The 113,475-nt window shown below is 72.3% G+C and carries 104 protein-coding genes, 5 tRNA genes and 1 pseudogene; 56 read left to right on the forward strand and 54 right to left on the reverse strand.

Annotated features, from left to right (window positions below; translation table 11 throughout):
• Nucleotides 1–123: 123 nt before the first annotated feature.
• Nucleotides 124–2,199: a DHA2 family efflux MFS transporter permease subunit gene (locus ACZ4M8_RS02480; protein WP_467602713.1), complete on the reverse strand. Its 2,076-nt coding sequence runs from the start codon at nt 2,197–2,199 to the stop codon at nt 124–126.
• Nucleotides 2,200–3,643: 1,444 nt separating this feature from the next.
• Here ACZ4M8_RS02480 and ACZ4M8_RS02485 point away from each other — a divergent pair.
• Together ACZ4M8_RS02485 and ACZ4M8_RS02490 are read left to right on the forward strand one after the other, a co-directional pair.
• The gene (locus tag ACZ4M8_RS02485) at nt 3,644–4,153 is read left to right on the forward strand and encodes a peptidoglycan-binding domain-containing protein (protein WP_467602714.1); all 510 of its coding nucleotides are present in this window, start codon (nt 3,644–3,646) and stop codon (nt 4,151–4,153) included.
• A gap of 539 nt (nt 4,154–4,692) precedes the next feature.
• Entirely contained in the window at nt 4,693–5,373 is a 681-nt protein-coding gene (locus tag ACZ4M8_RS02490) for an HAD-IA family hydrolase (protein WP_467602716.1), read from the forward strand.
• A gap of 81 nt (nt 5,374–5,454) precedes the next feature.
• On the opposite strand, the gene ACZ4M8_RS02495 is transcribed toward ACZ4M8_RS02490, so the two are convergent.
• Nucleotides 5,455–6,036 (reverse strand): TMEM165/GDT1 family protein, encoded by a 582-nt coding sequence (locus ACZ4M8_RS02495; RefSeq protein ID WP_467602718.1) that lies wholly within the window; start codon nt 6,034–6,036, stop codon nt 5,455–5,457.
• Nucleotides 6,037–6,786: 750 nt separating this feature from the next.
• On the opposite strand from ACZ4M8_RS02495, the gene ACZ4M8_RS02500 reads away from it, so the two are divergent.
• The 3 genes from ACZ4M8_RS02500 (at nt 6,787) to ACZ4M8_RS02510 (ending at nt 9,224) form a co-directional block, all read left to right on the forward strand.
• The gene (locus ACZ4M8_RS02500) at nt 6,787–7,431 is read left to right on the forward strand and encodes an HNH endonuclease family protein (protein WP_467602720.1); all 645 of its coding nucleotides are present in this window, start codon (nt 6,787–6,789) and stop codon (nt 7,429–7,431) included.
• A 369-nt stretch (nt 7,432–7,800) separates the two neighbouring features.
• Nucleotides 7,801–8,310 carry a DoxX family protein gene (locus ACZ4M8_RS02505; protein ID WP_467602721.1) on the forward strand — a complete coding sequence of 170 codons (510 nt, stop codon included), beginning with the start codon at nt 7,801–7,803 and terminating at the stop codon, nt 8,308–8,310.
• A gap of 275 nt (nt 8,311–8,585) precedes the next feature.
• Nucleotides 8,586–9,224: a DedA family protein gene (locus ACZ4M8_RS02510; protein WP_467602723.1), complete on the forward strand. Its 639-nt coding sequence runs from the start codon at nt 8,586–8,588 to the stop codon at nt 9,222–9,224.
• 22 nt (nt 9,225–9,246) lie between these two features.
• On the opposite strand, the gene ACZ4M8_RS02515 is transcribed toward ACZ4M8_RS02510, so the two are convergent.
• Complete coding sequence (locus ACZ4M8_RS02515; RefSeq protein WP_467602724.1) at nt 9,247–10,164, reverse strand: universal stress protein; 918 nt, start codon at nt 10,162–10,164, stop codon at nt 9,247–9,249.
• 429 nt (nt 10,165–10,593) lie between these two features.
• Between ACZ4M8_RS02515 and ACZ4M8_RS02520 the strand changes: the two genes are divergently transcribed.
• The 3 genes from ACZ4M8_RS02520 (at nt 10,594) to ACZ4M8_RS02530 (ending at nt 13,627) form a co-directional block, all read left to right on the forward strand.
• The gene (locus ACZ4M8_RS02520) at nt 10,594–11,754 is read left to right on the forward strand and encodes a methyltransferase (protein ID WP_467602726.1); all 1,161 of its coding nucleotides are present in this window, start codon (nt 10,594–10,596) and stop codon (nt 11,752–11,754) included.
• 235 nt (nt 11,755–11,989) lie between these two features.
• On the forward strand, nt 11,990–12,649 hold the full coding sequence (locus tag ACZ4M8_RS02525) for a nucleoside/nucleotide kinase family protein (RefSeq protein ID WP_467602728.1): 660 nt from the start codon (nt 11,990–11,992) through the stop codon (nt 12,647–12,649).
• Between the two features lie 135 nt (nt 12,650–12,784).
• Nucleotides 12,785–13,627 (forward strand): alpha/beta fold hydrolase, encoded by an 843-nt coding sequence (locus ACZ4M8_RS02530; RefSeq protein WP_467602730.1) that lies wholly within the window; start codon nt 12,785–12,787, stop codon nt 13,625–13,627.
• Nucleotides 13,628–13,865: 238 nt separating this feature from the next.
• Here the strand turns inward: ACZ4M8_RS02530 and ACZ4M8_RS02535 are convergent, their stop codons facing one another.
• From ACZ4M8_RS02535 to ACZ4M8_RS02555, 5 genes are all read right to left on the reverse strand, one after another.
• Complete coding sequence (locus ACZ4M8_RS02535) at nt 13,866–14,366, reverse strand: VOC family protein (protein ID WP_467602731.1); 501 nt, start codon at nt 14,364–14,366, stop codon at nt 13,866–13,868.
• A gap of 111 nt (nt 14,367–14,477) precedes the next feature.
• Nucleotides 14,478–15,029 carry a DoxX family protein gene (locus ACZ4M8_RS02540; protein WP_467602733.1) on the reverse strand — a complete coding sequence of 184 codons (552 nt, stop codon included), beginning with the start codon at nt 15,027–15,029 and terminating at the stop codon, nt 14,478–14,480.
• 789 nt (nt 15,030–15,818) lie between these two features.
• A complete protein-coding gene (locus tag ACZ4M8_RS02545; protein ID WP_467602735.1) occupies nt 15,819–16,907 on the reverse strand; it encodes an HNH endonuclease in 1,089 nt (362 codons plus the stop codon).
• 507 nt (nt 16,908–17,414) lie between these two features.
• Nucleotides 17,415–18,026, reverse strand: a complete 612-nt coding sequence (locus ACZ4M8_RS02550) for a HEPN domain-containing protein (protein WP_467602737.1) — start codon at nt 18,024–18,026, stop codon at nt 17,415–17,417.
• An 11-nt stretch (nt 18,027–18,037) separates the two neighbouring features.
• Entirely contained in the window at nt 18,038–19,225 is a 1,188-nt protein-coding gene (locus ACZ4M8_RS02555; protein WP_467602739.1) for a GmrSD restriction endonuclease domain-containing protein, read from the reverse strand.
• Between the two features lie 457 nt (nt 19,226–19,682).
• On the opposite strand from ACZ4M8_RS02555, the gene ACZ4M8_RS02560 reads away from it, so the two are divergent.
• Nucleotides 19,683–20,039 (forward strand): SCO3933 family regulatory protein, encoded by a 357-nt coding sequence (locus tag ACZ4M8_RS02560; protein WP_467602740.1) that lies wholly within the window; start codon nt 19,683–19,685, stop codon nt 20,037–20,039.
• Nucleotides 20,040–20,099: 60 nt separating this feature from the next.
• Here ACZ4M8_RS02560 and ACZ4M8_RS02565 read toward each other — a convergent pair.
• Nucleotides 20,100–20,174: transfer RNA gene (locus ACZ4M8_RS02565), tRNA-Val, on the reverse strand.
• Between the two features lie 226 nt (nt 20,175–20,400).
• Between ACZ4M8_RS02565 and ACZ4M8_RS02570 the strand changes: the two genes are divergently transcribed.
• The 3 genes from ACZ4M8_RS02570 (at nt 20,401) to ACZ4M8_RS02580 (ending at nt 23,139) form a co-directional block, all read left to right on the forward strand.
• Complete coding sequence (locus ACZ4M8_RS02570) at nt 20,401–21,696, forward strand: hypothetical protein (protein ID WP_467602742.1); 1,296 nt, start codon at nt 20,401–20,403, stop codon at nt 21,694–21,696.
• A 331-nt stretch (nt 21,697–22,027) separates the two neighbouring features.
• Nucleotides 22,028–22,681 carry a DUF4383 domain-containing protein gene (locus ACZ4M8_RS02575; RefSeq protein WP_467602744.1) on the forward strand — a complete coding sequence of 218 codons (654 nt, stop codon included), beginning with the start codon at nt 22,028–22,030 and terminating at the stop codon, nt 22,679–22,681.
• Between the two features lie 248 nt (nt 22,682–22,929).
• Nucleotides 22,930–23,139: an FmdB family zinc ribbon protein gene (locus ACZ4M8_RS02580; RefSeq protein WP_467602746.1), complete on the forward strand. Its 210-nt coding sequence runs from the start codon at nt 22,930–22,932 to the stop codon at nt 23,137–23,139.
• A 263-nt stretch (nt 23,140–23,402) separates the two neighbouring features.
• On the opposite strand, the gene ACZ4M8_RS02585 is transcribed toward ACZ4M8_RS02580, so the two are convergent.
• The 3 genes from ACZ4M8_RS02585 to ACZ4M8_RS02595 form a co-directional block, all read right to left on the reverse strand.
• The gene (locus tag ACZ4M8_RS02585; protein WP_467602747.1) at nt 23,403–24,239 is read right to left on the reverse strand and encodes an HAD family hydrolase; all 837 of its coding nucleotides are present in this window, start codon (nt 24,237–24,239) and stop codon (nt 23,403–23,405) included.
• A complete protein-coding gene (locus tag ACZ4M8_RS02590; RefSeq protein WP_467602749.1) occupies nt 24,239–26,776 on the reverse strand; it encodes a phosphoribosyltransferase in 2,538 nt (845 codons plus the stop codon). The genes ACZ4M8_RS02585 and ACZ4M8_RS02590 overlap by 1 nt, the downstream gene beginning before the upstream one ends.
• Before the next feature lie 78 nt (nt 26,777–26,854).
• Nucleotides 26,855–28,027, reverse strand: coding sequence for an HpcH/HpaI aldolase/citrate lyase family protein (locus ACZ4M8_RS02595; protein ID WP_467602751.1), 1,173 nt, complete (start codon nt 28,025–28,027; stop codon nt 26,855–26,857).
• 196 nt (nt 28,028–28,223) lie between these two features.
• On the opposite strand from ACZ4M8_RS02595, the gene ACZ4M8_RS02600 reads away from it, so the two are divergent.
• Nucleotides 28,224–29,300, forward strand: coding sequence for a TerD family protein (locus tag ACZ4M8_RS02600; RefSeq protein ID WP_467602753.1), 1,077 nt, complete (start codon nt 28,224–28,226; stop codon nt 29,298–29,300).
• A gap of 118 nt (nt 29,301–29,418) precedes the next feature.
• Here ACZ4M8_RS02600 and ACZ4M8_RS02605 read toward each other — a convergent pair whose 3' ends face one another.
• The 6 genes from ACZ4M8_RS02605 to ACZ4M8_RS02630 all read right to left on the reverse strand — a co-directional run bounded on the left by ACZ4M8_RS02605 (nt 29,419) and on the right by ACZ4M8_RS02630 (nt 33,942).
• The gene (locus tag ACZ4M8_RS02605; protein ID WP_467602755.1) at nt 29,419–30,156 is read right to left on the reverse strand and encodes a TerD family protein; all 738 of its coding nucleotides are present in this window, start codon (nt 30,154–30,156) and stop codon (nt 29,419–29,421) included.
• 95 nt (nt 30,157–30,251) lie between these two features.
• Nucleotides 30,252–31,376, reverse strand: a complete 1,125-nt coding sequence (locus tag ACZ4M8_RS02610; RefSeq protein WP_467602757.1) for a DUF475 domain-containing protein — start codon at nt 31,374–31,376, stop codon at nt 30,252–30,254.
• A gap of 52 nt (nt 31,377–31,428) precedes the next feature.
• The gene (locus ACZ4M8_RS02615; RefSeq protein ID WP_467602758.1) at nt 31,429–32,004 is read right to left on the reverse strand and encodes a TerD family protein; all 576 of its coding nucleotides are present in this window, start codon (nt 32,002–32,004) and stop codon (nt 31,429–31,431) included.
• Between the two features lie 163 nt (nt 32,005–32,167).
• A complete protein-coding gene (locus ACZ4M8_RS02620) occupies nt 32,168–32,743 on the reverse strand; it encodes a TerD family protein (protein WP_399091464.1) in 576 nt (191 codons plus the stop codon).
• Nucleotides 32,744–32,903: 160 nt separating this feature from the next.
• Complete coding sequence (locus ACZ4M8_RS02625) at nt 32,904–33,362, reverse strand: peroxiredoxin (RefSeq protein WP_467602760.1); 459 nt, start codon at nt 33,360–33,362, stop codon at nt 32,904–32,906.
• A gap of 148 nt (nt 33,363–33,510) precedes the next feature.
• A complete protein-coding gene (locus ACZ4M8_RS02630) occupies nt 33,511–33,942 on the reverse strand; it encodes a DUF3052 domain-containing protein (protein ID WP_467602762.1) in 432 nt (143 codons plus the stop codon).
• Between the two features lie 530 nt (nt 33,943–34,472).
• Here ACZ4M8_RS02630 and aceE point away from each other — a divergent pair.
• Nucleotides 34,473–37,205 carry a pyruvate dehydrogenase (acetyl-transferring), homodimeric type gene (gene aceE / locus ACZ4M8_RS02635; RefSeq protein WP_467602763.1) on the forward strand — a complete coding sequence of 911 codons (2,733 nt, stop codon included), beginning with the start codon at nt 34,473–34,475 and terminating at the stop codon, nt 37,203–37,205.
• Between the two features lie 80 nt (nt 37,206–37,285).
• Here aceE and ACZ4M8_RS02640 read toward each other — a convergent pair whose 3' ends face one another.
• Together ACZ4M8_RS02640 and ACZ4M8_RS02645 are read right to left on the reverse strand one after the other, a co-directional pair.
• Nucleotides 37,286–37,690 carry a peptidase inhibitor family I36 protein gene (locus tag ACZ4M8_RS02640; RefSeq protein ID WP_467602765.1) on the reverse strand — a complete coding sequence of 135 codons (405 nt, stop codon included), beginning with the start codon at nt 37,688–37,690 and terminating at the stop codon, nt 37,286–37,288.
• Nucleotides 37,691–38,226: 536 nt separating this feature from the next.
• The gene (locus ACZ4M8_RS02645) at nt 38,227–39,828 is read right to left on the reverse strand and encodes an MFS transporter (RefSeq protein ID WP_467602766.1); all 1,602 of its coding nucleotides are present in this window, start codon (nt 39,826–39,828) and stop codon (nt 38,227–38,229) included.
• 117 nt (nt 39,829–39,945) lie between these two features.
• Here ACZ4M8_RS02645 and ACZ4M8_RS02650 point away from each other — a divergent pair, with 117 nt between their 5' ends.
• From ACZ4M8_RS02650 to ACZ4M8_RS02675, 6 genes are all read left to right on the forward strand, one after another.
• Complete coding sequence (locus ACZ4M8_RS02650) at nt 39,946–40,605, forward strand: TetR family transcriptional regulator (RefSeq protein WP_467602768.1); 660 nt, start codon at nt 39,946–39,948, stop codon at nt 40,603–40,605.
• 248 nt (nt 40,606–40,853) lie between these two features.
• Nucleotides 40,854–42,077, forward strand: a complete 1,224-nt coding sequence (locus ACZ4M8_RS02655) for an alpha/beta hydrolase (protein WP_467602769.1) — start codon at nt 40,854–40,856, stop codon at nt 42,075–42,077.
• A 91-nt stretch (nt 42,078–42,168) separates the two neighbouring features.
• Complete coding sequence (locus ACZ4M8_RS02660; protein ID WP_467602771.1) at nt 42,169–43,047, forward strand: DUF4429 domain-containing protein; 879 nt, start codon at nt 42,169–42,171, stop codon at nt 43,045–43,047.
• Nucleotides 43,048–43,210: 163 nt separating this feature from the next.
• Nucleotides 43,211–44,566 carry a sensor histidine kinase gene (locus ACZ4M8_RS02665; RefSeq protein WP_467602772.1) on the forward strand — a complete coding sequence of 452 codons (1,356 nt, stop codon included), beginning with the start codon at nt 43,211–43,213 and terminating at the stop codon, nt 44,564–44,566.
• Nucleotides 44,563–45,243, forward strand: a complete 681-nt coding sequence (locus tag ACZ4M8_RS02670; protein ID WP_467602774.1) for a response regulator — start codon at nt 44,563–44,565, stop codon at nt 45,241–45,243. Before ACZ4M8_RS02665 ends, ACZ4M8_RS02670 begins: the two co-directional genes overlap by 4 nt.
• A 293-nt stretch (nt 45,244–45,536) precedes the next feature.
• Nucleotides 45,537–46,700, forward strand: a complete 1,164-nt coding sequence (locus ACZ4M8_RS02675; RefSeq protein ID WP_467602776.1) for an alpha/beta hydrolase — start codon at nt 45,537–45,539, stop codon at nt 46,698–46,700.
• A gap of 79 nt (nt 46,701–46,779) precedes the next feature.
• Here ACZ4M8_RS02675 and ACZ4M8_RS02680 read toward each other — a convergent pair whose 3' ends face one another.
• Entirely contained in the window at nt 46,780–47,796 is a 1,017-nt protein-coding gene (locus ACZ4M8_RS02680; RefSeq protein ID WP_467602778.1) for an aldo/keto reductase, read from the reverse strand.
• A gap of 6 nt (nt 47,797–47,802) precedes the next feature.
• Nucleotides 47,803–48,252 (reverse strand): MerR family transcriptional regulator, encoded by a 450-nt coding sequence (locus tag ACZ4M8_RS02685; RefSeq protein ID WP_467603444.1) that lies wholly within the window; start codon nt 48,250–48,252, stop codon nt 47,803–47,805.
• Nucleotides 48,253–48,907: 655 nt separating this feature from the next.
• On the opposite strand from ACZ4M8_RS02685, the gene ACZ4M8_RS02690 reads away from it, so the two are divergent.
• Nucleotides 48,908–49,735: a serine hydrolase domain-containing protein gene (locus tag ACZ4M8_RS02690; protein WP_467602780.1), complete on the forward strand. Its 828-nt coding sequence runs from the start codon at nt 48,908–48,910 to the stop codon at nt 49,733–49,735.
• A gap of 566 nt (nt 49,736–50,301) precedes the next feature.
• Here the strand turns inward: ACZ4M8_RS02690 and ACZ4M8_RS02695 are convergent.
• Nucleotides 50,302–50,973, reverse strand: a complete 672-nt coding sequence (locus ACZ4M8_RS02695; RefSeq protein WP_467602782.1) for a pirin family protein — start codon at nt 50,971–50,973, stop codon at nt 50,302–50,304.
• A 57-nt stretch (nt 50,974–51,030) separates the two neighbouring features.
• On the opposite strand from ACZ4M8_RS02695, the gene ACZ4M8_RS02700 reads away from it, so the two are divergent.
• From ACZ4M8_RS02700 to ACZ4M8_RS02720, 5 genes are all read left to right on the forward strand, one after another.
• The gene (locus tag ACZ4M8_RS02700) at nt 51,031–52,215 is read left to right on the forward strand and encodes a PucR family transcriptional regulator (protein WP_467602783.1); all 1,185 of its coding nucleotides are present in this window, start codon (nt 51,031–51,033) and stop codon (nt 52,213–52,215) included.
• An 89-nt stretch (nt 52,216–52,304) separates the two neighbouring features.
• On the forward strand, nt 52,305–53,276 hold the full coding sequence (locus tag ACZ4M8_RS02705) for an ACP S-malonyltransferase (RefSeq protein WP_467603446.1): 972 nt from the start codon (nt 52,305–52,307) through the stop codon (nt 53,274–53,276).
• Complete coding sequence (locus tag ACZ4M8_RS02710; RefSeq protein ID WP_467602785.1) at nt 53,276–54,322, forward strand: beta-ketoacyl-ACP synthase 3; 1,047 nt, start codon at nt 53,276–53,278, stop codon at nt 54,320–54,322. The genes ACZ4M8_RS02705 and ACZ4M8_RS02710 overlap by 1 nt, the downstream gene beginning before the upstream one ends.
• Before the next feature lie 96 nt (nt 54,323–54,418).
• Nucleotides 54,419–54,667, forward strand: a complete 249-nt coding sequence (locus tag ACZ4M8_RS02715) for an acyl carrier protein (protein WP_033268693.1) — start codon at nt 54,419–54,421, stop codon at nt 54,665–54,667.
• A gap of 73 nt (nt 54,668–54,740) precedes the next feature.
• Entirely contained in the window at nt 54,741–56,006 is a 1,266-nt protein-coding gene (locus tag ACZ4M8_RS02720) for a beta-ketoacyl-[acyl-carrier-protein] synthase family protein (protein WP_467602787.1), read from the forward strand.
• Between the two features lie 70 nt (nt 56,007–56,076).
• Here the strand turns inward: ACZ4M8_RS02720 and ACZ4M8_RS02725 are convergent, their stop codons facing one another.
• Nucleotides 56,077–56,952 carry an NAD(P)-dependent oxidoreductase gene (locus ACZ4M8_RS02725; protein ID WP_467602789.1) on the reverse strand — a complete coding sequence of 292 codons (876 nt, stop codon included), beginning with the start codon at nt 56,950–56,952 and terminating at the stop codon, nt 56,077–56,079.
• Between the two features lie 46 nt (nt 56,953–56,998).
• A complete protein-coding gene (locus ACZ4M8_RS02730; protein WP_467602790.1) occupies nt 56,999–57,493 on the reverse strand; it encodes a DUF3145 domain-containing protein in 495 nt (164 codons plus the stop codon).
• Nucleotides 57,494–57,880: 387 nt separating this feature from the next.
• Between ACZ4M8_RS02730 and ACZ4M8_RS02735 the strand changes: the two genes are divergently transcribed.
• A complete protein-coding gene (locus tag ACZ4M8_RS02735; protein ID WP_467603447.1) occupies nt 57,881–58,804 on the forward strand; it encodes an SGNH/GDSL hydrolase family protein in 924 nt (307 codons plus the stop codon).
• A 402-nt stretch (nt 58,805–59,206) separates the two neighbouring features.
• On the opposite strand, the gene ACZ4M8_RS02740 is transcribed toward ACZ4M8_RS02735, so the two are convergent.
• From ACZ4M8_RS02740 to ACZ4M8_RS02765, 6 genes and pseudogenes are all read right to left on the reverse strand, one after another.
• A complete protein-coding gene (locus ACZ4M8_RS02740; protein ID WP_467603448.1) occupies nt 59,207–60,115 on the reverse strand; it encodes a ribokinase in 909 nt (302 codons plus the stop codon).
• 175 nt (nt 60,116–60,290) lie between these two features.
• Nucleotides 60,291–62,308: pseudogene (locus ACZ4M8_RS02745) on the reverse strand (ABC transporter permease/substrate-binding protein).
• The gene (locus ACZ4M8_RS02750) at nt 62,301–64,034 is read right to left on the reverse strand and encodes a sugar ABC transporter ATP-binding protein (protein ID WP_467602792.1); all 1,734 of its coding nucleotides are present in this window, start codon (nt 64,032–64,034) and stop codon (nt 62,301–62,303) included. The pseudogene ACZ4M8_RS02745 and the gene ACZ4M8_RS02750 overlap by 8 nt, the downstream one beginning before the upstream one ends.
• A 310-nt stretch (nt 64,035–64,344) precedes the next feature.
• Nucleotides 64,345–65,379: a LacI family DNA-binding transcriptional regulator gene (locus ACZ4M8_RS02755; protein ID WP_467602794.1), complete on the reverse strand. Its 1,035-nt coding sequence runs from the start codon at nt 65,377–65,379 to the stop codon at nt 64,345–64,347.
• An 813-nt stretch (nt 65,380–66,192) separates the two neighbouring features.
• Nucleotides 66,193–66,627, reverse strand: a complete 435-nt coding sequence (locus ACZ4M8_RS02760) for an organic hydroperoxide resistance protein (protein WP_467602796.1) — start codon at nt 66,625–66,627, stop codon at nt 66,193–66,195.
• A gap of 488 nt (nt 66,628–67,115) precedes the next feature.
• Nucleotides 67,116–68,135 carry an NADP-dependent oxidoreductase gene (locus ACZ4M8_RS02765; RefSeq protein WP_467602798.1) on the reverse strand — a complete coding sequence of 340 codons (1,020 nt, stop codon included), beginning with the start codon at nt 68,133–68,135 and terminating at the stop codon, nt 67,116–67,118.
• Between the two features lie 89 nt (nt 68,136–68,224).
• On the opposite strand from ACZ4M8_RS02765, the gene ACZ4M8_RS02770 reads away from it, so the two are divergent.
• From ACZ4M8_RS02770 to ACZ4M8_RS02785, 4 genes are all read left to right on the forward strand, one after another.
• Nucleotides 68,225–68,656, forward strand: a complete 432-nt coding sequence (locus tag ACZ4M8_RS02770) for a MarR family winged helix-turn-helix transcriptional regulator (protein ID WP_467602800.1) — start codon at nt 68,225–68,227, stop codon at nt 68,654–68,656.
• A 126-nt stretch (nt 68,657–68,782) separates the two neighbouring features.
• On the forward strand, nt 68,783–69,448 hold the full coding sequence (locus ACZ4M8_RS02775; protein WP_467602802.1) for a mycothiol-dependent nitroreductase Rv2466c family protein: 666 nt from the start codon (nt 68,783–68,785) through the stop codon (nt 69,446–69,448).
• Nucleotides 69,449–69,595: 147 nt separating this feature from the next.
• Entirely contained in the window at nt 69,596–70,315 is a 720-nt protein-coding gene (locus ACZ4M8_RS02780; protein ID WP_467602804.1) for a hypothetical protein, read from the forward strand.
• 41 nt (nt 70,316–70,356) lie between these two features.
• Nucleotides 70,357–71,388 carry a rod shape-determining protein gene (locus tag ACZ4M8_RS02785; protein WP_467602806.1) on the forward strand — a complete coding sequence of 344 codons (1,032 nt, stop codon included), beginning with the start codon at nt 70,357–70,359 and terminating at the stop codon, nt 71,386–71,388.
• Nucleotides 71,389–71,498: 110 nt separating this feature from the next.
• Here the strand turns inward: ACZ4M8_RS02785 and ACZ4M8_RS02790 are convergent, their stop codons facing one another.
• The 3 genes from ACZ4M8_RS02790 to ACZ4M8_RS02800 form a co-directional block, all read right to left on the reverse strand.
• Nucleotides 71,499–72,089, reverse strand: coding sequence for a histidine phosphatase family protein (locus ACZ4M8_RS02790; RefSeq protein ID WP_467602807.1), 591 nt, complete (start codon nt 72,087–72,089; stop codon nt 71,499–71,501).
• Entirely contained in the window at nt 72,086–72,469 is a 384-nt protein-coding gene (trxA, locus tag ACZ4M8_RS02795) for a thioredoxin (RefSeq protein ID WP_030286841.1), read from the reverse strand. The genes ACZ4M8_RS02790 and trxA overlap by 4 nt, the downstream gene beginning before the upstream one ends.
• 423 nt (nt 72,470–72,892) lie before the next feature.
• Nucleotides 72,893–72,965: transfer RNA gene (locus ACZ4M8_RS02800), tRNA-Ile, on the reverse strand.
• A gap of 929 nt (nt 72,966–73,894) precedes the next feature.
• Between ACZ4M8_RS02800 and ACZ4M8_RS02805 the strand changes: the two genes are divergently transcribed.
• Both ACZ4M8_RS02805 and ACZ4M8_RS02810 read left to right on the forward strand, forming a co-directional pair.
• Nucleotides 73,895–75,178, forward strand: a complete 1,284-nt coding sequence (locus ACZ4M8_RS02805; protein WP_467602809.1) for a prenyltransferase/squalene oxidase repeat-containing protein — start codon at nt 73,895–73,897, stop codon at nt 75,176–75,178.
• Nucleotides 75,175–75,819 (forward strand): HAD family hydrolase, encoded by a 645-nt coding sequence (locus ACZ4M8_RS02810; RefSeq protein WP_467602810.1) that lies wholly within the window; start codon nt 75,175–75,177, stop codon nt 75,817–75,819. Before ACZ4M8_RS02805 ends, ACZ4M8_RS02810 begins: the two co-directional genes overlap by 4 nt.
• Here ACZ4M8_RS02810 and ACZ4M8_RS02815 read toward each other — a convergent pair.
• The 5 genes from ACZ4M8_RS02815 to ACZ4M8_RS02835 all read right to left on the reverse strand — a co-directional run bounded on the left by ACZ4M8_RS02815 (nt 75,776) and on the right by ACZ4M8_RS02835 (nt 80,422).
• Nucleotides 75,776–77,035 (reverse strand): DUF4192 family protein, encoded by a 1,260-nt coding sequence (locus ACZ4M8_RS02815; RefSeq protein WP_467602811.1) that lies wholly within the window; start codon nt 77,033–77,035, stop codon nt 75,776–75,778. The genes ACZ4M8_RS02810 and ACZ4M8_RS02815 overlap by 44 nt on opposite strands.
• A 36-nt stretch (nt 77,036–77,071) precedes the next feature.
• Nucleotides 77,072–77,401, reverse strand: a complete 330-nt coding sequence (locus ACZ4M8_RS02820; RefSeq protein WP_467602813.1) for a hypothetical protein — start codon at nt 77,399–77,401, stop codon at nt 77,072–77,074.
• A gap of 314 nt (nt 77,402–77,715) precedes the next feature.
• A complete protein-coding gene (locus tag ACZ4M8_RS02825; RefSeq protein WP_467602814.1) occupies nt 77,716–78,402 on the reverse strand; it encodes a class I SAM-dependent methyltransferase in 687 nt (228 codons plus the stop codon).
• A 234-nt stretch (nt 78,403–78,636) separates the two neighbouring features.
• The gene (locus ACZ4M8_RS02830; protein WP_467602816.1) at nt 78,637–79,305 is read right to left on the reverse strand and encodes a YdcF family protein; all 669 of its coding nucleotides are present in this window, start codon (nt 79,303–79,305) and stop codon (nt 78,637–78,639) included.
• 22 nt (nt 79,306–79,327) lie between these two features.
• Nucleotides 79,328–80,422 (reverse strand): helix-turn-helix domain-containing protein, encoded by a 1,095-nt coding sequence (locus ACZ4M8_RS02835; RefSeq protein WP_467602818.1) that lies wholly within the window; start codon nt 80,420–80,422, stop codon nt 79,328–79,330.
• Between the two features lie 561 nt (nt 80,423–80,983).
• Between ACZ4M8_RS02835 and ACZ4M8_RS02840 the strand changes: the two genes are divergently transcribed.
• The 17 genes from ACZ4M8_RS02840 (at nt 80,984) to ACZ4M8_RS02920 (ending at nt 91,826) form a co-directional block, all read left to right on the forward strand.
• Nucleotides 80,984–81,520, forward strand: a complete 537-nt coding sequence (locus ACZ4M8_RS02840; RefSeq protein WP_467602820.1) for a DUF6415 family natural product biosynthesis protein — start codon at nt 80,984–80,986, stop codon at nt 81,518–81,520.
• Nucleotides 81,517–81,942 carry a hypothetical protein gene (locus ACZ4M8_RS02845; RefSeq protein WP_467602822.1) on the forward strand — a complete coding sequence of 142 codons (426 nt, stop codon included), beginning with the start codon at nt 81,517–81,519 and terminating at the stop codon, nt 81,940–81,942. Before ACZ4M8_RS02840 ends, ACZ4M8_RS02845 begins: the two co-directional genes overlap by 4 nt.
• Nucleotides 81,943–81,973: 31 nt before the next feature.
• On the forward strand, nt 81,974–82,537 hold the full coding sequence (locus tag ACZ4M8_RS02850; protein ID WP_467602824.1) for a hypothetical protein: 564 nt from the start codon (nt 81,974–81,976) through the stop codon (nt 82,535–82,537).
• A 23-nt stretch (nt 82,538–82,560) separates the two neighbouring features.
• Nucleotides 82,561–83,064 carry a hypothetical protein gene (locus ACZ4M8_RS02855; RefSeq protein WP_467602826.1) on the forward strand — a complete coding sequence of 168 codons (504 nt, stop codon included), beginning with the start codon at nt 82,561–82,563 and terminating at the stop codon, nt 83,062–83,064.
• Between the two features lie 19 nt (nt 83,065–83,083).
• Nucleotides 83,084–83,326: a hypothetical protein gene (locus ACZ4M8_RS02860; protein ID WP_467602828.1), complete on the forward strand. Its 243-nt coding sequence runs from the start codon at nt 83,084–83,086 to the stop codon at nt 83,324–83,326.
• Between the two features lie 25 nt (nt 83,327–83,351).
• On the forward strand, nt 83,352–84,308 hold the full coding sequence (locus tag ACZ4M8_RS02865; protein WP_467602830.1) for a Scr1 family TA system antitoxin-like transcriptional regulator: 957 nt from the start codon (nt 83,352–83,354) through the stop codon (nt 84,306–84,308).
• The gene (locus ACZ4M8_RS02870) at nt 84,305–84,511 is read left to right on the forward strand and encodes a hypothetical protein (RefSeq protein WP_467602831.1); all 207 of its coding nucleotides are present in this window, start codon (nt 84,305–84,307) and stop codon (nt 84,509–84,511) included. The genes ACZ4M8_RS02865 and ACZ4M8_RS02870 overlap by 4 nt, the downstream gene beginning before the upstream one ends.
• Nucleotides 84,512–84,545: 34 nt before the next feature.
• Nucleotides 84,546–85,148, forward strand: a complete 603-nt coding sequence (locus ACZ4M8_RS02875; protein WP_467602833.1) for an endonuclease/exonuclease/phosphatase family protein — start codon at nt 84,546–84,548, stop codon at nt 85,146–85,148.
• An 80-nt stretch (nt 85,149–85,228) separates the two neighbouring features.
• A complete protein-coding gene (locus tag ACZ4M8_RS02880; RefSeq protein ID WP_467602835.1) occupies nt 85,229–85,375 on the forward strand; it encodes a hypothetical protein in 147 nt (48 codons plus the stop codon).
• Between the two features lie 232 nt (nt 85,376–85,607).
• The gene (locus ACZ4M8_RS02885) at nt 85,608–86,129 is read left to right on the forward strand and encodes a hypothetical protein (protein WP_467602836.1); all 522 of its coding nucleotides are present in this window, start codon (nt 85,608–85,610) and stop codon (nt 86,127–86,129) included.
• A 162-nt stretch (nt 86,130–86,291) separates the two neighbouring features.
• Complete coding sequence (locus ACZ4M8_RS02890) at nt 86,292–87,116, forward strand: DNA glycosylase family protein (RefSeq protein ID WP_467602838.1); 825 nt, start codon at nt 86,292–86,294, stop codon at nt 87,114–87,116.
• 64 nt (nt 87,117–87,180) lie between these two features.
• Nucleotides 87,181–88,659: a B12-binding domain-containing radical SAM protein gene (locus ACZ4M8_RS02895; protein WP_467602840.1), complete on the forward strand. Its 1,479-nt coding sequence runs from the start codon at nt 87,181–87,183 to the stop codon at nt 88,657–88,659.
• Nucleotides 88,656–89,273 carry a dTMP kinase gene (tmk, locus tag ACZ4M8_RS02900; RefSeq protein WP_467602841.1) on the forward strand — a complete coding sequence of 206 codons (618 nt, stop codon included), beginning with the start codon at nt 88,656–88,658 and terminating at the stop codon, nt 89,271–89,273. Before ACZ4M8_RS02895 ends, tmk begins: the two co-directional genes overlap by 4 nt.
• A 25-nt stretch (nt 89,274–89,298) precedes the next feature.
• Nucleotides 89,299–89,751 (forward strand): NUDIX hydrolase, encoded by a 453-nt coding sequence (locus ACZ4M8_RS02905; RefSeq protein WP_467602843.1) that lies wholly within the window; start codon nt 89,299–89,301, stop codon nt 89,749–89,751.
• A complete protein-coding gene (locus ACZ4M8_RS02910; protein ID WP_467603450.1) occupies nt 89,675–90,166 on the forward strand; it encodes a lasso peptide biosynthesis B2 protein in 492 nt (163 codons plus the stop codon). Before ACZ4M8_RS02905 ends, ACZ4M8_RS02910 begins: the two co-directional genes overlap by 77 nt.
• Nucleotides 90,163–91,296: a protein-L-isoaspartate O-methyltransferase family protein gene (locus ACZ4M8_RS02915; protein WP_467602845.1), complete on the forward strand. Its 1,134-nt coding sequence runs from the start codon at nt 90,163–90,165 to the stop codon at nt 91,294–91,296. The genes ACZ4M8_RS02910 and ACZ4M8_RS02915 overlap by 4 nt, the downstream gene beginning before the upstream one ends.
• A 68-nt stretch (nt 91,297–91,364) precedes the next feature.
• Nucleotides 91,365–91,826 (forward strand): NUDIX hydrolase, encoded by a 462-nt coding sequence (locus ACZ4M8_RS02920; RefSeq protein ID WP_467602846.1) that lies wholly within the window; start codon nt 91,365–91,367, stop codon nt 91,824–91,826.
• Nucleotides 91,827–92,005: 179 nt separating this feature from the next.
• On the opposite strand, the gene ACZ4M8_RS02925 is transcribed toward ACZ4M8_RS02920, so the two are convergent.
• Nucleotides 92,006–92,392: a DUF8189 domain-containing protein gene (locus ACZ4M8_RS02925; RefSeq protein WP_467602848.1), complete on the reverse strand. Its 387-nt coding sequence runs from the start codon at nt 92,390–92,392 to the stop codon at nt 92,006–92,008.
• Between the two features lie 248 nt (nt 92,393–92,640).
• On the opposite strand from ACZ4M8_RS02925, the gene ACZ4M8_RS02930 reads away from it, so the two are divergent.
• Nucleotides 92,641–93,312, forward strand: a complete 672-nt coding sequence (locus tag ACZ4M8_RS02930) for a hypothetical protein (RefSeq protein WP_467602850.1) — start codon at nt 92,641–92,643, stop codon at nt 93,310–93,312.
• Between the two features lie 262 nt (nt 93,313–93,574).
• On the opposite strand, the gene ACZ4M8_RS02935 is transcribed toward ACZ4M8_RS02930, so the two are convergent.
• The gene (locus ACZ4M8_RS02935; RefSeq protein ID WP_467602851.1) at nt 93,575–93,913 is read right to left on the reverse strand and encodes a hypothetical protein; all 339 of its coding nucleotides are present in this window, start codon (nt 93,911–93,913) and stop codon (nt 93,575–93,577) included.
• Between the two features lie 534 nt (nt 93,914–94,447).
• On the opposite strand from ACZ4M8_RS02935, the gene ACZ4M8_RS02940 reads away from it, so the two are divergent.
• Entirely contained in the window at nt 94,448–95,347 is a 900-nt protein-coding gene (locus ACZ4M8_RS02940; protein WP_467602853.1) for a tyrosine-type recombinase/integrase, read from the forward strand.
• 131 nt (nt 95,348–95,478) lie between these two features.
• Here the strand turns inward: ACZ4M8_RS02940 and ACZ4M8_RS02945 are convergent.
• From ACZ4M8_RS02945 to ACZ4M8_RS02955, 3 genes are all read right to left on the reverse strand, one after another.
• Nucleotides 95,479–95,552, reverse strand: a tRNA-Ile gene (locus ACZ4M8_RS02945).
• Between the two features lie 179 nt (nt 95,553–95,731).
• A tRNA-Asn gene (locus ACZ4M8_RS02950) sits at nt 95,732–95,804 on the reverse strand.
• 5 nt (nt 95,805–95,809) lie between these two features.
• A tRNA-Asn gene (locus ACZ4M8_RS02955) sits at nt 95,810–95,882 on the reverse strand.
• Between the two features lie 270 nt (nt 95,883–96,152).
• On the opposite strand from ACZ4M8_RS02955, the gene ACZ4M8_RS02960 reads away from it, so the two are divergent.
• Nucleotides 96,153–96,452: a YtxH domain-containing protein gene (locus ACZ4M8_RS02960; RefSeq protein WP_467602854.1), complete on the forward strand. Its 300-nt coding sequence runs from the start codon at nt 96,153–96,155 to the stop codon at nt 96,450–96,452.
• A gap of 82 nt (nt 96,453–96,534) precedes the next feature.
• Nucleotides 96,535–98,022: an FGGY family carbohydrate kinase gene (locus tag ACZ4M8_RS02965; protein ID WP_467602856.1), complete on the forward strand. Its 1,488-nt coding sequence runs from the start codon at nt 96,535–96,537 to the stop codon at nt 98,020–98,022.
• Between the two features lie 24 nt (nt 98,023–98,046).
• Here the strand turns inward: ACZ4M8_RS02965 and ACZ4M8_RS02970 are convergent, their stop codons facing one another.
• The 7 genes from ACZ4M8_RS02970 to ACZ4M8_RS03000 form a co-directional block, all read right to left on the reverse strand.
• A complete protein-coding gene (locus ACZ4M8_RS02970; RefSeq protein ID WP_467602858.1) occupies nt 98,047–99,219 on the reverse strand; it encodes an RNA polymerase sigma factor in 1,173 nt (390 codons plus the stop codon).
• Between the two features lie 604 nt (nt 99,220–99,823).
• Entirely contained in the window at nt 99,824–101,734 is a 1,911-nt protein-coding gene (dnaG, locus tag ACZ4M8_RS02975; protein WP_467602860.1) for a DNA primase, read from the reverse strand.
• A gap of 48 nt (nt 101,735–101,782) precedes the next feature.
• Nucleotides 101,783–102,805, reverse strand: a complete 1,023-nt coding sequence (locus ACZ4M8_RS02980; protein WP_467602861.1) for a pyridoxal-phosphate dependent enzyme — start codon at nt 102,803–102,805, stop codon at nt 101,783–101,785.
• A gap of 9 nt (nt 102,806–102,814) precedes the next feature.
• On the reverse strand, nt 102,815–104,077 hold the full coding sequence (locus ACZ4M8_RS02985; protein WP_467602863.1) for an NAD(P)/FAD-dependent oxidoreductase: 1,263 nt from the start codon (nt 104,075–104,077) through the stop codon (nt 102,815–102,817).
• 265 nt (nt 104,078–104,342) lie between these two features.
• Nucleotides 104,343–105,719: a deoxyguanosinetriphosphate triphosphohydrolase gene (locus ACZ4M8_RS02990; protein ID WP_467602865.1), complete on the reverse strand. Its 1,377-nt coding sequence runs from the start codon at nt 105,717–105,719 to the stop codon at nt 104,343–104,345.
• Nucleotides 105,716–106,870: a sirohydrochlorin chelatase gene (locus ACZ4M8_RS02995; protein ID WP_467602866.1), complete on the reverse strand. Its 1,155-nt coding sequence runs from the start codon at nt 106,868–106,870 to the stop codon at nt 105,716–105,718. The genes ACZ4M8_RS02990 and ACZ4M8_RS02995 overlap by 4 nt, the downstream gene beginning before the upstream one ends.
• Nucleotides 106,871–107,248: 378 nt before the next feature.
• Nucleotides 107,249–108,286 (reverse strand): adenosine deaminase, encoded by a 1,038-nt coding sequence (locus tag ACZ4M8_RS03000; protein ID WP_467602868.1) that lies wholly within the window; start codon nt 108,284–108,286, stop codon nt 107,249–107,251.
• Nucleotides 108,287–108,556: 270 nt separating this feature from the next.
• Here ACZ4M8_RS03000 and ACZ4M8_RS03005 point away from each other — a divergent pair, with 270 nt between their 5' ends.
• A complete protein-coding gene (locus tag ACZ4M8_RS03005; protein ID WP_467602869.1) occupies nt 108,557–109,237 on the forward strand; it encodes a SanA/YdcF family protein in 681 nt (226 codons plus the stop codon).
• A 555-nt stretch (nt 109,238–109,792) separates the two neighbouring features.
• Here ACZ4M8_RS03005 and ACZ4M8_RS03010 read toward each other — a convergent pair.
• Together ACZ4M8_RS03010 and cutA are read right to left on the reverse strand one after the other, a co-directional pair.
• A complete protein-coding gene (locus ACZ4M8_RS03010) occupies nt 109,793–110,848 on the reverse strand; it encodes a trypsin-like serine peptidase (protein ID WP_467602871.1) in 1,056 nt (351 codons plus the stop codon).
• Between the two features lies 1 nt (nt 110,849).
• On the reverse strand, nt 110,850–111,206 hold the full coding sequence (cutA, locus tag ACZ4M8_RS03015; RefSeq protein ID WP_467602873.1) for a divalent-cation tolerance protein CutA: 357 nt from the start codon (nt 111,204–111,206) through the stop codon (nt 110,850–110,852).
• Nucleotides 111,207–111,823: 617 nt separating this feature from the next.
• On the opposite strand from cutA, the gene ACZ4M8_RS03020 reads away from it, so the two are divergent.
• Nucleotides 111,824–112,204, forward strand: a complete 381-nt coding sequence (locus ACZ4M8_RS03020; RefSeq protein WP_467602874.1) for a cupin domain-containing protein — start codon at nt 111,824–111,826, stop codon at nt 112,202–112,204.
• 54 nt (nt 112,205–112,258) lie between these two features.
• Here the strand turns inward: ACZ4M8_RS03020 and ACZ4M8_RS03025 are convergent, their stop codons facing one another.
• Entirely contained in the window at nt 112,259–113,047 is a 789-nt protein-coding gene (locus ACZ4M8_RS03025) for a sulfite exporter TauE/SafE family protein (RefSeq protein ID WP_467602876.1), read from the reverse strand.
• Nucleotides 113,048–113,475: the final 428 nt, after the last annotated feature.

The raw sequence follows: 113,475 nt of genomic DNA on the forward strand, positions 1-113,475 counted from the left end.
GGGCCGTTCCGGGGCGGGCCGTTCCGGGGCGGGCCGTTCCGGGGCGGGCCGTTCCGGGGCGGGCCGTTCCGGGGCGGGCCGTTCCGGGGCGGGCCGTTCCGGGGCGGGCCGCCGCCCGCCCTCTCACTTCGCCAGATCCGGCGGCCGGGGCGCCGGGCCCGTACGGGGCAGGGCGTGGCGGGCGTCGCCGTTGTGCGGTTCCTCGGCGTCCGAGCCGCAGAGTTCGCCGGTCAGCTCGCGGACCAGTTCGGTCAGGTCGGTCGGCCGGTCCTCGGTCCACCAGTCGCCGAGCATCCGGGCCAGCGACTCCTGCCGGGCCTCGGCCAGCCGCTCCGCGACCACCCGCCCGGTGTCGGTGAGCCGCAGGTCCAGGCCCTCACGGACGGCGAGACCGCGCTCTTCGACCTGTCGGGTGGCCTCGGAGATCACCCCGAGCGGCACGGTGGTGCGGTCGGCGAGCAGCGCCGGTTCCACCGAGCCGTGGTGCCGGATCCGCAGCAGCATCCAGCTGGCCGCCGGTTTCAGATCGAGCCCCGCCCGCTCGGTGATCTTCTCGTAGACCCGTTTACGGCCCTCCAGGCTGCCGAGGCGGGAGAGCGCGCGGGCGCACTCCTCGTACGAGGAGCGTTCGACGGGGTTGGAGGACAGCACCTCGGTGGTGTCCGGCGCGGTCACACTGGAACGCAGCGGTTCCTCCTTCAGGAACCACGCGAGGACGAACGCGACGAGGACGACGGGCACCGCGTAGAGGAAGACGTCGGTGATCGAGGTGGAGTAGGCGTCGAGCACGCCGGAGCGCAGGGCGGGCGGCAGCTGACCGGCGACGCGCGGGTCCTGGGCGATGACGGACGGGGTGATGCCCGGGGGCAGCGGGCGGCCCGCGACGGCGTCGGCGATGCGCGGGCCCAGCTTGTTCGCGAAGATCGTGCCGAAGATGGAGACGCCGAACGACGCGCCGATGGAGCGGAAGAAGGTCGCGCCGGAGGTGGCGACACCCAGGTCCCGGTAGTCGACGGCGTTCTGCACGATGAGCACCAGCACCTGCATGACCAGGCCCAGTCCGAAGCCGAAGACGAAGAAGTACAGGCTCATCACCGCGACGCCGCTGGCCGGTCCGAGTTGGTGCAGCAGGAGCAGCCCGAGCGCGGTGACGGCGGTCCCGGCCAGCGGGAAGACCTTGTAGCGGCCGGTGCGGCTGACGATCTGCCCGGACGCGGTCGACGACAGCAGCATGCCGAGGACCATCGGCAGCATGTGCACACCGGACATGGTCGGTGTGACACCTTGCACGACCTGGAGGAAGGTCGGCAGGTACGTCATCGAGCCGAACATCGCGAAGCCGATGACGAAGCCGATGACGGCGGTCAGCGCGAAGGTCCGCATCCGGAACAGGCGCAGCGGCAGCACCGGTTCGGCGGCCCGCCGCTCCACCGCGACGAATGCGGCCAGCAGCACCAGCCCGAGGACGCCGAGCCCGATGATCTGCCACGAGCCCCAGGGGTAGGTGACGCCGCCGAGCGAGGTCATCAGCACGAAGCAGGCGGCGACCGCGGCGATCAGGGCGGTGCCCTGGTAGTCGATGCGGTGCTTGGTCCGGCGGACCGGGATGTGCAGTACGGCGGCGATGACCGCCAGCGCGATCGCACCGACCGGCACATTGATGTAGAAGACCCAGCGCCAGCTGAGATGGTCCACGAACACCCCGCCGAGCAGCGGCCCGAGCACACTGGTGGCGCCGAACACCGCCCCGAAGAGCCCCTGGTACTTCCCGCGTTCCCGGGGCGGTACGAGGTCCCCGACGATCGCCATGGACAGCACGATCAACCCGCCGCCGCCCAGGCCCTGGAGCGCCCGGAAACCGATCAACTCTCCCATGTTCCGGGCGAGCCCGCAGAGTACCGAGCCGATCAGGAAGATCACGATGGCGGTCTGGAAGAGCTTCTTGCGGCCGTACTGGTCACCGAGCTTGCCCCACAGCGGGGTCGCCGCCGTCGACGCCAGGAGGTAGGCGGTGACGACCCAGGAGAGATGGTCGAGCCCGCCGAGGTCGCTGACGATCGTGGGCAGCGCGGTGGCGACGATGGTCTGGTCGAGTGCGGCGATCAGCATGCCGAGCAGCAGTGCGCCGATCGCGACGAGGACCGTCCGCCGGTCCCCGGTCCCGGCGGGCCCCGCCGGTGCCGCGGTGTCCTGCGCCATGAGCGTCTTCCCCTCTTCCGCCTTCCGGACCCCCGGTTGCCGGGAGCCCGGCGGCCGCCCGCCACCGGGCTCCCGGCCCGGGACTTCCGGCGTTCCGGGGCCGTACGGTCCGCGGCGTTCCGGTCCGTACGGTCTCCCGGCCGGTCCGGCCCGTCCGGTGCGCGGGCGCCGTGTCCGGCGCGCGGTCACGTCACCGGGTACGGCCGTCCGCCGCGGTCGGCCACTCCCTCCATCCTCGGGGCGATGGCCGGATCCGGCCCGCCGAGCGCGGGGACGCCGCCGCTGCGGTGCGCTGCCGGGAGACGGCCCGCGGGCGCGGCGTCCGGACGATGCGCCCCCGCGCACCACCCCGCCGCGCCGTGCGCCGGGCCCGCCCCGTGCGGCCACCCGGCCGCCTTGTGCCGTACGCCCACCGGATGTGCCGGAGTACCTGCGCGCGCCGGGGCGGCGCTGCATAATCGCAGCGGCCGAACGCCCGCGTCGCCACCGCGGGCCGGGGCACGTCCGCGCGGCTCCGCCGTACGCCCGGAGGCGGGGGCGGCGGACCGCTTCCGCCGGCCACCGCGCACACGTCGGGTTTCCGGGCACCGCGGGAGGAACCGCTGTGACGTCTGCGAGGTGCCCGTACTGCCTGGCGCCGGAGAGCGGCGGCGGCCGCCCCGCCTGCCTCTGCGCCGTCTCCGCCCCCGACGACTTCGCCCCCTTCCGCTTACGCCCGTACGTGACGCTCCCCGAACCGGAGGACCCCGGCCCGGCGCACCCGCCGACCGCACCGGGGCCCGCACCCGATGGCCCGCCGGTCGGCCCGGAGTACGCGTCCGCCGTCCCGCCCGTCGGTCCGGGGTACGCATCGGCCGTCCCGCCGGTCGGCCCCGCGTACACGTCCGCCGTCCCGCCCACCGGCCCCGCGTACGCACCTGCCGCACCGCCCATGGGCGCGGTGTACGCGTCCGCCGTCCCCTCGGCCGGCCCGGAGTACGCGTCGGCCGCCTCGTCCTCGTCCGCGGGGGCGGTGTACGTGTCCGGTGGGCCGCCGGCGCCGGGCGGCGGCGCGCGTCGGCGGCCTGCGCCGCGGGTCCCGGCCCAGGGGCCGGCGCCTGCCGCCCCGCCGGGGAGCGGGGGCGGGCCGTCCGCCGTCGCACCGGCCCCGGGCGACCCCGCGTGGCGGCCCGGCCCGGACGTCCCGGCCGGGGGCGCGCCGCCCGCCGGGGTTCCGCCGCGCCTCACCCCGCCGCGGGAAGGGCGCCCGCCGTCCGGCGGGGGCCGCCCCCTCACGCCCTTGCCCGACCTGCGGGGGCTGCGAGGTGTCCGGCCGGTGGCGCGGGCCGGGGCGGGGCGCCGGGGGCGGCCGGGGATCGCGGGGCCGACCTCGCGGACGGTGTGGTGTCCGGACCCCGCCGACGAGATCCGTACGCCTTCCGGCGGGCGTCCGGGGAAGCGTGCCGTGCCCGCCGTGCTGGCGGTGGCCGGGACCGCGGTGGCCGTGACCGCCGGGCTGCTCGGGGGCGACCCGCTCGCCGACCGGCGCGAGGACCGCGCCGCGCCGCCCTCCGGCGGTACGGTGCCGACCGCGGGGGACACCGTTCCCGCCGACGACCGTGTCCCGGCGGCCGCGCTGCCCCCGTCCCGCTCCGCCACCCGTGCCGCCTCCCCGGGCCCCGCCCCGGACGCGGCCGCCTCCGCCCCCGGCACCTGGCGCCCGCGCCCACCGGCCCGCACCACCACCGCCCCGCCGGCCCTCCGCGAGGGCGCCACCGGCCGCCGGGTCACCGAACTCCAGCTCCGCCTCCGCGAGTTGGGCCTCTACACCGCCCCCGTGGACGGCCGCTACGGCCCGGCCGTCCGGGACGCGGTGACCCGCTACCAGACCCACTACGCCGTCCCGGACGACCCCCGCGGTGTCTACGGCCCCGCCACCCGCGCCTCCCTGGAGTCCCGCACGTACGGGTCGTAGGGACCGCATCGCGAGGGCGGACCGCCCGGACACCGGAAGCGGACCTGCGGAGGAACGGGGACACCGTCGCGTCCGGCGCGACGTGGCGGGGCCCGGGATCACGCGGAACCCGCCCGCGCCCCGACAGGCTCCGCACCGCCGCCCCGAGCGCACCCCGAAGCCGTGACATCAGGCACACCCGGGCCGTCCGGCGCCCGGCCGCGGCGGGGACTCGCGAGCGGCGGCCAGACGCCCTCGGCACACCGCTGACCAGGCACGGAAGGCCGCGGGGCGCCGCCGGACCGGACCGCGGCGGGAGGCGGCGGGCCGCGCGCCGCCGGGTGTGCACGCGCCGTTCACGCGCGGGTCCGCGAACGTTCGGCGGGGGCCGGTTGTCCGCACCCCGACACGCTTTGTATCGTGTAGGAACAAAGTGGTTCCGCCCGCACTCCCTGACCGGCGGGCGGAGCCGCTTGACCTCTCCCCCGCGGCACCGGGCGCGCAGCGGCCCCGCCCTCCTGACGGCGCCCCGCCCCTTCGTAGCGCCCAGGAGTCCGCCGATGCCGGCCACCACCACGCTCACCACCCGCGCCCTGCTGCTGGACATGGACAGCACCCTGGTCAACTCCGAGGCCGTGGTCGAGCGCTGCTGGCTGCGCTGGGCCGAGGAGCGGGGGCTCGACGCCGCGGAGGTCCTGCGGGTGGTGCACGGCCGGCAGGGCTGGGCCACCATGGCCGCCCTCCTCCCGGACCGCCCCATGGCGGAGAACCTCGCCGACAACCGGCGGATGCTGGCGCGGGAGACCGCCGACACCGACGGTGTGGTGCCGGTCCCCGGCGCGCCCGCCTTCATGGCCGCCCTCGCCGGACTGCCGCACGCCCTGGTGACCTCCGCGGACCGCGCACTGTCCGACGTCCGGATGGCCGCCGCCGGGCTGCCGATGCCCGCGGTACGGATCACCGCGGAGAGTGTGGGCGCCAGCAAGCCCGACCCCGAGGGCTTCCTCAAGGGCGCCGCGGAGCTGGGCTTCGCGCCCGGGGAGTGCGTGGTCTTCGAGGACTCCGAGGCGGGCATCGAGGCGGGCCGGGCGGCCGGTATGCGGGTCGTCGGCGTCGGCGACCGGGCGGCGGCCTTCGCGCCGACCGCCCACGTCAGGGACCTGACCGGCATCCGTATCGAGGCGCTGCCCGACGGCCGGATCGCCCTGCACCTGCCCACCGGGGACCCGGCCGGGGCGTGACGGCCACCCGGCGCGCGGCCCCCGGCCGCGCGCCCCGGCCGTACCGGGTGGTGCCGTTCCCGGCCGCCACCCGCTCGCGGCTCAGCCGGTGATCGCCTCGTAGAGGCTGAACCCGGCCAGCAGTAGCATCACGACCGCCGCCACCTTGGTGATCAGCTTCAGCGGGACGCGCTTCATCAGCGTGCGGCCGCCCAGGATGCCCAGGCCCGCGACGGCCCACAGGCCCAGGACGGCGCCGACACCGACGGAGACCGGGTCGTCGTAGCGCGCCGCGAGGTTGGCGGTCATGATCTGCGTGAGGTCGCCGAACTCCGCGACCAGGATCATCATGAAGCCCGCCCCGGAGACCTTCCAGAAGCTCTGGTCGGCGGGCTTCTTCACGTCTTCCTCGTCGTCGTCCTTCTTGAAGAGCAGCACGGCGGCGCCCGCCAGGAAGAGCACCCCGACCACGCCCTGGACGAGGCGGTGCGGCAGCAGCGTCAGCACGCTGCCCGCCGCGATGGCCAGCGCCACATGGACGAGGAACGCCGCGGCGACGCCGACGAAGACGTACGAGGCGCGGTAGCGGGTGCCGAGCATGAGACCGGCCAGTGCGGTCTTGTCGGGCAGCTCGGCGAGGAAGATGACGCCGAAGACGACGGCGGCGACGGTAAGGCTGAACACGGGGCGGGATACCTCGTTCGGTCGGGCCGCGCCGAGGGGCCCGTATCCGGGGTCGCTTCGGCACGGCAGCGTCAGGACACTGCGGCCGAAGGTCTCGCTGGCCCGCGTACGCCGCTGACCGGCGCTCGCGTGCCTCCGGGCGCCGGCCCGCCACGAGGGCGGGCAGTATGTCGACGGTCCGGCGAAGAGCTACTCCCCTTCTGCTCCGGCAAGGGTACGCGGTACCCCCGCCGCCGCGCGAACGGTCCCGCGGGCACCCCGCCCCGCCGCACCGCGCCGCCACCGGGGTGAACGGCCGCGCCCCGTCCGCCCGGACGCGCCGGGGACCTCCGGACGGGCCCCCCGCGGACCGCCGGGCGACGTGACCGATGCCACGCCCCGGCGCCCGTCCGTACCCCATGCCGAACATCCGCCCGAGGACCCCCGGCGTTCACACAGACGCCTACGCAGCCCGGTGGCGGCACGCGCCCGCTCCGGGCGCACGGGCCCCACCGGCGCGGCGGCACCCACCGGAGCCCGGGGCCGCTCCGGGAGCGTCTCCGGACGGCCGCCGTGCGCTTCCACGGCGGGGGCGCGTGCGCGGGAGCGCCCAACCTCCGTGCTCCGACACGAACATGGCGCCGCGTCAAGCCCTTGAACTGACGTGAGCATGTCGCCACTCTGTTACCTGGTGCCCGTCCGCCGGCCTTCCCGGTCCGCTGTCATGGGCCCACCCAGCTTCCAACTTCCCCCCACGTCAAGGGAGTTACGATGCCCAAGGTCTACGCGCGTCGCCTCACGGTCGCCGCGGGCTCGGCCCTCGCGCTCATCGGCACGGTGGCGCTGACCGGCACCACCGCCGAGGCGGCGCCGCCGAGCCCGCCGAGCGCGGCCACCGCCCGCACCTACCTCGCCGAGATCAAGGAGCAGCCCGAGGGCTCGTCCGACGGCTACAGCCGCGACAAGTTCCCGCACTGGATCACCCAGGAGGGCGCCTGCAACACCCGCGAGGTGGTGCTCAAGCGCGACGGCACCGACGTCAAGACGGACGACAAGTGCGCGGCGGTGAGCGGTACCTGGGTCTCGCCGTACGACGACGCCAAGTGGACGCAGTCGTCGGACCTGGACATCGACCACGTCGTCCCGCTCTCCGAGGCGTGGAAGTCGGGCGCCTCGGCGTGGACGACGGCGCACCGCCAGGAGTTCGCCAACGACCTGACCCACTCCCAGCTCGTCGCCGTCACCGACAACCTCAACCAGGCCAAGGGCGACAAGGACCCGGCGGAGTGGCTGCCGCCGAAGACCTCGTACCAGTGCGAGTACGCGCGGATGTGGATCTGGGTGAAGCACGTGTACGAGCTGACGGCGGACTCGGCGGAGAAGGCCACGCTGACCAAGCTCCTCGACGGCTGCTGATCCCGCGGCGCGGACACGCCCCGCCGGGCGGTCCGGGCGCCTCTCGCACCCCGCCCGCCTTCCGGAGCCTCTCCGGGGGGCGGGCTTCCGCGTGTCCGGAATCCGGCCGTGCGGGTCCCGTCCGGCGCGGCGCGCACGGACATACGGGGCACTCGTGGGCACACGGCGCCCGAGGGCCGAGGGGTGCGCGGATTTCGCGCCGTCCGGACCGTTGAGCGCGGCCGGCCCCGGGCGCATGATTGGTTCAGACCAATCAACTCCGGCACGGCACATCACGGGTTAGAGCTTGAACTTGCAAGCAGTATTAGGCATCCCTAACCTATGCCTCCATCGGTTACCCGTCCCCTCCGAAACCGTAGGAGTCCCCACATGTCCGCTCCGCTCGATCCGCCCACCACCCGCCATACCGGCGCCGACGCCGCATCCGCGCCGCTGACCGCGCGGTACACCCCGCACGTCCTCGCGCTCTTCCGGATCGTCATCGGCCTGCTCTTCGCCTGCCACGGAGCGTCCTCGCTCTTCGGGGTGCTCGGCGGCGCGATGGGCACCGGCTCGACCGTCCCGGCGGGCTCCTGGCCCGGCTGGTACGCCGCCGCGATCCAGCTCGCCGGCGGACTGCTGGTCCTGCTGGGGCTCGGCACCCGCGCCGCCGCGCTCATCAGCTCCGGCTCGATGGCGTACGCGTACTTCTCCGTCCACCAGGGCGACGCGCTGTGGCCGATACAGAACGGCGGCGAACTGTCCGCGTTGTTCTGCTGGACGTTCCTGCTGATCCTCTTCCTCGGCCCCGGCGCCTGGTCCCTCGACCGGCTGCTGTTCGGCAACCGCGGCGGCGCGGCGGAGGCGGACCCGGCGGACGCCCCGGGGGCGACCGTCTGAACCCGCGCTCCGCACGGCGGGCGTACGGGCCGACCGCTCACGGTCCGTACGCCACCGGCCCGCACGGCGCTTCCCGGGCGCACCGCTCGCCCCCGGGAGGCGCCGTTCCGCGTTCCGGGCGCACCGGGCCGGAACACCCGGGGGAACGTGAAACGAACAACATCTGTCCCCCTGGGACAAAAGCCGCCACTTCCCAGGCGTACGCTGTATGGCTGTAGAGCCGCCCCTGCCGCCCCATGCGACGTCGCGGCGGGGTTCGGACCGGGAGTGGCACGTTGTTGGAAAGCCTGGGGCCCGTCAGTGGCACCCCATGGGTGTACGCGCTGGTCAGCCTCTCGATCGTGCTCGATGTCTTCGTACCGTTCCTGCCCAGCGGGGTGCTGGTGATCGCCGCGGCGACCGCGGCGGCGGGCACCCGGACCGCGGCGGGAGCGGTCGGCGCCACCGTGAACGGCGGCGCGCATCTGCCGGAACTGTTCGCGCTGGTGCTGTGCGCCGCGACCGCGTCCGTCCTCGGCGACCTGGCCGCCTACCGGCTCGCCTGGCGCGGCGGCAAGCGTTTCGACCGCGCGATCGGCCGCTCCCGGCGGCTGACCGCCGCCCAGCAACGGCTGGGCACCGCCCTCACCCGGGGCGGCGGCGCCATCGTCGTCCTGGCCCGCTTCGCACCCGCCGGACGGTCGGTGGTCAGCCTCGGCGCCGGGGTGGCGCACCGTACGGTCCGCGAGTTCCTGCCGTGGTCCGCGCTGGCGGGGCTGGCCTGGGCCGGGTACAGCGTCAGCCTCGGCTACTTCGGCGGGCAGTGGCTGGGCGCCTCCTGGATGAGCACGGTGCTCTCCTTCTGCGCCCTCGTCCTCGCCGGATCGGCGGCGGCGTTCTGGATGCGCCGCCCGGAGCGGCGCGCCTCGGCCTGACCGCCACCGGGCACACGCCCCGTCACGCCCGCGGCTCCCCCGTGGCGACCCTGGCCTGACCGGGGACGACGGCGATCGGGCAGAGGGCGTGCAGCAGCACCGCGTGCGCCACCGAGCCGAGCCGCCGGCCGAGCGGCAGCCGGCGGCGGTGGCGGGCGACGACCACCAGGTCGCTCTCCAGCGAGGCGTCCACCAGCATCCCCGCCGCGTCGGCGCCCCGCAGCTCCGTCTCCACCTCGACCTCCGGGTGGTGCCTGCGGTACGGGTCGAGGACCTTCGCCAGCTCGGCGGCGAGCGCGTCCTCGTACTCCTGCTGGGTGGCCTCGTAGGCGGCGAGGTATTCGAAGGCGGGCGGCATCAGGAGCGGCCAGGTGTAGCCGGAGAGGACCCTCAGGCGGGCGCCGCGGCGGCTCGCCTCGGCGAACGCGAAGCCGATGGCGCCGGGCTCGTCCTCCTCCGCGTCCACGCCGAGGGCGATCTGCGGGCCGCCGAGCCCGAGCCGTTCGCCCTCCGCGCGGCGTCCGCCGCCGCGGTCGGGACGGGGCACGATGACGACTGGGCAGGCCGCCTGACCTGCGGCGGCGAGGCCGTTCGAGCCGAGGAGCAGGCTGGCGAAGCCGCCGCGCCCGCGCGAGCCGAGGACCAGCAGCCGCGCCTCGGCGCCCAGCGCGGGCAGGACCCCGTCGGGCAGTCCGCCGAGGCTGCGGAACACCGGCTCGGCCTCCCCTTCGGCGGCCTCCCACTCCTCACGCAGCCGGGCCAGGACGGGGTCGCCGCCCGCCGCCCCGGCGGCGGCCCGTTCCTCGGTGGCGTACGGCCAGACGTGGACGAGGTGCAGCGGCGCCGCCTGCGCCCGCGCCGCCTCCCGGCCCCAGCGCAGCGCCCGTTCGCTGTCGGGGGATCCGTCCACCGCGACGATGACCGGAAGGTTGCCGTCCATGCGTGACTCCTTGGCTCTGTGGGGTGCTCCCGCGGGCGGGGGCCGGTGGCGCCGGGCGCGTCCGGTACGGCGCCGGGGCCGGCACCGCGCGCCCCGGGGAGACCGGAGCCCCCGGGGCACCGCCCGTACGGAAAAGCCCGCCCTGTGACGGTGGGACACCTTCCGCGCCTTTCATGCCGTTATCGCTGTTCTCATCCTGCCCCGGTGGCTGCCGCGCGGCACGGGACGAAGGTCCCGCGCCGGGGGCGGCGACCCGGGCACGGGACCGGTGCGGCCCCCCCGGCACCGGGTAGAGTCGGCCGTCGCCATCCCGCCGCTCCGCCCCGTCCGCCGCGCCCCGCGCGCCACGGGGCGGCCCGGCGCCCCGGGCGGAGCCCCGCCCCGCGGCGGCCGGCCGGGGTTCCGCACCATCACACGAGGCACATTCAGGTGAACGCACCGCCGGTCGTCGCATGGACCGAGGCCGACGAGGCCCGTACCGCCGCATGGCGCTCCGAGAGCGGTGCGCCGCCCCCGAAGCGGATCGCGGTCGCGGACGACCGGATGAAGGCCGACGCCGCCTACAAGCTGGCCTGCGAGGGGACCGCGCTGCTGTGGCGCGGCGACTTCCACAACGCGCGGCAGCTGCTGACCGCGCTGGCCCGCCGCATCGACCGCCGCCCCCGCAAGGCGCCGCCCGCCGATCCGGCGCTCGCCTTCCACCGGCACCGCGCGGCCCAGAACCAACGCGCCCGCATCCTGGGCATGCTGCTCGTCCCCCTCGACGCGGAGCTGGCGGTGCCGCTGCCGCGCGCCCCCGACGTACGCGCCGCGTGCGCCCAGGCGTACGGCCCGCCGTCCCCGGGGGCAGCGCCCTCCGACGCCGCCTCGGTCGTCTCCCTGCGCGAACTCCTCGGCCTCATCGGCGCGTACGAGTGGCGTCGCAAGGGCGTCGGGATCCCCGCGCTGGGCGGGGACCGCGTCCATCCGCACTACGGCGTCTTCTCGCCCGTCCGGGGCGAGTACGTGGACCTGGTGGCCGAGGCGCCGCTGCCCTCCTCGGAGCTGGCCTTCGACATCGGCACCGGAACGGGCGTCCTCGCCGCGGTCCTCGCCCGGCGGGGCGTCCGCCGGATCGTCGCCACCGACCAGGACCCGCGCGCACTCGCCTGCGCCCGGGAGAACACCGAACGGCTGGGCGTCGCGGACCGGGTCGAGATCATCGAGGCCGATCTCTTCCCGGAGGGGCGCGCCCCCCTGGTGGTCTGCAACCCGCCGTGGGTCCCCGCCAAACCGGCCACGCCGGTGGAGTACGCCGTGTACGACCCCGGCAGCCGGATGCTGCGCGGCTTCCTGAACGGCCTGGCGGATCACCTGACCCCGGCGGGCGAGGGCTGGCTGATCCTCTCCGACCTGGCCGAACACCTGGGCCTGCGGCCCCGCGCGGAGCTGCTGGACGCCTTCGCGGCGGCCGGCCTGACCGTCGCCGGACGCCACGACATCGCCCCGCGCCACCCGCGCGCCCGCGACACCGCCGACCCGCTGCACGCGGCGCGGGCGGCGGAGGTCACGTCGCTGTGGCGGCTGCGGGCCGGGACGCCCGGGGGCTGACGGCCGGGGGCGGCCCCCGGCGGATGCCCGGACGGATCTCAGCGGGCTGCCGCCCGGCAGGGGCACGGTCCGGGACGGCTTCCGGCGCCGCCGTCACCCGCGGTGCCCCTTCCGTTCTCCTCACGTACGGCACCGGCGCCGCCCCGCACGCGGCGGCTCCCCCGGGAAGCGGGATGCGGCGGGCCGCGCCCCGCAATCCGGTCGCGCCCCGCCCCTCAGGCACCATGGACCCACCATGGATCCGCAGCTTCTTCTGACGCGTGCCCGCCGGCTCGCCGCCACCGCGACACCCGGGCGGCGCCGTCTGCTCGGCATCGCGGGCCCGCCCGGCGCCGGGAAGTCGACGCTCGCCGCCCACCTGGTGGACCGGCTCGCCGGACGGGCGGCGCTGGTCCCCATGGACGGCTTCCACCTCGCCACCGCCGAACTGCGCCGCCTGGACCGGCTCGGCCGCAAGGGCGCCCCGGACACCTTCGACCCGGACGGCTACACCGCCCTGCTGACGCGGTTGCGCCACCCCGTGCCCGGATCCGTCGTGTACGCCCCGGAGTTCGACCGCCGTATCGAGGACCCCGTCGCCGGCGCCCTGCCCGTCCCGCCCGAGGTCCCGCTCGTCATCACCGAGGGCAACTACCTCCTCCTGGACACACCCGCGTGGCGAAGCGCCCGCGCCCTGCTGGACGAGGTCTGGTACGTCGACCTGCCCGGCGCGGAGCGGGTACGGCGCCTGATCGCGCGTCACGAACGGTTCGGCACCGCGCGCGAGGCGGCGGAGCGGTTCGTCCGCACCTCCGACGAGGCCAACGCCCGGCTGGTCGCCGCCACCCGGGAACACGCCGATCTCGTCGTGACCTTCCGGCCCGACGCGGCGCCCCGGCCCCCTGACGCCAACTGACCGGAACGGCCCGTCCCAGCACCCCGCGCGGACCACGGCCCCCGGCACTCACCGCGCGCCCCGGACGTTGCCCCCAAGGGGCCGCACCCCACCTCACCTCGTACGACACGACACGGCTCACAGGACGGACGGAGCATGACCCAGGGCATCACCGCATGGAGCGAGGTCGAGAACGGCACGGTGCCGATCGACGACGGCGAGCTGTTCTACGAAGCCGCCGGCACCGGCCCCGCCGTGGTCCTGCTGCACGGCGCGCTCCTCGATCAGCGCATGTGGGACGAGCAATTCGTCTGGCTCGTCAACTCCGGCCTCCGCGTGATCCGGTACGACCTGCGGGGCCACGGCCTCTCCTCCACCGCCACCGGCGACTTCGCCCACCACGACGACCTGCGGGCCCTGCTCGACGCCCTCACCGTGGACCGCGCCGTCCTCGTCGGCCTCTCCCACGGCGCCCGGGTCGCCCTCGACGCGGCACTGACCCACCCCGACCGCGTCACGGCGCTCGCCCTCGCCTCACCCGGCATCAGCGGACGCCCCTTCACCGACCCGTTCCTCCTCACCCACCTGCGGGAACAGGCCGCCGCGAGCAGCGAGGAGGACGGCATCGAACGGTACGTCGAGCACTTCCTGCGCGCCTGGGTGGACGGCCCGCACCGGCCCCCCGAGGCCGTCCACCCCGGACTGCGCGAACGGCTGCGCGCCGCCGCCGAGGCCAACATCGAGGTCCACGCCGAGGGGACGGGCACACCCCAGGAGGCGGGCGCCGCCGACCGCCTCACCGAACTCCGCCTCCCCACCCTCGTCCTCGACGGCGACCTCGACTCCCACGACATCTCCGCCAACGCCCACACCCTCGCCCTGACCGTCCCCGGCGCCCACCGCATCCGCGTCCCCGCCGCCGGCCACATGATCAACCTGGAGAACACCCCCCACTTCGACCACGCCCTCCACGGCTTCCTGTCGTCCCTGACGTACTGAGACGCGCTCGGGACGCCGACCGCCCAGGGCCGGCCGGCGTCCCGGGGCTGGTGAGTGCGGTGCGCGCGGGCGCCCTCCAGCCAGGCGGCGGACCCGACGGTACGGGGGCGGGGCCGAGGCCCGGCCGGGGCCGCCGGGCAGGGCCCGGACAACTCAAAAGCCCCGGGCACCTCCCCCCTTGCAGAGGGAAAGGCACCCGGGGCCGAGCCCGGAGGAGAGGCAGAGCAGCCGCCGCGCTTCAGGTCGCCTGACCGGCCGCCGCTCCCGTCTCCCGGTCCGGGCCCCAGCGGGCGAGCGCGGCGGCGAGGTCCAGCGGGCGGATCCGGCCCGGTTCGTCCGGACCCGGCCAGTCCTCGCGGGGCACCCGCCACATGATCTCGAACTCGTTGCCGTCCGGGTCCTCGGCGTACAGCGACTTCGACACCAGGTGATCGCTCTCACCGACCAGTGCACCCCGCGCGGCCAGCGCCTTCCGGGCCGCGACCAGCTCCCCGAGCGTGCCGACCTCCCAGGCCAGGTGGTACAGCCCCACCCGCCCGGTACCGGGCCCCGGCGCGTCCTCCCCCACGGCGAACAGCCCCAGATCGTGATCGTTCAGGGACCCGGCCGCCCGGAGGAACGCCGCCCGACCGGGCACCTCGTCCACCGGCACGAGCCCCAGCGCCTCCCCGTAGAACGCCACGGACGCCGCGACGTCCCGTACATACAGCACCGCGTGATTCAACCTACGCACCGGCACCGGACCCACCTGCCTCTCCGCACCCGCGACGAACGACGACGTCAGCGACGCACCGGACGCCCCATTCACACCGGACGCGTTACGCACCGGCCGTCAGCTACACCTCGGCCGTCAGTTACGCACCAGCAGCACGATCCCGGCGAGCACCACACCCAGGAGCAGGGCGAGCGCGCCGTACCGCAGCCGGTGCGACCGCAGGACGGGCACCCAGCGGTCGAGGGCGTAGCGCCCGGGGCCGGTCAGCGCGAGGGCGGCGGCGCCCAGGGTCAGCAGCAACTCGTACTCGACACCCTTGGGCAGGAAGAACCCGCCGCCCCACTTGACGGCCAACGCGTTGATCATCGTGCCCACGACCGCCGCCGCGGCCAGCGGCGTGAACAGCCCGACAACCAGCCCGAGCCCGCCCAGCACCTCACTGAGCCCGGCCACCACGGCCATGGCGTGCCCCGCCGGATACCCGCTCATCGCGAAGAACTGCCCGGTCCCGTCCAGCCCCGGCCCGTCGAACCAGCCGAACAACTTCTGCGCCCCGTGCGCCGCCATCGTCAACCCGATGGCCAACCGCAGCACCAGCAGCCCGACGGCATAACCATGCGGTGACGCATCGGAATGTTCCGGCGCACCGGCGCGCGCGGCAGGGACGTTACCAAGGGGGGTGGTCATGGCAATCCGCTCTTTCGGACGGGAACACGGACACTTACTTGAAACTTCAAGTCATCCCTCCCGACGATACACAGGGCCCGCTCGGGCGCCAAACGGTTGGGGGCGGGACTCTGCCCTTACATGCGCGAAGCCCCGCCGCGTACTGCCGCAAGAACCGTCGAAAGTGCAGGCCATCCGGTCCTGGCATACAGAGCGACGCGCAAGGCACCCCAGGGTTCGTGCCGTAGCTCTCGACATCGAAGAAACCTCGGGCCGCGATGGCCACACCGCGGAGATCACGCCGGGAGCACTCGTCAAGATCGAATGCGAGGAACGCGACCTCGTCCACCTTGCCGGCTCCCATTTCGAGAGACCGCAGCCCTAACGCCCCTGCAGTGGATGGCTACGAATGGCACTCTTCCCCCTGTCCGTTGATGAGTCTGACGCCCGGCGCAGTCTCACCCCTACTACGCGCGCCGAGCGGTGCACAGCTCAAAAGGCTCCCCAGGCACTCCCGACGCAGACGCTTGAGTGTCCCCGGATAGCTCCGCAAAGAAAAACCTTCGCCGACGTCCGGCATGACGACGCCCTCCGGCGCGGAGAACCGCCTTAAGACCAGAACGTCCTCCTCCCCCACATCCTCGCCATCCCCATCCCCTATGGGAGTTTTGGGGAGACGAGGAGGCGTGGAGACGAGGGCCTCGGAATCAGGCCGCGCCGAAGCCGAGCACAGAACATCAGCCACTCGAAGGGTAGGCAGAGAGCCGCGAGGGGAGGCGCCTCTCCAGAGGAGAGCTGTAGTCGCCAGCGTTATTGCTGCCGGAAGGCGTCAGACCGCATATCCGGCACCTGCTCGTCAACCGCTGCACGGGGGCGCGCCACGACGTTCGCCGCGCGCATGTCCACTGCACGCTTCAGCTCTATCGCGTCCCGCAACTCCGCGGGAGTCGGCCACGGTGCACGCCGGTGAATCATACGGTGACAGTTGGCACAGATGAGCGCGAGATCGCTGAGCTTCGTTCGCCCTTCCCCTGCTACATGGAGGGGAAGGACATGATGGCACTCGATGTACCCGGCACCACGATCCCCATACACTTCTTCGAAGTCGAAGCCGCATGCCTCACAAGCAAGCCGTGCGCCGCACTGGCGAACTGAGTCGATCTTCTTCTTGCGAAGGCTCTTATTCCGCTCGCGCTCCTGATGCCGACGCATCAGAAGCCGCCCCTCTGGGACAGAGTAGCCATCACCCAACTCTTCATCGCCAGTCGGCGCGAGGGCCCGAAAATCCCCCTCAACGACTCCCTGCCGGATGAGCCGCACAACCTCAGCCATCTCCTCCGGCCGGGCAAGAAAATCACGCAGCACTGCAACATCGAGGGCGCCGCCGTTGGTGGGCTTACCCCGATATTCTGGATGCCTGGTAGCAATGTCAAACGTCTTACGAGCAACGCCATTGGGGTTACGGAACTTCTCATTACGCTCGGAATCCGCATGAATAGGAAGCAGCTGAAGCAAGGCCGACAGCTCCACCACCCTGGCGTCTCGGGAATCCAGCCCCTTCCAACCATTCTCCATCACCAGACCGCAGGCAAGAATGATCTCGTCCCGAGCCCAATCCGGGTTCTTGATGGCCCTGACTTGGAAACCTGCCCGCTTGAGCCACGCCACAGCATGATCCCTGCCGCCGCTGAACTCGCCCGCCTCCAGCGCACGCCCCCGATCCCACTTGTGTGCAACCCCGGCTACGGCCTTGGAGTCATACTCCCGCCCCTCGTGCACGAGCACATACGATCGCGACTCCCTAAACCCGTACTTCACCAAGAAGGCATCTCGCCCCAACTCGTCATACTCAGCAATGACCTTGAGCACGGACGCGTGTGTGATCGCTCCTCTACGCATAGCCGAAGCCTAAGGCCAAGCCTGATGTCGCTGCTCGTGCTCGCTCGCCGGGCGGGGAGTGAGCCCAGCAGCCGCTATCTGCGGTAGCCGAATATCAACGCTTTGACCTGCTGCTGAGCTGTCGGCACCTTTCAATATTGATCACCGCTGTGCTGGCCGACACTCCGAGCTGCATACCCACCGCGCACCTTCAACAGCGAGAGACGGAACGAGCAGCCACCCCTCACGCTCCTCGCCGGGGCCACCGGGCAACCCATCGGGCCGGCTTTTGAACGCCGAATCTCTCCGTGATCAGCACGGGGCCTTTCGACTGATAGAAGAATTCGAACCACCGACATCTATTTGTAAGTTCGATCGGAGGCGGCCTATGGCCGCCGTAACAGAGAGGGTAGCGACGCATCAAGCCCGCTCAGCGTTGCCACTACCCCACCCCGTTATTGTAGCTACTTGATGCCAATGCGGGCCCTCGAGCGAGAGTCTGTATACAGGGGTGGAGAGGCCGATCTCCTACTTACACCCCAGGAGATCCGACAGCTGATGGAAATGGGTCAGAACGTCATCCACCCATTTGATCGCCTGGCTCGGATAGATGGTTTCACTCACTGCCTGATTACTGGATGAACGATGCGCCAATCCGCCACGCTTACCACCTAGGGTGTCAAGCGCCGGGAGGAGATCCGGACATGCATCCGAAACTTTTTCAGCAGTTAACCCTAGAGGTTTGGCCATGTTTGCAACATTCCGCTCCTTTAGGCCATTGTTGGATTTAACCACCTTAGCTTCATACAAACTTTTCGCCGTTTGACATATCTGTTGATGCGTATAACTGGAACTACCCCTTTCGCCGCGAATCTGCTCGCCGAAATGGAGAATGAGTCGAACATAGCAGGCAGGAATCATCTCAGCTGTAACGTCTCGCGACTTCCCCGCAAGAAAGTCAGAGAAGAGACCTTCGATGAATTCTTCGATGTGCGCGTGCGCAAGTATCACGAAGGAGTTAACCAGTAGAACCTGAGGCGCCTGCATGTCATCAGGTGGCTTAATTTCCTGTAGTTCCTTAGGGAGCAGCGAGTCGCGCAGCTCTTCGATGTCACTTCTAAGTTGAGTGACAGTGTCCACATTTCCCCCGTTCAAGGCAGGCAGGGAGGAAGGGGGACCGGAACACCGAGAGTATTCTTCAACCCCTCAGACCAGATGCTGAATCGAGTCCGCGTGGCTTCGATGCTCTTCGTGGTGGACGTTAGAGCTGCAACGAAATCATCATTTGTAACACACAGCGACTTGAAGAGTTGGCAAACCTCAATTTTCTTTCCGAGTGCCGCATCCCTAACGCGAATGTCAGCAAGGCTATTAATCTGGATGTCGAATACGGCCCGGTTAACCGCACGCTCCCACCGGCTTCCAGACCATTTATGACAGGCCCCGTCGTCACCGAAGATCTCCCGCGCCGCGACAATGGCACGCTCCATCTCGGAGAGTTGCTCGGCCACACGCGCGCTTTCAGTCGACCACGACTTATTAAAGTGACTACAAGTCTTATCAAGGAAGTCTTTCAGGTTTCCACGATAGGTCACTGCAGAATTCCGAAAACCGATATATCGCACCATCATTTCAGCGTCAACCATGCGACGATCCGGGCCACTATTCCCCAGGAGGTGTTGCATTCCCGGACTCATCCCCGACTGCTCATCGATGAAGTTTACAAACTCACCCGGAACAAGTGCCTGCCGAAGCTCCTGCGGGGACAAGGGGACACTTCCCGTATTCAGGCGCAGGAAGAGGGTGTAGAGGAAGTCTTCCGACTCCCAGTTACGGATTGTAACCGTTCGAATTGTATGATTCTCGAAAGCGTCAAACAGTTCACTGCGTTCACTCTCTAGTCGCCTAATATCAAATCCTCGAATACCATCCAAGATCGATGTCGTCGTAACCTTGAAGGGATTGAAACCTTCATCCTTCGGATTACCTTCCCCGGCGTAATATTGCCGCAGGGCAAGAAGGCGCTGCTTGCCGTCGATCACAAAGTAATGCCCTGCCCGCTCCTTCTTTTCCGCCAGAACGATTTGAGGGATTGGGTAAGACAAAATCGCCGATTCAATGAATCGACTTTTGGTGGGATTGGTCCATGCCGCTCTGCGCTGGAACTTAGGGTTAAGGTCAATGCGCCCCTTGCGCATCTGCGTCACGATAGTTTCGATGGTCCAGTCTGTGGCTGAAACGCTGGCCCTAGCGGCACTGAGGCGATCTATTACGTCATCCTCGGATTCCGAAGATTCAGAATCAACGGGCGTCATGCTTTCGATGTCAGAATTACTCATGTGGCCTCCGGAGTTCGCATGGCGAGTGTAGTGCCCGACCGTTCACCGTGGACAGTTTCCCATCGCGCCTGAGGTCGGGGGAGCAGGTATGGCCGGTCCTGTCGCCAGTTTGAGGCCGGGCGTGATCGGAGCCCATACGCTTGCCAGCAACTCGGCCAGGTTTCCCCTACCCCCGATGTGCTTCGCCCTTGTGAGCTCAGGCAGCTACGGCACACGGACCAACGTCTTAGGCAAGGTGAAGGTGAGGGAGCGACGACGATGGCCGACGCCGCCGCACGTGTGCGGCACCTCTGGCCTGTGATCCAACTTGCTTGCAGGTCCGGGGAGTCAGGAACGTCAGCCCGGCTGCGTCAGCATGTCTTGCGCTTCCAAAGTGCTGCCTCCCGTTGGAACGGATAGCGAGCGAAGCAAGCTCACCTCACAGTGATCTCTGCGCCCCGGATTCCGGGCGCGAAGGTTGCGTTCCATCCGCGTGGAGACCTCGGCGGCCACGATCCTGCTGACCGAGGCTCCGGAGAAGAAGCTGAAGGACCGGCGGACCGGCGAGGTCGCCACCGACGCCAACACCGGTGAGGTGCTGTGGACGGTCGGGGTCGTCTACATCGAGGGCGGCGAGTCGGCGCTCCTCAAGGTCACCGTGCCGGAGAACGGGCTGACCGAAGGGCTGGCGGTCGGGTCGCCGGTCTCGCTGGCCGGGCTGGTGGCTCGGCCGTGGGAGCCCACGTTCAACGGTCAGGAGCGGCACGGCATCGCCTTCCGGGCCACGGCCGTGATGCCCGCCGCGTTCACCGTCCCGGCTGCTGCGGCGGCCTGATCGCCATGCCGAATCGGAAGCAGAAAGCCCCCCGCCACAATCGGCGAGGGGCCTTTCCCCTGGTGGGCACAGACGGATTCGAACCGCCGACATCTGCTTTGTAAGAGCAGCGCTCTACCGCTGAGCTATGCGCCCTGGTCGAGGCGACAGACTACCTTGCCGGGCGGGCGGAACTGCAAGCCAGCGGGTGTATCGCGAACTTACCGGGCGGTGTGTTCGTTTCTTGCGGGTGGGAGAATGGCAGGCGGTTCCGGGGCGATCCGATCGGGAGAGGGATGTGACGGCGACAGACACGCAGCCGTACGAGCAGCGAGCACGCCGTCGGGGCCGTCGGGGGCCGTTGCGTGAGGCGGTGGGGCTGATGGTGCTGCCGTTGCCGCTGCTGGTCGCGGTGGTTCCGGCGGCGTTCGCCGGGGGCGGTACGCGGCGGTGGTTCGGGCGCGGGGACGGGCAGCGGGCCGAGGCGCAGGCGGCGAAGGACGCGGCTGCGGCGGCGTTCTACGAGTTGGACACCGCGCAGCGGGATCTGCGGATCTCGATCGAGACGATCACGGCGGTCGACAACTCGGCGCAGGCGCGGCGGGCGGCCGAGGAGTACCAGGGGTTCGTCCGGCGGATCGACGAGGTCAGCCAGGGGTACATCACGGCCGTCGACGCCCATGACCTGGACCGCGATGATCTGGACGGTGCGGCCGCCGGGCGGGCCCGTGCGGATCTGACGCGGGCCCGGGAGGAGCTGGAGCGGGCCAAGGCCGATCTGGAGCGGTTCGGGCAGGGGCTCGGGCCGTTGCTGGCGGCGGCGGAGACGCAGCTGGCGCGGCTGGCGCCCGCGGTGGAGCGGGCCCGGCAGGCGCTGCTCGCGGCGAGCAACGCGTTGGACGCCGTACGCGCCAAGGGGCTGAAGGCCGACGAGCTGGCGGCCCGGCTGGCGGCGCTCGCGCCGGAGCTGACCAAGCTCAACGAGGGCGCGGGGCGGCACGGTGTGCAGGAGACGATCCGGCGCGCGGACGAGGTGCTGCGGCAGGCCGAGGAGTTGCGGGCGGAGGCCGAGCGGCTGCCGCAGCGGGCGGCGGAGATCGACAAGCGGCTGGTGTCGCTGCGTACCCGCGCGCAGGCGATCTCGACGCGGGCGGAGCAGGTCGATCCGGTGCTGAGCGAGTTGCGGCGGCGGTACAGCGCGGCGTGCTGGCAGGACCTCCAGCGCGTCCCCGAGCAGGCGGCGCAGGCCGTGGCACAGGCCGGTACGAAGCTGCGGGAGGCCCAGCAGGCCCGGGACGAGCAGCGGTGGGCGGACGCGACGAGCCGGCTGGCGACGGTCCGGGCGCTGCTGGACACCACGAACGACGCGGTGTCGGCGGCGGGTGACCGGTTGCAGCGGCTCGACTCGGTCTCGTTCGACCGGCAGCAGGAGATCGACCGGACACGGTTCGCGATCCGGGACGCCCAGCGGCTGGCGATGACCGGCCGCAGCACCCCCGACCCCCGCCACGCGCGCCCGCTGGACGACGCGGTCGCCCGGCTGGACCGCGCCGTCGCCGGCCTGGAGGGCCGCCACCCCGACTGGTGGCACTTTTTGACCGAGACGGAGGCGGTACGCGAGACCGCCGCACGGGTGGTCCGCGAGATCCGGGAGGAGCGGGGCGGGGCCGGAGGGTGAGAGGCCGGTCCGGTCATGGCCGGGGTGACGGGCTCCGCACCCGTACGACGGCCTCCCGGCCGGACGGCGACCCCTGAGACAGAACACCCCGCGGGGCAGTCGAGCCCCCGGCTCGCCCCGGCCACCGCCCCGTATGCCGGGCTCCGTCTCCGTACGACGGCCTCCCGAGGCCCCGGTCCCCGCCCCCGTAGCAGGGCGTGAGGGTGCGCCCCCTACCCCGCCGTGGCCGTTCCGTCGCCCCCCGGTGGTCCGTTGGCGTGGTGTGAGGCTCTGGCGGATGCTGGGAAGCAGCACTGCCCAGGCGGCACGTTCTGCGCGAGGGAGGCCGGAGATGGCTACCACTGGGGCTACCGGGACGACGAGGGTCGGGCCGCACGGTCTGCACGGGCCCTCGAATCTGTTCCGCGGGGGCAAACTGCGCCACACCCGGCTCGATGAGCATCTGCCGATCGATCACCGGCTCAGCAAGGTCTACCGGGTCGGGGCGGGCGTGATGGGGCTGATCCTGGTCGCGTTCGGCATTCTCGGGCTGCTCGACAAGATCGGGTTCTTCGACACGGGTGGCGACACGGTCGCGGGGCTGAACACCAACGGTGCGCTGAGCGTCCTGTCGATCGTCGTGGGCGTCATCCTGTTCGGCGGCATGGTCATCGGCGGCAACTTCGCGTCGACGCTCAACATCGTGCTGGGCGTGCTGTTCCTGCTGAGCGGATTCGTGAACCTGGCGCTGCTGGAGACGGACGCGAACATCCTCGCGTTCAAGATCCAGAATGTGCTGTTCAGCTTCGTGGTGGGCCTGCTGCTGATGGTCTTCGGTATGTACGGGCGGGTCAGCGGCGGTCTGTCGCACGACAACCCGTACTGGCGCGCCCGCCATCCGGAGGCGGCCCACCGGCGGACGCCCGCCCCCGGCCCGACGGCCGCACGGCAGGCGGCGCTGGAACAGCTCCAGGAGAGCGGCGGATCGGACTCCGGGCGGGCGTGAGCCCCACCCCGCCGTTCCGGGGCCGAGGGGCGGCTGCGTGGCAGTCGTCCCTCGGGGCCGAGGCCGGGGGCACGCCGCGGGCCCGAGGCGGGCCAGGCGCAGGAGGCCGGGCCACCGCGCCGAGGCGCCGCCCGCCCGCCGGACCGCCCTCCCCCGGCCACCCGCCGCCCCGGAACGCCCGGCCGCCCACCGCTCCCACCAGCGGCTACGGATCCCCTCCGCGGCGGGGCACCCTTTAATCTGTGGCCATGCCTCGTTATGAGTACCGGTGCCGTCCCTGTGGTTCCACCTTCGAGCTGAGCCGGCCGATGGCCGAGTCCGGCGCGCCCGCCGTCTGCCCGGAGGGGCACGAGGAGACCGTGAAGCTGCTCTCCACCGTCGCCGTGGCCGGTTCCGCCGCGGCGCCCGCGCCCTCCGGGGGCGGGGGCGGCTGCTGCGGAGGCGGCTGCTGCGGCTGATCCCGCGGCGCCCGCCGGGACGAAGCCCGGCGCGGACGCGGGGCCCGGGGTACGGGCACGGGGCCCGGAGGCGGCGGGGTACGCACCCCGGCGGGCGCGGGGCGGTACGAGCCCCGTGGCCGGTGTCCGGGTGCGGAAGAAGACCCCCGGTGTGATGGAGCTGTCCAGGAACACACCACGCCCGGAGGTCTTCGTCTCCTACCGTATCTGTCGCTGACCTGCTCGGACGCACCCGCCCGGGGCCTCGGCGCCGGACCGCGCCGTCACACCGCCGCGTCCAGGACGCCGTCCTCCTCCCGTACCCCCTCGTGGAAGGCGCGCAGGATGCGCTCGCCCGCCGCGATGCCGCGTTCGGGCAGGGCCGTGACGTGGGGGGCGTGGAAGCCGGTGGTGGCGAGTTCGCCGTGGGCGGGGCGCCAGGCGTGGTCGGCGGCGAGGAGGAGATCGGCGTCGAGGAGGGAGTCGCCCGCGGCGAGGAGCCGGGTGGCGCCGGTGCGGCGGCGGATCTCCGTGACCGCGGCGCTCTTGGTCAGCGGCTTCGGCACCGCGTAGACCTTGCGGCCCTGGAGCGAGACGGACCAGCCGCGGGCGTCGGCCCAGGCGGTCAGCTCCTCGATCCAGCCGTCGGGCAGCAGCGCCCGTTCCACGACGAGGTAGGCGAAGAGGTCCTCGGCGGTCCGCTCCCGGAGCAGCCAGGCGGGGTCGGCGGCGCGGACCAGATGGGCGTGGACCTCGTCGAGCGGTGCGCTGCCCGCGGCGAGGCGGGCGGCGACGGTGCGCTGCCAGTCGCGGTCGCTCTCGCCGTCCACCAGCAGATGGCCGCCGTTGGCGCAGACCGCGAAGGGGGGCGGCGGGCCGGGCAGGTGGATACGGCGGTACTGCTCGCGGGTGCGGGTGGTGGCCGGGACGAAGAGCGCCCGTGCCGGCAGTCCGGCCAGGAGCGCCGCGGCGGTCTCCGTCACGTACGACAGCGGGCGGTGGTCGTAGACCTCGACGCAGAGCAGGCGGGGCGCCTCGGCGTCCGGCATGGTGAGGTCCATGGCCGCCGCCGAGTAGATCAGGGTGCGGTCGAGGTCGCTGGCGACGAGAGTGTGCGACATCAGGCCGCCTTCCGTCCGTCGGCGCCGGTCGCGCCGCGGGTGTAGCGCGGGTGGATCAACCCGACGCAGGCGTAGGGGAGTTCGCCGACCTCTTCGACGGGGACGCCGCGTTCCTCGGCGAGCAGGCGGACGTGATCGAGGTCTCCTCCGGCACCGCGGCGGGCGAGGATCTTCCACGGGACGCGGCGCAGCAGCACCCGGGTGGTCTCCCCCACGCCGGGCTTGACGAGGTTGACGTCGTCGATGCCGTACTCCGCGCTGATCCGCTCGACGGCGGCCCACCCCTCCCAGGTGGGACGGCGATCCTCGGCGGCCAGGCGGGCGGCGTCGGCGGCGACGGCTCCTTCGGCCTCGGCGAAGCGGGCGGTGATCGCGGTGAGGAAAGTGGCGGACAGGTCGGCGCCGGCCAGTTCGCGGTAGAACTTCGCGCCGTGGAAATCGTCCGGGCCCACCAGGTCGTCGCGGAGGACGGTGCGGGAGATCAGGCCGGAGACGGTGGAGTTGAGGCAGGCGGACGGGATGAGGAAGTCGTCGCGGGTGCCGTAGGTCGAGACGCAGCCGCCGGGGTCGGCGAGGACCGCCATCCGCGGCGCGAAGCCGGGAAACTCCGCGAGCGCGGCGGTGAGTTCGCGGGTGATGGCGCCCTTGCCCGTCCAGCCGTCGACGAAGACGACGTCGGCCGGGTCGTGGCGGTCGGCGAGCCAGCGCAGCGCGGTGGTGTCGATGCCGCGGCCCCGGACGATGGAGACGGCGTAGTGCGGCAGGTCCAGGCCGTGCGCGTGCTGTGCCCAGCGGCGCATCAGGACGCCGACGGGCGTACCGGCGCGGGCCAGCGAGACCAGGACCGGCGGGCCCGCCGTCCGGCCGCGGGCCGCGTGATCGGCGAGGACGGTCTCGGTGACGGCGCCGACGGCACGGGCGATACGGGCGGCGGAGGTCTCCAGCGCCGCGTGGAAGAGCGCCTGGTAGCGCTCGGAGGGCTGGTACTCGACGGGCAGCGACTCCGCGTAGTGCGCGCCGCCGCTCTGGATGGCCTCCTCCCGCTCCTCGGTCGGCGCCTCCAGCGTCACCGCCGACAGGTCCTGGAGCAGCCAGCCGACGTCCTCGGGGGCGTACGAGGAGAACGCGGGGCCGCGCAGCGGTTCGGGGAGGGGCACGGTCGGGGCCTGTCGGTGCGGTGCGGGGTGCGCCGGGGCCGGGCGCGGGGTGCGGGCGGGGACGACGGCGAGGAGCAGCCGGTCGGTGTGGGCGCCGAGGCGGTCCAGCAGGCCGCCGGGTGCGTGGAGCTGCGGGGTGTCGCCGGGGGTGTCCGTGACGGCGACGATCGCGTCGAAGCGGCGGGCCGGGTCGGCGCCGGGCGCGACGTTGTACGCGTGGCGCGGGCCGGGCCCGTCGGCCGGGTCGTCGTGGGCGGGGAAGGTCAGGCGGGTGCGGAGGGCGTAGCCGGGGTCGTCGACGGCGAGGACCGGGGAGCGGGTGGTGGTGGAGAAGTACACCGCCGGGCCGTCACCGTCGCCGGTGCCGTCCGCGGCCCAGGTCTCCGCGGCGCGTTCGGCCTCCAGGGCGCCGAAGCCGCCGGGTGCGGCGAGCCGCGCGTCGAGGGTCTGGGCCAGCCGCAGCGGTGCGTACATCAGCTCCTCGGTGCCGAGGACGAGGATGCGGCGGGCGCCGGCGAGGTGGTCGCGGAGCCGGTCGGCCATGGCGGGCAGCGCCGCGTCGAGCTGTGCGCGGTGGGCGGGCGTGAAGCCGTGGCGGCCGCCGTCCGGCAGCCCGTCCGGCCAGCCCAGGTCGACCCGGACGGCGGCGCTGCGCGACGCGGCGGGCGGCGCCTGCTCCGGGACGTCGTGGGCGGCGACCAGTTCCTGACCGCGCCGCAGCACGTCCGCGGGCAGCCGGACGCCGCCGGTGGCCAGCGCGAGGAGGTCGACGCGGGCGCCCAGCCCGGCGGCGAACTTCTCCAGGTGGCGGCGGTCGCCCTCGGAGCGCATGTCGACGAGGGCGACGACGACGTACCGCTGCCGGGGGAAGCGGGCGTGCAGCGACTCGATGGTGTTGAGGACCGTGCGGCCGGTGGAGAACTCGTCGTCGACGAGGACGAGCGGGCCGTCCCCGGCGAGCAGCGCCGGGTCCTCGGGCAGCAGCAGATGGGAGGTGGCGTGGGAGTGCTCCTCCTCGAAACCGCCGGCCGGGGCGACGCCCGCCACCGGCCGCCGGGTGGAGTGCAGATACGGCGCGAGGCCCAGCCCGTCGGCGACGGAGTGGCCGAGTCCGGTGGCGGTCTCGGCGTAGCCGAGGACCACCGCGCGGGCCGCCGCCTCGTCACCGAGCAGGGCGCGCACCCGGCGGCCGAGCCCCACGCCGACGCCGTGCACCACACCGGGCCGCTGCGGCACGTGCTTGCCCAGCACGTGCGAGACGAGCAGATGGGCCCGTTTGGGGTTGCGCCGCAGCGCCAGCCCCAGCAGCCCGGGTAGCTGGTCCCCGCCGCTGAGCGAGACCCCGAGCCGCCGAGCGACCCATTCTCCCGTCCACACCACGCGCTTCTTCTCCTGCCGTCGGTCTCTTTGCGGATACGGGCGCCGTGCCGGGCCCGTCGTACGTCGGCGTCCGCCGGGTCAGTCCCGGGGCACGCTCGCGGTGAGCAGTTCCACGAAGTCGACGCCCTCGCGGGCCACCCCGAACGCCTCGGCGCGCAGCAACGTGCGCTCCGCCCAGGCGCGGTGCGGCTTCACCTCGTTCATCTTGTTGGTGTAGGCGGAGCGCAGGACGCCGCCGTCGCCGCGCTCGGGCCGCAGGATGTCGGCGGCGTCGCTGAACTCCTCGTGGCTGACGACCGACAGGGCGTGCACCGGCGCGACGTGCGAGGGGTGGATGCAGGTCTTGCCCAGCAGACCGTTGGCGTGGTCCAGCTCGATCTCGCGCAGCAGTCCGTCCATGTCGTGCTCGATCAGCGCCGCCCGCAGCTGCTCGGCGCGCCCCTGGAACGGGCTGCGGCGCAGCTGCGGTTTGAACATCCGCTCGTGCAGCCGGAAGTACTCCCACACCGGCCCGGTCACGGTGAACCCGCTGCCGTCGGCCCGCCCCAGCACATTGACGACGTCGGCGATGACGGACGCGACGATCCGGACGTCGTACGCGGTCATGTCCGGGGCGCGGCGCAGTCCGTACGCGGAGCAGAAGTCGGTGACGCCCAGGCGCAGGGCGAGGACGCGGTCGCGGTGGGCGCCGACGGTCGCGGCGATACCGGCCAGCGTCTCGTGGCGGGTCTCCAGGTGCAGCAGCTGCGGGGACTCCAGGACCGGCATCGCGAAGAGCCGCCGGCCGCAGGCGGCCTCGGCGGCGCGCAGGGTCTCCAGGAACTCCGCGCCGCGCTCGGCGGTGAACTTCGGCAGCACGAAACCGGAGAGGTGGCGCACCGCGGGCCCCAGCCGCCGGGCGAGGTCGGCCAGCTGGCCGGGGGTGCGGACGCGGATGAAGAGGAGCGGGAGGTCGGCGCCGTCCGCGGCTGCCGCGTCGAGCCGGGCGAACTGCCGGACGAGGTTGGCCTCGCCGTCCGTCACGTCCGCGTCGCTGATGGAGTCCTCCAGGCACAGGACCATCGAGACGACGCCGCGGGCGGCCTGTTTGAGGATGTCGTCGGCGAGGCGCGGCCGGGTGGCGGGGCTGTAGAGCGTGGCGCCGAGCGCGGTCGCGAGGGTGCGGGCGGGCGAGGCGGCGGTGAACTCCGCCGGCTCCTGATGGAACAACTTCTTCCGGATGTCGGGCCCAAGATGCCCAAAATGCCGCATACAACTCCCCGTATACAGGCGCGAACCGGGCATACCCGCTGCGTCATGACCTCTGGATCCAGCCGATAATCGTACGTGCGCGGGGTGTCGGAAAGTTCCCTCGGGCGGGAAATCGCCCCGTCACGCCCGCCCCGCGCCCCCGCGGGCCCGGCCCCCCGCGTTGTCCGCCCGGCCCCGGGGAAGGCAGGATTGCGCTATGACGCACGCCATGCTGAAGGGGTCGAACGTACCCGTGGACACGACGGCCGTACGGGCCGTCCTGCGGTGGACCCCCGGCGCGGGCGTCCCCGATGTCGACGCCTCGGCGCTGCTGGTGGGGCCCGACGGACGCGTGCGCTCCGACGCCGACTTCGTCTTCTACAACCAGCCCCGGCACCCCGACTGCGGCGTCCGCCACCTGGCCAAGACCCCGGTCGGGGAGAGCCTGACCGACAGCCTGGAGGCGGACCTCACCACCCTCGACGCCTCCGTCGACCGCGTCGTCCTCACCGCCTCCGCCGACGGCGGCACCTTCGCCCGCGTCCCGGACCTGCGGGTCCTGCTCTACGACGCGGCCGGCGGCGACGGCGAACCGCTCCTGGTCTTCGACATCGCCCCCGACACCGGCGACGAGACCGCCCTGATCTGCGGCGAGCTGTACCGCCGCGCCGGCACCTGGAAGTTCCGCGCCCTGGGCCAGGGCTACGACAGCGGACTGGTCGGCCTCGCCACCGAGTTCGGCATCTCGGTCGACGAGGACGACGAGGGCCACGCCCCCGAACCCTCCCCCGCCCCCGCCGCACCGGCCCCGCAGCCCGCGACGCCGCCCGCCACCGCACCGCCGGTCCCGGACGGGCCCCCCGCGACGGGCGAGGGCGGCCCGGTGGTCCCGCCGCCGTCCGCGTGGCCCGAGGAGGCGGCCGCCCCGCCGGTCGCCGCGGCGGGCGGCGGCCGGCCGGTGTCCGACCCGGACGCCGCGACCCAGCACGTCCCGGACCCGGCGCCCGGCCGGCTCCCCGACTCCTTCCCGCTCGCCCCGCCGCAGGACTCCCCGGCGACCGGCGGCTACGGCTACCCGCAGCACGTGCCGCCGCCGCCCGCCCAGCCCCCGGCCCGGCCCGCCTACGGCTACCCCGGCCCGCCGCACCAGCAGCCGGCCCCGCCGCCGTACCAGCCGCAGCCCGCGTACGGCTACCCCCAGCAGCCCCCGGCGTACGGCTACCCGCAGCAACCGCCCGTACCGGAACCCGCCTTCGTCCTGCCACCCCAGGGCCCGCAGTTCCAGCGCCGCTGAAACCGCCGCGCCCCGGGACGGCCCCCACGACGGAAGGCACGCCCCGGGGCGCGGCGGACGGCGAGCGGACCGGGCCCGGCGGCCGGCGCGGCTCAGCGGCCGGGCGCCGCACCCGCGCTCACGTCTTCGATTTGTAGCCCCGGCCCCACTGGAGACCCCAGCCGTACAGCCGGTCCAGCTCCGCCTGGAAGCCGTAGACGTACTTCACCTCACGGCGCACCGTCAGCTCGCCCTTGACGTTCTCCAGCGTGAAGATCGCGCAGGACCGGGCCTGCGGTGCCCGTTCGTCGAGCCGGATCTGCACCCGCGGCCCGGTGGTCGGGTAGAGCGTCACCACCGCGTGCGTACGGTCGAAGGCCGGGGTGCCGTCGTAGATGTAGACGAAGATCAGCAGCCGCTTGATCTCGTCGCTCTTGTCCATGTTGACGTACAGCGTCTCGCCGGACGGCGAGCCGAACCGGTCGTCGCCGCTGAGCTGCACGTACGGCGGGGAGTTCAGCTCGCCGAGGAAGTCGCCGAGCGGCTGCACCACGCCCTTGGTGCCGTCCTTCAGCTCGTACATACAGGCCAGGTCGAGGTCGATCTTGACGACCGCCGGGCCCTGCGACTGCACCATCTCGGGCGTGAACATCCGGCTCGGATGCCGCAGCAGGGTGCGCAGGCTCCGGGTGTTCCTCTCGCCCAGATCCGTGGTCCGCATCTGCCAGTGCAGATTGACCCGCATATGGCCGTGGTCCGCGCCCTGTTTGCTGAGCGAGACCACCGGCTTCCGCTTCGTCAGCTCGACGACGTACGAACCGCCGCCGTTGTCGAACGCCGGCGCACCACCGCGCCAGAAGTTCCCCAGGAACGACACTTGCCCACCCCACAGCTCGACCGATGACAACGGGGCGGCCCGAGGTCCGCACCCCGTGGCCGCCCCGCTGAGAGCGTTCCTCAATCAGGTCGGCGTCACACGCCGGAGGATACTTCGGCCTTCGCCTCGCTGCCGCCGCCGGACCCGGCCTCGCGGCGGTTCTTCACCACCGACGACCAGAACGACAGCGCGATCAGCACCACACCGATGAGACCGGTGATGACCTCGCTGATCTCGTACTTGATGGTGACGAGCAGGATGACGGCGAGCGCGCCGATCGCGTAGTGCGCGCCGTGCTCCAGGTAGACGTAGTCGTCGAGGGTGCCCTTGCGGACCAGGAAGACCGTCAGCGACCGGATGTACATCGCGCCGATGCCCAGACCCAGCGCCATCTCGAAGATGTCGTTGGTGATGGCGAACGCGCCGATCACACCGTCGAAGGAGAACGACGCGTCGATGACCTCCAGGTAGAGGAAGAGGAAGAACGCGGCCTTGCCGGCCAGCCCCACGACCGCGCCGTTGCCCTTCTTCGCGGGCGCCGCGGCCTCCTCCTCGTCGTCCTCGTCCTCCTCCAGCTTGTCCTCGAAGTACCCGGAGATACCGCCGACGACGAGGTAGGTGATCAGACCGCCGACCCCGGCGAGCAGGACCGTGGCGGTCTTGTCACCGCCGCCGTGCGCGACATCGGTGGCGACCGTCATGGCCGTGACCAGCAGGGCGACCAGCGCGACGATGACGGAGAGGGTGTCGAGCTTGCCGAGGCGGGCCATCGGCTTCTCGATCCAGGCGAGCCACTTGTGGTCGCGCTCCTCGAAAAGGAAGTCGAGGAAGATCATCAGGAGGAATACGCCACCGAAGGCCGCGATGGCCGGATGGGCGGCGGTGACCAGCTCCTGGTAATGGGCCTTGTCGTTGATGGCGAGATCGACCGCTTCGATCGGCCCGAGCTTCGCGGTGATCGCCACGATGATGACCGGGAACACCAGCCGCATACCGAAGACCGCGACCAGAATGCCGACCGTCAGGAAGATCTTCTGCCAGAAGGCGTTCATCTTGCGGAGAATGCCCGCGTTGATGACCGCGTTGTCGAACGAGAGCGAGATCTCCAGGATGGAGAGGATCCCGACGACCGCGAGCCCCTGCCACCCCCAGAGCACGCCGGCCAAGGCAAGGCCGGCCACCGTGACGGCGAACGACCAGCCAAAGGTTTTCAGGAGCACTGCTTACCCATTTCCCTAGCTCTGCGGGCCCCCCGCGCACAGCGTGGCGCCTTTACGAAACGTTGACCCCGAAGTCTAGAGCGATGCCCCGCAGACCGGACGCGTACCCCTGTCCCACCGCCCTGAACTTCCATTCGCCGTTGTAGCGGTACACCTCGCCGAAGATCATCGCCGTTTCGGACGAGGCGTCCTCACTCAGGTCGTAGCGCGCGAGTTCACTGCCGTCCGCCTGATTCACGATCCGGATGAAAGCGTTGCTGACCTGGCCGAAGCTCTGGCCGCGGAGATCCGCCTCATGGATCGACACCGGAAAGACGATCTTGTCGACCTGCGCCGGAACGCCGGTGAGGTCCACCAGGATCGACTCGTCGTCGCCCTCGCCCTCACCTGTGAGGTTGTCGCCGGTGTGTTCGACGGACCCCTCCGGGCTCTTGAGGTTGTTGTAGAAGACGAAGTACTCGTCGCCCAGCACCCGGCCCGAGGCACACAGCAGCGCACTGGCGTCGAGGTCGAAGGGGGCGCCGGTGGTGGAACGGGCGTCCCAGCCGAGACCGACCATGATCTGCGTGAGATTCGGCGCGGCCTTGGACAGGGAGACGTTGCCGCCCTTGGCGAGTGTGACGCTCATGGTGTTCGGTTCCTCCCCGGTGACGTGACGGGCCGCGGCGCACCGTGGCCGCGGCCCCTTTCACACGCGTGCGGCGCCGCACCCCCTTGCGGGGCGTACGGCGCCGCACGTGGTCGAGCGGTGTCGCGGGCCGCGCGCCCCGACGGCGCGGACCCGCGAGCGGTCAGACGTTGACGCCGAAGTCCTGCGCGATACCGCGCAGCCCGGAGGCGTACCCCTGGCCGATGGCGCGGAACTTCCACTCCGCGCCGTTGCGGTACAGCTCGCCGAAGACCATGGCGGTCTCGGTCGAGGCGTCCTCGCTGAGGTCGTAGCGCGCCAGCTCGTTGCCGTCGGCCTGGTTGACGACGCGGATGTACGCGTTGCGGACCTGGCCGAAGCTCTGCTGGCGGGTCTCGGCGTCGTAGATCGACACCGGGAAGACGATCTTCGCGACATCGGCGGGGACACCGGCGAGGTTGACCTTGATGGCCTCGTCGTCGCCCTCGCCCTCACCGGTGGTGTTGTCGCCGGTGTGCTCGACCGAACCGTCCGGGCTCTTCAGGTTGTTGAAGAACACGAAGTTCTGGTCGTTGGCCACCTTGCCCTGGTCATTCGTCAGCAGGGCACTGGCGTCCAGGTCGAAGTCGGTACCGGTGGTGGTACGCGCGTCCCAGCCCAGGCCGACGAGCACGGCGGTGAGATTGGGGGCTTCCTTCGTCAGCGAGACGTTGCCGCCCTTGCTGAGGCTGACTCCCACGAGTCCTCCCTAGATTCGAGGGGTACGTCAAGATTTTTCGCGCCCCCATCGTGCATGGCATCGGATCAACGAATCGATCCTAGTGACCGGTTCCCACCGAACGCAGATATCACCGGCGAATGTCGGCTGCGGCGGGAACCGGTGCCACCGGGGCTGCCGCTCAGAGGGCGTCGAGCGCCTTGACGTACTCGTTCAGGTCGCGGGCGTCGGGCAGGCCGTTGACGACCGACCAGCGGACCACGCCCTCCTTGTCGATGACGAAGGTGCCGCGCACCGCGCAGCCCTTCTCCTCGTCGAAGACGCCGTACGCGCGCGACGCCTCACCGTGCGGCCAGAAGTCCGACAGCAGCGGGTACTCCAGGCCCTCCTGCTCGGCGAAGACGCGCAGCGAGAACGGGGAGTCGTTGGAGACGGCCAGCAGCTGCACGTCGTCGTTGACGAACTTGGGCAGCTCGTCGCGGAGCGCGCACAGCTCACCCGTGCAGACGCCGGTGAAGGCGAAGGGGTAGAAGAGGAGAACGACGGCCTTCTCGCCACGGAACTGGGAGAGCGTGACCAGTTCGCCGTGCTGGTTCTTCAGCTCGAACTCCGGAGCCTTCGTGCCGACCTCGATCGCCATGGGGTGCATCCCTTCGCTCACGTTCAACAGATATCGGCCCAACCCTACGCGCCCGGCCGCGCCCGCCGGAGGCCGTCCCCGCACAACCGCGAGCCCCCTGCCGGAAGGGATCCGGAGGGGGCTCGGGTGCGGCTGGCGGAGCGGTGGCTCAGCGCTTGCCGGCCTTCGGCGTGACCAGCCGGCTGCCCGACCAGTCCTTGCCCGCGCTGATGCTCTTGGTCTGGGAGAGACCCGCGGTCTGCGCCGCCTCGTTGATGTCGCTCGGCTCGATGTAGCCCTCACGCCCGGTCTTGGGCGTCAGGAGCCACACAACGCCGCCCTCGTCGATCAGGCCGATGGCATCCACCAGCGCGTCCGTGAGGTCGCCGTCGTCGTCCCGGAACCACAGCACGACGGCATCCGCCACGTCGTCGTAGTCCTCGTCGACGAGGTCCTGGCCGATAACGGCCTCAATACCTTCGCGGAGATCGTGGTCGACGTCGTCATCGAAGCCGATCTCCTGGACCACCTGTCCGGGCTCGAACCCCAGCCTGGTGGCAAGGTTGGTCCGCTCCTCCGCGTGGTCCGCGGTCGCGCTCACGGATTGCCTCCTGTCATGTTTCGGAAATGCTCTGGAACGCTCCGCGCGTGCGCGGAGCATTGGGCGTAGTCCACACGGGCGGGACGGATCGCGCAAGTACCCGGCCACGGAGACCGCCTAAACGGTGACGATTGGCAGCGTCTCGCCGCAACTGCGACCCCACCCGGACAGGCCGAAGTGATGTACCTCACGACGATCTGCCGGGTTTGCGGTGTGGACAGCCGCGGCGATCCCTCTCACGGAGTTCTACCCGACCCTCGCACGCCCATGCGGATTCCGTACCTCAGTACGTCACCCTCTGTCGACATGGGCGTATGGTTGCGATTTGGCCGACCTGTCACGGCGGCCCGCGCCACCATCGCCTTCCCGCCTGGGGTTACCCCTCGGTAGAGATGACGTATCCCGATGCCTCGGTACACGATGGAAGGCGGCGTGACCACCGAGAGACAGTACAGAGAGACACCATCCGACCGCGTGCGCAGCAGCTAACGCGTGCAGGGCACGACATGAACCGAACGCAAAGGAACAGCGTGGCTTCCGGATCCGATCGAAACCCGATCATCATTGGCGGCCTTCCCAGCCAGGTCCCGGACTTCGATCCCGAAGAGACCCAGGAATGGCTCGACTCGCTCGACGCAGCCGTCGATGAGCGAGGCCGGGAACGAGCTCGCTACCTCATGCTTCGACTGATCGAGCGTGCCCGCGAGAAGCGCGTGGCCGTGCCCGAGATGCGCAGCACGGACTACGTCAACACCATCGCCACCAAGGACGAGCCGTTCTTTCCCGGCAACGAGGAGATCGAGCGCAAGGTCCTGAACGCGACCCGGTGGAACGCGGCCGTCATGGTCTCCCGGGCGCAGCGCCCCGGTATCGGCGTCGGCGGTCACATCGCCACGTTCGCCTCCTCCGCCTCCCTGTACGACGTGGGCTTCAACCACTTCTTCCGGGGCAAGGACGACGGCAAGGGCGGCGACCAGATCTTCTTCCAGGGCCACGCCTCCCCCGGTGTGTACGCCCGCGCCTACCTGCTCGACCGGCTCTCCGACGCGCAGCTCGACGCGTTCCGCCAGGAGAAGTCGAAGGCTCCCGACGGGCTGTCCAGCTACCCGCACCCGCGGCTGATGCCGGACTTCTGGGAGTTCCCGACCGTCTCGATGGGCCTCGGTCCGCTCGGCGCGATCTACCAGGCGCGGATGAACCGCTACATGGAGGCGCGCGGCATCGCCGACACCTCCGACAGCCACGTCTGGGCCTTCCTCGGCGACGGCGAGATGGACGAGCCGGAGTCGCTGGGTCAGCTCTCCATCGCCGCGCGCGAGGGGCTGGACAACCTCACCTTCGTCGTCAACTGCAACCTCCAGCGCCTGGACGGCCCGGTCCGCGGCAACGGCAAGATCATGCAGGAGCTGGAGTCGCAGTTCCGCGGCGCCGGCTGGAACGTCATCAAGCTGGTCTGGGACCGCAGCTGGGACCCGCTGCTGGCGCAGGACCGCGACGGCATCCTGGTCAACAAGCTCAACACCACGCCCGACGGCCAGTTCCAGACGTACGCCACCGAGACCGGCGCGTACATCCGTGACCACTTCTTCGGCGGCGACCACCGGCTGCGCGCCATGGTCGAGAACATGACCGACGACCAGATCCTGCACCTGGGCCGCGGCGGTCACGACCACAAGAAGATCTACGCGGCGTACGCGGCGGCCAAGGCGCACAAGGGCCAGCCGACGGTGATCCTCGCGCAGACCGTCAAGGGCTGGACGCTCGGCCCGAACTTCGAGGGCCGCAACGCGACCCACCAGATGAAGAAGCTGACCGTCGAGGACCTCAAGGGCTTCCGCGACCGGCTGCGGCTGCCGATCCCGGACAAGGACCTGGAGGACGGCCTGCCGCCGTACTACCACCCGGGCCGTGACTCCGAAGAGATCCAGTACATGCACGACCGCCGCAAGGCGCTGGGCGGCTACGTGCCGACCCGGGTCGTGCGCGCCAAGCCGTTGCCGCTGCCGGACGACAAGGCGTACGCGGGGGCGAAGAAGGGCTCCGGGCAGCAGAAGATCGCCACGACCATGGCGTTCGTCCGGGTGCTGAAGGACCTCATGCGGGACAAGGAGATCGGCAAGCGCTTCGTGCCGATCGCGCCCGACGAGTACCGCACCTTCGGCATGGACGCGTTCTTCCCGTCGGCGAAGATCTACAACCCGCTGGGCCAGATCTACGAGTCGGTCGACCGCGAACTGCTGCTGGCGTACAAGGAGTCGCCGACCGGGCAGATGCTGCACGACGGCATCACCGAGGCGGGCTGCACGGCCTCGCTGATCGCCGCGGGCTCCGCCTACGCCACGCACGGCGAGCCGCTGATCCCGGTCTACGTCTTCTACTCGATGTTCGGTTTCCAGCGGACCGGCGACCAGTTCTGGCAGATGGCCGACCAGCTCGCGCGCGGTTTCGTGTTGGGTGCGACCGCCGGCCGGACGACGCTGACCGGCGAGGGCCTCCAGCACGCCGACGGCCACTCCCAGCTGCTGGCCTCGACCAACCCGGCGTGTGTCGCCTACGACCCGGCGTACGGGTACGAGATCGCGCACATCGTCAAGGACGGTCTGCGCCGGATGTACGGCGAGAACTCCGAGGACGTCTTCTACTACCTGACCGTCTACAACGAGCCGATCCAGCACCCGGCCGAGCCCGCCGACGTGGACGTCGAGGGCATCCTCAAGGGTCTGCACCGGATCAAGGCCGGGGAGAAGGGCGAGCACGCGGCCCAGATCCTCGCCTCGGGTGTCGCGGTGCCGTGGGCCGAGGAAGCCCAGCGGATCCTCGCCGAGGAGTGGAACGTCAAGGCGGACGTCTGGTCGGCGACCTCCTGGAACGAGCTGCGCCGTGAGGCCGTCGAGGTGGAGCGCCACAACCTGCTCCACCCCGAGGAGGAGCAGCAGGTCCCGTACATCACCCGCAAGCTGGCGGACGCGCCCGGCCCGAAGGTCGCGGTGTCGGACTGGATGCGTGCGGTGCCGGACCAGATCGCGCGCTGGGTGCCCGGTGCGTACCAGTCGCTGGGCGCCGACGGCTTCGGCTTCGCGGACACCCGTGGCGCCGCCCGCCGCTTCTTCCACATCGACGCGCAGTCGATCGTGCTCGGTGTGCTGACCGAGCTGGCGAAGGAGGGCAAGGTCGACCGCTCGCTGCTGAAGCAGGCCATCGACCGCTACGAGCTGCTGGACGTCACAGCAGCCGACGCCGGGGAGGCGGGCGGCGACGCCTGAGCCGCCGCACGGTGCCTGCCGCGCCCCCGACCGGTCCGCCGGTCGGGGGCGCGGCCCTTTCGGGGCCGGACGCCGCCGGGTCAGCTCTCCCAGATCTTCACGGCACGGAAGCCGTACGGCGAGCTGGGCACCCAGCTGCCGCCGCCCGGGTAGGTGTCGAACTCGCCGGTCTCGTCGCATGCGGCGCTCTGGTACGTGGTGACCGGGCGGCCGGTGCGGTTGGCGAGCGAGGCGGCCGTGGTGCCCTTGGGCAGCGGGATGCAGCTGTCGATGTCGGTGCCGGCCAGCTCGAAGGTCTGCCGCTTCCCGCCGAAATCGGCCTTCGGCCAGACGCAGAGCTGACCCTTGGCGCAGTCGCCGGAGGCGGCGCCCCTGGCGCCGGGCGCCGCGTGTGCGGCCGGTGCGGCGAGGACGGCGGGCGCGGCGAGGGTGGCGGCCAGCGCGGCGAGGCCGGTGACGAGCGCGGTGCTGCGGTACGTACGCATATGGGATCTCCCCCGTGAATACGGCGATGGGTGTGCCGCCGGCCGGTTGCCCGCGGCGGGTTCACTGCCGAGCTTCGGCGGCGGCCGGGGCGGCTGCCAAGGCCCTGGCGGCAGGACCACCCGGTGGGGCGATGTGGACGGAGAGTAGGGCTCGGGGCCAAGCATCTGCGGCGCCGGGTTGACGCCCCGGCAGTGGCCGCGGGGCGGCGCGGAAACCGTTCCTCCCGGCCGTACCAAGGGGCCCGCGAGCTGTCGGCGCGTACGGCGCCGCGACGGGTTCCCGTGCGGGGCTCACCTGAAGGAGTGAAATGGGGTGGCGGCCGGGGCCGGGCGGGAAAAGGGCTCACGGCGACGGCCCGGAAAGGCGCGTACGGCGGGGAGTTGACGCGCGGGGCGGGGCGAGGGGCGGGGCGTGATGACGGCTCGGTGGCGCCGGTTCCGCGCGGGAGGGGGCAGTGACGGGCCCACGCAGAGCAACGGCGCGCGGCGGGACCGGAGTTGACCGGTCCGCCGCGCGCCGCCGGGGGTGCGGGGGCTCAGATGTGGCCGACGCCCGCGCCCGCCTCCGCGTTCTCGCCGCGCTTGGTGAACAGCGCGACCACGGCGGCGACGACCGCGACGCCGCAGGCCACGGTGAAGGCGAGGCCCATGCCGGAGATGAAGGTGTCGTGGGCGACGGCGACGATCTTCTGGCCGATCGCCGGCGGGGTGTTCTGCGGCACCGGCGCGAAACCGGCCGAGACCGCGTCGGACGCCTGGGCGAGCTGCTTCGGGTCGACCGGCGGCAGACCGGCGGCCTTCCAGTTGCCCGGCAGGTCGCTCTCCACACGGGAGGCCATCACCGCGCCCAGGACGGCCGTACCGAGGCTGCCGCCGACCTGCATCGCGGCCTGCTGGAGACCGCCCGCCACACCGGACAGCTCCAGCGGGGCGTTGCCGACGATGACCTCGGTGGCGCCGACCATGACCGGGGCGAGACCCAGGCCGAGCAGGGCGAACCAGAGCGACATCGTGCCGGTGCCGGTGCCGGTGTCCAGACCGGACATGCCGTACATCGCGACGGCGGTGAGGACCATGCCGCCGACCAGCGGGATACGCGGGCCGAACTTGGTGATCATCGCGCCGGCCAGCGGCGAGCCGACGATCATCATGCCGGTGAGCGGCAGGAGGTGCAGACCGCTGTCGACGGGGCTCATGCCGTGGACGTTCTGGAGGTAGAACGTCACGAAGAACAGTCCGCCCATGAAGGCGAAGGCCATCAGGACCATCAGGACCGTGCCCGCGGTGAGCGGCACGGAGCGGAACATCCGCAGCGGGATCAGCGGCTCGCGGACCTTCGTCTCCAGGAGCGCGAAGAGGGCGAAGAGCACCACCGAACCGATCAGGAAGCCCCAGGTCTGCATCGAGCCCCAGCCCCACTCGGACGCCTTGATCAGCGGCCAGATGAGGCAGAACATCGCGCCGGACAGCAGCGCGATACCGGGGATGTCGAACGACCGCGGGGCGTTCTCGGCACGGTGGTCCTTGAGGATCACCAGGCCCAGGACGAGCGCCAGCACGCCCACGGGGACGTTGATGAAGAACACCGACTGCCAGCTGACGTGCTCGACGAGCAGACCGCCGACGATCGGGCCGCCGGCGGTGGAGGCGCCGATGACCATGCCCCAGATACCGATCGCCATGTTGAGCTTCTCGGCGGGGAAGGTCGCGCGCAGCAGACCGAGCGCCGCGGGCATCAGCAGCGCGCCGAACAGGCCCTGGAGCACGCGGAAGATGACGACGAAGGTGACTTCCTTGGAGAAGCCGATGGCCCCGGAGGCGGCGGCGAAGCCGACGATGCCTATCAGGAACGTCTGGCGGTGGCCGAAGCGGTCACCGAGCTTTCCGGCGGTGATCAGCGCGATGGCCAGCGCGAGCATGTAGCCGTTGGTGATCCACTGGACATCGGCCAGCGAGGCGTTCAGGTCCTGCTTGATGGCCGGGTTGGCGATGGCCACGATCGTGCCGTCGAGGGCGACCATCATGACGCCGATCGCGACGGAGAAGAGAGTCAGCCACGGATGGCCGCGCAAGCCCTTACGGGGCTCCGGTACGGGAAGTTCCGGCGCGCTCTGGGCAACCGGGGTCTGGGAACTCATACTTCAGACACTAATGTCAGCCACTGACAGTTGACAAAATAATTCATGAGTCGGTAACTGTCATTTCGCTCACAGCTATGCTGAGCAGCGAGAACACCATCGGAAAGGCGGCGCAGCATGGCCCCGTCGACGCCGCGCGAAGCGGCTCTGTGCGGACTGCGCGCCCGCAAGAAACAACGCACCCGGGACTCCCTGATCCGCGCCGCACTGGAGCTGTTCACGGCCCGGGGCTACGAGGAGACGACCGTCGACGAGATCGCCGCCGCCGTCGACGTCTCGCAGCGCACCTTCTTCCGCTACTTCAGCAACAAGGAAGAGGTCGTCTTCGCCGTCCAGGAGATGGTCGAGGCGCGATTCCTGGAGGAGCTGCGCCGCCGGCCCGCCGGCGAGTCCCCGCTGACCGCGCTGCGCAGCTCGGTGACGGTCGCCTGGGACGACATCGGCGCCGCGATCGAGCCGATCGTCCCGGTGGAGCTGCACATGCGCTCGTACCAGATGATCGAGTCGACGCCCGCGCTGATCGCCGCGCATCTGCGGCGCTCCTGCGAGCTGGAGGAGGAGGTCGCCCGGCTGATCGCCCGGCGCGAGGGGCTCGACGCGGACCGGGATCCGCGCCCCCGGGTGCTGGTCGGGGCGTTCAACGGCGTGATGCGCGCCGCCGGGAAGGCGTGGAGCGAGGGCGACGACTTCACCGTGGCGTCGATCCGTGAGCTGACCCACTCCTACCTCGACCACATCCGGCCCGCCCTGGACGACGACTGGCGTGCGCAGGGGTGACGCGCGCCCGGCTCGTACGGTCCGCCCGCGCGCCGGGGAGGTGCGCCACCGGGGCCGACCGGAGGGAACGCACCGTCACCCGGCACCGGCAGGGTGTGACACGCCTGTTCCCGATGAGTCCGGCGCCGCACCTCTGAGCAGGGACGGGCGACCACACGTGTCCGCTTTGTTCGAATTACCCACCGCGAAACGTGACATGACTCACCCCTGGGGCGGGGGCCCTTCCGTGTCTCCTAGGGTGGCCCGCGGTGACTTCTTTCTCTGGGCTCGGCCCCTCCTTCGGTTCCTTCGGATTCCTGCAGTCCACCGCCTGGCGTGCGGCACTCGCCCTGGCGGTGGTGTTCGTGATGCTCACCCTCACGGGCTGGACCGCGATCAGAGGCCACAAGGAGGACGCCAACCCGCTGGCCACCGCGGAGGCCGGCTGGCGGACCGCCACGTTCCACGGCCGGCAGCTGCCCGACCCGGACGCGGCACCGGCCCGGCTGCGGGCCTTCTTCGCCTCCCTGGACCGCACCGGGCGCCGTGAACTCGCCGACCGGTACCCCCTGGTCGTCGGCAACATGAACGGCGCACCGGTCGAACTGCGCTACCGGGCCAACCGCATCGCGCTCGACCGGGCCCGCGCGATCGAGGAACGGCGCTCCGTCGACCACCGCCTCACGCCCGCCGGGCGCCAGGACGCGGGCCGGCTGATGCACCGCTTCGAGTCGATGATGACCAAGGGCCGTCAGATCCTGGCCTTCGATCCGGCAGGGGGCGGGCGCGCCGCGGAGGTCTTCGGCGACCTCGGCACGGCCCGCCGGGTCTCCGTGGTCGTCCCCGGGGTGGACACCAACCTGACGAACTTCGAACGCACCACCCGCGCCACCAGCGCCCCCGTGGGCATGGCGGACGCGCTCTACGACGCCGAGCGCGCCGTCCGGCCGCAGGCCAGGACCGCCGTGATCGCCTGGGCCGACTACACCGCCCCGGCCGGTCTCGGGGTGGAGGCCGCCACCGGGCAGCTCGCCGCGGCGGGCGCCGTCCGCCTCCGGGAGCTGACCCGGGCGTTGCCCGCCGCCGACAGCGTCTCGCTCTTCTGCCACAGCTACGGCTCCGTGGTGTGCGGTCTGGCCGCCCACGAGCTGCCGTCCAACGTGCGGGACATCGCGGTGGCCGGCAGCCCCGGTATGCGCGCGGCCAACAAGGCGGCGCTCGGCACCCACGCCCGGCTCTGGGCCATGCGGGACGCCGACGACTGGATCCAGGACGTGCCGTACCTGGAGGTCGGCGGGCTGGGGCACGGCCCTGACCCGGTCGACCCGGCGTTCGGCAGCCGGCTGCTGTCGGCCGACGGCGCCGAGGGACACGCCGGGTACTTCACGCCCGGCACGGAGAGCCTGCGCAACTTCGCGAAGGTCGGCGTGGGCGCGCTCACGGACGTGCGCTGCGCGGCCGACGACTCCGGCTGCGACGCCGGGCTCGTCTGATCCACCGCGACGGCCGGGAGCAGACGGCCTCAGACGGTACAAGGTGTCCATAAGGGGGACGGGCGGGCAACCGCCGCATACGATGAGCCGCATGGGTGATGTGCTGGCCGGTTTTCACGCCGTCTGGGAGTTCGGAACGGACTCCGTACTCATCCGCTTCGAACGGGGGATCCGCAGGCCGAAGCTGTTCCAGGCGCTCGGCGAGCGGCGCATTCCGTACGAGGCGCTGAGCGCCGTCGAGCTGTCCGAGGGCAGACGCGGCACCGTCGTCCTGCACGCCGTACCGCGGCCGGGCGCCGACCCTCTGATGGAAGCTGCCGCCGGGCAGCTCAAGGAGGAGGCCGATCCGTACCGTCTGGTGCTGCCCGCCGAGGACGCAGCCCCGGCGGCGCGGTACGCGGAGGTTCTGCGGGGCCGGTTGGGACCGGACGCCGGGGAGCGCGCCGACCGCCATCTGGTCGCGCCGCCCGAGGGGCCGCTGCATTTCAAGGCGTACGACGGCAAGGCGTCGTTCGACGGGAGCGCGGTGACGTTCCGCTGGTTCTGGACGGGCGCGTCGTCCGCGAAGTGGAAGCGCGGTGACCAGAGCTTCGGCGTCGACGAGTTGAGCGGCGTGGAGTGGCGCTCGCCGGAGCTGGTCACCGGCCATCTGCGGCTCCTGGAACGTACCGCCCCGGACGCCTCGCCCGGGGCGGCCGATCAGGACCCCGCGGCCGTGGTCTTCGGGCTCGGTTACGGGCCCGTCCACGAGTCGCTGCCGTTCGCCGCGGCGGTGCTGGCCGCGGTGCGGACGGCGCAGTCCGGACCGGAGCCGGCGGCGTGCGCGCCGGTGCGCCGGGCCGGGGACACCGGGCGGAATCCGGCCGACATCGCCGACCGGATCCGTCAGCTCGGCGAGTTGCACGGCGCCGGGCTGCTGACGGACGGCGAGTTCAGCGCGAAGAAGGCCGAACTCCTCGCCGAGTTGTAGCCGCCGCGCGTCCGCCCGAGGCCGTACGGGGCTTCTCCGCCGCGTCGTCGGCCGCGGCCCGCCGGGCGAACAGCGGTGACCGTGGTCATACCGTGGTAGGGGGTCGGCTCCGCACTCCGGTATGACGTTCGGGTCATCGGCGTCCGTTTACATTGACTGCGCGATGATCCGAGACCTTTCCTCCTCCTCGACCGGCACCGGCGCGGCGCGCGCCCCGGCCCGGGAGCGCCCCCTGCACGCGGTCCGCCGGAGCCTGGCCGCGTTCGCCGGGCTCGGGGAACGGCCCGGCGCGCCGCTGCTCGGTTCGGCCCGGCGCGTCTGGGTCCGCCGCCTCCCGTACGCCTTCGCCGTTCTCCTGACCACGGTGCTGATGCCGGTCGGCGTGCACAATCTGGGGGAGAACTACGGCATGTCCGCCGCCCCGGCCGGTCTGCTGGGGGTGGCGCAGACGCTGCCGTTGCTGATCGCGGTGGTCCGGCCGCTGGCGGCGTGGTGGGTGATCTTCAGTGCCGACGTGCTCTGCGCGGTGCTGCTCGCCGCCTCCCCGCAGACCCAGCCCTGGCCCTGGCCGCCGACGGCGCTCATGGGCTATCTGGCACTGATGGTGGCGCTGTCCCAGCGGGAGAGCCGTCGCACCCTGGGCTCCGTCTGGGCGGCGACGGGTGTGGTGGGTCTTCTCCTGGAGCCGATGACGCCCCGCGGCAGCGACAACACCTGGATGCTGCTCTTCGTCCTGTCCGGCATGTTGCTCCTGGTCGGCGTCATCCTGCGGGAACGCGGCGACGCCCGGCGGAAGTTGCGGGAGCAGGAGACCATCAGCGAGGCGGAGCGCTCCCGCCGCACCCTCCTGGAGGAGCGCGCCCGGATCGCGCGCGAACTGCACGACGTGGTCGCCCACCACATGTCGGTGATCACCGTCCAGGCCGACAGCGCGCCGTACCGCATGGAGGGCATACCGCCGCAGGCGCGGGAGGAGTTCGCCGCCATCGCGACGACGGCCCGGGAGTCGCTGGCGGAGATGCGGCGGCTGCTGGGGGTGTTGCGCAGCGCGGAGGCGGAGCGGGACACCGGCCCGGAGAAGGCGCCGCAGCCCGGTCTGGACGAGATTCCACGGCTGGTCGAGGCCACCATACGGGCCGGTGTGCCGGTCGGTCTGGAGATGGCCGACGGACCGGTGGCCCCGGAGCCGGCGGTGGCCCTCTCCGCCTACCGCATCGTGCAGGAAGCCCTGGCCAACGTGGTGCGGCACGCTCCCGGCGCCCGAACCCTGGTGGGGGTGGTGCCCTCCCCCGACGGCACCACGCTGACGGTGCAGATCTTCAACAGCCCGCCGCCGGTCCCGTCCGCCGCCTGGGAGACCTCCGGCACCGGGCACGGCCTGGTGGGGATGCGGGAGCGGGTGCGGCTGGTGGAGGGTTCACTGACGACCGGCCCTCTGCCGGACGGCGGGTTCCTGGTCACCGCCCGTCTCCCGCTGCCCCCACAGCCGCCGACCGACAAGGACGTCAACTCCTCATGACCACACGGGTGATCATCGTCGATGACCAGGCCATGGTGCGGGCGGGTTTCGCCGCGCTGCTCGCCGCGCAGAGCGACATCGACGTGGTGGGCGACGCGCCGGACGGCGCCCGGGGCGTCGAGCTGAGCCGCCGGGTGCACCCGGATGTGGTGCTGATGGATGTGCGGATGCCTGAGATGGACGGCCTGGAGGCGGCCCGGCAGTTGCTCGCCCCGCCGCAGGGCGTCACCCACCGCCCGAAGGTGCTGATGCTCACCACCTTCGACGTCGACGACTACGTCTACGAGGCGCTGCGCGCCGGTGCGTCGGGTTTCCTCCTCAAGGACGCCCCGCCCGCCGATCTGATCTCGGCGGTCCGGATCGTCGCCGCGGGTGAGGCCCTGCTCGCACCGTCCGTGACCCGCCGGCTGATCGCGGATTTCGCACGCCAGGGCCCGGCGCCCCGCAAGGAGAGCACCGCACTCCAGCTCAACGGCCTCACCCCGCGGGAGACCGAGGTGCTGAAGCTGATCGCCCGCGGCCTCTCCAATCAGGAGATCGCGGACACGCTGATCCTCGCCGAGCAGACCGTGAAAACCCATATCGGGCGCGTACTGGCCAAGTTGGGACTGCGGGACCGCGCCCAGGCGGTCATCTTCGCGTACGAGTCGGGGCTGGTCACGCCCGGCACACGCTGAGGCGCGCCGGTCGGGCGGTGCGCCGTACGGCTTTGCGCGAGTCTCCTGAAGTGTCGGGATGCGTCCGGGGGGTTCGGGTCAGCGGCAGGCCGGATCGGGCCGCGGCGTCATCGGCGGACGGTTGCCAGGCCCGCCGCTCCCTCTCCGTGGGGAGATCTTGTGATACCCGAGTGGGACCCGGCGCCCCACCCCCTACTGCGGTATCACCCGGGAGTTGGCTCCGAGGGGTGACGCCGTCCCACCCTGCGCCTTTCTACGTTTCCTCCGTCGCACCACCGCACGAGGGAGACACCATGTCGCTGCTACGAGCCACCACCCGACGAGGCCGACGCGCGCTGGCCGCCGCCGCACTCGTCGTACTCGTCGCCGGGGGCACGGGCGGCTGGGCCGCGGGCTCCGCCGAGACCGCCGTGACCGGGCCCGCGCCGGGCGCCGCCGCCTGGCGCGCGGACCGCGCCGCGGGGGTCCCGCTACCGGATCCGGCGACGGCGCCCCCCGCGCAGGTGGCGCACTTCTTCAACCGGCTGACCGCCACCCAGCGACAGATCCTCGCCGTGCGGCACCCCTTGACCGTGGGTAATCTCGACGGTGCCCCCATAGCCCTGAGGTACCAGGCCAACTCCCTCGCCCTGAGGGCCGAACGGGACCGCCAACAGGCCCTGTCGACCGACCCGGGCGGCACTCTGGAAGACCACCGGGCGGCACGCCGGGCGGCCGACCGCTACGCCGAGCTGCTCGCGCCCGGACGGCAGATCCTCGCCTTCGACCCACGCGGCCGCGGTCAGATCGCGGAGGTGCACGGCGACCTGGCGGGCGCGGAGCGCACCGCCGTCGTCGTACCCGGCTCCGACATCGATCTGACCACCTTCGACCGGGCCCGTGATCCGTACGGCACACCGACGGGGATGGCGACCTCGCTGCGCGCCCGGATGGCCTCCGACGCCCCCGGGGTACGGACGGCCGTGATCGCCTGGACGGGGTACACCACCCCGGTCGGTCTGGGGCCGGACGCCGCGACCGGGCGGCTCGCCGAGGCCGGCGCGCCCCGGCTGGTGCGTCTCCTGTCCGGGCTGGCCGCGGTCGGCGCGCCCTCACCGGCGCTGCTCTGTCACAGCTACGGCTCGGTCGTCTGCGGTCTCGCCGGCCCGTCCCTGGGCCACACCGCGAGAGATCTGATCGTCTTCGGCTCCCCCGGTGTGCGCCGTCCCTCGGCCGCGGCGGTCGACGCCCACGCCCGGGTGTGGGCCGCACGGGACGCCACGGACTGGATAGGCAACGTCCCCCATGTCGACGTACTGGGGCTGGGCCACGGCGAGGACCCCACCGATCCGGCGTTCGGAGCGCGGCGGGTCTCCGCGATACGGGCAGAGGGCCACACCGGCTATCTCGCCCCGGGTACCGACTCCCTGCGCAACTTCGCCGCCATCACCCTCGGCCGCTACACGGCCGTCACCTGAACCGGCCCCGGACCGGAGGGTCCGGGCACCCGCACCGCCGACACCGGCCCAGGTCCCCGCGTCTCCCCGTTCCCGTCCGTCATTCCCGTCCGGCAGAGGTGAACGTCATGTCCGCGTACCGGTCCCCCGCGACCTTTCCCGCGATGGGCTCCAGCAGCGCCAGCTCATCTGCCGTGAGCCGGATGCGGGTGGCGGCGGTGTTCTCCTCGACGCGGATGCGCCTGCGGGTGCCGGGGATCGGCACCACGCTCAGGCCGTGGACCTCGGCCCGCTGCTGGACCCAGGCCAGCGCGATCTGGCCGGGCGTCGCCCCGTGGGCGGCGGCGAGGGCGCGGACGGGCTCCAGCAGCGCGGCATTGGCCGCGGCGTTGTCACCGGTGAAGCGGGGCTGCAGGCGGCGGAAGTCATCCTGGCCCAGTTCCTTCTCCGCGCTGGTGAAAGAGCCGGTCAGGAACCCCCGGCCGAGCGGCGAGTACGGGACGAAGCCCACGCCCAGCTCGGCGGCGGCAGCGACCACGCCGTTCTCCACGTCACGACTGAAGAGCGACCACTCGGACTGGACCGCGGCTATCGGGTGCACGGCCTGGGCCGCACGCAGTTCGGTGGCGGTCACCTCGCTGAGACCCAGGTGCTTGACCTTGCCCTCGGTGACCAACTCCGCCATCGCACCGACCGTTTCCTCGATCGGGACGGAGGGGTCACGACGATGCATGTAGTAGAGGTCGATCGTGTCCACACCGAGGCGACGCAGGCTTCCTTCGACGGCCTGCCGGATGTAGGGCCGGTCGTTGCGGATGACGCGCTTCCCCGGATCTGCGGGGTCCGAGGAGAGGGCGAACTTGGTGGCCAGCACGGTCTCGTCGCGATGGGCGCGGAGGAAGGGCGCGAGGAACTTCTCGTTCTCGCCGTCGCCGTAGAAGTCGGCGGTGTCGTAAAGGGTCACGCCCCGTTCCAGGGCACGTTCCAGGGTCGCTCGCGCCTCGTCGGCGTCGGTCGGGCCGTAGGCGAAGCTCATGCCCATGCAGCCGAGGCCCTGCACTCCGACGCGGGGACCACCGGTACCCAGTTCCACGGTGTCGATCTTGTCGCTCCCCATGCCGGGTCAGCCCCTCTCGGACGCCCGGCGTCGGGCGTCGGCGTAGATGTCGATCTTGTAGTCGAGTACGGCGAGTGTGTCCTGGAGTTCCGCGATGCGGTGCCTCACGCCTTCTCGGTGGGCGACCAGCAGCCGTTCCCGCTCACCGAAGGTGGCGTCGCCGCCCTCGACGAGAGCGGCGAAGCGCACCATGTCGGCGACGGACATACCGGTCAGCCGCAATTTGCCGACCAGCGCCAGCCAGTCCAGATCACGGTTGGTGAAGCGGCGCTGCCCCGTGTGGCTGCGGTCGACATGCGGCATCAGGCCGATCCGTTCGTACCAGCGCAGTGTGTGGGCGCTGAGCCCGGTGTGTGCCGCCACCTCGCTGATCGAGTAGCGGTCCTGGCCGGTGGGGCGCGGGTGAAGCACCTCCTGCGCGCAGGTCCGCGTCACCCACTGCGGGCCGCCCGGCATCCGTTGCGTGGACACCGTCCCCTCGCCCGTCTCCGTCTCCTCGATCACCGGCTCGCTCTGCGTCACCGTCATGCCGCGTCTCCCCTGTTCGGCTGTCGCCCCCGTCGACGTCACTCAACGCTAAAGAGTTGGAGTGCACTCCAAGCAAGCGCGATCTTGACCGGGATTTGGCAAGCGCCCGATGCGGGGCGGGCCGCCCCCACCACACCTCCGGCCCGGCTCCCGGAACGGCCGCTCCTGCCACGCCGTGACGGGAACGGTGATGGCGGCGCCTCCACCGCGGGCCGTTCCGGACCGCTCGGCCGCTTCCGCCGCGCCCGTCACCCGGCCGCCCGCCCGCCGGCGCGGCTCCCGACGGTACGGCCCGGCCTCCCGCCCGTCGGCCGGAACGGCGAACGGGCCGCCTCCGTGCCGTACCGCTCCGGGTGGTCCGGCCTCTTCCGCCGCGCTCACCACTCCGCTCCCATGACCAGCCATACCGATCACAACCGCTCCCCTGTCGCTCCCCCACCGGAACGCCCCCACGCCGTACCCCTCCCGGGCCTTTCCGCAGATCCGGCCGACCGCTTCGGCCCGGGTGAGCCGTCCGTGCCTGGTGGGAGCCCCGCACCGACCGGCCTGCGGGCCCGGAGGAGGGGGCCTTTAGGCTCATCCCATGCAGAGCCTGCGGATGATCGAGAACTGGCCGGTGCCGACCGCTGCCGCCGCCGTCGTACGAGCCGACGGCAGCGTGGCCGGAGCGTACGGGCCCCAGGAACACCGTTTCCCGCTGGCCTCGGTGACCAAGCTGCTGGCGGCGTACGCAGCGCTGGTGGCGATCGAGGAGGGCGCGATCGAGCTGGACGAGCCTGCCGGGCCCGAGGGGGCCACGGTGCGCCATCTCCTCGCCCACACCTCCGGCCTCGCCTTCGACGAGCCGCGCACGATGGCCGCTCCGGGCACCCGCCGGATCTACTCCAACGCCGGTTTCGAGGCGTTGGGCGACCATCTCACCGAGGCCACCGGGATTCCCTTCCCGCAGTATCTGCGGGAGGCGGTGCTGGAGCCGCTCGCAATGGGCGCGACGGAATTGGCCGGCTCCCCCGCCAAGGACGGTGTCTCGACCGTCGCCGACCTGGTCCGCTTCGCCGCCGAGCTGCAGGCTCCGCGGCTGCTCGCGCCCGAGACCGTCGCCGCCGCGACCTCCGTGGTCTTCCCCGGGCTCACCGGCGTACTGCCGGGGTACGGCCACCAGAAGCCGAACGACTGGGGGCTGGGGTTCGAGATCCGCGACGGGAAGTCGCCGCACTGGACGGGCGCTTCGTCGTCGGCGCGGACCTTCGGCCACTTCGGGCAGTCGGGGACGTTCCTCTGGGTGGACCCGGAGGCGGGCGGTACCGGCGCCGCCTGCGTCGCGCTCACCGACCGCGCCTTCGGCCCGTGGGCCATCGAAGCCTGGCCGCCGCTGACCGACGCGGTCCTGGCCGAACTCGACTCCGCCTGACCCCCGGCGGCCGGGCGCGAACAGGCCCCGGCCGCCCACCGCCAACCCCGGCGCACCGGCCCCCGCTCCACTGCCACCGGCCGAACGACCACCGACGACCGACAGTCACGCAGCCACGCAGTCACGGCACAGAACCACCCAAATCCACCGCCCCGGCACCGGACGCCCCGCGCCTCCGGCCGCCCGGCACCCGCAACCACCACAGCATCGCCCCCGCCCAGCCTGCCGCCACCGGCCCCGACTCCCCACCATCGAGCACCCCCACCGCTCCCGGCACCCGGCACCCGGCACCCGGCACCCGGCACCCGGCACCCGGCACCCGGCACCCGGCACCCGGCACCCGGCACCCGGCACCTGCAACGCCGGACAGGCACGCCCGGACACCGGCAGTTCCGGCGACCCGCCGAGGGCCCCGACCACTCAACCGCTGGTCGGGGCGCCAGGCTCCGGCGTCCACCGCCCACCCACAACGCCACCGCCCGAGCGCCCTCCCCCACAACGCCCGGCCTCCCAGCCGCACGCCACCGCGGCGAGCGACCCCGCCACGACGCGCCCCCTCCCCGTTCTCACACGTATCCGGGCTCCGCCCCCATCTCCCAGATCAGGCACTCGGCGGGGGTCTCCGCGCGCAGCTGTGCGCCGTGTTCGTCGATGAGCCGCGCGGCATCACCGGGGAGCAACACCGCGTCGCCGCAACGCACTTCACCACGGACCACCTGCACATACACCCGTGGCGCGGCCGGGATCTCGACGCTCTCGCCCGGTGCGGGGCGGCGGAGGTGCAGCGTCGCACCGGCGCGCGGGACCGCGTACGGGGTGTTGTCGGTGAGGCCGCGCACCACGTCGTACGAAGGGGTGCCGCCGAACTCGGTCGGGGCCAGCCACATCTGGACGAAGCGCAGCGGTCCGGCGCCGTCGTTGCGTTCGACGTGGCGGACGCCGCCGGCGGCGGTCAGCCGGGCCAGGTCGCCGGGGCGCACCGTCGTCGCGCGTCCCGTGGAGTCGCGGTGGGTCAGCTCACCCTCGACGACCCAGGTGACGATCTCCGTGTCGCGGTGGGGGTGCTCGTCGAAACCGGCCCCCGGCGCGAGCCGCTCCTCGTTGCAGGCGATCAGCGCGCCGAACCGCAGATTGGCGGGGTCGTAATGGGGGCCGAAGGAGAACGCGTGCAGCGTCTCGATGCCGGCTTCCGGATCGCCGCCCCGATAGCGTTCCGCGCCCGCGTGCACCTGAATCATGCAGTCACCGTAGCCCCGCCGCGCCACCCGCCCGCCCCGATAAGGCAGTCTTGTCCCGTGTCTGAACCCGCATCGCGCGCCCCTCATCCGCACCAGGCGACCCTCCGCAGGCTGGAGCAGTCGTCCGGCAAACTCGCCGCGGCAGCCATCGCCCGCATGGACGCGCAGCTGCCCTGGTACCGCGCGATGCCACCGGAGAACCGCTCCTGGATCGGGCTGGTGGCACAGGCCGGTATCGCCGCGTTCACCGAGTGGTTCCGGCACCCTGAGACCCCGCAGGCGATCAGCACCGACGTCTTCGGCACCGCGCCGCGCGAGCTGACCCGGGCGATCACCCTGCGCCAGACCGTGGAGATGGTCCGGACGACCATCGAGGTCATGGAATCGGCGATCGACGAGGTCGCGGCCCCCGGTGACGAATCGGTCCTGCGAGAGGCCCTGCTCGTCTACGCCCGCGAGATCGCCTTCGCCACCGCGCAGGTCTACGCCCAGGCAGCCGAGGCCCGTGGCGCATGGGACGCCCGGCTGGAGTCGCTGGTCGTCAACGCGGTGCTCTCCGGCGAGGCCGACGAGGGCGCCGTCTCCCGGGCCGCGGCCCTGGGCTGGAACTCCCCCGAGCACGTGTGCGTCGTCCTGGGCACCGCCCCCGACGGCGACAGCGAACTGACCGTGGAGGCGATCCGCCGGGCCGCCCGGCACGCCAAGCTCCAGGTGCTCACCGGCGTCCTGGGCAGCCGTCTGGTGGTGATCGCCGGCGGCTCCGACAACCCGCTCAAGGCCGCGAAGGCGCTGATCGGACCGTACGCGGCGGGCCCGGTGGTGGCCGGCCCGGTCGTCTCCGACCTGCTGGCCGCGACCCGCTCCGCGCAGGCGGCCGCCGCCGGTCTGCGGGCCTGCGCCGCCTGGCCCGACGCGCCGCGGCCGGTGCTCGCCGACGATCTGCTGCCGGAGCGGGCGATGGCGTCGGACCCGGTGGCGCGTGACCAACTGGTGGAGGAGATCTACAGGCCGCTGGAGGAGGCGGGCTCCGCGCTGCTGGAGACACTGAGCGTCTATCTGGAACAGGCGAGCAGCCTGGAGGGCGCGGCACGGATGCTGTTCGTCCACCCCAACACCGTGCGCTATCGGCTCCGACGCGTGACGGACGTCACCGGATGGTCCCCGTCCGATGTGCGCTCGGCCTTCACCCTGCGTATCGCGCTGATTCTGGGGCGCCTGGCTGGCGGAGAAGCGCAGCTCTAGACTTTTGTCGGACACCAACAATTACCCCGATGGTTCTTCGTCCCTGTCCCCACGGGCGGGCGGGACCTCCCACAAGAGAGAGTGTGAGGGTGCTCGTACTCGTCGCTCCTGGCCAAGGCGCTCAGACGCCCGGCTTCCTGACCCCCTGGCTCGACCTCCCCGGTGTCGAAGACCGGCTCCGTGAGTGGTCCGCGGCCATCGACCTGGATCTGGTCCACTACGGCACGAAGGCCGACGCGGACGAGATCCGTGACACCGCGGTGGCGCAGCCACTGCTGGTGGCGTCCGCGCTGATCTCCTCCCGGCAGCTGTTCGCCACGCCCGAGGACTTCGCCGCGCGCGTCGGCGCCGCGGCCGGTCACAGCGTCGGTGAGCTGGCGGCCGCCGCGCTGACCGGCACGCTGTCCGACGCCTCCGCGATGACGCTGGTCCGCCGGCGTGGTCTGGCGATGGCCGAGGCCGCCGCCGTCACCGAGACCGGTATGGCGGCGCTGCTCGGCGGCGAGGAGTCCGTCGTCGTCCCGCATCTGGAGAAGCTGGGGCTGACCCCGGCGAACGTCAACGGCGCCGGGCAGATCGTCGCGGCGGGCACCGCCGAGCAGATCGCGGCGCTCGTCGCGGACAAGCCGGAGGGCACCCGGCGGGTCGTCCCGCTGAAGGTGGCCGGCGCGTTCCACACCCATCACATGGCCCCCGCCGTGGCGGCGCTGGAGTCCGCGGTCGGTGAGCTGACCGCTGCCGACCCGCACACCCGCTACGTCTCCAACAAGGACGGTCAGGTCGTGACCGGCGGCGATGAGCTGGTGCGGCGCCTGGTGGGGCAGGTCGCCAACCCGGTCCGCTGGGACCTGTGCATGGAGACGTTCAAGGAGCTGGGCGTCACCGCGCTCATCGAGGCGGCGCCGGGCGGCACACTGGTCGGTCTGGCCAAGCGTGCCCTGCCCGGTGTGCAGACGCTCGCCCTGAAGACCCCCGACGACCTCGACGCGGCCCGTACCCTGATCGCCGAGCACAGCTCTCCGGTCGCCGACCCGTCGGCCGAACAAGGAGACCGAAGCTGATGACCTCGAAGATCAAGCCCGCGAAGGGCGCCCCGTACGCGCGGATCATGGGCGTCGGCGGCTACCGCCCGACCCGGGTGGTGCCCAACGAGGAGATCCTCAAGCACATCGACTCCTCCGACGAGTGGATCCGCTCGCGGTCGGGCATCGCCACCCGGCACTGGGCGGGCCCGGAGGAGACGGTCGCCGTGATGTCGGTCGAGGCGGCCGGCAAGGCCATCGCCGACGCGGGTATCGCGCCCGAGCAGATCGGCGCGGTGGTCGTCTCCACCGTGTCGCACTTCAAGCAGACCCCGGCCATCGCCACGGAGATCGCGCACCTCATCGGTGCGGACCGTCCGGCGGCCTTCGACATCTCGGCGGGCTGTGCGGGCTTCGGCTACGGACTGACCCTCGCCAAGGGCATGGTCACCGACGGCTCCGCCGAGTACGTGCTGGTCATCGGCGTGGAGCGGCTGTCGGACCTCACCGATCTGGAGGACCGCGCGACGGCCTTCCTGTTCGGTGACGGCGCGGGCGCGGTCATCGTCGGCCCCGCCAAGGAGCCCGCGATCGGCCCGACCATCTGGGGTTCCGAGGGCGACAAAGCCGAAACGATCAAGCAGACCATCCCGTGGGACGCGTACCGCACGACGCCGGTGCCCGGCGGTGACGGCCCCGAGGAGCGGACGGCCCCCGAGGCGATCCGCTACCCCGCCATCACGCAGGAGGGCCAGGCGGTCTTCCGGTGGGCGGTGTTCGAGATGGCGAAGGTCGCCCAGCAGGCGCTGGACGCGGCCGGAGTCAGCCCGGACGACCTGGATGTCTTCATTCCGCACCAGGCGAATATGCGGATCATCGACTCGATGGTGAAGACGCTGAAGCTGCCGGAGAACGTCACGGTCGCCCGTGACGTGGAGACCACCGGCAACACCTCCGCCGCCTCCATCCCGCTCGCCATGGAGCGGCTGTTGGCGACCGGGCAGGCCAAGAGCGGTGACACCGCGCTGGTCATCGGCTTCGGGGCGGGTCTCGTTTACGCGGCTACGGTCGTTACCCTCCCCTAGGCAAGATCTACCGCAGCGCCGTCCGTCCCCCGATGTGCCGGCCGCTGTGCCCAGCTTCACCCGTCAGTTATCACTAGAGCACCAAGGAGCGCCATCATGGCCGCCACTCAGGAAGAGATCGTCGCCGGTCTCGCCGAGATCGTGAACGAGATCGCCGGGATCCCCACCGAGGACGTCAAGGTGGACAAGTCCTTCACCGACGACCTGGACGTCGACTCGCTGTCCATGGTCGAGGTCGTCGTCGCCGCTGAGGAGCGCTTCGACGTGAAGATCCCCGACGACGACGTCAAGAACCTCAAGACCGTCGGCGACGCGACCGATTACATCCTCAAGCACCAGAGCTGATCCAGCTCCTGCGCATGTCGCCACCCCGCGGTGGCGCCGTATTCAGACCCCTACCCGTGGAGTAAGAATTCCCGTGAACGCGACCAATCGCACCGTGGTCGTCACCGGTATCGGCGCAACCACACCGCTGGGTGGCGACAGCGCTTCGACCTGGGAGGCGCTGCTGGCCGGCCGGTCCGGTGTGCGTGTCCTGGAAGAAGACTGGGCCGCCGATCTCCCGGTCCGTATCGCCGCGCGTGCGGCGGTCGACCCCGGCGAGGTCCTCCCGAAGCCGCAGGCCCGCAAGCTGGACCGCTCGGCGCAGTTCGCGCTGATCGCGGCCCAGGAGGCGTGGGCCGACGCCGGTTTCACCGCCAGGGCGGGCGAGGACACCTCCGTCGACCCCGACCGGCTCGGCACGGTCATCGCCTCCGGCATCGGCGGCGTGACGACCCTGCTCGGCCAGTACGACGTGCTGAAGGAGAAGGGCGTACGCCGCGTCTCCCCGCACACCGTGCCGATGCTGATGCCCAACGGTCCGTCCGCCAACGTCGGCCTGGCCGTGAACGCCCGCGCGGGTGTGCACACCCCGGTCAGCGCCTGTGCGTCCGGTTCCGAGGCGATCGGCTACGGCATCGAGATGATCCGCACCGGCCGTGCGGACATCGTCGTCGCGGGCGGTACGGAAGCCGCGATCCACCCGCTGCCGATGGTCGCCTTCGGCAACATGATGGCGATGTCGAAGTCGAACGACGACCCGCAGGGCGCCTCGCGTCCCTTCGACACCGCGCGCAACGGCTTCGTCATGGGTGAGGGCGCCGGCGTCATCGTCCTGGAGTCCGCGGAGCACGCCGCCAAGCGCGGTGCGCGCGTCTACGCCGAGGCCGTCGGCCAGGGCATCTCCGCCGACAGCCACGACATCGTGCAGCCCGAGCCGTCCGGCAACGGCATCGCCCAGGCGCTGCAGCACCTCCTCGACAACAGCGACCTGAAGCCGGCCGAGATCGTGCACGTCAACGCGCACGCGACGTCGACGCCGCAGGGTGACCTCGCCGAACTGAAGGCGCTGCGCAAGGTCTTCGGTGACGACGCCGACCACATCGCCATCGCCGCCACGAAGTCGATGACCGGTCACCTGCTGGGCGGCGCCGGCGGTATCGAGTCCGTCGCGTCGATCCTGGCGGTGTACCACCGGACGGCCCCGCCGACGATCAACATCGACAACCTCGACCCCGAGGTCGATGCCGACATCATCCGCGACGAGCCCCGCAAGCTGCCCGCCGAGGGCCGCATCGCCGCGCTGAACGACTCGTTCGGTTTCGGTGGTCACAACGTCGTGCTGGCGTTCCGCACCGCCTGAACCCACCGCTGACGTACGAAGGCCCGCCCGGTCACCGCGACCGGGCGGGCCTTCGCCTTGCACCGCGGGGTCAGGTGCCGAAGGAGGCGTGATAGGCGGCCGCGCCGTCCTCGCCGCCGTGGCCCAGTTCCTCCGCGCGGCGCAGCCGTTCGGCGGCGGCCTCGGCGAGGTCCATCCGGACGCCGGCGGCCGCGGCGGCTTCCGCGATCAGCCGGGCGTCCTTACGGGCGGCGGAGACGGTGAAGCTGGGCCGCAGCTCCCCGGAGAGGATCGCCTCGCCCTTGATCTGCAGGTACGGCAGGTCGAGCGGGCCGCCGCCGACCGCGGCGAGGAAGTCGCGCGGGTCGACACCGAGCCCTTCGGCGAGTGCGATGGCCTCACCGGCGCCGTTGATGACGGTGAGCACCCAGCTGTTGACGACGAGCTTGAGGCGGCTGGCCTGGCCGTCCGCGCCGTCGTCGCCGACCCAGCGGGTGGTGCGTCCGACGACGTCGAAGACGGCGGCGGCCCGCTCCCGTACCTCGGCCGGTCCGGCGGCGAGGACGGTCAGTTCGCCCTGTTCCGCGGGGGCTTTGGTGCCGAGGACGGGGGCGTCGACGTAGCTCAGGCCGTGTGCGGCGGCGAAGGCGGCGAGCGGGGCGTTGCCCTCCGTGCCGACGGTGCTCATCTGGAGCCAGAGGGCGCCGGGGGCCAGGTGCGGTGCCGCCGCCGTCATCGCGTCGAGGACGGCGGGGCCGTCGAGGAGCATGGTGAGGACGGTGTCCGCGCCGTCGACGGCCTCGGCCGCGGTGCCGGTGACGCGGATGCCGTCGGCGGTGAGGGGTTCGGCCCGGGAACGGGTGCGGTTCCAGGCGCGGACGTCGTATCCGGCGCGGGCGAGGTTGCGGGCCATCGCCGTGCCCATGATGCCGGTGCCGAGTACGGCCACCGAGATGTGATCAGCCATGCCCGCACGCTAGAGGCTGGAGTGCGCTCCAGGGGAAGGCGCGGTCTCAGACGACCTGGTGCAGCCAGCGGACGGGGGCGCCTTCGCCGGCGTGCCGGAAGGGCTCCAGTTCGTCGTCCCAGGGTTTGCCGAGGAGACGGGCAACCTCGGCGGCGAGGTCGCTCTCCCCGCCCTCGGCGCGGACGACGGCGGCGCGCAGCCGGTCCTCGGGGATGAGGATGTCGCCGTGGATTCCGGTGACCGCATGGAAGATGCCCAGGTCAGGGGTGGAGCTGTAGCGCTCGCCCTCCGCCGTGGCACAGGGTTCGGAGGTCACCTCGAAGCGCAGCAGGTGCCAGCCGCGCAGGGCGGAGGTGAGCTTGGAGGCGGTGCCCACGGAGCCCTGCCAGGAGAATTCGGCTCTCCAGGTGCCGGGGGCGGCGGGCTGGGCGATCCAGTCGAGGGTGACGCGTACGCCGAGGACGCCCGCGACGGCCCATTCGACGTGGGGGCAGAGCGCGCGCGGTGCGGAGTGGACGTACAGAACTCCACGGGTCGTCACCGGGACCTCCAGTGCGGTTCGAGGTTCGCCTTCCCCGGCGGCCTCGTACCCGCCCCGTGGGCGGCCGGGGCGAGCGCCGCCGGTCCGCCCCGGTGAGCGTTTCGGTACCGGCGTGCCAGGTGACCTACAGTAAACACCATTGGGCTCAATATGCAGCAATCTGCCATAAAAGGGACAGGAAATGACGGGTTGCCAGAAGTTTGAGTCGACTGTGCGTACCCGTTCGGGCCATGGCACGGACGACCCGGAACAGAGCTGTCCCGCCGCCTCGGGCCAGGGGTGACGTACCGTCGACACTTCGAAGAGATATCACCCACGCGCCGGAGGGGACAGGCGATGACAGAGATCGACCGGTCGTTTCCCTCTCGGCGTACGGCTCGGTTCCGGATGCGGTCCGCCGGTGTGCCCACCCGGTGGCGCGCCGGGGGCGTGCGGCGCCGTGCGGGCGCCGTCCTCGCCGCCGGTGCGCTGCTGCTGTCCGCCACGGCGTGCAGCGCGGACGGCTCCGGCGCACCGGCGGCGCGACCGAGCCCGAAGGCTTCCGCACCGTCCGCCAGGCCCGCCCCGGTGTGGCGCACCGCCCCGGCGTCGATCGCGGCGCTCGGCGATTCCATCACCGTCGGCTTCGACGCCTGCACGGTGCTGTCCGACTGCCCCGAGGTCTCCTGGGCGACCGGCACCTCCCCCCAGGTCGACAGCCTCGCCCGGCGGCTGCTGGACCACCCGGCGGGGCACAGCTGGAACCTCGCCCGTACCGGCGCGCTGATGAGCGACCTGCCGGGCCAGGTCGGCGCCGCCGCGGCCCACCGGCCCGAGTTGGTGACGGTCCTGATCGGCGCCAACGACGCCTGCCGCAGCGAGGTGCCCGCCATGACCCCGGCAGCCGCCTTCCGTGCCGACTTCACCCGGGCGATGAAGAAGCTGCGGAAGACGCTGCCCCGGACGCAGGTGTACGTCGCCGCCGTCCCCGACCTGCTGCGTCTGTGGTCGGAGGGGCGCAAGAACCCGCTGGGCAAGCAGGTGTGGCAGCTGGGGATCTGCGGTTCCATGCTGCGCGATCCGGACGACCTGACGGAGCGCGCCGCCGAGCGCCGCGAACAGGTGCGCGACCGCGTCAAGGCGTACAACGAGGCGCTGGCGGAGGTCTGCGCCGAGGACTCCCTCTGCCGCTTCGACCCCGCGGTCTTCGACTACCGCTTCACGGAGCGGCAGTTGAGCACCTGGGACTGGTTCCACCCCGGCGTCCGGGGCCAGGGGGAACTGGCGGAGATGGCGTTCCGTGCCATCACCCGCGCGGAGCCTCCGGCCTGACCTGGGGTGTCTTTCCGAGCGCGGTCGGTCGTGGGGCTCCGGTCGCGGGGGCTTCCGGTCATGGGACGAGCGGTCGGTGCCCGGCCGTCGGGCGGGGTTATCCACAGGCTCAGCGCGGGTGGGTCGTACGGCTGCATGATGACGGCATGTTGATCGCCACAGTTCACTCCCCGTTCCGCCGACCTGACTTCGCAGCCGGTACCGCTTGGAGGGTGGCCGCTGCCGGACGGCGGATACGGGCGGCGGCGCGGCGCCGTACGGACCGGGAGGGCTGCCGGGGCGGCACAGCCGCGACGCACCCGGCGAGGCCCACGGGGCGGCGGCGCGCCGGGCCACGGCGTCCGGGCTCAGGCGTCGGGCCCCGGGTTCGGGCCGGCCTCCCCCGCTCGCCCCGTGCGCAGGTCAGGCGTCCGGCAAGGCGTCCAGATCCGCGAGCGTCGGATAGGAGGGCTGGGCGCCGGGCCTGGTGACGGCGGCGGCGCCGACGCGTACGGCGAAGCGGGCGGCTTCGGGCAGGGTGTCACCGTTGGCCAGACGGGTGGCGAGGGTGCCGGTGAAGGCGTCACCGGCGCCCGTCGTGTCGACCACGTCGACCCTGACACCGGGCACCTCGTGCGGGCCCGTCGCGTCCAGGAGCAGTGCTCCGTCCCCGCCGAGGGTGACGACGACGGAGCGGGCGCCCAGGGCGCGCAGGGCGTGCGCCCAGTCCGAGGGGGTGCCGTCGGCGGCGCCGGAGAGCCGCCGGGCCTCGTGCTCGTTGACCACCAACGGGTCGGCCACCGCGAGGAGATCGGGCGCCAGCCGCTCCGGCACCGGCGAAGGGTTGAGGACGACGCGGGTGCCGCACTCCTCGGCGGTCGCAGCGGCCGCCCGGACGGTTTCGATCGGAATTTCCAGCTGAAGGGAGAGAACGGTGGCAGCGGCGACGGTATGCCGGGCGGCGGCGACATCCCGCGGAGTGAGGGCGGCGTTGGCGCCGGGCGAGACGACGATGCTGTTGTCGCCGTCCGGACCGACGATGATCATCGCGGTGCCGGTACGGGCCGCCGCGTCGACGACGACCGGCGTCACGTCCGTCCCCGCCTCGCGCTGCGCGGCGAGCAGCAGATCGCCGTACGCGTCCTTGCCGACCCGGGCCAGCAGCGCGGTCCGCCCGCCGATCCGGGCCGCCGCCGCGGCCTGGTTGGCTCCCTTACCGCCGGCCGATTCCACCAGGTCGGAGCCGAGTACGGTCTCCCCCGCGCCGGGCCGCCGGTCCACCCGGACCGTCAGATCCGCGTTGGCCGAGCCGACCACCAGGACGTCGTACACGCGCCCCTCCTCCTCGTTCACCTTCACCGCTCCGTTCTCTCGTGTCCGTACGGAAAATCTTGTCCGGCGTGTCCGGCGCGGCTGCCGCGTGGCCCGGCGGCGGTGCGCCGGGCGGCCGGTGCCCGTGGCCCGTACCGCCCGGATGGTGGCGGGGGCGGTACGGGTCACGGTCCGGTCAGCCGTCGAACGATGCCGCGTTCCGCGACGTCACCAGAACGACCGGCACCTTGACCGAGGCGGGCAGCTTCTCACCGCGGGCGGCCTTCAGCGCCCAGTCCACCGCCTTCTTGCCGAGCAACCGGGGCTGCTGGGCGACGGTCGCGGTCAGCGTGCCCTTGCGCACGGCCGTCACGCCGTCGGGCGTGCCGTCGAACGCGACGACCTTGACGTCCTTGCCGGAGCGGGCCCCGAGCGCCTTGGACGCGCCGAGCGCCATCTCGTCGTTGGCGGCGAAGACCCCGCCGATGTCGCGATGGGCCTGGAGCATGTTCGCCATCACGTCCATGCCCTTGGTCCGGTCGAAGTCGGCAGGCTGGCGGGCGACGACCTGGATACCGGGGTACTTCTTGATGCCCTCCTCGAAGCCCTGGGCGCGCTCGCGGGCCGCGGACGTCCCGGGCTGGCCCTCCAGGAACGCCACCTTGCCCTTGCCGCCCAACGATTCGGCGAGCGTCCTCGCGGCGAGGCGGCCGCCCGCGACGTTGTCGGAGGCGATCGTGGACCCGACCTCGCCGCCGTTGACCCCGCGGTCGATGGAGATGACCGGTACGTTCGCCCGGTTGGCGACGCCGACCGCCGGCACCGCCGCGTCCGAGTCGACCGGATTGATGATGGCCGCCCGGACGTCCTGGCTGGTGAACGTCTCCATCTGGTTGATCTGCTGGGTGGGGTCGTTCTGCGCGTCGGTGATGTTGATGTGCAGGCCCCGGGCGTCCGCCTCCGCCTGGGCGCCTTCCTTGACGCCGACGAAGAACGGGTTGTTGAGCGTGGAGAGCGCCAGCCCCAGATCGGTGTCGCCACCACGGTCGCAGCCGGCCAGCCCGATCGTCAGCCCGGCCACCGCGGCGGCCACCGCGCACCGCACACCCCACCGGCGGCCCGCACCTGTGCCCGTCCGCGCCCGTCCCGTGCCGGTCCGTTCCGTACGGGACCGTGTGTCGCGGCCCGCCGCCGCGTTCCGGGCGGTCACCGGGCGCTCCGGCGGCGCAGCGTGTCCAGGAGGACGGCGACGGCGATGACCAGACCGGTGGCGACCTGCTGCCAGAACGCCGAGACGCTCAGCAGGTTGAGGCCGTTGCGGAGCACCGCGAGGATCAGGGCGCCGATGAGGGTGCCGGACGCCTTGCCGGAGCCGCCGGAGAGGCTGGCACCGCCGATGACGACGGCGGCGATGGCGTCGAGTTCGTACCCGGACGCGGCCTGCGGCTGCGCGGAGGTGAGCCGGGCGGCCAGCACGATACCGGCGACCGCCGCGAACAGGCCGGAGAGCGCATAGATGACGAGCTTGCGGCGCTTGACGTGGATACCGGAGAGGCGGGCCGCCTCCTCGTTGCCACCGATCGCGAACATCGCCCGGCCCGTGTACGTACGGGCCAGGACCACCGCGGCGATCAGCCCCATCGCGACCATCACGAGGACGGGGACCGGCAGCCAGCCACCGAGGGTGTCACCGAGCGCGCTGACCGAGGAGGGGAACGGAATGGGCGTACCACCGGAGACGACCAGTGCCAGACCACGGCCGACCGACAGCATCGCCAGCGTCGCGATGAACGCGGGCAGCCTGCCGTACGCCACGAGCGCGCCGGAGACCAGACCCGCGGCCACACCGACCGCCGGCCCGAGGAGGACCGCGCACCACACCGGCAGTCCCTCGCCGGTCGCCGCCCAGGCGACGACGGTGGCGGACAGCGCGGCGACCGAGCCGACGGAGAGGTCGATGCCCGCGGAGACGATGACGAAGGTGACGCCGAAGGCGAGGATCGCGGTGACGGACGCCTGGACGCCGACGTTGAGGAGGTTCTGGCCGTTGAGGAAGTCCTTGGACAACACGGCCATCACCACGACGAGCGCGATCAGGCCGCCCAGCGGGCCGTTCTTCAGGACCGCCCGGGTGAACCATCCGCCGAACGCGGCGCCGCGGCCCGTCCCGGGGGCCGGAGGGGTTTTCTCCGGCGTCTTCAGCAACTCAGTCATCGGAGCCCTCCATCGCGCTCTGACCAGGGGTTTTCATGGGGTTCTGCGGGGTGGCGGAGGAACTGGGGGCGGCCGCCGTGGACGCCTCGGTGGCCGTGCCGTGGTGGCCGTCGGCCGGCTCCGCCGTCCCGGCTCGGGGCCGGCTCCCGGTGGCCGGGCCCTGGACGGCCAGTTCCATGACCGCGTCCTGGGTGGCTCCGGCCGGGAGTTCACCGGCGATCCGGCCCTGCGCCATGACCAGTACCCGGTCGCTCATGCCGAGCACCTCGGGGAGGTCGCTGGAGATCATCAGGACCGCGCAGCCGGCCGCGGTCAGTTCGTTGATCAGCTGGTAGATCTCGACCTTGGCGCCGACGTCGATACCGCGCGTCGGCTCGTCGAGGATCAGCAGCCGGACCTCGGTGAGCAGCCATTTGCCGATGACGATCTTCTGCTGGTTGCCGCCGGAGAGGGTGCGGGCGCTCTGGTCCGGTCCGCTCATCCGGACCTTCAGCTGCGCCGCGACCGCGGCCGCCTCACGTCGCTGCCCGCGCCGGTCGACCAGCCCGCCGCGGGTGTCCCGGTCCAGCCGGGCCAGCACCAGGTTGTCCTGCAACGACGCGTCCAGGACCAGCCCCTGGCCCTTGCGGTCCTCCGGGACCAGACCGAGCCCGGCGCGCATCGCCGCCCGTACGTCGCCGGGTGCCAGCTCCGCACCGTCCACCTCGACGGTCCCGGCGTCGTAGCGGTCCACGCCGAAGAGCGCCCGCGCCACCTCGGTGCGGCCCGCGCCGACGAGCCCGGCGAGACCGACCACCTCGCCCGCCCGCACCTCGAAGTCGATGCCCTCGAAGACGGGGCGGGGCGCCACGCCTTTGCTGGTGCGCGCTCCGTGCCTGGTAAGACCGCGTACGCGCAGCAGCGGCGCGCCGGGCGAATCCGGCCGCAGGCGCGGATACTGCTCGGAGATGTCGCGGCCGACCATCAGCCGGATCAGCTCGTCCTCGTCGGTGGTGGCCGGGGTCTCGGCGACCGAACGGCCGTCGCGCAGGACGGTGACGCGGTCGCCGAGAGCGCCGATCTCCTCCAGGTGGTGGGTGATGAAGATGATGCCCACACCGTCGGCGCGCAGCTCCCGGACGATGCCGAAGAGGGTGCCGACCTCTTCGGAGGTGAGGACCGCGGTCGGCTCGTCCATGATCAGGACGCGGGCGTCGAGGCTGAGCGCCTTGGCGATCTCCACCATCTGGAGCCGGGCGATGCCCAGTTCGGCCACCGGGGTGGACGGGGAGATGTCGAGGCGGACCCGGCGCAGCAGCTCGGCGGCGCGCGCCCGCATCGCCTTCCTGTCGACGAGTCCGAGCGCGGTGCGCGGCTGCCGTCCCAGGAAGATGTTCTCGGCGACGGTCAGCCCGGGGACGAGGTTGAACTCCTGGTAGATGGTGGCGATCCCGATCCGTTCCGCGTCCTGGGCGGAGCGGATGTGCACCTCGCGGAGTCCGTCGGCACTGCCGTCCGCGCCTCCGGCGGCGAGGATGCGTCCCTGGTCAGGGCGGTGGGCGCCGGAGAGCATCTTGATGAGGGTGCTCTTGCCCGCGCCGTTCTCGCCGAGCAGGACGTGCACCTCGCCGGAGCGCAGGCTCAGGTCCACCCCGTCCAGCGCGCGCACGCCGGGGAACGACTTCGTCACCCCCTCCACGCGCAGCAGTTCGCGGCCGCCCGGTACGTCGTCTTTGACGCCGGTCATGCGCTGCCCTCTCTTCCTCGGTGTGGTGCTCGGGTTTCCCGTGCTCGGGTGGTGCGGGTGGGGTACGGGTGGACGGGTGGTACGCCCGGGAGCGGGGCTCCGGCGGGTGTGCCCGGGGAGCCGGACGCGAGGGCCGTTCGGGGCCGCCGCCCCGGGCGGCACCTCCGGGCTCCCCCTCGGCCCCTCCTCGACGTGTTCCCGGAACGGGCCCGGGAACGCGGCGAGTTGGAGCGCGTCGAGGGGTACGTATCGGACCTCCGCCGTACCGGCGGCCGCCGGTACGGGCGGCCCCGGCCTCAGTGCGGCCGGCTCATCCGGCATCGGCCGCCGGGGACACGGGCGCCGCGCCCCCGGCCGCTTCGCCGCAGGAGCTACGGGCCACCAGCTTCGCCGGGAGCAGTACCGATCCGGCGTCGCGGCCCTCGATCCGTGCCAGCAGGGTGTGGACGGCGGCCCGGCCGAGTTCCCGGGTGGGCTGGGCGATGACGGTCAGCGGCGGGTCCGCGTGGCGGAACCACGGCACCTCGTCGTAGACCACCAGCGCCATGTCTTCGGGGATGCGCAGCCCCCGGGCGCGCAGTTCGTCCATCGCGCCGAGCGCCATGAGGTTGTCGGTGGCGAGCACCGCGTCCGGCGGCTCGGGAAGATCGAGGAAGGCCCGCATCACGGCGCGGCCACCGGTGTGCTGGAGGTCCGGGGTGCTGCCGACGCACTCGTCGGGGAGTGCGATGCCGTGCGCGGCGAGCGCCGTACGGAAGAGCCGGAGGCGTTCGTCGCCGGTGGGGGTACCGGCCGGTGCCACGATGATCGCGGGACGGCGGCGTCCGAGGGCGGCGAGGTGCGCGGCGAGGTCGGTGAGGGCCTCCCGTCCGTCGGCGCGTACGCACGGGGCGTCGACGCCGGGCACGATCCGGTCCAGCAGCACCAGCGGCGTACCGGAGGCGACGACCTCGTCCAGCATCGGGGAGCCGGTCCCGGCGGAGCTGACGAGCAGCCCGTCGATCCGGCGGTCGAGGAGTGTGCGGATGTGGTCGTCCTGCTGGTCTGGGCGCTCACCCGCGTTGCCGATGATCAGGCTGTAGCCGAGGCTGCGGGCCTCGTCCTCGACGGCGTCGGCCAGCTCGGTGAAGAACGGGTTGGTGAGATCGCCGATGATCAGCCCGAGGGTGCCGGTCCGCGCGGTACGCAGGGCTCGCGCGACGTTGTTGGGGCGATAGCCCAGCTCCCGCACGGCGGCGAGCACCCGCTCCCGCGTCTCGGCCACCGGACTGTGCCCGTTGAGCACCCGTGACACGGTGGCGACCGAGACCCCTGCCCGCTCCGCCACGTCCTTGATGTTCGCCATGGCGCCGTTGCCATCCTCTGCGTGCGATCGACGTGTAATCGATTTCTCGGGGGATACGAAATCGATTACACGGCGGCGGCGTCAAGACGGGCGCGACGTGGCCTGCGTCACGCCGCGGTGGAGGCAAACGTGGCGGGAAGACGGTCCGGGCGGGCCTGCAGGAGCCGGATGGAGAGTGGTGTGGCGGCGGTTCGGTGGTGGTGCGGTGCGGCCTGCGGCCAGGGCGCGGGGTGAAGGCGGGTTGGCGGGGCGGCGCGCGGATGCCGTCGCTCCGCAGGTGAGACGGCGGGCCGACGAGCGAACGCCGTTGCACGACAGCGGAGTCGACGGATCGGCCGGCGAATGCCGTTGGCACTCAGGCGCGTTGGCGATCGGAGACACAGGACGGTAGACGTACGAGTACGGGCCGACGAGGAGCGGGGCGACCCTGCGCCGACACAAGGGATCAGCCGAAGGCGATCCGACGGAAGGGCGAGGACATGCAGCGGCGCGAGATGCAGGTCAACAGGCGTACAGAAACAGGTGAGTTGATGTGCGAGAGGGCCGGGTCGGCAGCCCAGCGGGCGACGCACCCTCCCGGCGACCGACCGACCCCGAGGGCACCCCGGAGGCACCGAGGAACACTCCACATGACACACCATCACGTACGCCCACTCCCGCCCCGACAAACCCGAAGGCCGCCCCCCCGAAGGGAAGCGGCCTTCAAGCTGCTGTCCTGACGCCTTACGACGTCAGCGGGTCACGGGCCCGGGAGCTGCCGCACGACGGACACCGACCGTTCCGGAGCGCGTCGCCGAGGCGCCCCCTCCGGTGTCAGGCGTTGGCGACGGTGAGGGTGACCTCGATGTTGCCGCGGGTGGCGTTCGAGTACGGGCACACCTGGTGGGCCTTCTCGATGAGTTCCTTGGCGGTGGCGGCGTCGACGTTGGGGATCGACGCGGAGATCTCGACCTTGAGGCCGAAACCACCGGCCGGGGTCTTGCCGATGCCGACATGAGCGGTGACGCGGGAGCCCGAGACGTCGGCCTTCTCCTGGCGTGCGACGACGCTGAGCGCGCCCTGGAAGCAGGCACTGTAGCCCGCGGCGAACAGCTGCTCCGGGTTGGTGCCCGCGCCGCTGCCGCCCTGCTCCTTGGGCGGGTTGACGATGACGTCGAGCTTGCCGTCGTCGCTGGAGACGCGGCCGTCGCGGCCGTTCTCGGCGGTAGCGACAGCGGTGTAGACGACGTCGACCGGCTGGATGGACATGTGAATCCTCCTGTGGTTCGCCGCGACTCGCGCCCACGATCGCGACGGCGTGCCCCGAGCCTAACGGTCCGCCCGTAAGCATGGCGCGACGAGCAGGTAAAACCCCGGGGCCGAGCAGCGGCGCCGGCCGTCGGCGGATCGCTCGCCCCGCGGCACGGAGCGGCGGCGGACCGCCCACCTGGCGATACCGACCGAACCGGCCGACGGCGGACCGCCCCGGCGACACCGCCGACCACAGGCGGGCCTCGCCGATCGACACTCGCTCCGGGCCGCCCAGCGCATCCCGCCCCGGCAGAGGCGAGCACTGCCCCCGGCCCACCGGAGCCGCCAGGCTTCACCCGCCGCCGGCCCCCGGTCCGCCCCGCCCACCGGAGCCGTACGCCGTACCTCGCCCCACGGCCCCGGCCCCCTCGCTCCGGAAGCCCGGACGGGGTGACCGACCGGCCGACCAGCCGGTCAACCGACCCGTCCGGCGACCCATTCGTCCGTCAGTCCGTCAGAGTCACGATCATCTTGCCGGTGTTCTCGCCGCGAAGGAGGCCGAGGAACGCCTCGACGCCGTTCTCGATGCCGGTGACCTCGGTCTCGCGGTACTTCAGCTCGCCGGAGCGGATCCAGGCGGAGACCTCCTCGACGAACTGCGGCTGGAGCGCGCTGTGGTCGGCGACCAGCAGGCCCTGGAGGCGCAGCCGCTTGCCGATGACCAGCGCGAGGTTGCGCGGGGCGGGGCTGGGCTCGGTGGCGTTGTACATCGAGATCATGCCGCAGATCGCGACCCGGCCGTGGACGTTGAGGGAGCTGATGGCCGCTTCGAGGTGATCGCCGCCGACGTTGTCGAAGTAGACGTCGATGCCCTCGGGGGCGGCGGCCTTGAGCTGCTCGGCGACCGGGCCGTTCTTGTAGTTGAACGCCGCGTCGAAGCCGTACTCCTCCACCAGGAGCTTGACCTTCTCGTCGGAGCCGGCCGAGCCGATGACCCGGGAGGCGCCCTTGAGCTTGGCGATCTGGCCGACCTCGCTGCCCACCGCGCCGGCCGCGCCGGAGACGAAGACCGCGTCGCCCTCCTTGAAGGAGGCCACCTCCAGCAGGCCCGCGTAGGCGGTCAGACCGGGCATGCCCAGGACGCCGAGGTAGGCGCTGAGCGGGGCGAGCGACGGGTCGATCTTGGCGGCGCGCGCGGCGTCGAGCACCGCGTACTCCCGCCAGCCGAGGCCGTGCAGCACATGGTCACCGACGGCGATGTCGGCGGAGCGCGAGGCGATGACCTCGCCGACCGCACCGCCATCCATGGGACGGTCCAGCTGGAACGGCGGGACGTAGGACTTCACGTCGTTCATCCGGCCGCGCATGTAGGGATCCACGGAGAAGTGCCGGGTGCGGACGAGGATCTGACCCTCGCCGACCTCGGGCACCGCGGCCTCGCGCAGGGCGAAGTCGTCCGGCGTGGGCCAGCCGTGCGGGCGGGCGACGAGGTGCCATTCACGGCCGGTCGTGGGCAGTGCGGACATGGCGCGATCCTTCCTCATTACTTCAGCAACTGAAACAACCATGCCTCTGGATATTTCATGCTGTCAAGTAACCGGGTATCCTTGTGGGCATGACTCCGCGCGCAGACCACCTGACCGTCGAGGTCGTCGATCTCATCGGCACCGTCGTCGCCCGCTACCACGAGGAGTACGAGCACGCGGCGTCGCAGCACTCCCTCACCGGCGCCCAGGCCCGGGTGCTCGGCCTGCTGGCCGCACAGCCGCTCCCCATGCGGCAGATAGCCCAGCGCCTGAAGTGCGAGCCCTCCAACATCACCGGCATCGTCGATCGCCTGGAGTCCCGCGGGCTGGTCGAGCGGCAGCCCGACCCGGCCGACCGCCGGGTGAAGCTGGCCGCCCCCACGGAGGAGGGCAGACGCACCGCCAAGGCGCTGCGCGGCTCGCTGAACTTCGCGCGCGAGCCCCTGAGCCGTCTGACGGTCACCGAGCGGACGCTGCTCAAGGAGTTGCTGGAGCGGATGCTCGGCACCGCTCCTCAGTGAGCGGGCGCGCGGTCCCCGGGCACGCGGCGGCGCCGTCGCCCGACCGGGCGACGGTGCCCGGTGGCCCACCCGCGTGGGGCCGAAGTGGCCCGGACGCCCCGCCCCTGCCCGGCATAGCCTGAGCCCATGACCGAGATCACCGCTCCGGAAGACCGCCCCGCCCAGGACGCCCCGCAGTCCGGCGGCGCCCGCCACACCGTCGACTTCTACTTCGACCCCATCTGCCCCTTCGCCTGGATCTCCTCCCGGTGGATCCTGGAGGTCGAGCGCCACCGCGACCTGGACCTGCGGTTCCGCGTCATGAGCCTGTCCGTGCTCAACGAGGGCCGCGAGGACCTGCCGGAGAAGTACCGGGCCCTGCTGGACGAGGGGTGGGGCCCCGTGCGGGTCTGTATCGCCGCGGCCGCCGGGCACGGCGAGGAGGTGCTGCGCGATCTGTACACCGCGCTCGGCACCCGGCTGCACAACGAGGCCCGGGAGGACACCGAGAACGTCATCCGGGAGGCGCTGGCCGAGGTGGGACTGCCCGCCGCGCTGGCCGGTGCCGCCGAGACCGACCGCTACGACGAACTGCTCCGCCGGAGCCACCACGAGGGCATGGACCCGGTGGGCGAGGACGTCGGAACGCCGACGATCCACATCGACGGGGTGGCGTTCTTCGGCCCGGTCCTGATGTCGATCCCGCGCGGCGAGGACGCGGTACGGGTCTTCGACGGCGCCCGGCTGCTCGCGGGCTACGACCGGTTCTTCGAGCTGAAGCGGACCCGCACCGGAGAGTTCGACTTCAGCTGACCGGGCGCGGGAGGGCGGTGCGACGGCGGAACGCGCCCCCGTGGCCCGAGGCCCCGACGGGATACCGCCCCGCCCTTCCCCAACTCCCCCGCCGCGCCACCCCCGTGGCACCCGCGCCGGCCCCCGCCGTGCGCGACGATGGCCCCCATGAACCCGACCCCCGGTAACGGCCCGCCGCACTCCCCCGGCGCCCCCGGTGAACTGCCCGGCCCGCTCGCGTTCCAACTGGTGCTGCTGCGGCGGATGGCCGACCACCAGCCCGGACTCGTCGAGGCGGCGCTGCGGGAGCTGGGCGTGGACCGGGCCCGGCAGCGCGAGGCGAACAAGCGATGGCAGGCCCGGCTGCGCGCGCCCGGGGCGAGCCGCGGGGCACGGCCCTACCGCGCGCTGCTCGGTGCGCCCGAGTCCGTCACCACCCGGCGGATCGGCGATCTGACCTGCGAGGCGCTGCGCTGGCCGGTGCCGCTCTGGCCCACCTTGCGGTTCGAGGTGCTGACCGCGCCGGGCGGCGCCGTATGGAACGCCTGGCTCGTCCGCGCGCCCGGCGTCCCCGCCCCGCGGCTGCGCACCGCCGCCGACCTCACCCCCTGGTCCTGCACCGTCGACGAGGCGGCCCGCGCCTTTCCCCCGGCCAGCCCCCTGGAGGGCGACGCCCCGAACCGCTGGAACCTGCGAGCCACCATCCCGGGGCCTGCGGGTGAACTCCGTCCCGCCGTCCTGGAGTTCACCTGGGGCCTCTTCCAGCGCCGGCTGGACCGACCCGCCCCGGCGCCCCGTTCCCTCGGTCCCTCCACGCGTCCCCCGACCGGCCCTCCTCAGCGCGCAGCGGGCCCACGGCCGCCCCAGGATGGCCGGGAGTGCTCCTGACGACGCTCCGTCCGTACCGGCCCACAGGGGAGGAATCTTCCATGACCATCAGCCTCGCCCAGCTGCGCCGTTGCTCGGTGGCCGTCGACATCGGGGCATCCCGCACCCGCGTCTACCTCAAGAACCAGGGCCTGATCGTCGACGAACCGACGGTGGCCGCCGTGAACGTCCGTACCGGCGCGCTGCTGGCAGTCGGCACCGACGCCGCGGTGATGGACGGCCGGACGCCGGAGTACATCCGGGTCGTCCGGCCGGTCGCCAACGGCACGGTGGTCGACATCGACATGGCCCAGCGGCTGCTGCGTCAGCTCGTCGGCAACAAACTGCGCCGGACCTGGCGGCGGCGCCCCGCCATGCGGGCGGCGATCTGCCAGCCGTTCGGCAGCGAACCGCTGGCGCAGCGCGCCGCGGTGGAGACGCTGAGCGGTCTGGGCGCGCGCCGTGTGGAGCTGGTCGACACACTGGTGGCCGCCGCGGTCGGCTGCGGACTGCCCGTCGAACAGCCCGAGGCGACCATGATCGTGGTGTGCGGCGCGGGCACCACACAGATCGCGGTGCTCTCCCTCGGGTCGATCGTGGCGGCGGAGAGCGTGGCGGTGGGCGGCAACGCCATCGACCACGCCGTCGTCCAGCATCTGCGCCAGCACCACGAGGTCCACCTGACGAGCCGCGCGGTACGGCCGCTGCACCTGATGCTCTCCAGCACCGGCGGGCTCGCGCCGGGGCCCACGGAGGTGCACGGCCGGGACGTGGTCAGCGGCGCGACCCGGTGCGTACAGGTCGACACCGAACGGGTCCGGCACGCCATCACGACACCGCTGACGGCGATCCTGGACGGCATCGGCGCGGTCCTGCGCCGCTGCCCGCCGGACCTCGTCGCCGACCTCGGCGAACGCGGCATCATGCTGGCCGGGGGAAGCGCCCTGATCCCGGGCCTGGAGGCGATGATCCGGGAGGCGACCACGGTGCCCGTGCACATCGCCGACCGGCCCGACACCTGCGCCGTCCAAGGGCTCGGCGCCATGATCGAGGGCAAGGTCGAGCCGATGCACCTCGACCCGATGGCACCCTGACGCCGGTACGCCCGGCGGACCACGGCGCCCGCGGACGGCACGGCCCGCAGCTCCCGGGCGTGCCCGTGGGGCAATTCCACCGGTGACGGTCCGACCCCCGGACAGGGACGCTACCGGGCGTTCCAGGCCACCACGGCGGGCCGGTCGTGCTCGGTGCCGAGGATGCCGACGGCGCCGGTCCCGAACGTGAACAGCGCCCCGTCGGACGGCGGCAGACCGAGCCGGCGGGCGGTGAGCACCCGCAGGAAGTGGGCGTGCGCGACGAGCGCGACATCCCCCTCGTCCTTCTCCAGCAGCGGCAGCACCCGCGCCAGCACCGCGTCCGCACGCGCCCCGACCTGCTCGGGAGACTCCCCCGGATGGCCGTCGGGACCGGGCACGGTGCCGTCGGTGAAGAGGAACCAGTCCGGCCGCTCCCGCTGGATGTCGGGCGTCGAGACGCCCTCGTAGCCGCCGTAGTCCCACTCGCGCAGGTCCTCGTCGGTCTCCGGGCGGGGCAGCCCCGCCAGCTCCGCGGTACGCCGCGCCCGCGCCATCGGGCTGACCCGGACGGCGGCGATCCGGCGACGGGCGAGGAACGGCCGCAGACCGCGCGCCTGCTCCTCGCCCACGGCGGTGAGCGGCAGATCCGTCCAGCTGGTGTGCCGGCCGTCCCTGCTCCACTCGGTCTCGCCGTGCCGGACCAGCAGCAGCTCGCTCACTTCTCCTGCGCCTGCTCGGCCTGCTGCGCCTCGGCCACCGAGGCACGGACCTCGTCCATGTCCAGCCCGCGGGCCTGCCCGATGACGTCCTCCAAGGCGGCCTCCGGCAGCGCGCCGGGCTGGGCGAACACGGCGATGTTGTCGCGGACGATCATCAGCGTGGGGATGGACTGGATCTGGAACGCCTGGGCCAGCTCGGGCTGCGCCTCGGTGTCCACCTTGGCGAAGACCAGGTCGTCGTGCTTGTCGGAGGACCGCTCGAAGACCGGACCGAACTGCTTGCACGGGCCGCACCACTCGGCCCAGAAGTCGATGAGGACGAAATCGTTGCCGGAGACGATCTCGTCGAAGTTGTCCTTGGTCAGCTCTACGGTGCTCATGAGGGCTCCCTGCTAGTGGTTCTGTCGCACAATGTCCGGTCCGTATCCAGCTGCGGCAACGGGATCACCCCGCACCGTATTCCGCACTCCGGACCGTCCCGCTCCCCTGCCCACGGCGCGGCGTCCTAGACATCCCGGCGGCACTCGTTCGACGTGGCGCGCAGCACACCGGGCGAGCACCCCGGGACGGGCCTCCGGCGCCCGTTCCGGCCCCGGAATTCCGGCCCCGTATCCGGCACCGCCCCGGCGTCGTCACGGACCGGCCGCCGATCGGGCGGCACCGTGGCGACATTCGGGTGCCGCCACGAAGACGCGGACCGCACCGGGGCATCAGTGTTCCCGCCCCCGCATACAGTGAGGGCCCTCACAGAAAACGGTGAGGGCCCTCGTACGTGCCTCCCAGGCAAGGCGCCTGGCCTGTTGTGGGGCAGGTGGGGCTCGAACCCACGACCGACGGATTATGAGTCCTTTCGGGGGTTCCGAATAGCCCTGCCTCTACCCTCCATTTTCCCGTTTCCGCAGGTCAGAGACCTGTTGCCCTTCGTCTCTCGTCGGGGGCTTCCTGGTCTTTACGGGGCCTTCCGTCCACTGCGCGTCCACTCGGGGGCCGTCGAGGCGGTTCTTGCTCTCAACCAGAGACAACGGATTCGTCCTTGCCCGCAGGTCGGGGCTTCAGAACCGGGAGTGCCGCGCCTCGCGCGCAGCGGAGTGCCTTACCGGCGAAACACTCTCCCACCCCCTGTGCCCGGGGGCGGAGCTGAGCGGCTTTTCGCAGGTCAGCCGTCTGTTCTCAGCGTAGCGTGCAGGTCCCCGGTCACGCCGCCTTCGACGGCAGTGCTGGACGTGGCTGAGCCACTGGCGTCCTTGGCGCTCGGGTAGGGCAGAGGCCGCACCAACTGGGGTGGGTGTGCCAGATGGGGCACCCGTTCGTGGACTTGCCCCATGACTTTGTTCTCCAGCAACGTTCGATGGGCCTGTCCGACGCACGTGTCGAAGGCGGGGCGTGGGAGCGCCGTGGCCTCGATGAGCGCGAGTGGTACGGGTTGATCCATCTCGTGTACCTGCGGAGATGGAAGTCGCTAGCGCGTGTCGGCGGCACGGCAGTACCTGGGTGCGCCGGCGGAATGTGGGGTGGGGTCGTTGGTCTCCGTCGACAGAATCGTGACTGGCACTGGGGCGTCCGCCGCGGACGGTGGAGCCGGGGGCGCCGCAGAGGCGGCGCACTGCCTTGAGAGGGCATCGCGGTTCGCGGTCGCGACGCAGGGTGCGGACGGTGCCTGGCGGATGCCGTCGCAGCCGCGGGTGCTGGAGAACGCCGTCATTGCCTGCTCTTTGGCACATGTTCCGGGCGAGAGGGCCGGGCGAGCGCGAGAGCGGGCGGTTGCCTGGCTGCGGGGCGCCCCCGTACAGCGGCACGAACCGTTCGTGGCAGCCGCCGATCAGTGGCTGGTCGACGCGGCCACCTCCGACGGCCCCGTCCTGGCATTCACCGACCTGTCGGTCACGGCGGGGCCGCATGCCCGGCGGGCCCTGTACCTGCATGCCCTCGCGTGCGCCATCGGCGCCCCGGGAGCTGACGCGCGCCGGCTGCTGCACCAGACCGAGACGGCACTGGGCTCTGCCCGAGGGGCGGAGCTCAAGCCGTGGCAGCGGATCATGCTGCTCTCCTTCGAGGCCCTCGCCCGCTCCGTCCTGGATCTGCCCCCCGTGCCGAGCACGTTCGGCGAGATCCAGCGAACGCAGTCAGCCGACGGCTCGTTCTACGGCATGCCACTGGTCACCGGCATGCTGCACCTGGTGCTGACCCAAACCGCTCCCGGCCACCCAGTCACCCGCCGGTGCCGCGAGAGCCTGCTGGCCGACCAGCATCCCGACGGCACCTGGCGCTTCATAGTCAGCGAGGTGTGGGACACCGGCCTGATGGTCCGCGCCCTGCGCGGCCACCCTCGCTTCGACACGACCGCGCTCCCCGCCGCACTGGCCTTCCTCGCCTCCGCCCAGAACCAGGACGGCGGCTGGGCGTGCGCCGCACCGCTCGACTCCGACAACGACACCACCGGAAACACCCTCCTCGCCCTGGCAGGCACCGCATGGGCCGACAAGGTCCGAACCGCCGCCACGGCCTACGCACTGCGCTGCCGGACCGACACCGGCCTGTGGACCACCTGGCACTCCAGCGACGACGCCCCCGTTGCCGACGTCGTCGCCCACATGGCCGCCGGCATCCAGGCCGCCGCCCTGCCCGGTATCGACCTCACCCCTGCCCACCGCTGGCTGGCTGGCCTCGGCGCAGGCGGCCACTGGGCGAGCGACTGGTACATACCGCCCGCCTACGGCGCCGCCGAGATCAGCGCCCTACTCCCACCGGGCCCGCACACCCGCGCCACCCTGGACACCCTGCTCGCCGCTCAGCACCCCGACGGCGGCTGGCCCCGCGCACCGGGCGAGCCGCACTCCAGCCCCACCGCCACCGGCCTGGCCATCACCACGCTCACCCACCATCCCGCCCCGCCCCGCGAGGCCATCGAGCACGCCCTGCGCTTCCTCATCGACACCCAGACCGACGAGGGAACCTGGCACGACCTGCCCGTCATGTACGGCCCGCGCCCCTTCCTCACCGTCACCGGCATCCAGATACACGCCTTTACGGCCCGCGCCCTGCGCCAGGCCCTCGGGCCCGTACAACAGCCCGGCGGAGCCCACCGGTGAACCCCACCACCAGCCCCCACACACCGAGGCGCGACCACGAACTCCTCGCCGCGCTACGCCCGGCCTCCGTGATCTTCGACTTCGACGGCACCCTGGTCGACACCAGCACCCTCAACGTCGACGCCGTCCGGGACAGCTTCACCGATCTGCACCTCGCCGTCCCCGAACCATGGCTGCGCAACGCCCCCTTGGCCGACCTGACCGCGTTGCGCGCGCGGCTGCGTCACGACCTCGGTCTGCGACTGCCCGGCACGGACCGGGAATTCGTGGCCCGCACCCGCGCCCACTGGATGGTCCGGGCCCGCCGGGCCCGCCCGGTGACGCGAGTCGCCGACCTCGCACGCCACCTCGCAGATTCCGTGCCCATGGCGGTCGCCTCGGCCAACGACGGCCAAGTCGTCCGCGCGGGCCTGACCGCGACCGGCCTTGACGGTCTGTTCCGGACCATCATCGCCCGCGAACACGTCGCCCATCTCAAGCCCGCCCCGGACGCCTATCTCCTGGCCGCCGCCGAACTGACCACGGCCCCCCACTCGTGCCTGGCCTTCGAGAACACCGACGAGGGCATCACCGCCGCCCTGGCCGCCGGCATCCGCGTCATCGACGTCCGCGACCACACCTGGACGGCACAGCAACCCTGATCGGTGTCTCCGCTGTGGGCGGCCCCGGCGGTTTCGCCGGGGCCGCAGTGGGGTCAGTTGCCGGGGTCAGTGCGTTCGGCTTCGAACCGCTGCCTTTCGCGCTTCGCGACCTCCAAGGAGGGGGGGCCGGGTCGCAGTCGCTGCGGAGGCCCATGAGAAGCGTGTCGGCGAGCTGGTATTCGGGCTGAATGTCGAGTGCGTCGGAGAGGGCGTGGCAGGCGGTTTCGGTGTTGCCCTGGTGCCAGGCCACCCAGGCGAGGAGGGTGAGGAGGGGTGGGGCCTTGTCGGTGTGCGGCGGTACGCAGTGGCGAGCGAGGTAGCTCCCCAGTTGCCGCTCGGCGGAGAGGTCGCTTTCGTCGCCGGAGGAGAGTGTGGCGTCGCGGGTATGCCGGTCTTGCAGGCCGAGGGTGATGCGTGCGGCGACTTCTTCGGTGAGGTGCTGTGTGCCGTTGCGGAAGTCGGCCAGGGCTTGTCGATGAGGTCGATCGTGGTGTAGCGGGTGTGAAGGTACATGTGGTCGGTGCTGGCCTGGGCGGCGTCGAGGGCTTCGCGGTGCCGGTGTGCTGTGGTCCTCGCGCGCGGCGGTGAGGAAATTTCGGGGGTCGTCGCCGTTGGTGATGCCGCGGTGGATGCCGACGGCCGGTTCGTAGTCGGGGTCGGCGGTGAAGGCGTCGCGGAGGGCGAGGCGGGCGGCGATGAGGTCGCTTTGCCGCCAGGCGACGAAGGTGTAGAGCGTCAGTGCGGGGATGGCCGCGTGGGTGAACGAGCCGGCGCAGTGGCGGGCGAGGTAGGCCCACAGGCGTCGGGCGTGGGGGAGGTCGTCGTCTTCGGTGTGGGCTATGCCGGCTTCTAGGGCGTCGTCGTCGTGGAGGCCGGCGATGAGCTGTGCGGTGAGGGTGGGGGCCAGGGTGGAGGCTCCGGCGCGGAATTGGCTGATGGCTGCGTCGATCTGGGTGCAGGTGGAGATGTATGTGACGTCGCGTCCGGCGTGGGTCTCGCACTGGGTGTTGAACTGGTCGATGGCGGGGCGGCCTAGCGGCATCACCGCGCCGAGCCCGCCCCACACCAGCACCTCATCCCCCGCGGGCGGCACGAGCCGGCCGGTGGTCTCGTCCAGCACGTCGTCCGCCCGGCCCGCGCTGTCCCGCCACACCTCCAACTCGTCGTCCAACACACGGCCGACGACACGGCGGGCGCCTTCGACGTCAAAGGCCACGGGCCCACTCCCCGAGCTGGGTGAGGATCGCCCGCGTCACCGCGTCACCGCGTGCGGCTCGGTGCCGAGGTCCGGACGGGCAAGCGCGGCACGTTCCAGAAGTTCGGGGTCGATGGCGTCGAGGAACACCGCGGCAGCCGGCCCCGGCGACGCGGCCTCGGCCACCGCGACCCGGGCGACCCCCGACCACCGGGCATCCTGCTGATCGGTGACGTGGAGGACGATCTGAGCGGGAGAGCCCGCGACCTGGGTGACGGTGTACGCCTCGACGGCCCCCGGGGCGACCTCGGCGCCATCGATCTCGATATCAGCGTGCGCGCGACGAGCACCGATCCGCACATGGTGCAACGCAGTGGTGGTATCCATCCCACCGACCCTAGGAACCGTGTCGGACACCACCCCGATCAGCGTGCCTCCGCTCACGCGGAGCAGACTTGCCGTTGCCGGTGAGCTTCGAGGAGAAGAACGGAACACCTCCGCTCGCGCGGAGCAAACCCTTCGCGACCTGCACTTCTCTGAGGGCATTGCTGCTTCTTTACCCAGCTGCGACAGGATGAGAACCGGCCGCTGCCGGTCTGCGCAACTCAGCCTTCCGGATTCCCTACGCTCATGCCACTTCCGTACCCCTCGCTGCGCGTGGCCGCTGGGTCCTGGGGCATCCCGGTCTTCAGCAGTGGCTGTCAGGGCTTTCGGTGGGCGGCAACCAGCAAGGTCTCCGCGGTGCGAGGGCCCGCAGTGGCCGACGGCAGGGTGGTGACGCTGATGTCGGTGAACCCCGCCTGGCCCAACGCCTTCGTCCATACCTGCTCTTGAAGAACCCACCGCGGCATGGTGGTCGCCGTCCCGTCCGCGGTCTTCGCCGGGATGTCGGCGGGCACGATGTCCGGTTCTGCGGGGGAACCGTTCAGGTAGTGGGCGAGGGTGGCGAACACGAGCCGGCCGCCGGGGCGCAGGGCGGCGGCCGCAGCGGGTAGGAGTTCGCGGGGGTCGGTGAAGCAGGTCGCGCCGAAGACGCTGTAGAGCACGTCGTACTCCCTGCTGGACGCGTGCAGGTGCCGTACGACGTCGGCGTGAACGAGGCGGAGGCGAGGTGCGAGGTGGCCGAAGAGGTCGGTGGCCAGTGTGTGTTGCGCCGGTGAGAAGTCGATCGCGTCGACGCGGGCCGGGGCATGGCGGGTTGCCAGGTGGGCGGCATCAAGGGCGGCTCCGGCCCCGAGGTCCCCGATGGTCTGTCCGGCGAGGTCGCCGAGAGCCTCGGGGCCGGGGCCGGACTGCTGGTCCCAGGACCAGTGGAAGACCGGTGGGACGCTGCGGTCGCGGCCGGCGCGAGCGCGGCCGTAGTGGTGCCAGAGGTCTGCGGTGCTCACCTCACCATCTTGGCGAGCCCGGCCCAGGGGCGGGTGAGTTCTGGGGAATCTCACCCGGACGCCTGGGTCCGGTCAGGAGCTGGCCGGACCCAGGCTACGGTTCAGCGCGGGCCGTTGCGGCGCAGCCCATGGCCTGACGGGAATTCAGTAGGCCACGTCAACTGGCGCCGTCAACCCGCCTAGGAACAGAGAGGGCTATTGGCTGGTGAATTACACAGCGCCGCCGCAGGCAATTCATGAAGAGAGGAGCCTGCTAGTGAAACCCTTGCCGGTAAGAGACTTGTACGCGGCGTGCACGTCCTCCGGGACGTCCTGCTCAATGGCAAACCCGAGCGACGGATATTCGATTACCCGTTGCAAATCCCCAACAAGCATGTCAACCACGAGCTTTTCATCGCCGATGCTCTTAACGTATTTGTCGAACTCCAAGGGCTCCGAAGCACAGATCACCTGCACCTCGGGCCACACCTTGCGCACGGTGGCATACGAGCGCCGCTCCATGTACGGCTTCGAAACGATCATTACCGATTTCGGTGCAATGCCAGCAGCAACCAGAACTTCACGGGAGAACAAGATGTTCTGACCAGTGTTGCCGGCGTTGGGCTCCAGCAGGATCGCACTATCCGGAACACCGAGATCAAGAGCGTGTTCGCGGTAGTGGACGGCTTCACCACGCGGGAAACGGGCCGCCGTCGTGGGACTATTTCCGCCCGTGAATACCAGGGTGGGAAAAAGGCCAGCGTGGTACAGCTCAGCAGAGAAGGCCGCCACTCCAAGATCGTGGCTGCCCAGTCCGATGGCAACGTCAGCCTCGCGCACTTCATGGCGCATCTGGTGGAAATCCCAGATCAACTTCGCCTCACGCCACTGTTCCTCACTGATTTCTTGCTGGTTTTCCGTCACTCGCCTGTCTCCCTGATCACGGTCACAGGGGGCCTGCTGCCCCTTGGCTCGTCTTCCGGATGTCCTCGATGCTGCGGAGCTGATGGCTCAGCCGGAACTCGGCAGCCAACTTCTGAGCCTTATCGAGGATGTGGAGCCCATCATCCAGGGTCACAGGGTCGGATAGCAGGATGTGGCCATACGCGGTGTCCAGACGCACTCGCTGCATCGGGGAGTCAACCACCCCAGTACTACGGGCGACATCGATCAACCGGAGGGCGGAGTCCAGGTCGCCCGCGCCCCGACGAGCTAGGGCGAGCTTCTGATGTGCCACCGACCAGTCATCCGGCTCGGAAAGATCCTCGAACTCGCGGATTGCTCCCTGCATGACTCGGGCGGCGTAGTCGTGGTTACCGTCCTTACTCAAGGCGGTACCCACCCACAGACGTGCCCTTGCTCGATCACGGCGGGCGAGCCGATCATCAACGGCCAGTTCCTCGTACCGGTGCGCGGCCGCGTCCAGCTCCCCGACCATCTCAGCCACCACGGCCAGGGAGAGGTCAAGTTGGGCGACCCGACGGGGAATCTCCAGTTGCGCGAAGACCGAACGGGCCCCGGCAAAGGACCGGCTAGCGGACAGGGGGCCAAGGATCTCACCTTGATCACGCCGCAGGTCGCCTAGCAGCGTGGTTGATCGCGCGAGGAGATAGAGCCCCCGGTCGTCCAGGTCAGCGGGTTGAAAGCGAGCAGTCCAGTGGCGCAGAAGGTCGTCTGCGAAGTGGAACTTCTGGCGGGAGAGGGCGACAACAGCTCGATCGAGGTCATCGGCCCACTCTTCGTACTCCCACGCTCTCGGGCGAGGGATCGTGACGCGCCGCATCGCTGCTGCCGACCCTTGCCTCGTCTCCGAGAGGTAAGTCTCGAACCGCAGGTGAGCCGCCACGTCAGCCCGAGCGAGACAAGTGTCCAGATTGGCCTGGCTATCGGTGTTGGGCTTGGTCCCGGCCAGATGTTTCTCCCATTTCGAGACCGTGTTGACTGCCACGCCGAGGTGCTCGGCGAACCCTCTGACGCTCATACGGAGGGCATGCCGGAGAGCACGAGCCTCCAGGCCAGTCCATTCATGCACGGTCGCCATGCGTCGCTCCCTTCCGTGCGCCATGGAATCACGGTAGGTGCAGCTTGGAGGACAGGAGTGGAACACAAGTGGGACAGCCGTTGCTTCCCTGCTCTGCCTTTTCGCGGAAGTCTCGAACTACCAGCCTTCCGACGCATTGGACGGACCCGCACTCAGGGAGCCTCTCACCGAACAACGCGCAGTAACTGGTCCCGTCGTCTACGGCTTCCTGCGCCTGGTAGGAATGTCTTCAGCCCGGCAGCAGGCGCTGACCAGAGCTGTCGCCCAATATTGCAGCACCCACGAGTTGACGCTCGGTGGGGTGTTCACTGAACGCTGTTCGTCATCACCATCCGACTTCGCTGGGCTTCTGCAAGCTCTTAGAGTGCCCGGCGCATATGGGGTTGTTCTGCCCGCGCCGTCCCATCTGGGCTCCAAGGAGATAGCCCGAGACCGCGAACGGCGTCTCAACGTGGCAGGAGCCCGCGTGCTCTTGATGCGCGGCAATCAGCGGAATGAGCCCGCCCGCCCCTTCTCACCCGAGCCACCTGCTTCCGCTGCCCCCTCGAAAGGGGCCGCATCATGAACTCGGTGTTCCCGCCCGGAGCGGCAGGAGAAGTGCCTTGTCCTGCTTATAACGCCAGCAGGACAGATCGCTTCCTGCGGCTCATCAACAGGCTGCACGACGAGTACCTGGCCGAGTACGACGAAGACCTCAACCAGGTTCTCGGCGCGCCAGCTGGGCCGGAGGGCGTCGCCGGGAGTCGCCGGGCGCCGGGGCTGATACGCCGTCGCCCCGGGCGTCTTCCCGTACGGGACCTGGTCGTCCCTTCCGAGCTGCCGCTCCTCGCGGAGCGGTTGGACCGTCTGTTGGGGCAGCTCGTGAACATGGCCCGCGCCGCGTCCGTCCGCTGCTCGTCGCCCGAGTTCGGCGCGGCGATCGACCGTGCCGACCGGCTGCGCACCGGCCCTGCCGCAGCCGCCCGCGCGGATGCGGTGCATGTGCGTCGGATGGCGATGGCCGCCCAGGAGCTGATCGACCGGCTCGATCCGGGCGACACCGGGCCGTTGCCGACGTTCGAACCCCAGCTCCGAGATCGGGAGCTGTGGTGTGCGTGACCCCGCCGCCGTCCGCGTACTGGGCACACCTGGACCGCACCGACACGACCGGCGCGCCGGTCACCCTCGGCGCCGACGGGCCCGTGTCGCACAGCTTCGTCGCGGCGGGCCCCGAGGCAGCGATGGAGTGGCTGCGGGACTCGGTCCGTGACTGCCTCCTCGACCTCGACGTCCCCGGGTTCGGGGTCGCGTGGGCGTGGCTGGGCGATCACCGCGCCGCCCGCCGGGCCGCAGCCGGCCTCCGGCTGGGGAGTCCCGTGGTCTTCACCGTGACGACGCCGTCGGGCCGCTGGTCCTGGAGCGCCGCTCCCGTCAGGACCCTCCTGCCCCTGACCTGCCGATGCCCCGCACCCGCACCCCTACCGCGGCCACGTCTCGGCCGCGCCGAGGCCGCGCCCTCTCTCCTCCTCTTCCACCCGTGACCAACTGCACTGCTCTGAAAGGGCTTTGACCATGTCCGAAGACCGCGACGAGATTTACCCGCCCTTCACCGCGAAAGCCCTGATCGCCGGGCTGCGGGCCGCGGGCATCGATCCGCAGGAGGTATCCATCACCCCGTCCGGCGTCCTCACCGTGCGCCACCTCTCCGGCAGCCAGATCGAGGCGATCACGGAGCGCCTGCACCCCGACCTCCTCCCGGCCGTCACCGAGCTGCGTCAGGCGCTGGCGGCCCACGGCATCCGCGTGACACCCACCGCCGAGCACGGCCGGATCCTCCTGGGTTCCTACTCCATCCCGCAGGTCGACGCGCTGACCGCCGCCCTGGGCGGCACACCGCACCCCGACCTGTCCGGCGCCGAAACACCGGGCTGGGAGGGGAGTGAGACGGTCTGCCGCGCCCTCGAAGAAGCCAGTCAGGCCGCGATCGGGTACCGCCTCCACGGCGACCTCTACCCGTACTGCGTCGCATGCGACCGGGACGTCCGGCTCCAGTTCCTCCCGGTGCCTGCCGACATCACCCGTCAGCTCACCGACACCCTGAACCACCGCACGCCGCAGGACACCACCCGCCCCTGACCCTGCGTCGTACGGAGATTTCGATGTCGATTCAGTTGTCGGAGCCGGAGGTTCGAGCCGTCCTGGGGACCGCGCACGGTATGGCGGTCGAGGAGATCGCGACGATGACGCAGATGCGGGTCGAGTCGGTCCGGATCCTGCTGGCCACCGCCAAGACCCGGCTCGGCAACCGGGACCTGACGGACGCCGCGGCCGTGCAGCGCGCCTACATCACCGGCGTACTGCCCGCTCCGCCGCCGGAGCCGGCGTCGCGCCGGAGCGAAGTGCAGCTCTCCGTCTCGCAGATCGCGCTGATACGGCTGCTGTCCCAAGGCGCGACCGCCTGGGACATCTCCCTGCGCACCGCCAAGCCCATGACCACGGTCGAAGCCGACATCCGCACGGTGTGCGAGGCCACCGGCGCCACGACGACCGGGCACCTCATCACCCGCGCCCGCCAGCTCGGCGTCCCCTACCTCCGCCGTCCCTCCCGGCGCCCCGCCGCCCGCCGGCCGGGATGGCGGTCGTCGCATGACCACCACCGCTGAACGACCTCACGGAGACCTGGTGAACAACCGTCGCATCCCCTCCTCCCCACCCGCTCCCCCCGGACCGCAGCAGAAGATCATCTCGCCCGCCCCGCACCTCCTGCCGCCCGAGGTCCTGCTCCCGCCCCGCCGCCCGGCAACCGCCCTGTGCGCACGGTGCCAGGGCCTCCACCGCGACCGTGCCGCCGCCCTCGCCCGCGGCGACGCCTCCCGAGGGTCCGACCTCACCGTCGCGATCAACCGCTGCTGCCCCGCCCGCTAACTCCCGCACTTCAGGAGAAGACTTCGTGCCCGCCCCCGCCCCCGCGCCGTCCCTCGACTGCGCCCCGCCACCCGGCCGGATCGTCGCCACCGTCGCGCTCCGCAACCACCGCCGCGCATACGGGACACAGGCGGCTGCCGCCGAGGCAGCGCCATCCGTCCTCCACGCCGCAACCCTGACCCCGCTCCACCCCCGCAGCCGATCCCACGGGGCCCCGCCCTCGGGGCGGCGGCCGAGTGGTTCCTCGGTGTCCCGGCTGGAGCGGGCTCAGCACCCCCTGGAACCGCGCACTGTCAAACAGCTGCTGACGACGTACGGCGTCGCCCCGGACGAAGCCCGCGAGATCACCCACCTCGCCGGTGTCGAGAACGGCGGCGAGTGGAAGAACCGGCTGATCACCGACTTCGGCCCCAGGTGGCACCAGCGCCTGGCCTGGTGCGAACAGGCCGCCGCCCGCATCCGTACCTATGCCTCCTGGCTCCTGCCCGCCGCCGCCCGGACCTCTGCCTACGCCCAGCGGATCTCGATCGGGCCGAAGAGCATCGTCCGGGCGCCGCGCGGCCTTCCCCTCCACCAGGCCGACCGCCTCACCGCGCTGCTCGACCACCAGACCCTCACCCGCCCCCTCGGCACCGCGACGATCATGGCCGAGCAGATGAACCACCTGCTGCACCTGATCGACCACGGCGCCCAGCTGCACGTCCTGCCGCCCACCGGCCCACCCCTGTGGGAGTGGGGTGGCTCCAGCGAGCTGGCGATCTACGGCCAGCGGTTGTTCGTCAAGGAGCCCTACGGCGCCATCTACCACACCGGCGAAGCCGAAGGCGGACCGTTCGCCGAGGTCTTGGACGAGGCCCAGGGCGCAGCCCTCCCCGCAGGGGAGAGCCACCAGCTCATCACCGCGGCGGCGGACCGCTTCCGCAACGAAGCCGCCCGCGCCGACACCGGGGAGTTCGACGGGTACGGCGGACGCTGCCGATGACCGAGCCCTCCGAGCCCCGATGCTCCTGCGGCGAACCCGCTGCCGAGGACAACTACGTCGACTCCGCCTCCGGCCCGGTACGCGCTGTCTCCCGCTGCCGCCTGTGCCGCTACGCACCCGACGACGACGCCCCCTCCCCACAACTGCGGGCCATCGCCCACTGCGGCATCTCCACCTTCCGCAACCGGATCACCCACCAGTAACTCCCGGCCGAACACGACGAATTGCAGGAGAGACATGCCGACCACCACACCCGAGCTGCTGCGTGTGGGCACCTACAACATCCGCGACGGCGGCGCACCGGCGGACGCGGACTTCGAGCAGCAGCTCGCCCTCGTCGCCGGCCTCGACATCCTGGGCGTCCAGGAGGCCAAGGACTGGAACCGCGGGCGGGAACGCCGGCTGCGCCGAGCGGCCCGCGTCCTGGGGATGGAGCCGCTGCTCACGCGGTCGGCCAACCACGGCTGCCACCTCGTCCTGTTCGTGCGGGCACCCCGCGTCCAGGTGGTGGAGCACACCCCGGACATCGGCGGCGGCTTCCACCACGCCGCCAGCCGCACGTTGATCGAGGTCGACGGCCACCGCATCACCGTCCTGCACACCCACCTCAACCCGTTCAGCCCCGAAGCGCGGCTGGCCGAGGCCGGGTGGCTGACGGAGTACGCGGAAGAAGGCCGCCGCACCCTGCTCCTGGGCGACCTCAACACCATCGGACCGGACGACCCGGCCCCGACAACTGGTCCGACGTCCCCTGGCACCTGTACTCCCCGCACCGCGAGATCCGGCCCGACGGCACGTACGGCGAGGCGGACCGCCGCGCGATCCGCGCCCTGTCGGTAGCGGGATACACCGACCCGCACGCCCACCTCGGGACACCCACCGCACCGACCACCGGGTACTGGCCGGACGCCGAGGAATGGATGCGCCGCAGCGACTACGTCCTCCTCTCCGAAGCCCTCACCCCCGCCCTGACCAACTGGACCGTCATCGACACCACGATCGCCCGCGCATCGAGCGACCACCTCCTCGGCATCGCCACCCTCGACCTGCAAAACCTCCTCCCGTGACGGCGCCCCAGGCCCCCTACACGGGAATGTGGGCGCAGGAGGGGGACGTGACGCCGTCGGTCCTCCTGGGCCGGTGCCCGCGGGGCTACCCACGGCTGACCTTCCGGGGCGAGCTGCCCCGCGACCGCGACCGGCACGGCGTCCTGTGGCGTCGGCAGAAGACCGCCCCGGCCGCGGCTCCCAGGTCACCGGACGCATCCACTCCCACCGCCAACGCCGCGCGATCGGGGGCATGTTGTGCCCTTTCGACGCCGCCCCGGCCGTGGGCGGACACCTCCTCCGCGGCGGCCCGCCGCACGTCTCCGAGTCCGACCAGGCCCTGTTCCTCCTCAGCGGCGACATACGCGAAGGGCACACCACAGCCGTCCCGCCGGTGTGCTGGCGGTGCGCCCCACGACTTGCCGGAGCCCGGCACCGCCAGCGCCGTCCCTACACCGCCGTGCTGGTGTCCGAAGTACGGCCCTGGGGCGTCGCCGGCCACCTCTATGACCCGATGTCCGTACCCCACCGCCCCACGAACGACGGCCTCATCCCCGTCCACTACCGCAGCTCCCCGTCCCGCTGGGTCGTCGCCCACCAGGCCCTGGTGTCCCTGCACGGCATCACCCCGTGCGCCTCCGGCTCCGCCCACCGCCTGACCCTTGTCAACCGTCGAGAACGCCTACCGGAAAGTACTGACCGGCGACTGCGGGGCTGCGCCGGACTTCTCTCCTCCATCGGAGGCCCATGTCCATCGCCCGTTCGCCGCCGCTGAGTCCACCGCCCGTCAGGGCTCCCCTGGTGACGGCTCTGACCCTGCCGAAGTGTCTGCCGGCGCGCGGGTGCGTGACTAACGTCCTCACAAGTGCGTTGTCGAGCCGCGACGTACGCAGTTCATCTGTCCCGCCGATCGCAGAGGTGCACCATGCTCCACGTCATGACCACGGACCACCCGGCCTGGAACGAGGCGAGCGACGGAACGTACGTCCGGCTCGTGCGCGCCGGCGCCGCGGTGTGGCTGGCCACCTGGGGCACGGCGGGTCTGGACCTGCGGTGTGTCGACGGTCCCGAGGACCGTAAACCGGTCGTCGTCACCACGGACCCGGCCGACCTGCCCGACCATGTGCCCGCCGGCATCCGAGCCCCCCTGAGAGCTCTGGGGGTCACTCACCGGTTGGCGAACCCGTGGCTGTGGGACGCGCTGACCACGGCGATCCTGCGGAAGGTGATCCGCGCCGCCCAGGCCCGCGCGCTCTACCGGCGGTGGTGCCAGGCGTACGGAACTTCGCTGGAGAGCCCGTACGGAACGCTCACCTTCGCACCGGGCCCCGAGCGTGTTCTCGCCCTCGCCGACGGCGAGTTCGACGCGATCGGCGCCAAGTTCCACCGGCCCACGCTGCGGGCCGCTGCCGCCGCCTACCGGGAGCACGCGTCGACCTGGGCCATGCTGCCGCTGGACGCGCTCATCCCCGCTCTGCAAACCATCGCCGGCGTCGGCCCGTGGGTCGCCTCAGCTGCCGCCTCGGACTTCACCGGCGACTTCGCCCGCTACCCGCACGGCGACCTCGCGGTGCGGACGTGGGCCGCGGCCCTCGCTCCCGACCACGCCTGGCCCACGGCCGCGAAGGCGAAGGACGCGGAGAAGGCGTTCGAACGGCACTGGCTGCGGATGGCCGGAGCCGGCGACCGCCGGGCCCTGCACACCCTCACCCTGACCACTCTCACGTGGGGATCTCACGTCCGCCTCCCGCACCAGGAGTAGCGGCCCGCCCCGCGTTCTTCCCCTCCGGATACACCCTGCAACGTCCCTGACCTTGGAGGATCTGGTGGAACAACGCCTCGCACACACCCTCATCAGCGGCGCCGACCCGGCGCGTCACCTCGACGCGCTGTTCGTCAACGCCCCACTGCGCGACTACGAACAGCGCCCCCGCGTCAACGACTACACCCTGCCCGTACTCGGCATGGCGTACATCGCCACCTACGCCCAGCAGGCCGGATACAACGTCGGCATCCTGGACGCCGAAGCCCACGGCCTCGGTATCCGGACCACGGCGGCGATCATCAACACCGTACGGCCCCGGTGGGTCGGCATGAACCTTCTCGCCCCCACCTACGCGATGTCGGCACGGATCGCCGCCGCCCTGGACCCGCAGATCGCGCTGATGGTCGGCGGCCACCACGCCAAGGCCATGCCGGACCGCATCCTCGCCGACCCCCGCATGGCCAACGTCCGCGCCCTCATCCTCGGTGAGGCCGAGCCCCGCGTCGTCGCCCTGCTGGAGGACGAACGGCGCCGCGCCGAGTTACCCGGCGTCCTGTGGCGCGACCCGCTGCTGGGCACGCACGCCGCCGGCATCCCCCGGCAGGGCACCGCAGCCACGCTCCTCGCCCCCGACGTCAACACCCTGCCCCTGGTCAACCGGGCCTTCCTGCCCCAGGACCCGTACACCGCGCCGGACGGGCGGATCGAGGCGAACATCGTCGGCAGCCGCGGCTGCCCCTACAACTGCACCTTCTGCGGCGCCGCCGTCAGCGCCAACCCCGACGTGACGATCCGCGTACGGCACCCCGAGTCGATCATCGAAGAACTCCACGCCCTGCACGACGAACACGGGGCCACCGCGTTCCGCTTCGTCGACGACCTGTTCCTCGGCGCGGGCCGGGTGATCACCGAGCAGATGGCCGCCTTCACCCGGCACGGCATCGGCGACCGCTACGTCTGGGACGCCACGGGACGGATCAACGTCCTCGACCGCCTCACCGACAGCGAACTCGACCACCTCGTGGCCAACGGGCTGCGCGAAGTCGCCCTCGGCATCGAATCCGGCAGCGACCCGGTTCTCCGCGCGATGGACAAACGCATCACAGCCGAGATGACCGAGCGCGTCACCGGCCGCCTTCTCGCACACGGCATCGGCGTCAAGGGCTACTTCATCCTCGGCTTCCCCGGCGAAGGCCCCCGCGACATCGAGGCCACCGTCCGGCACATCCGCACCCTCTGGGCCCTCGCCGACCGGCACGCCGGGCACTTCCGCGCGAGCGTCTTCGAATTCCGCCCCTACCCCGGCACCCCGGTATGGAAGACGCTCACCGACGCCGGCCACGACCCGGACACACTGCTGAACTACGCCGACATCGACCTCACCGACGACGGTGCCGACGAAAGCATGCGCCAGCGCGACGAGTTCAACTTCAGCGTCGGCATCCAGTTCGGCGGCGTGCCCCTCGCACAGGTGCGGTCCACCCTGGCGGCACTCACCCGGGAACAGCACGAGCGGAACACCACGGGAGCCGCCGCATGACACCGGGAGTCTTCCTCACCATCGACGGCCCCAGCGGCGTCGGCAAATCCACCACGGTCCAGGCACTCACCGACACCCTGCGCCACCGCGGCCACCAGGTACACCCGACGACCGAACCGTCCTCCTCCCGGCTCGGAAGCTTCACCCGGGCCCAGGCCAACCATCTCCACGGCAGGGCCCTGGCCTGCCTCGTCGCAGCCGACCGCTTCCACCACCTCGACACCGAGATCACCCCCGCCCTCCACGCCGGACACACCGTGGTCTGCGACCGCTACCTCGCCTCCACCCTGGTCCTCCAGCAACTCGACGGCGTCCCCGAGCAGTACCTCCTCGACCTCAACCGCGGCATCCGGCTCCCCGACCTCGCCGTCATCCTCACCGCCCCGGCGGCGACCGTCGCCGCGCGCCTCGCCGACCGGGGCGCCCGGCACCGCTTCCACAACGACCCGGACGGGCCCGCCCGCGAAGTCGCCCTCTACACACAGGCGGTCACCACTCTGGGCCGCCTCGGCGTCCCCGTCCTGCGTATCGACACCCGCGCGCTCACCCCCTCGGAGGTCGCAGTCCGTATCGCCGGTGCTCTGCCCGAACCGCCTGTACCGTCAGGCCCCTGAACGCACCGACGACACCGCAGGAACCATGAGCCCCGAACCAGCGCAGCCCGTGATCGACACCCACGTCATCCTCCGCGACGGCGACAAGATCCTCTTCTCCCAGCGCGGCGGGCCCTACGGCCACGGCCGATGGCACCTGCCCTCGGGCAAGCTCGATCGGGGCGAGCCTCTGACCGCCGGCGCCGTCCGCGAACTGTTCGAGGAAACCGGGATCCACGTCGCCCCCGACGATCTGCGCCTCGTGCAGGTGGTGCACCACAAACAGAGCGCCGCCATCGAACGCATCGGCTTCTTCTTCGAGGCCACGACGTGGATCGGAGAACCCGTCAACCGCGAGCCCGAGAAGTGCATGAGCCTCGAATGGTTCTCCGTGCACGAGCTGCCCGACGACATCATCGAATATCCCAAGGAAGGCATCGACGGGTACCTCAGCGGCACGGCCCCCCTCACACACCACGGATGGGACAACGCCGCCTGACACCGGCCAGGCGCGGTGGTACGCACCCCGCACGTACCACCGCGCCCGCACGGCAGGGGCCCTCGCGTCCCGGATCGGCACTCGCTCATCCCGGCTGAAGCGTGCCGTGACCCGAGCCCAGCGCGGGGCCCGCCCTTCCACGGCGGCGGAGACCGAGCACGCCGTACTGGCCGTCTGCACCGCCGACCTCCGCCTCGGCGGTCAGCGTGCCTGCCTGCCCCGGTCGGTGGCCGCACTGCTGTACTGCCGCGCCCACGGCCACACCCCCGCTCTCGTCCTCGGCGTCAAGCCCGGCACCACCGAGGTCCACGCCTGGCTGGAGGCCGAAGGCCGACCCGCCGGGGAACCGAGCGACCCGACCCGCACCTACACCCCTGTCACCCGATACAACTGCCAGGAGCACACGCACCGATGACCACCACCCTCGACTGGGCCCCCCGGGCCCAAGCCCTCACCGCCGACCTGCGCGCGAAGAACGCCCTCCGCTCCGAGCCCGTGGCGGCGGCCATCGAAGCGGTGCCCCGGCATCTGTTCATCGCCGGGCACTACGCCACCGGCCGGCACACCCCGGTCGACCCCGCCCAGCCCACGGAAGACCTGCTCCGCCTCGCCTACGCCGACCGCGGCATCATGACCCACACCCCCGCCGACGACGCCGGCGGCTTCTCCAGCACCTCGCAACCCTCCATCGTCGCCAAGATGCTCGAAGCCGCCCACCTGCGCCCCGGCATGCGCGTCCTGGAAATCGGCGCGGGCACCGGATGGACCGCGGCACTGATCGCCCACCTCACCGGCGCAGACGTCCACACCGTCGAAGCTTTCCCCCTCGTCGCCACCGAAGCCCGCGAAGCCCTCGCCCGCACCGGCAACCGGCACGTCACCGTCCACACCGAGGACGGCTACCTCGGACACCCCGAAGACGGCCCGTACGACCTGATCCTGGTGACCTGCGGCATCGCCGGCATCCCCCCGCACTGGCTCGACCAGCTCGCCCCCAACGGCGCCGTCCTCGCCCCCGTCGCCCACGGCGGCCTCCACCCGCTGCTCCGCGTCACCCGCACCGATGAGGGCGCCGCCGCCGGGCAGCTCGTGACCAACGCCGACTTCATGAACGCCACCGGCCCCCTCTACGCCGGAGCCACCACCTCGCCCGCCACCCGCGGACACCGCTTCCCGGCGCCGGAGTCCTTCGCCATCCGGCCCTTCCCCCGGGAACTGGACCTCCGAGGCTCCTACACCGACCTGTGGATGCACCTGGCGGCCCGCGACGCACGCACCACCTGCGCGGGCGCCGAAGGCACCACCGACTACACCGGATGCGCCCTCGTCGACGGCAACACTGCGGTGTACGTCCGGCCCAACGGGCTCCACTCCACACTCGATGCCGAAGCCCAGCAACTCGCCGACCAAGCGGTGCAGTACGTCACGGAATGGAACGACGAGGGCCGCCCCGAGCTCACGGCCTGGTCCTGCTCACTCAGCCCCGCAGGGACGACCGAACACCCTCTCCTTTTCCCGGCCGGTTGGATCCGCAAGCACAACTAATCCGCAGCTCACACCCCGTGAACGAAGAGCCTTCCCTCAGCGCACAGTTACCGCCGGATGGAGTTCCTTTGCCGCGCCACCCCGTGAACGACGTGATGCTCATCCTGCACCGAGCCGACGGGGCCGTGTGTCTCGCAGAACGGCGAGGCACCGGCTATGCCGACGGCCTGCTCAACCTCCCCAGCGGAAAAGTCGAACCCGACGAAGACATCTACGACGCCGTCATCCGCGAAGCCCGCGAAGAGATCGGCATCGACCTCGACCGCGAGTCCCTGCGCATCGTCCACACCATGTACTTCCGCAACCCCGAAGGCGCCACCCGCATCGGCTGGTTCTTCACCGCCACCCACTGGAGTGGCACCCCCGTCAACGCCGAGCCCCACAAATGCGCGGGCCTCAGCTGGCACCAGCCCGACCACCTGCCACCCCACACCGTCCGGTACAACGCCCTCGGCATCGTCCACCACCTCAAAGGCGAACCGTTCTCCAGTCACTGGCACGACCGGTCCGACCACCACGCCTGGAGGTAGCCGCCGCACTCCCCGCACGGCCGTCCCGAGCGGCAGCACCGCCCGGGACGGCACCGTCGGCGGCGACCGGGTTCCGCTACGGCAGCATCCAGGCGTCCGGCCGCAGAGCTGCGGAGCCAGGAGCTGCCGGCCCGCGCGGCGGGCCGGCAGCTCCCACTACCTCAGGATGATTCAGCGGCCTACTTCCACCAGCCGCTCCAACTGCCGCCGATGGACCGCTGGTTATGCCACATTTCGCCGTCGGTGCCCCGGGCGCTGACGTCAAGGGCACGGGAGTCGGACTGGTACTTGCTGAGGTGGGGGGCGCTCGTGAACACGCCGCCCATCGTCTGCCAGCCGCCCCAGTTGCCGTTGCCGTCGGTCCATCGGGTGTACATCGCCGAGTTGGTGCTGATGGCGAACTCCTGGCGCACGCCGTCGTCGTACCTCCAGCCCGCCACGGGGAAGTCGCAGATGACGGGGAGCCCCGCCACATTGCAGCCGCTGGCCTGTGCCGGAGCCGCGGAAACGGCGATACCCGCTACTGCGACGGCGGCGAGTACTGCCGCCTGCACCTTCTTCAACATGATCGGCCTTTCGGTATGTGCCGGGGCCCCGGAGCATCGGGGCGGAAGACGGGCGAGGACATCCACGCCCACGCCGCCACTCTCCCGCCCGGAGCTGGCGCATCTCTCACGTTCCGCTGACGCCCTTCTTGCCCGACCACTGCCTGTCCTGTCGCACACTCGCCTCGCTCCTGCACTCACCGAGAACCGGAACCTACACCCGCTATCCCCGATATGCACAAAATCACCCAATCGGAAAAAATATCCACATGAGTGGGCGAATAAGCGACCTGGACGAGGCGGCAGCCATCGCGTGTCGCCACCTCGCCCACGCCGGCACGGACACGTCTCCGGAGCCGATACCGGACGGCCCCGGCGCCGTCCGCTCCGTCATCGAGGCCGTACGCCGCCGCATCGGCGACCCGGCCGTCTACGGAGGCGCCGTCCGCGGACCGTACGTCCGCTGGACCATGGAGGACCGCACCCTCCTCCTGACACGGAACACCGCGACCACCCTGCACCTGACCGTCCGGGAACCACACGACCTGGCGGAAGCCGAACGGCAGCACTTCGAGCCCGACCTCCACGACATCGACTTCGCCCGCCTGCCGTACATGTGGCGCCTGCACCTACACCCGCCGTGGCCGCCACCGCCCCGTCTCCCCGCGGCCCCGGACTGGCTGACCCTGGAAGCATCCCTCGCCGCACTCCTGCGCAGCTGCGCCGTCTACGCCCCGCAGGTCCTCCCGCCCCGCGGGCACTTCGGCTTCAACATCACCACCTGGAGCACCGGAAGCGGCGACCGTACGGGCCGGACAGTGGGTATCGCCCAGAGCGGCCCGGACCTGACCGTGCTGGTGGACGACCGGGCCGGGCCCGAACCGACCCCCCACGACGAGATGCTGCAACGAGGCTGGGACCACCCACTCGCCGGCTGGTAAGGACACGACGTCCTCGACCCCGACGAGGCCGCCCACGCGGCCGAACTGCTGATCAACGAGCTACGCCTCGACGCACGCACCCCCACCGACCTGCACCTCACCGACACGACGGCGGACCCCGGCCGCCTCGTCATACCCGGCCTGGCAGTCGTCCCCGCCTGACGGGCAGGGGCTACTCCGCCGCGTCGTCGGGCTCCGGACGCCGCACGCGCCGCGACACGCCCCCACGACCCTCCAGGCCCCCGGATACACCCGTCCGCCGCTACCGGTACCGGCGCCCCGGCGTCAGCCACGTCACCGCCAGCAGCCCGCAGCCCTCTCCCTCACTGTCCTCCTCGCCAGGATCGTCCGGCGCCGGTGCCTGACGGACCTGCTCGATCTGCCGCTCGATACCCCGCAGGTTCTCCTGGAGGTCCATGGTCACGACGCCGTCGACGGTGACTTTCAACGGGTCTGCCAGCAGCTTCGCCCTGCGCTCCCCGAGCACTTCCAGCGCGACCGCCCGCGCCGACCTCAGCCGGAAGTACCGGCGTTCCAGGTCCGCGGGGTCGGCATCCGGGCCGAGCTGGGCGAGCAGCCACGACCGCTGGAACTCATCCACCCGTCTCACCTCTCCATCCTGCGGCCGTCTCCCGCCGCCGAGCAGACGCCGGCGGCGGAGAGGGCTCACGACTCGGCGGCAGCCGGGCGGCGCCGGGCTCCGACGAGCGGCGTACCACTCGCCGGGCGTTCCTCGACGCCAACGCGGCACTCCGAGAAGGACGCCGCGGGCTGCGGAAGGTCACCTCCGCGGCCACGATGCACCGGATCAACGACACGCTCTCCTCTGCTCTGACCTGGGGAAACAAGCGCGAGTCGGCGTTCTCCAAAAACTGAGCAGCCCTAGTAGAGCTTCCCCCCACCTCCCGCCCGAAGCCGATCGTGTGGACACCGGAACGTGTCGCGCATTGGAAACGCACGGGTGAGAAGCCTGGACCGGTCATGGTCTGGACCCCCGAGCAGACCGGGCAGTTCCTCGACGGCGTCCGGGACGACTGGTTCTACGAGCTGTGGCACGCCTTCGTCTTCAACGGCCCCCGCCGAGGCGAGATGGCGGCTCTGCCCTGGGCCGGAGGTCGATATAGATGCCCGCTGGATGCGCATCTCCCAGCAGATCGTGGAGGTCGCCTACAAGCTGTACGGCGAGGCCCCGAAGGCTGACAGCGTCCGCACACTCAAGCTCGGCGCGGAAACAGTCGACAACCTGATCGCCTTCCGCGCGAAGCAGGAGCAGAAGCGGCAGGAGTGGGGGGCCGCCTACGTCGAGAGCGGCCGGGTGTGGACGCACGAGAACGGCGAGGCGCTGCATCCCGGCTGGATCTCCCGGCGGTTCAAGCGGCTCGTGGAGCTGTCCGGCCTGCCCCCCGTCCGGCTCCACGATCTGCGGCACCTCGCCGCCACCCTCTCCCTCCTCGCCGGCCACGACATCAAGATCGTCCAGGAAAAGCTGGGCCACGCCTCCCGGCAGATCACCTCCGACACCTACCCGAGCGTCCTGCCCGAGATGATGCAGGCCGAGGCTGAATCGGTCATGGCCATGGTTCCGCGTGCCATTCCGTACACGGTGCGCACCCCGCTGAAGATCCCGGCAGTGGCCTGGCGGGACGGCCTCGCCATCTTCTACGCCCACGGAGCGCGGCTCTCAGGCACCTCCTGGGCCGTTGGCGCCCAGCTCGAACCCGGCTCCGACCCTGTCGGCATGATCAGCCTGGACGGCCGAAGCCAGAGCGACGCCACCGACGCCGCAGCGAAGTGGGTCCGGGACCACTGTGCGACGGACCACCTGGAGCTGCTTCGGGTCGAGAACTTCAGCGACCAGTACCCCGAGGATCAGCGGCCGTACTTCGCCCTCGTCCGCTTCACCGTGGCCCGCTCCGAGGACTCAGGCCCGGAGATCCCGGTGCTGCCGACCGGCCTGGAGCCCGCCTCGGGCAAGAAGGCCCGCCGGCCGTCGAGCCGGTCCCGGAAGCCTCGGGAGACGCCCTCTGTCCACTGATCCGTTCCCGCGTCCACTGAGCGTCCACTGGATCTTGGTCTGAGCGAGTGAGCGCGGGCCGCCACTGCGGAGTGGCGCCCGCGCTCTCACGTTTGTGCAGGTAGAAACGTTATGACGTCTCCACCTCACGGTGGGGCAGGTGGGGCTCGAACCCACGACCGACGGATTATGAGTCCGCTGCTCTGACCGGCTGAGCTACTGCCCCCACACGGCGCGCCGCGCACAAATGTGCGCGCCGTCTGCCGCAGCATAGCCGCTCATACGATCTGCTGCCCGTGTGGGCTGCCGTCCGGCGGCTGTGCACGATCAACAGGACTTCGCCCGTGGGACGTTCGGTTCCCCGCACATGGAAAAGGACCCCTTTCGGGGCCCTTTTCTCCACTGCTCCCCCGACTGGACTCGAACCAGTAACCCTCCGGTTAACAGCCGAATGCTCTGCCAATTGAGCTACAGGGGATCGCGCTCCCCCGACTGGACTCGAACCAGTAACCTGCCGGTTAACAGCCGGCTGCTCTGCCAATTGAGCTACAGGGGAATGCTGCGTGTGCCTCGAATGCTTCGCCGACCGGAACTCCGGACGGCGTGCGCTCGCTGCGACACATACATTAGCGCAAGCAGGGGGGTGCTCCGCCAATCGGTATCGCCACAGGTGATCACCGGCCCCGCAGGGCAGGCGCGCGGCACAGCCCGCAGGTCCGGTGCACCGGCACCGGACGCGACCGGACGCCACCGGCGGACGGCGCCCCGGCGGAGGCGGCACCCCTCCCCGGCGGACGCGCCGCCGACGACACAGAAGGGTGGAGCGATGCGCTACCGGCTCACGTTCATCGCGGGACTGGCCGTCGGATACGTACTCGGCACGCGGGCCGGACGGGAGCGGTACGAGCAGCTGCGCCGTGCGGCCCGGCGGGTCGCGGAGAATCCCGCGGTGCGCAACAGCGCCGAGTCGGCCGCGCTGGGCGGCCGGGAGGTGGCGACGCGGGCGTTCGGCAAGGTTTCGGCCAAGGTCGGCGACCGTATGCCGCAGGCGGTCACCGACCGGGTCCGCTCCCTGCGTGAGCAGCGCGAGGACGATCTGGACGACTGGGGGACGAGCAACACCTGACGGCGCGGCGCCCTTCCCTGGCGGGGCCTGTCGTAAACCCTGGCGCGTCCCCGTGCCGCCGGATGGGGCATCATCTGGGGGCATGGGGAAAGTCGCCGGGTTGGACAGTTCTTCCGAGTGCACACGGATCGTGGTCTGCGATACCGATACCGGTGCCGTCATCAGGCGGGGGTACGCGCCGCACCCCGTCGAGAAGGGGCCCGAGGTCGACCCTCAGGCGTGGCTGATGTCACTGGGCGAGGCGGCCGGCAACGGGCTGCTCGAAGGGGTCCAGGCGATCGGCGTCTCGGCGCAGCAGCACGGGCTGGTCCCGCTGGACGCCGAGGGCGGCGTGGTGCGGCCGGCGCTGGTGGGCAACGACCGGCGGGCGCAGAGCGCCGCGGCCGACCTGACGGACTCGCTCGGCGGGCGGGCCGCGTGGGCGCAGGCCGTCGGCGCGGTGCCGCAGGCCGCGCACCCGGTGACCAAGCTGCGCTGGCTGGCCCGGAACGAACCGGCGAACGCCGCCCGGATCGCCGAGGTCATGCAGCCGCACGACTGGTTGGCCTGGCAGCTGCTGGGCCGCCCGGCGCGGCGCACCACGGACCGCGGCGGCGCCTCCACCACCGGCTTCTGGTCGGCGGCGACCGAGGCGTACCGGCCCGAACTGGTGGAGCTGGCGCTCGGCCATCAGGTACGGCTGCCGGAGGTGCTCACCCCTTGGGGGACGGCGGGCTTCACACCGGAGGGGCTGCTGATCTCCGCCGGGACGGGCGAGACGATGGCCGCGGCCTTCGGGCTGGGCGTGGGCGTCGGCGACGCGGTGATGTCGCTGGGCGCGTCCGGTTCGGTCTTCAGCATCCACCACGAGGCGCTGGCCGACGCGGAGGGGACGATCACCTCGTTCGCCGACGCGACCGGCCGTCATCTCCCGGTGGTGCACACCAGCAACGCGGTACGGGTGCTGCGCGGCGCCGCCGAGATGCTCGGCACGGACCTGGAAGGGCTGTCGGAGCTGGCGCTGAAGTCGACGCCCGGTGCGTACGGCATGGTGCTGCTGCCGTATCTGGAGGGCGAGCGGACGCCTCATCTGCCGCACACCGCGGGGTCGTTGCACGGCATGCGCCGGGAGAGCATGAAGCCGGAGCACCTGGCACGGGCGGCGGTCGAGGGGATGCTCTGCGGGCTCGCCGACGCGCTGGACGTGCTGCGCGGCCGGGGTGTGGCCGTCAACCGGGTCTTCCTGCTCGGCGCGGCGGCGGAGCTGACCGCGGTGCAGGCGGTGGCGCCCGCGCTCTTCGGTGTGCAGGTCGTGGTGCCGCAGCCGGCCGAGTACGCGGCGCTGGGCGCGGCGCGGCAGGCGGCGTGGGCGCTGGGCGCGGCGCACGGCACGCTGCCCACCGCCGAGCCGGGTGGTCCGTCCCAGCCGCCGCAGTGGCCGGCCGCCGCGAGCCAGGTCTTCGAGCCGGGTGAGGAGCTGCCGGTGGGCCAGGCGGTGCGCCAGCAGTACGCGGCGGTGCGGGACGAGGCGTATCCGGGGGCGTTCGCCGCTTCGGTGCCCGCGCAGGAGGCGTTCGTACCGGAGGGGTGAAGCGGGCGGAGGGAGCGGCGGGCGTCAGTCGAGGTAGCCGCGGAGCTGGTCGGCGTAGGCGTGGTCGCGGAGTTTGCCGAGGGTCTTGGACTCGATCTGGCGTATGCGTTCGCGGGTGACGCCGAAGAGGCGGCCGACCTCCTCCAGGGTGCGGGGGCGGCCGTCGGCGAGTCCGTAGCGGAGCTGGACGACGCGGCGTTCGCGTTCACCGAGGGTGGACAGGACGGCGTCGAGATGTTCGCGCAGGAGGAGGAAGGCGGCGGATTCGGCGGGTGAGGGGGCGTCGCCGTCCTCGATGAGGTCGCCGAAGGAGACGTCGTCCTCCTCGCCGACCGGGGCGTGCAGCGAGACCGGTTCCTGGGCCAGGCGCAGGATCTCCGCGACGCGTTCGGTGGTCAGGCCGAGGTGGGCGGCGATCTCGTCATGGGTCGGCTCGCGGCCGGTCTCCTGGAGGATGCGGCGCTGGGTGCGGACCACGCGGTTGATCAGTTCGACGACGTGCACCGGGACGCGGATGGTGCGGGCCTGGTCGGCGAGGGCGCGGGACATCGCCTGGCGGATCCACCAGGTCGCGTACGTGGAGAACTTGAAGCCGCGGGCGTAGTCGAACTTCTCGACGGCGCGGATCAGGCCGAGGTTGCCCTCCTGGACGAGGTCGAGCATGGTCAGGCCGCGGCCGAGGTAACGCTTGGCGACGGAGACGACGAGGCGGAGGTTGGCCTCGATCAGACGGCGTTTGGCCATCCGGCCGCGGACCACCAACGTGTCGAGGTCCTCGGCGAGTCGGGAGTCGAGGTCCGGGGTGCGGGCCAGCTTCTCCTCGGCGAAGAGCCCGGCCTCGACGCGGCGCGCGAGGTCGACCTCGTCGGCGGCGCTGAGCAGCGGGATGCGCCCGATCTCGCGGAGGTACTGACGGAATAGGTCGGCGGACGGCCCCGCCGCCTCGGGGCGCGGCGGCGGCCCGGGGACGGCCTCCTCCTCGTCCTCGGGGGCGGCCGGGGCCCCGGGGTCGTCCGGGAGACGCCCGGTCTCCGGCGACGGGGGCGGGCCGCCGCGGGCGGGGCCGGTGGGCTGGGCGGGGACGCGGAGCGGGCGGGGGCCGCGGCGGCGGGCCGGGGCCTCCTCCCCCTGCGGCAGGGTCGTCCCGGTCGCGGCCTGCGGGGCGCCGGGCGTCCCGGGGAGGATCTGGCTCTGCACGGGGGCGACCTCCAGGGGATTCGCTGCGCGGGCGGCGGGCTCCGGGAGCGGCGGCGGGCCGGCCGTCGTACCGCGAGGGGCCGCGGGCGGGAAGCGGGTGCGCGGGAGCGGATGGGGCGCGGCTGGCTCGCGCACCACTCCTCAGTGTGGAGTACGACACAGGGCTGCCACGAGGGGCGTGCGAGCACTTTCTGAGTTCGTTCCGTGACCGTACGGCTACGCCGGGGTGTCGGGCGGAGCGCGCCGTCCAGGTGTGCGGGGCGCGGGGGGCTCGTGGGGGTGTGGCGTCGTGGGTGAGGAGCCGGACGGATCGGGCTCGGTGGCCCGGGTGGAGGCTGTGGTGGGTGGCCGAGAGCGGGCGAGCGGGGCGGGGCGAGCCACCGGGGCAGCGGGCCTGGGGCCGGCGGGGCCGGGCCGGGGAGCGTGACCGGGCCGCCGGGGCAGGGCGGTCCGGTCGGCACCGAAGCGACGGCGGGGCCAGGGTGACGCGCGGTGGGAGGGAGGCGGCGGCCGGGCGGGAGAGCCGGGACGCCAGGACGGGCACCTCAAGCCGGGCGCCCGGAGGGTGGCGGGACGCTCGGGGAGGCCCGAGGCGGCCCCGCCTCTACAGCGCCGCGTAGCCGCGTTCGCGGAGGGACTGGCCGTACTGCTGGAGGACCCAGAGTTCGTTCTGGACGGCGGTGAGGTGGTCGGGGTCGGCTCGGGGGCCGAGGCGTTGGAGGGTGCTGCGGATCTCGGTGACGCGTTGGTTGACGGCGGCGAGGCGGACAGCGACGAGCTGGACTCCGGCGTAGGCCTCGTCGGGGTCGCGGCGGGTGTGCAGCGGCTCGACGATCAACTCGGTGACCAGGGCGCGGACGGTGTCGTCGGGGGCGGCCTCGCGGACCCGCTGGACGTAGCCGTCGTCGTGCGAGGCGGCGCCGCCGGCGTCCTCGATGCAGCGGCGGACCACGGCGTAGGGCGGGGCGGTGAACTCGTCGGTGCCGTACGCGTCGAAGGCCGGGGAGACGAGGTCGGGGCGTTGGAGGGCGAGCTTGAGGAGTTCGCGTTCGACGCGGTGGGCGGGGCTGCGGAGGTTGAGCGCGGGGCCGCGCGGGCCGGGAGCGGGGGCCTCGGGGCCGGGCGGCGGGGTCTGGCCGCGGGGGGCCCGGCGGGGCGGGCCGTCGCCGCCGTCGCGGCCGCGCTCGCGGGCCCAGCGGGCGAGCTGGGCGACGCGGCGGACGACGAACTGGGTGTCGAGGATGCCGAGCATCCCGGCGAGCTGGACGGCGACCTCGTGCTGGGCGCCGCTGTTCTTGATGCGGGCGACGACGGGCGCCGCCTCGTCGAGGGCGGCGGCGCGGCCCGCGGGGGTGTCCAGGTCGTAGCGGCTCACGATCTGGCGGAGGGCGAACTCGAAGAGCGGGGTGCGGGGTTCGACGAGATCGGCGACGGCGGCGTCGCCCTTGGCGAGGCGCAGTTCGCACGGGTCCATACCGTCGGGGGCGATGGCGATGTACGTCTCGGCGGCGAACTTCTGGTCGTCCTCGAAGGCGCGGAGGGCGGCCTTCTGACCTGCGGCGTCACCGTCGAAGGTGAAGATCACACGGGCCGAGCCGTTGTCCATCAGCAGCCGGCGGAGGATCTTGATGTGGCCCTCGCCGAAGGCGGTGCCGGAGGTGGCGATGGCGGTGGTGATACCAGCGAGGTGGCAGGCCATGACGTCGGTGTAGCCCTCGACGACGACCGCGCGGGAGGTCTTGGCGATCTCCTTCTTGGCCAGGTCGATGCCGTACAGGACCTGGCCCTTCTTGTAGATCGGGGTCTCGGGGGTGTTGAGGTACTTGGGGCCGTTGTCGTCGTCGCGGAGCTTGCGGGCGCCGAAGCCGACGACCTCGCCGGAGATGTCGCGGATCGGCCACATCAGGCGGCCGCGGAAGCGGTCGATGGGGCCGCGGCGGCCGTCCTGGGAGAGGCCGGAGAGGATCAGCTCCTTGTCGGTGAAGCCGCGGCCGCGCAGGAAGCGGGTGAGGTGGTCCCAGCCGGCGGGGCTGTAGCCGACGCCGAAGTGCTGGGCGGCGGCCTGGTCGAAGCCGCGCTCGGCGAGGAAGCGGCGGCCGATCTCGGCCTCGGGTGAGTCCAGCTGCTCGGCGTAGTAGGCGGCGGCGGCCTTGTGGGCCTCGACCAGGCGGGTGCGCTCGCCCTGCTGGCGGCCGGGGGCGTAGCCGCCCTCCTCGTAGCGCAGGGTGATGCCCGCTTGGGCTGCGAGGCGCTCGATGGTCTCGGCGAAGGAGAGGTGGTCGATCTTCATGATGAAGTCGACGGTGTCGCCGCCCTCCTGGCAGCCGAAGCAGTGGTAGAGCCCCTTGGCGGTGCTGACGTGGAAGGACGGGGACTTCTCGTCGTGGAACGGGCACAGGCCCTTGAGGTTGCCGCCTCCGGCGTTGCGGAGCTGGAGATACTCGGACACGACGGCGTCGATCGGGACCGCGTCCCGCACCGCCTTCACGTCGTCATCGTTGATCCTGCCTGCCACGCATGAATTCTACGGCCGGGCGCCGACAGTCCTGTCCGGGCCGCCGGGTCAGGGTGCGGCCGGGGCGCCGTCCATCAGCTCCAGGAAGCGGTCGAGGGCGATGTTGCCGCCCGAGACGATCACGCCGACGCGGGGCGGGAGCGCGTCGATCCGGCCGCTGAGCAGGGCGGCGAGGGCGCAGGCGCCGCTGGGTTCGGTGACGATCTTGAGGCGTTCGAAGGCGAAGCGCATGGCGGCGCGGATCTCGTCGTCGGTGACGAGTGCGACGGAGTCGAGAAGCCGCCGGTTGATCGCGAAGGTCAGCTCGCCGGGCGTCTCGGTGGCCTGGCCGTCGGCGATCGTGCGCGGTACGGGGAGGGTGACGCGCTCCCCGGCGGCCAGGGAGCGCGCGGTGTCGTCGCCCGCCTCGGGCTCCACGGCGATCATGCGGATACCGGGGACGAGGGCGGTGGCGACGGTGGCGCAGCCCGCCGTCAGGCCGCCCCCGCCGGCCGGTGTGAGCAGCGCGCCGAGCGGCCCGGTCTCCTCGATCAGCTCCAGGGCGGTGGTGCCTTGACCTGCGATGACGTCGGGGTGGTCGAAGGGCGGGACGAGGGCGAGGCCACGCTCCTCGGCCAGGGCGCGGCCCAGGGCGGTGCGGTCGCCGGTGTAGCGGTCGTACGTGACGATCTCGGCGCCGTAGCCCTCGGTGGCCTCGCGCTTGGAGCGCGGGGCGTCCTCGGGCATCAGGATGACGGCGGTGGTGCCCAGCTCGCGGGCGGCGAGGGCGACGGCCTGGGCGTGGTTGCCGGAGGAGTAGGCGGCGACGCCGCGGCGGCGCTGTTCGGGGGTGAGGCGGGCGAGGGCGTTGTAGGCGCCGCGGAACTTGAACGCGCCGGTGCGCTGGAAGGACTCGCACTTGACGTGGACCTCGGCGCCCACCAGCGCGTCCAGGGTGCGCGAGCGCAGCACGGGGGTGCGGTGGGCGACGCCCGCCAGCCGGGCCGCGGCCTCCCGGACGGAGCCGAGGGTGACGGCCGCGGGGCCGGCGGGCGGGACGGGGCCGCTGGGGCCCGGGGTGCGAGCGTTCATGGCGGCACGCTACGGGAGCAGGCTCTCCAGCGGTACCGCCGGGTCGGCCAGGGCCGCGGGGTCCAACGGGTGGCCGGAGCGGATGAGTTGCTGGATCGGGCCGGTGACGTCCCAGACGTTGACGTTCATCCCGGCGAGCAGCCGCCCTTCGGACAGCCAGAACGCGATGAACTCGCGTTTGGCGACGTCACCACGGCAGACGACCTGGTCGTACGAGCCGGGCGGGGCGTAGCCGGAGTACTCCATGCCGACGTCGTACTGGTCGGAGAAGAAGTACGGGACGCGGTCGTAGGTGACGTCCTGGCCGAGCATGGCGCGGGCGGCGGCGGGGCCGCCGTTGAGGGCGTTGGCCCAGTGCTCGACGCGGACGCGGGTGTCGAGGAGCGGGTGGTCGGCGGCGGCGACGTCACCCGCGGCGTAGATGTGCGGGTCGGAGGTGCGCAGGGCCGCGTCGACGGCGATGCCGCCGCCGGTGGCGCGGTCGGCGAGGGCGAGTCCGGCCTGTTCGGCGAGGGAGGTGCGGGGGGCGGCGCCGATGGCGGCGAGGACGGCGTGGGCGGGGTGCTCCTCGCCGTCGTCGGTGCGGACGGCGAGGACCATGCCGTCCTGGCCGACGATCTCGGTGAGGCGGGCGCCGAAGTGGAAGCGGACGCCGTGCGCGCGGTGCAGATCGCCGAAGAGGTCGCCCAGTTCGGGGCCGAGGACGGGGTGCAGCGGGGTGGGCTCGGCCTCGACGACGGTCACCTCGGCGCCGTAGGAGCGGGCCGCGGCGGCGACTTCGAGGCCGATCCAGCCGGCGCCGGCGATGACGAGGTGGCCGTTGTCGCGGCCGAGGGAGGCGAGGACGCCGCGCAGCCGCTCGGCGTGGGCGAGGCGGCGCAGGTGGTGGACGCCGGCCAGTCCGGTGCCGGGGATGTCGAGGCGGCGCGGTTCGGCGCCGGTGGCGAGCAGCAGCTTGTCGTAGACGATGAGGGTGCCGTCGCCGAGGCGGACGGTGCGGGCCTCCGGGTCCAGGCGGACGGCGGGCTGGCCGAGGTGGAGTTCGATGTCGGCGCCCGCGTACCAGGCGGGTTCGTGGACGAAGACGCTGTCGCGCTCCTCCTTGCCGAGCAGGTATCCCTTGGACAGCGGCGGGCGTTCGTACGGGTGGTCGCGTTCGTCGCAGATGAGGATCACCCGTCCGGTGAAGCCCTCGGCGCGGAGGGTCTCGGCGGCTTTCGCGCCGGCCAGGCCACCCCCGACGATGACGAACGTCTGGTGTGCTTCGACCACTTGCTTCCTCCTCGTTGTCGGTGCCGTACGTCCGCTGCCGCGGGCCGTGCGCGTCGCCGATCGTTCCCCCGCTGTTCGGTCCCCCGGTTACGCTCCCCCGTTCTCCGTCCTCGTTACCGTGTTTCGCCGTCGCGCGACGGTGCGGGTGTCGCGCCGGGCGACACCCGCGTGGGTGGGCGCCCCGGACGCGGTCGCGCGGTCCGAGCCTCCCGCACGGCGGGGGCGGACGGAAGGGTCCGGTCCGGCGCGTCATCGGGTGGCGAGGTCAGCGCGTGCCGGGGGCGCGGGTGAGGCGGGCGTGGAGGCTGCGGGCCGAGGCGTCGGTGAGGGCGGCGATCTGGTCGATGACGACGCGCAGCCGGGCGGTGTCGCCGGCCTCCTCGAAAAGTGACCGGAATTGGGGGTCGAGGCCGTCGGGGGCGCGGCGCAGCAGGGCCTCGGCGAGCTCGGTGAGGACGATGCGCTGGTCGGCGCGGAGGGCTTCCTGGTCGGGGCGTTGCATGACGTAGCGGTCGGCGACGGCCTTGAGGACGGCGCACTCCAGGCGGGTGTCCTCCGGGACGACGAGCGAGGCGGCGTACCGGGTGAGGCGGCCGGTGCCGTACGCGGCGCGGGTGGCGGTCTCGGCGGCGGTGCAGAAGCGGCCGATGAGCTGGCTGGTGGCGTCCTTCAGGCGGGCCTGGGCGAGGGCGGAGCCGTCGTAGCCGTGCGGCCACCACTCCTGGTCGAGGAGGCGGTCGAGGGCGGCGGCCAGGGCTTCGGGGTCGGCACCCGGGGCGTAGCGGCGGGCGGCGACGGCGAAGATCTCGGCGCGTTCGGCATCGGCGAGCAGGAGGTTGGGGTCGAGGTGGCCGGCGTGCAGTCCGTCCTCGACGTCGTGGACGGAGTAGGCGACGTCGTCGGACCAGTCCATGACCTGGGCCTCGAAGCTGCGGGCGGCGCCGGGGGCGCCCTCGCGGTACCAGGCGAAGACCGGCAGGTCGTCCTCGTAGACACCGAATTTGGGCGAGTCCGGGTCGGTGGGGTGACCGCCCCGGGGCCAGGGGTACTTGGTGGCGGCGTCCAGGGCGGCGCGGGTGAGGTTGAGTCCGACGCTGACGGGGGTGCCGTCGGTGGTGGTGCGGAACCGTTTGGGCTCCAGGCGGGCGAGGAGGCGGAGGGACTGGGCGTTGCCCTCGAAGCCGCCGCAGGGGGCGGCGACCTCGTTGAGCGCCTGTTCGCCGTTGTGCCCGAAGGGCGGGTGGCCGAGGTCGTGGGCCAGGCAGGCGGTCTCGACGAGGTCCGGGTCGCAGCCGAGGGCGGCGCCCAGTTCGCGGCCCACCTGGGCGCACTCCAGGGAGTGGGTGAGGCGGGTGCGGGGGCTGGCGTCCCAGAGGTGGGTACGGGCGCCGGGCGTGACGACCTGCGTCTTCCCGGCGAGGCGGCGCAGGGCGGCGGAGTGCAGGACCCGCGCCCGGTCCCGTTGGAAGGCGGTGCGGCCGGGGCGTTTGTCCGGTTCGGTGACCCAGCGTGCGGCGTCCGCCGGGGTGTAGCCGGGGGTGGCGGACGGCGGACCGGACGGCGCGCGATGGTCCGGGTGCGCCCCCGGAGTCTCCTCACGGCCGGTGTCGTTACGGCCGGTGTGTGCAGGAATGCCCGTCATACGGCGACGGTAGCCGCCCTGGTGGAGTACCGGGCGGAACCGTCGCCTCCGGGAACATCTCCGGCGGCCGGGCCTTCCCCTCGGGCGAGCGCCTCGTCGTAGCGGTGCAGCAGCAGGCGGGCCAGGGCCGGGTGGTCGCCCAGCGGGGCGGCGGCGGTGTCCGGTGCGGCGGCGGCGCACCGGGCGGCGAACAGTCCCGGGGCGGTGAAGCACCCGGCGACGGCGATCCGGCGGTGTCCCCGGGCGGCCAGCGCGCGGACCGCCCCGGGGACGGTGGGTGTGGCGGCGGAGGCGTAGCCGGGAACGACGGGGAGGCCGCCGAGGCGGGCCGACAGGAGCGCGGCGACGGCTTCGGTGCCGGCGGCGGAGCGCGGGGCCCGGGATCCGGCGGCGGCGAGGACGACGGCGGTGTGGGCGGGGCGGCCGGGCGCGGCGTACCGGGTGAAGCCGGCTTCGGTGAGGCGGCCGTGCAGCGCCTCGGCGAGCAGCGGGTGCGGGCCCAGGGGCGCGGCGATCCGGCCGTCCAGGTGCGGGGCGGCGGCGAGGGCGGCTGGCAGGTCGTGGGTGACGTGGTGGCCGGGGGCGAGGAGCAACGGCACGAGGACGGCGTCGCCGCGCAGCCCGGCGAGGGTGTCGGCGAGCAGCGGCCGGGCGAGCCCGAGGTGGCCCAGCCGGACGGGCAGCCCCGGGCGGAGCGCCCGGACCCGCGCCAGCAGCGCACGGACGGCGGGCAGGGCCTCCGGGTCACGGCTGCCGTGGGCGACGGCGACGAGGACGGGGGCGCTCGGGGCGTGGCCCCGGGGGACGGCGGCGGAGGTCGAGCGTCCGGGGGCGGGGGTCGGTCCGCCCGGGGACGGGCCGTACGGGAGTGAACCGTACGGGGCCGGTCCGTGGGAGGGCGGGTGGGCCGGGCCCGGTCCTGCCGGGCGTGGGGGTGCCGGGGCCGGTCTGCCTGGCTCCGGTCCGCCCGCGTTCGGTCCGGCCGGGGGCGGCGGTGTGTCGGAGTCCGGTCCGCCCGGGGGTGGACCGCCCAGGCCCGGTGCCTCGGAGTCCGGTCCGCCCAGGGGTGACCCGTAGGGGGCCGGTCCGCCGGGCGCGTACGGGGTTGCGCCCGGTGGGCGGAGCGGGGTGCGGGGGTGGGGCGCCGTCATGGGGTGAGGCTGCCGAGTGGGCGTTTCGGGGGCGTTTCCCGAGCGGGAACGCGCGGTAACCGGGGGCGCCTCCCACGGGAAGGGGGTGTGAGAGGGCGGAACCGGGGGCGCGGGGCGGTGGCGCCGCGCCCCCGGTGCGGGGCTGCTTGGCCACCGGGTGCGGGCCGCCCCGTGCGCCGGGCCGGGGGCCTCGCCATCGGGTGCGCGGGCGCCTCGGACGCCGGGCCGGGGGCTTGCCATCGGGTGCGCGGGGCGCGGGGCACCCGGTACGGGCCCGGGGCCGCTCGACGCACTCCCGGGCACCGCTCTCTCCCGCGCATCGACCGGGCTCGCACCCCGGGCCCGGCTCCGTACGCGTCCCCGCTCCCGCCCCCGCCACTACCCCCGGCGCGCTTCCGCCGCCTCCTCGTGCGCGTCGATCTCCTTGAGGTACTTCTCGCGGGTCGGCTCGTCCAGGAAGGCGGCGTGGAAGGAGTTGCGGGCCAGGGTGCGGAGGGTCGCGTCGTCCAGGTGGAGGGCGTCGCGGACGGCGGTGAAGTTGTCGTCGGCGTAGCCGCCGAAGTAGGCGGGGTCGTCGGAGTTGACGGTGACCAGCAGTCCGGCGTCGAGCATGGCGGGCAGCGGGTGGTCGGCGAGGTCGTCGATGACGCGCAGCCGGACGTTGGAGAGCGGGCAGACGGTCAGCGGCGTCCGCTCGGCGGCGAGGCGGGCCACCAGGCGCTCGTCCTCCATGCTGCGCACGCCGTGGTCGACGCGGTCCACGCCGAGGATGTCCAGCGCCTCCCAGACGTACGCGGGCGGGCCCTCCTCACCGGCGTGCGCGACGCACTTGAGCCCCGCCTCGCGGGCGAGTGCGTAGACCTCGCGGAACTTCGACGGCGGGTGGCCGACCTCGGCGGAGTCGAGGCCGACGGCGGTGATGCGGTCGAGGTGTGGGCGGGCCGCCTCGAAGGTGGCGAGGGCCGATTCGGCGCTCTCGTCGCGCAGGAAGCACATGATCAGGCGGGTGGTGATGCCGTGGCGTTCGGGGGCGGCGTCGAGCGCGCGGGCCAGACCGCCGATCACGGTGGCGAGGGGGACACCGCGGGCGGTGTGGGCCTGCGGGTCGAAGAAGATCTCGGCGTGCCGGACGCCCTGGGCGCGGGCGCGGGTGAGGTAGGCGTCGGCGAGGTCGTGGAAGTCGTCCTCGGTACGCAGGACGGCCATCAGGGCGTAGTAGAGGTTCAGGAACGACTGCAGGTCGGTGAAGGAGTAGGCGCGGCGCAACTCGTCGCGGGTGGCGTACGGCAGGGTGACGCCGTTCCGCTCGGCGAGGGCGAAGGCCAGCTCGGGCTCCAGGGTGCCCTCGATGTGCAGATGCAGTTCGGCCTTGGGAAGCGGCGCGGGGGCGGGGGCTGCGGGCGGGGAGGAAGGCACGGTCACACCTGTTCTGCGGTACGGATCGGGGGCCGGTCGGCGAATTCGCCCAGGTTAACGGTGGTGGGGGACATTACGGACGGTGGGCCGGTGGCCGGTCGGCCGGGGGCGGCGGGCCCGGTCGCGACCGTCCCGGGCCGTCCGGGCGGGGGCGCGTCGGAGTGCGGCCGCCCGTACCGGTGGCGCGGCCCGGCTGCAACCGGGCCGGGCCGTTCTGCGTCGCTCACGGAGGTGCGGGCCGGTGGCGGCCCCGGGGAGCGGAGGAGCGGGATGCGGTGGCCGAGGTGGCGGGTGCGGTGGCGGTTGCCGCGGACCCGGCGGGGACAGCGGCGTGCCTACCAGGTCACGGTGGCGCTGACGGTACTGGCGCTGGCCCCGGCGACCTGGCTGAACGTCTCCGCGGGGCCGCGCGTACGGGCGCTCGACGAGGTGCCGCGCGCCCCCGTGGCGGTGGTGTTCGGCGCGGGGCTCTGGGACGGTGAGCCGTCGCCCTATCTGGCGGACCGGCTGGACGCCGCCGTGCGGCTCTACCGGAGCGGCACGGTCCGGGCGCTCCTGGTGACCGGCGACCACAGCCGGACCGACTACGACGAGCCGGACGCGATGCGCCGCTATCTGGTGCGCCACGGCGTCCCGGGGCGGCGGATCGTCGGGGACCACGCCGGGTTCGACACCTGGGACTCGTGCAGCCGGGCCCGCCGGATCTTCGGCGTCCGGCGCGCCGTGCTGGTCAGCCAGGGTTTCCACATCCGGCGGGCGCTGGCCCTGTGCACGGCGGCGGGGATCGACGCGTACGGCGTGGGCGTCGCCGCCCCGCACGACGTGACCTGGCTCTACGGCGGCGTACGGGAGATCGCCGCGGCGGGGAAGGCGGCGGCCGACGCGGCTCTCCGGCCCGACCCGCACTTCCTGGGCCCGCACGAACCAGGGCTGACGGCGGCGCTGCGGTAGGGCGGCGGGCGGCCGGGGCGCCCCGGTGCGGCTGCCTTCCGGGGCAGGCGCGTCCGGGGCGCCCCGGCCGTGGGGGCACCGTCCCCGGGTGCGTAGCCGGGTGCGGTCCGCCCGGCGGACCCGAGGGGGCGCCGGGCAACCGCCGGTCAACTACCGTGAGGCCGCGGGCCGTTGGGGCAGGTGATCGTGGTCCGGCTGCCCCGGGGCGGCGGTCTCTCCCCCGCCCCTGGGACACCTGGGCGGCCGGCCCCGGGGGCACCGCGCCACCGGCCCTGGTCGGCCCTGGGGCCGTCCCGGAGCAGCGGGCCGCTCCGGGACCCCGCACAGGCGGCCGGCCCAGGAGCGCCGCACCGCCGGGCCCGGCAGCTCCGGGCCGGGCTGCCCGAACGGGCCCACCGCGTCCCCGCCCCGCGGGCATCGAGCCGGGCCCGCCCCGGGGGCCCGGCGGGCACCCCGTCGCGTCCCTGGGACGCACCGCCGCACGCCCCTGGGGACGGGACACCGGCCGCCCCCTGGGTACGCGCGGGCCTGCCCCGGGGGCACCCGCCTCCGGGTTCAGCCCGTGAGGGCCCGGAGGTACAGCGTGATGATCTCCGCGCCGTAGTAGGGGCTGTAGGAGGTGCGGTCGGCGTGCGGACCGTCGGGGCCGCCGCCGTTGAGGCCGCCGATGTTGCCGATGACGCGGCCGGTCCTGGTGCGCTCGTCGAAGTGGGTGAGCCAGGGGCTGCCCGAGGTGCCGCCGTGGAAGCCGTTGCACTCCATACGGAGCTGGCGGTAGCCGGCGAGCCGCTTGGTGCCGGTCTCGCAGCGTACGGCCCGGTCCTGGGGGTCGTTGCGGACGCTGGGGTAGCCGATGACGGTGACGTCGTTGGTGTAACCGGGCGTCGGGGTGAGGGTGTTGCCCCCGGTGAGCGATTCGATGGTGCGACCGCGCCGGTCGGGGGCGACGGTGGCGAACGCGAAGTCCAGGTTGGAGGCGGTGCCCGTGGTGCCGTGCCCGGGGTAGGTGAAGGACTTGGTGATCGCCCACACCCCGTAGGGCTGCTTGCCCGCCCCGGAGCGGTACTTGGGGACGAACGCGGCGCGCGTACCGGGGTTGCAGTGGCCCGCGGTGAGCAGGAGGTTGTGGCGCGGGCTGGTGACCACGCTCGCGGTGCAGTAGTGCGCGCGGGCGTCCTTGTCGACGGAGAAGAGGACGCCGACGGACGGGATGCCGTCGATGTGCCGGGCGGTCGGCACCGACGCCGCGGCCGGGGCGGCCGAGGTCAGCACCTGCGGGCCGCCCGCCGCGGAACCGCGGGGCAGCGCCGCGGCCATCTTGGCGGGCGTCCAGAAGTCGGCGGCCGCCTCGGCGGTCCAGGACGCGGCGGCCGAGGTGATGGTGATCCGCGGGGCGTGGCCGTCACCGGTGGCGGACGGCTTCGGGGACGCGGCGGGGGTGCCGCCCCCGGGTGCGCCGGGTGCCGCGTGCCCCTGGGGGCGGTCGTCGGAGCCGGGGGCGGCGCCGGCCTGGCTGACCGCCGCGGTGGTCAGCCAGGCGGCCAGCCCGAGGCCGGTGCCGAGTGCCGCCACCACCGCTTTCCCGCGGTGCTTCCTGCCGTGTCGTCGCATGTCAGCGGGTCTCCTTCGCGATCCAGTCGAGATAGTCCGCCGAGCCGCGCACCACGGGCGTCGCGATGATCTCGGGGGTGTCGTAGTCGTGCGCCGCCCGGATGTGGGCCTCCAGCGCGTCGTAGCGGGCCTCGGTGGTCTTGAACAGCACCTGCACCTCGCGGCTGGTCTCCACGGCGCCCGCCCAGCGGTAGACGGCGGTCATCGGGGCGCTGACCTGCGCACACGCCGCCACCCGCGCCGCGATCGCCCCGCGCGCCAGCTCCTGCGCCTTCGCCTCGTCGTCGGTGGTCGTCAGCACGGTCAGACAGCCCACCGGCCCCTCGGCGGGGTCGGTGGGCTCGTACGGGTCGGTCACGTGGGCGCACCTTTTCGGGTCGGTCCCGGGCGGGACGGTTCTGGCTGACGGCGTCGGCGGGACGCGTCGTGGGCGGAGCGGTCCGGTCGCTCCGCGGACGGGACGAGTCCTGGGCGGAGCGGCCGAGTTGATCTCCGGACGGCATGGTACGGACCCGGACGATCACCGTGGAGGCGCACGGCACCACCTGCCGGGTCCGAAAGGCGGCGGACCCGTGCGGGCGGAACGCGCGGGGCGTGCGGCCCTCCGCGCACGCCGGTGCCGGGACGTCCGGGCACCGGGCGCGCGGCCCCACGGCGCACGCCCCGGCCGCCGCACGCGGGCGCCCGGCGCGCGGCCACCCCGGTCACGCCCCCCTCCGCCGAGCCCTCCGAGCCGTCCCGGGACGGTCCTTCCGGACCACTTTGGCGGCCCGGCTTGCGCCCTGCCGACCAGGGCCCACGATGGAAACGGGACGGACGGCACCGGCCCGCCCCGGGAACCGCGGGCCACGGTACGGCCGGCATGCCCGGTGAGCCGTACGGCCGGGACGGCCCGGTCGCGGGCGGCCGGACGGGCGGAAGCGGGACGGCCGGACGCCCGGAAGGACCGGCCGGGCACGGCGGAAAGGGCACGGCATGGACAGCGACGTCAACGACCTCAAGGCCCTCGTCCGCGATCGGCTCGACGACGCGCGCGCCTCGGCGCACGGCCGCAGCGCCCATCTCTTCCTGCACGACGGGCCGTTGCGGCAGACCGTGATCGCGCTGCTGGCCGGCCGCGCGCTGGACGAGCACAACGCCCCGCCCGCCGCCAGCCTGGAGGTGCTGCACGGCCGGGTCCGCCTCACCGCGCCGGGCGGCAACCGGGAGCTGGTCGCCGGGCAGATCGCCCGTATCCCCCAGGAGCGCCACGCGCTGCACGCCGTCGAGGACTCCGCGGTCCTGCTCACCGCCGTCACCGCCGTCCCGGAGACGCCCCGGCCCGCCCCGGCGGGGTCGGCGACGGCCCAGGGGTGAGGCGGTCGGCGCCGGGCGCACACGCCCCCCGGTGGCGGGGCGTCCTCGGTGGGCTCAGCCCCCGCCCCACTGGTCGTACGCCAGCTTGGCCAGCAGGGCGACGACCACGACCACCAGGACGCCGCGGACGAAACCGGCGCCGCGTTCGAGCGCCATACGGGCGCCCACCGCGCCGCCGACGAGGTTGAACAGGGCGAGGACCGCGCCCAGTTGCCAGAGCACGGCGCCCTGGAGGGTGAACACCGTGAGCGCGCCCACGTTGGTGCAGACATTGACGATCTTGGCGGTGGCGGAGGCGGCCACCAGGTCCATCCGGAGCACCGCCGACAGCGCGACGATCAGGAACGCCCCGGTGCCGGGCCCGATCAGCCCGTCGTAGAAGCCGATGCCGAGGCCCGCCACGAGGATCGCCGCGAGCACCCGGCGCCGGGTGACCGGGCCGGACGGCGCGGACGCGGTCCCGAAGGACGGGCGGAGGAGGACGAACGCGAGCACGCCGAGCAGGATCACCATGATCAGCGGGCGGAGCACCGCGCTGTTGATCCCGGCGGCGAAGAACGCGCCGCCGAGCGACCCGGCGAGTGCGGCGAGCCCGATGCGCAGCGCCGTCCGCAGGTCGACGGGGGTCTTGCGGGCGTAGGTCACGGCGGCGGCGGTGGTGCCGACGACGGCCGTGGACTTGTTGGTGCCCAGGATCTGGACGACGGGCGTGTGCGGCAGTCCGACCAGCAGCGCGGGGAGCAGCAGCAGGCCGCCGCCGCCCACGACGGCGTCGATCCAGCCCGCGGCGAGCGCCGCCAGGCAGAGCAGGGACAGGACGGTGGGGGATATGTCAGCGGGCACGGGGCGATCCTACGAACGCGGGGCACCGGCACCGGCGTTGTCCCCGGGCGGCCGGGCCGAGGCCCCGCCACCGGGCGGCCCCTGGAATCACCGCCGCCCGGCCCCGCCGCCGTCAGGGCACGCGATCCCGTCACGGGCCGGTGACCGAACCGCCGCGTTCGCCACCACGGCACGGCCCCTCGCCGCCCCGGCCCGCGCCCTCGGAGCCGGCCCGGGGCCCGCCCGCGGCCCGCCCGGGGACGCGCACCGCACGGCCGCACGCCGCCACGGCGCGCAACTCCCCTCACCGCCAGGGCCCGCGCCGCCACGACCGCCCCCACGGCCCTCCGCTCGCACCCCCGCCCCGGGCCCGCAAAGCCCTCAGCGCTCGCGACCCCGTAGCCGCCCGGCGCCCGGCACCCGCCCCTGCGCCCCTCCCCCGCACCCCA

This window comes from Streptomyces sp. NPDC027185 (assembly GCF_055567035.1).

Bases quoted from the DNA above. Each gene is read 5' to 3' on its own strand.
- ACZ4M8_RS02480 (WP_467602713.1), bottom strand. From the start codon at position 2,199: ATGGCGCAGGACACCGCGGCACCGGCGGGGCCCGCCGGGACCGGGGAC.
- ACZ4M8_RS02490 (WP_467602716.1), top strand. From the start codon at position 4,693: ATGCCGGCCACCACCACGCTCACCACCCGCGCCCTGCTGCTGGACATG.
- ACZ4M8_RS02500 (WP_467602720.1), top strand. From the start codon at position 6,787: ATGCCCAAGGTCTACGCGCGTCGCCTCACGGTCGCCGCGGGCTCGGCC.
- ACZ4M8_RS02505 (WP_467602721.1), top strand. From the start codon at position 7,801: ATGTCCGCTCCGCTCGATCCGCCCACCACCCGCCATACCGGCGCCGAC.
- ACZ4M8_RS02515 (WP_467602724.1), bottom strand. From the start codon at position 10,164: ATGGACGGCAACCTTCCGGTCATCGTCGCGGTGGACGGATCCCCCGAC.
- ACZ4M8_RS02525 (WP_467602728.1), top strand. From the start codon at position 11,990: ATGGATCCGCAGCTTCTTCTGACGCGTGCCCGCCGGCTCGCCGCCACC.
- ACZ4M8_RS02530 (WP_467602730.1), top strand. From the start codon at position 12,785: ATGACCCAGGGCATCACCGCATGGAGCGAGGTCGAGAACGGCACGGTG.
- ACZ4M8_RS02540 (WP_467602733.1), bottom strand. From the start codon at position 15,029: ATGACCACCCCCCTTGGTAACGTCCCTGCCGCGCGCGCCGGTGCGCCG.
- ACZ4M8_RS02545 (WP_467602735.1), bottom strand. From the start codon at position 16,907: ATGCGTAGAGGAGCGATCACACACGCGTCCGTGCTCAAGGTCATTGCT.
- ACZ4M8_RS02555 (WP_467602739.1), bottom strand. From the start codon at position 19,225: ATGAGTAATTCTGACATCGAAAGCATGACGCCCGTTGATTCTGAATCT.
- ACZ4M8_RS02570 (WP_467602742.1), top strand. From the start codon at position 20,401: ATGGTGCTGCCGTTGCCGCTGCTGGTCGCGGTGGTTCCGGCGGCGTTC.
- ACZ4M8_RS02575 (WP_467602744.1), top strand. From the start codon at position 22,028: ATGGCTACCACTGGGGCTACCGGGACGACGAGGGTCGGGCCGCACGGT.
- ACZ4M8_RS02580 (WP_467602746.1), top strand. From the start codon at position 22,930: ATGCCTCGTTATGAGTACCGGTGCCGTCCCTGTGGTTCCACCTTCGAG.
- ACZ4M8_RS02585 (WP_467602747.1), bottom strand. From the start codon at position 24,239: ATGTCGCACACTCTCGTCGCCAGCGACCTCGACCGCACCCTGATCTAC.
- ACZ4M8_RS02595 (WP_467602751.1), bottom strand. From the start codon at position 28,027: ATGCGGCATTTTGGGCATCTTGGGCCCGACATCCGGAAGAAGTTGTTC.
- ACZ4M8_RS02600 (WP_467602753.1), top strand. From the start codon at position 28,224: ATGACGCACGCCATGCTGAAGGGGTCGAACGTACCCGTGGACACGACG.
- ACZ4M8_RS02615 (WP_467602758.1), bottom strand. From the start codon at position 32,004: ATGAGCGTCACACTCGCCAAGGGCGGCAACGTCTCCCTGTCCAAGGCC.
- ACZ4M8_RS02625 (WP_467602760.1), bottom strand. From the start codon at position 33,362: ATGGCGATCGAGGTCGGCACGAAGGCTCCGGAGTTCGAGCTGAAGAAC.
- ACZ4M8_RS02640 (WP_467602765.1), bottom strand. From the start codon at position 37,690: ATGCGTACGTACCGCAGCACCGCGCTCGTCACCGGCCTCGCCGCGCTG.
- ACZ4M8_RS02645 (WP_467602766.1), bottom strand. From the start codon at position 39,828: ATGAGTTCCCAGACCCCGGTTGCCCAGAGCGCGCCGGAACTTCCCGTA.
- ACZ4M8_RS02650 (WP_467602768.1), top strand. From the start codon at position 39,946: ATGGCCCCGTCGACGCCGCGCGAAGCGGCTCTGTGCGGACTGCGCGCC.
- ACZ4M8_RS02660 (WP_467602771.1), top strand. From the start codon at position 42,169: ATGGGTGATGTGCTGGCCGGTTTTCACGCCGTCTGGGAGTTCGGAACG.
- ACZ4M8_RS02665 (WP_467602772.1), top strand. From the start codon at position 43,211: ATGATCCGAGACCTTTCCTCCTCCTCGACCGGCACCGGCGCGGCGCGC.
- ACZ4M8_RS02670 (WP_467602774.1), top strand. From the start codon at position 44,563: ATGACCACACGGGTGATCATCGTCGATGACCAGGCCATGGTGCGGGCG.
- ACZ4M8_RS02675 (WP_467602776.1), top strand. From the start codon at position 45,537: ATGTCGCTGCTACGAGCCACCACCCGACGAGGCCGACGCGCGCTGGCC.
- ACZ4M8_RS02680 (WP_467602778.1), bottom strand. From the start codon at position 47,796: ATGGGGAGCGACAAGATCGACACCGTGGAACTGGGTACCGGTGGTCCC.
- ACZ4M8_RS02685 (WP_467603444.1), bottom strand. From the start codon at position 48,252: ATGCCGGGCGGCCCGCAGTGGGTGACGCGGACCTGCGCGCAGGAGGTG.
- ACZ4M8_RS02690 (WP_467602780.1), top strand. From the start codon at position 48,908: ATGCAGAGCCTGCGGATGATCGAGAACTGGCCGGTGCCGACCGCTGCC.
- ACZ4M8_RS02695 (WP_467602782.1), bottom strand. From the start codon at position 50,973: ATGATTCAGGTGCACGCGGGCGCGGAACGCTATCGGGGCGGCGATCCG.
- ACZ4M8_RS02710 (WP_467602785.1), top strand. From the start codon at position 53,276: ATGACCTCGAAGATCAAGCCCGCGAAGGGCGCCCCGTACGCGCGGATC.
- ACZ4M8_RS02715 (WP_033268693.1), top strand. From the start codon at position 54,419: ATGGCCGCCACTCAGGAAGAGATCGTCGCCGGTCTCGCCGAGATCGTG.
- ACZ4M8_RS02725 (WP_467602789.1), bottom strand. From the start codon at position 56,952: ATGGCTGATCACATCTCGGTGGCCGTACTCGGCACCGGCATCATGGGC.
- ACZ4M8_RS02735 (WP_467603447.1), top strand. From the start codon at position 57,881: ATGCGGTCCGCCGGTGTGCCCACCCGGTGGCGCGCCGGGGGCGTGCGG.
- ACZ4M8_RS02750 (WP_467602792.1), bottom strand. From the start codon at position 64,034: ATGACCGGCGTCAAAGACGACGTACCGGGCGGCCGCGAACTGCTGCGC.
- ACZ4M8_RS02755 (WP_467602794.1), bottom strand. From the start codon at position 65,379: ATGGCGAACATCAAGGACGTGGCGGAGCGGGCAGGGGTCTCGGTCGCC.
- ACZ4M8_RS02760 (WP_467602796.1), bottom strand. From the start codon at position 66,627: ATGTCCATCCAGCCGGTCGACGTCGTCTACACCGCTGTCGCTACCGCC.
- ACZ4M8_RS02765 (WP_467602798.1), bottom strand. From the start codon at position 68,135: ATGTCCGCACTGCCCACGACCGGCCGTGAATGGCACCTCGTCGCCCGC.
- ACZ4M8_RS02770 (WP_467602800.1), top strand. From the start codon at position 68,225: ATGACTCCGCGCGCAGACCACCTGACCGTCGAGGTCGTCGATCTCATC.
- ACZ4M8_RS02775 (WP_467602802.1), top strand. From the start codon at position 68,783: ATGACCGAGATCACCGCTCCGGAAGACCGCCCCGCCCAGGACGCCCCG.
- ACZ4M8_RS02780 (WP_467602804.1), top strand. From the start codon at position 69,596: ATGAACCCGACCCCCGGTAACGGCCCGCCGCACTCCCCCGGCGCCCCC.
- ACZ4M8_RS02785 (WP_467602806.1), top strand. From the start codon at position 70,357: ATGACCATCAGCCTCGCCCAGCTGCGCCGTTGCTCGGTGGCCGTCGAC.
- trxA (WP_030286841.1), bottom strand. From the start codon at position 72,469: ATGAGCACCGTAGAGCTGACCAAGGACAACTTCGACGAGATCGTCTCC.
- ACZ4M8_RS02820 (WP_467602813.1), bottom strand. From the start codon at position 77,401: ATGGATACCACCACTGCGTTGCACCATGTGCGGATCGGTGCTCGTCGC.
- ACZ4M8_RS02835 (WP_467602818.1), bottom strand. From the start codon at position 80,422: ATGGCGACCGTGCATGAATGGACTGGCCTGGAGGCTCGTGCTCTCCGG.
- ACZ4M8_RS02840 (WP_467602820.1), top strand. From the start codon at position 80,984: ATGAACTCGGTGTTCCCGCCCGGAGCGGCAGGAGAAGTGCCTTGTCCT.
- ACZ4M8_RS02850 (WP_467602824.1), top strand. From the start codon at position 81,974: ATGTCCGAAGACCGCGACGAGATTTACCCGCCCTTCACCGCGAAAGCC.
- ACZ4M8_RS02855 (WP_467602826.1), top strand. From the start codon at position 82,561: ATGTCGATTCAGTTGTCGGAGCCGGAGGTTCGAGCCGTCCTGGGGACC.
- ACZ4M8_RS02870 (WP_467602831.1), top strand. From the start codon at position 84,305: ATGACCGAGCCCTCCGAGCCCCGATGCTCCTGCGGCGAACCCGCTGCC.
- ACZ4M8_RS02875 (WP_467602833.1), top strand. From the start codon at position 84,546: ATGCCGACCACCACACCCGAGCTGCTGCGTGTGGGCACCTACAACATC.
- ACZ4M8_RS02880 (WP_467602835.1), top strand. From the start codon at position 85,229: ATGCGCCGCAGCGACTACGTCCTCCTCTCCGAAGCCCTCACCCCCGCC.
- ACZ4M8_RS02885 (WP_467602836.1), top strand. From the start codon at position 85,608: ATGTTGTGCCCTTTCGACGCCGCCCCGGCCGTGGGCGGACACCTCCTC.
- ACZ4M8_RS02890 (WP_467602838.1), top strand. From the start codon at position 86,292: ATGACCACGGACCACCCGGCCTGGAACGAGGCGAGCGACGGAACGTAC.
- tmk (WP_467602841.1), top strand. From the start codon at position 88,656: ATGACACCGGGAGTCTTCCTCACCATCGACGGCCCCAGCGGCGTCGGC.
- ACZ4M8_RS02905 (WP_467602843.1), top strand. From the start codon at position 89,299: ATGAGCCCCGAACCAGCGCAGCCCGTGATCGACACCCACGTCATCCTC.
- ACZ4M8_RS02915 (WP_467602845.1), top strand. From the start codon at position 90,163: ATGACCACCACCCTCGACTGGGCCCCCCGGGCCCAAGCCCTCACCGCC.
- ACZ4M8_RS02925 (WP_467602848.1), bottom strand. From the start codon at position 92,392: ATGTTGAAGAAGGTGCAGGCGGCAGTACTCGCCGCCGTCGCAGTAGCG.
- ACZ4M8_RS02930 (WP_467602850.1), top strand. From the start codon at position 92,641: ATGAGTGGGCGAATAAGCGACCTGGACGAGGCGGCAGCCATCGCGTGT.
- ACZ4M8_RS02940 (WP_467602853.1), top strand. From the start codon at position 94,448: ATGCGCATCTCCCAGCAGATCGTGGAGGTCGCCTACAAGCTGTACGGC.
- ACZ4M8_RS02960 (WP_467602854.1), top strand. From the start codon at position 96,153: ATGCGCTACCGGCTCACGTTCATCGCGGGACTGGCCGTCGGATACGTA.
- ACZ4M8_RS02965 (WP_467602856.1), top strand. From the start codon at position 96,535: ATGGGGAAAGTCGCCGGGTTGGACAGTTCTTCCGAGTGCACACGGATC.
- ACZ4M8_RS02980 (WP_467602861.1), bottom strand. From the start codon at position 102,805: ATGAACGCTCGCACCCCGGGCCCCAGCGGCCCCGTCCCGCCCGCCGGC.
- ACZ4M8_RS02990 (WP_467602865.1), bottom strand. From the start codon at position 105,719: ATGACGGGCATTCCTGCACACACCGGCCGTAACGACACCGGCCGTGAG.
- ACZ4M8_RS02995 (WP_467602866.1), bottom strand. From the start codon at position 106,870: ATGACGGCGCCCCACCCCCGCACCCCGCTCCGCCCACCGGGCGCAACC.
- ACZ4M8_RS03005 (WP_467602869.1), top strand. From the start codon at position 108,557: ATGCGGTGGCCGAGGTGGCGGGTGCGGTGGCGGTTGCCGCGGACCCGG.
- ACZ4M8_RS03010 (WP_467602871.1), bottom strand. From the start codon at position 110,848: ATGCGACGACACGGCAGGAAGCACCGCGGGAAAGCGGTGGTGGCGGCA.
- ACZ4M8_RS03020 (WP_467602874.1), top strand. From the start codon at position 111,824: ATGGACAGCGACGTCAACGACCTCAAGGCCCTCGTCCGCGATCGGCTC.